General features: G+C 58.6%; 112 protein-coding genes, 3 tRNA genes and 1 pseudogene (2 of these 116 running past the window's edge). 42 read left to right on the forward strand and 74 right to left on the reverse strand.

Features of this window, described 5'->3' with window-relative positions:
- The 14 genes from SJY13_RS08120 to SJY13_RS08185 form a co-directional block, all read right to left on the reverse strand.
- Positions 1-655, reverse strand: the 5' portion of a protein-coding gene (locus SJY13_RS08120) for an outer membrane protein assembly factor BamD (RefSeq protein WP_085821198.1). The gene continues 188 nt to the left of window position 1, outside the view; only the first 655 of its 843 coding nucleotides appear in the window; its start codon is at positions 653-655; the stop codon falls past the left edge of the window.
- Positions 656-782: 127 nt separating this feature from the next.
- Positions 783-1,703, reverse strand: a complete 921-nt coding sequence (gene lpxC / locus SJY13_RS08125; protein WP_377189974.1) for a UDP-3-O-acyl-N-acetylglucosamine deacetylase — start codon at positions 1,701-1,703, stop codon at positions 783-785.
- 212 nt (positions 1,704-1,915) lie between these two features.
- Positions 1,916-3,535: a cell division protein FtsZ gene (gene ftsZ / locus SJY13_RS08130; protein WP_377189976.1), complete on the reverse strand. Its 1,620-nt coding sequence runs from the start codon at positions 3,533-3,535 to the stop codon at positions 1,916-1,918.
- A 348-nt stretch (positions 3,536-3,883) separates the two neighbouring features.
- A complete protein-coding gene (locus SJY13_RS08135) occupies positions 3,884-4,300 on the reverse strand; it encodes a hypothetical protein (RefSeq protein WP_377189978.1) in 417 nt (138 codons plus the stop codon).
- On the reverse strand, positions 4,287-5,621 hold the full coding sequence (gene ftsA / locus SJY13_RS08140; RefSeq protein WP_085821574.1) for a cell division protein FtsA: 1,335 nt from the start codon (positions 5,619-5,621) through the stop codon (positions 4,287-4,289). The genes SJY13_RS08135 and ftsA overlap by 14 nt, the downstream gene beginning before the upstream one ends.
- 7 nt (positions 5,622-5,628) lie before the next feature.
- Positions 5,629-6,630, reverse strand: a complete 1,002-nt coding sequence (locus tag SJY13_RS08145) for a cell division protein FtsQ/DivIB (RefSeq protein ID WP_377189980.1) — start codon at positions 6,628-6,630, stop codon at positions 5,629-5,631.
- Positions 6,618-7,532, reverse strand: a complete 915-nt coding sequence (locus tag SJY13_RS08150; protein WP_377189982.1) for a D-alanine--D-alanine ligase — start codon at positions 7,530-7,532, stop codon at positions 6,618-6,620. The genes SJY13_RS08145 and SJY13_RS08150 overlap by 13 nt, the downstream gene beginning before the upstream one ends.
- A gap of 111 nt (positions 7,533-7,643) precedes the next feature.
- Positions 7,644-8,570, reverse strand: coding sequence for a UDP-N-acetylmuramate dehydrogenase (gene murB / locus SJY13_RS08155; protein ID WP_377189984.1), 927 nt, complete (start codon positions 8,568-8,570; stop codon positions 7,644-7,646).
- A 57-nt stretch (positions 8,571-8,627) separates the two neighbouring features.
- Positions 8,628-8,870 (reverse strand): DUF2484 family protein, encoded by a 243-nt coding sequence (locus SJY13_RS08160; protein WP_377189986.1) that lies wholly within the window; start codon positions 8,868-8,870, stop codon positions 8,628-8,630.
- Complete coding sequence (locus SJY13_RS08165) at positions 8,867-9,112, reverse strand: DUF2484 family protein (RefSeq protein WP_306372814.1); 246 nt, start codon at positions 9,110-9,112, stop codon at positions 8,867-8,869. Before SJY13_RS08165 ends, SJY13_RS08160 begins: the two co-directional genes overlap by 4 nt.
- A 47-nt stretch (positions 9,113-9,159) precedes the next feature.
- Positions 9,160-10,599, reverse strand: a complete 1,440-nt coding sequence (murC, locus tag SJY13_RS08170) for a UDP-N-acetylmuramate--L-alanine ligase (RefSeq protein ID WP_377189988.1) — start codon at positions 10,597-10,599, stop codon at positions 9,160-9,162.
- Positions 10,596-11,693, reverse strand: coding sequence for a UDP-N-acetylglucosamine--N-acetylmuramyl-(pentapeptide) pyrophosphoryl-undecaprenol N-acetylglucosamine transferase (locus tag SJY13_RS08175; protein WP_377189990.1), 1,098 nt, complete (start codon positions 11,691-11,693; stop codon positions 10,596-10,598). Before SJY13_RS08175 ends, murC begins: the two co-directional genes overlap by 4 nt.
- Complete coding sequence (gene ftsW / locus SJY13_RS08180) at positions 11,693-12,856, reverse strand: putative lipid II flippase FtsW (RefSeq protein ID WP_377189992.1); 1,164 nt, start codon at positions 12,854-12,856, stop codon at positions 11,693-11,695. The genes SJY13_RS08175 and ftsW overlap by 1 nt, the downstream gene beginning before the upstream one ends.
- 153 nt (positions 12,857-13,009) lie before the next feature.
- On the reverse strand, positions 13,010-13,408 hold the full coding sequence (locus SJY13_RS08185; protein WP_377189994.1) for a rhodanese-like domain-containing protein: 399 nt from the start codon (positions 13,406-13,408) through the stop codon (positions 13,010-13,012).
- 138 nt (positions 13,409-13,546) lie between these two features.
- Between SJY13_RS08185 and SJY13_RS08190 the strand changes: the two genes are divergently transcribed.
- Positions 13,547-14,725: a BaiN/RdsA family NAD(P)/FAD-dependent oxidoreductase gene (locus SJY13_RS08190; protein ID WP_377189996.1), complete on the forward strand. Its 1,179-nt coding sequence runs from the start codon at positions 13,547-13,549 to the stop codon at positions 14,723-14,725.
- Positions 14,726-14,771: 46 nt separating this feature from the next.
- Here the strand turns inward: SJY13_RS08190 and SJY13_RS08195 are convergent, their stop codons facing one another.
- The 9 genes from SJY13_RS08195 to mraZ form a co-directional block, all read right to left on the reverse strand.
- Positions 14,772-15,146, reverse strand: coding sequence for a glycine zipper family protein (locus SJY13_RS08195; protein ID WP_234995121.1), 375 nt, complete (start codon positions 15,144-15,146; stop codon positions 14,772-14,774).
- A 105-nt stretch (positions 15,147-15,251) separates the two neighbouring features.
- Positions 15,252-16,652, reverse strand: a complete 1,401-nt coding sequence (murD, locus tag SJY13_RS08200) for a UDP-N-acetylmuramoyl-L-alanine--D-glutamate ligase (protein ID WP_377189999.1) — start codon at positions 16,650-16,652, stop codon at positions 15,252-15,254.
- 152 nt (positions 16,653-16,804) lie between these two features.
- Positions 16,805-17,887, reverse strand: a complete 1,083-nt coding sequence (gene mraY, locus SJY13_RS08205) for a phospho-N-acetylmuramoyl-pentapeptide-transferase (RefSeq protein ID WP_085821212.1) — start codon at positions 17,885-17,887, stop codon at positions 16,805-16,807.
- Positions 17,888-17,911: 24 nt separating this feature from the next.
- Complete coding sequence (locus SJY13_RS08210; RefSeq protein ID WP_377190001.1) at positions 17,912-19,306, reverse strand: UDP-N-acetylmuramoyl-tripeptide--D-alanyl-D-alanine ligase; 1,395 nt, start codon at positions 19,304-19,306, stop codon at positions 17,912-17,914.
- On the reverse strand, positions 19,303-20,784 hold the full coding sequence (locus SJY13_RS08215; protein ID WP_377190003.1) for a UDP-N-acetylmuramoyl-L-alanyl-D-glutamate--2,6-diaminopimelate ligase: 1,482 nt from the start codon (positions 20,782-20,784) through the stop codon (positions 19,303-19,305). The genes SJY13_RS08210 and SJY13_RS08215 overlap by 4 nt, the downstream gene beginning before the upstream one ends.
- A gap of 21 nt (positions 20,785-20,805) precedes the next feature.
- A complete protein-coding gene (locus SJY13_RS08220; RefSeq protein WP_085821215.1) occupies positions 20,806-22,593 on the reverse strand; it encodes a peptidoglycan D,D-transpeptidase FtsI family protein in 1,788 nt (595 codons plus the stop codon).
- The gene (ftsL, locus tag SJY13_RS08225) at positions 22,590-22,958 is read right to left on the reverse strand and encodes a cell division protein FtsL (protein WP_085821216.1); all 369 of its coding nucleotides are present in this window, start codon (positions 22,956-22,958) and stop codon (positions 22,590-22,592) included. The genes SJY13_RS08220 and ftsL overlap by 4 nt, the downstream gene beginning before the upstream one ends.
- A complete protein-coding gene (gene rsmH / locus SJY13_RS08230) occupies positions 22,955-23,947 on the reverse strand; it encodes a 16S rRNA (cytosine(1402)-N(4))-methyltransferase RsmH (protein WP_377193591.1) in 993 nt (330 codons plus the stop codon). Before rsmH ends, ftsL begins: the two co-directional genes overlap by 4 nt.
- 4 nt (positions 23,948-23,951) lie before the next feature.
- On the reverse strand, positions 23,952-24,455 hold the full coding sequence (mraZ, locus tag SJY13_RS08235) for a division/cell wall cluster transcriptional repressor MraZ (RefSeq protein WP_377190006.1): 504 nt from the start codon (positions 24,453-24,455) through the stop codon (positions 23,952-23,954).
- 912 nt (positions 24,456-25,367) lie between these two features.
- Here mraZ and SJY13_RS08240 point away from each other — a divergent pair.
- Entirely contained in the window at positions 25,368-25,592 is a 225-nt protein-coding gene (locus SJY13_RS08240) for a DUF1127 domain-containing protein (protein ID WP_377190008.1), read from the forward strand.
- Positions 25,593-26,110: 518 nt separating this feature from the next.
- Here SJY13_RS08240 and SJY13_RS08245 read toward each other — a convergent pair.
- Positions 26,111-28,507, reverse strand: a complete 2,397-nt coding sequence (locus tag SJY13_RS08245) for an ATP-dependent helicase (protein ID WP_377190010.1) — start codon at positions 28,505-28,507, stop codon at positions 26,111-26,113.
- A gap of 181 nt (positions 28,508-28,688) precedes the next feature.
- Between SJY13_RS08245 and SJY13_RS08250 the strand changes: the two genes are divergently transcribed.
- From SJY13_RS08250 to SJY13_RS08265, 4 genes are all read left to right on the forward strand, one after another.
- On the forward strand, positions 28,689-30,479 hold the full coding sequence (locus SJY13_RS08250; RefSeq protein WP_377190012.1) for a sensor domain-containing diguanylate cyclase: 1,791 nt from the start codon (positions 28,689-28,691) through the stop codon (positions 30,477-30,479).
- Positions 30,480-30,518: 39 nt separating this feature from the next.
- Complete coding sequence (locus tag SJY13_RS08255; RefSeq protein ID WP_377190014.1) at positions 30,519-31,679, forward strand: alpha-hydroxy acid oxidase; 1,161 nt, start codon at positions 30,519-30,521, stop codon at positions 31,677-31,679.
- A gap of 120 nt (positions 31,680-31,799) precedes the next feature.
- A complete protein-coding gene (locus SJY13_RS08260; protein WP_377190016.1) occupies positions 31,800-35,237 on the forward strand; it encodes a pyruvate carboxylase in 3,438 nt (1,145 codons plus the stop codon).
- 80 nt (positions 35,238-35,317) lie between these two features.
- Entirely contained in the window at positions 35,318-35,701 is a 384-nt protein-coding gene (locus tag SJY13_RS08265; RefSeq protein ID WP_085821223.1) for an MAPEG family protein, read from the forward strand.
- An 18-nt stretch (positions 35,702-35,719) separates the two neighbouring features.
- On the opposite strand, the gene SJY13_RS08270 is transcribed toward SJY13_RS08265, so the two are convergent.
- Entirely contained in the window at positions 35,720-36,013 is a 294-nt protein-coding gene (locus SJY13_RS08270) for a hypothetical protein (RefSeq protein ID WP_377190019.1), read from the reverse strand.
- 4 nt (positions 36,014-36,017) lie between these two features.
- On the opposite strand from SJY13_RS08270, the gene SJY13_RS08275 reads away from it, so the two are divergent.
- The 4 genes from SJY13_RS08275 to SJY13_RS08290 all read left to right on the forward strand — a co-directional run bounded on the left by SJY13_RS08275 (position 36,018) and on the right by SJY13_RS08290 (position 37,849).
- Positions 36,018-36,092: transfer RNA gene (locus tag SJY13_RS08275), tRNA-Gly, on the forward strand.
- Positions 36,093-36,126: 34 nt separating this feature from the next.
- Positions 36,127-36,201, forward strand: a tRNA-Gly gene (locus SJY13_RS08280).
- Between the two features lie 83 nt (positions 36,202-36,284).
- Entirely contained in the window at positions 36,285-37,151 is an 867-nt protein-coding gene (locus SJY13_RS08285; protein ID WP_377190021.1) for a GNAT family N-acetyltransferase, read from the forward strand.
- Between the two features lie 95 nt (positions 37,152-37,246).
- The gene (locus SJY13_RS08290; RefSeq protein ID WP_377190023.1) at positions 37,247-37,849 is read left to right on the forward strand and encodes a hypothetical protein; all 603 of its coding nucleotides are present in this window, start codon (positions 37,247-37,249) and stop codon (positions 37,847-37,849) included.
- Between the two features lie 7 nt (positions 37,850-37,856).
- On the opposite strand, the gene SJY13_RS08295 is transcribed toward SJY13_RS08290, so the two are convergent.
- Complete coding sequence (locus SJY13_RS08295; protein WP_085821226.1) at positions 37,857-38,096, reverse strand: Lrp/AsnC family transcriptional regulator; 240 nt, start codon at positions 38,094-38,096, stop codon at positions 37,857-37,859.
- Between the two features lie 154 nt (positions 38,097-38,250).
- Between SJY13_RS08295 and hisB the strand changes: the two genes are divergently transcribed.
- Complete coding sequence (gene hisB, locus SJY13_RS08300) at positions 38,251-38,838, forward strand: imidazoleglycerol-phosphate dehydratase HisB (protein ID WP_377190025.1); 588 nt, start codon at positions 38,251-38,253, stop codon at positions 38,836-38,838.
- Positions 38,839-39,477 carry an imidazole glycerol phosphate synthase subunit HisH gene (hisH, locus tag SJY13_RS08305; RefSeq protein WP_377190027.1) on the forward strand — a complete coding sequence of 213 codons (639 nt, stop codon included), beginning with the start codon at positions 38,839-38,841 and terminating at the stop codon, positions 39,475-39,477.
- A gap of 4 nt (positions 39,478-39,481) precedes the next feature.
- Here the strand turns inward: hisH and SJY13_RS08310 are convergent, their stop codons facing one another.
- Complete coding sequence (locus SJY13_RS08310) at positions 39,482-39,883, reverse strand: DUF2147 domain-containing protein (protein ID WP_377190029.1); 402 nt, start codon at positions 39,881-39,883, stop codon at positions 39,482-39,484.
- Positions 39,884-40,017: 134 nt separating this feature from the next.
- Between SJY13_RS08310 and hisA the strand changes: the two genes are divergently transcribed.
- A complete protein-coding gene (gene hisA / locus SJY13_RS08315; RefSeq protein ID WP_377190031.1) occupies positions 40,018-40,740 on the forward strand; it encodes a 1-(5-phosphoribosyl)-5-[(5-phosphoribosylamino)methylideneamino]imidazole-4-carboxamide isomerase in 723 nt (240 codons plus the stop codon).
- A 4-nt stretch (positions 40,741-40,744) separates the two neighbouring features.
- Positions 40,745-41,209 (forward strand): DUF2867 domain-containing protein, encoded by a 465-nt coding sequence (locus SJY13_RS08320; RefSeq protein WP_377190033.1) that lies wholly within the window; start codon positions 40,745-40,747, stop codon positions 41,207-41,209.
- 11 nt (positions 41,210-41,220) lie between these two features.
- On the opposite strand, the gene SJY13_RS08325 is transcribed toward SJY13_RS08320, so the two are convergent.
- Positions 41,221-41,667, reverse strand: coding sequence for a DUF302 domain-containing protein (locus SJY13_RS08325; RefSeq protein ID WP_377190035.1), 447 nt, complete (start codon positions 41,665-41,667; stop codon positions 41,221-41,223).
- A 256-nt stretch (positions 41,668-41,923) separates the two neighbouring features.
- On the opposite strand from SJY13_RS08325, the gene SJY13_RS08330 reads away from it, so the two are divergent.
- The 4 genes and pseudogenes from SJY13_RS08330 to SJY13_RS08345 all read left to right on the forward strand — a co-directional run bounded on the left by SJY13_RS08330 (position 41,924) and on the right by SJY13_RS08345 (position 45,915).
- Positions 41,924-44,128, forward strand: a complete 2,205-nt coding sequence (locus SJY13_RS08330; RefSeq protein WP_377190037.1) for a spermidine synthase — start codon at positions 41,924-41,926, stop codon at positions 44,126-44,128.
- Between the two features lie 72 nt (positions 44,129-44,200).
- Positions 44,201-44,962, forward strand: coding sequence for an imidazole glycerol phosphate synthase subunit HisF (gene hisF / locus SJY13_RS08335; protein WP_377190039.1), 762 nt, complete (start codon positions 44,201-44,203; stop codon positions 44,960-44,962).
- Positions 44,959-45,276: a phosphoribosyl-ATP diphosphatase gene (locus SJY13_RS08340; RefSeq protein ID WP_377190041.1), complete on the forward strand. Its 318-nt coding sequence runs from the start codon at positions 44,959-44,961 to the stop codon at positions 45,274-45,276. Before hisF ends, SJY13_RS08340 begins: the two co-directional genes overlap by 4 nt.
- Positions 45,277-45,349: 73 nt before the next feature.
- A pseudogene (locus SJY13_RS08345) lies at positions 45,350-45,915 on the forward strand (hypothetical protein).
- A 3-nt stretch (positions 45,916-45,918) separates the two neighbouring features.
- Here the strand turns inward: SJY13_RS08345 and SJY13_RS08350 are convergent.
- From SJY13_RS08350 to rlmB, 4 genes are all read right to left on the reverse strand, one after another.
- On the reverse strand, positions 45,919-46,389 hold the full coding sequence (locus SJY13_RS08350) for a CoA-binding protein (RefSeq protein ID WP_377190043.1): 471 nt from the start codon (positions 46,387-46,389) through the stop codon (positions 45,919-45,921).
- A 198-nt stretch (positions 46,390-46,587) separates the two neighbouring features.
- Complete coding sequence (locus tag SJY13_RS08355; protein WP_377190045.1) at positions 46,588-47,040, reverse strand: YHS domain-containing (seleno)protein; 453 nt, start codon at positions 47,038-47,040, stop codon at positions 46,588-46,590.
- A gap of 106 nt (positions 47,041-47,146) precedes the next feature.
- Positions 47,147-47,449 carry a hypothetical protein gene (locus tag SJY13_RS08360; protein WP_377190047.1) on the reverse strand — a complete coding sequence of 101 codons (303 nt, stop codon included), beginning with the start codon at positions 47,447-47,449 and terminating at the stop codon, positions 47,147-47,149.
- The gene (rlmB, locus tag SJY13_RS08365; protein WP_377190049.1) at positions 47,430-48,203 is read right to left on the reverse strand and encodes a 23S rRNA (guanosine(2251)-2'-O)-methyltransferase RlmB; all 774 of its coding nucleotides are present in this window, start codon (positions 48,201-48,203) and stop codon (positions 47,430-47,432) included. The genes SJY13_RS08360 and rlmB overlap by 20 nt, the downstream gene beginning before the upstream one ends.
- 116 nt (positions 48,204-48,319) lie before the next feature.
- Between rlmB and SJY13_RS08370 the strand changes: the two genes are divergently transcribed.
- A tRNA-Tyr gene (locus tag SJY13_RS08370) sits at positions 48,320-48,403 on the forward strand.
- Between the two features lie 264 nt (positions 48,404-48,667).
- Here SJY13_RS08370 and SJY13_RS08375 read toward each other — a convergent pair.
- The 5 genes from SJY13_RS08375 to SJY13_RS08395 form a co-directional block, all read right to left on the reverse strand.
- Positions 48,668-49,186: a DUF2478 domain-containing protein gene (locus SJY13_RS08375; RefSeq protein ID WP_377190051.1), complete on the reverse strand. Its 519-nt coding sequence runs from the start codon at positions 49,184-49,186 to the stop codon at positions 48,668-48,670.
- Positions 49,187-49,257: 71 nt separating this feature from the next.
- On the reverse strand, positions 49,258-49,923 hold the full coding sequence (locus SJY13_RS08380) for an NnrU family protein (RefSeq protein WP_377190053.1): 666 nt from the start codon (positions 49,921-49,923) through the stop codon (positions 49,258-49,260).
- A 105-nt stretch (positions 49,924-50,028) separates the two neighbouring features.
- A complete protein-coding gene (locus SJY13_RS08385) occupies positions 50,029-52,095 on the reverse strand; it encodes an ABC transporter permease (RefSeq protein WP_377190055.1) in 2,067 nt (688 codons plus the stop codon).
- Positions 52,092-53,141, reverse strand: a complete 1,050-nt coding sequence (locus SJY13_RS08390; protein WP_085821243.1) for a quaternary amine ABC transporter ATP-binding protein — start codon at positions 53,139-53,141, stop codon at positions 52,092-52,094. The genes SJY13_RS08385 and SJY13_RS08390 overlap by 4 nt, the downstream gene beginning before the upstream one ends.
- A 10-nt stretch (positions 53,142-53,151) precedes the next feature.
- Positions 53,152-54,102: an ABC transporter substrate-binding protein gene (locus SJY13_RS08395; RefSeq protein WP_377190057.1), complete on the reverse strand. Its 951-nt coding sequence runs from the start codon at positions 54,100-54,102 to the stop codon at positions 53,152-53,154.
- A 415-nt stretch (positions 54,103-54,517) separates the two neighbouring features.
- On the opposite strand from SJY13_RS08395, the gene SJY13_RS08400 reads away from it, so the two are divergent.
- On the forward strand, positions 54,518-55,180 hold the full coding sequence (locus SJY13_RS08400) for a DNA-3-methyladenine glycosylase I (protein WP_377190059.1): 663 nt from the start codon (positions 54,518-54,520) through the stop codon (positions 55,178-55,180).
- Positions 55,181-55,221: 41 nt separating this feature from the next.
- The gene (locus SJY13_RS08405) at positions 55,222-55,908 is read left to right on the forward strand and encodes a hypothetical protein (protein WP_377190061.1); all 687 of its coding nucleotides are present in this window, start codon (positions 55,222-55,224) and stop codon (positions 55,906-55,908) included.
- Between the two features lie 3 nt (positions 55,909-55,911).
- Here the strand turns inward: SJY13_RS08405 and SJY13_RS08410 are convergent, their stop codons facing one another.
- Positions 55,912-56,316: a c-type cytochrome gene (locus SJY13_RS08410; RefSeq protein ID WP_377190063.1), complete on the reverse strand. Its 405-nt coding sequence runs from the start codon at positions 56,314-56,316 to the stop codon at positions 55,912-55,914.
- 97 nt (positions 56,317-56,413) lie between these two features.
- Between SJY13_RS08410 and SJY13_RS08415 the strand changes: the two genes are divergently transcribed.
- Complete coding sequence (locus tag SJY13_RS08415) at positions 56,414-56,851, forward strand: DMT family transporter (protein WP_085821246.1); 438 nt, start codon at positions 56,414-56,416, stop codon at positions 56,849-56,851.
- Here SJY13_RS08415 and SJY13_RS08420 read toward each other — a convergent pair.
- The 3 genes from SJY13_RS08420 to SJY13_RS08430 all read right to left on the reverse strand — a co-directional run bounded on the left by SJY13_RS08420 (position 56,835) and on the right by SJY13_RS08430 (position 59,871).
- Entirely contained in the window at positions 56,835-57,521 is a 687-nt protein-coding gene (locus tag SJY13_RS08420; RefSeq protein WP_377190066.1) for an ABC transporter ATP-binding protein, read from the reverse strand. The genes SJY13_RS08415 and SJY13_RS08420 overlap by 17 nt on opposite strands.
- The gene (locus SJY13_RS08425; protein WP_377190068.1) at positions 57,514-58,809 is read right to left on the reverse strand and encodes a lipoprotein-releasing ABC transporter permease subunit; all 1,296 of its coding nucleotides are present in this window, start codon (positions 58,807-58,809) and stop codon (positions 57,514-57,516) included. The genes SJY13_RS08420 and SJY13_RS08425 overlap by 8 nt, the downstream gene beginning before the upstream one ends.
- A gap of 66 nt (positions 58,810-58,875) precedes the next feature.
- Complete coding sequence (locus SJY13_RS08430) at positions 58,876-59,871, reverse strand: hypothetical protein (RefSeq protein WP_377190070.1); 996 nt, start codon at positions 59,869-59,871, stop codon at positions 58,876-58,878.
- A gap of 330 nt (positions 59,872-60,201) precedes the next feature.
- Between SJY13_RS08430 and SJY13_RS08435 the strand changes: the two genes are divergently transcribed.
- A complete protein-coding gene (locus SJY13_RS08435; protein WP_377190072.1) occupies positions 60,202-60,561 on the forward strand; it encodes a hypothetical protein in 360 nt (119 codons plus the stop codon).
- On the opposite strand, the gene SJY13_RS08440 is transcribed toward SJY13_RS08435, so the two are convergent.
- Positions 60,558-61,451: a glycosyltransferase family 2 protein gene (locus SJY13_RS08440; protein WP_377190074.1), complete on the reverse strand. Its 894-nt coding sequence runs from the start codon at positions 61,449-61,451 to the stop codon at positions 60,558-60,560. The genes SJY13_RS08435 and SJY13_RS08440 overlap by 4 nt on opposite strands.
- Positions 61,435-62,775 carry a proline--tRNA ligase gene (gene proS / locus SJY13_RS08445; RefSeq protein WP_377190076.1) on the reverse strand — a complete coding sequence of 447 codons (1,341 nt, stop codon included), beginning with the start codon at positions 62,773-62,775 and terminating at the stop codon, positions 61,435-61,437. The genes SJY13_RS08440 and proS overlap by 17 nt, the downstream gene beginning before the upstream one ends.
- A 167-nt stretch (positions 62,776-62,942) precedes the next feature.
- On the opposite strand from proS, the gene SJY13_RS08450 reads away from it, so the two are divergent.
- The 5 genes from SJY13_RS08450 (at position 62,943) to SJY13_RS08470 (ending at position 68,729) form a co-directional block, all read left to right on the forward strand.
- Complete coding sequence (locus SJY13_RS08450; protein ID WP_377190078.1) at positions 62,943-64,307, forward strand: FAD-dependent oxidoreductase; 1,365 nt, start codon at positions 62,943-62,945, stop codon at positions 64,305-64,307.
- Positions 64,307-65,281, forward strand: coding sequence for an isopenicillin N synthase family dioxygenase (locus SJY13_RS08455; protein ID WP_377190080.1), 975 nt, complete (start codon positions 64,307-64,309; stop codon positions 65,279-65,281). The genes SJY13_RS08450 and SJY13_RS08455 overlap by 1 nt, the downstream gene beginning before the upstream one ends.
- Before the next feature lie 90 nt (positions 65,282-65,371).
- On the forward strand, positions 65,372-66,445 hold the full coding sequence (locus SJY13_RS08460; RefSeq protein ID WP_377190082.1) for an AI-2E family transporter: 1,074 nt from the start codon (positions 65,372-65,374) through the stop codon (positions 66,443-66,445).
- Positions 66,446-67,135, forward strand: a complete 690-nt coding sequence (locus tag SJY13_RS08465) for an HdaA/DnaA family protein (protein ID WP_377190084.1) — start codon at positions 66,446-66,448, stop codon at positions 67,133-67,135. It begins immediately after the preceding gene.
- 49 nt (positions 67,136-67,184) lie between these two features.
- Complete coding sequence (locus SJY13_RS08470; protein WP_377190086.1) at positions 67,185-68,729, forward strand: Ppx/GppA family phosphatase; 1,545 nt, start codon at positions 67,185-67,187, stop codon at positions 68,727-68,729.
- Between the two features lie 3 nt (positions 68,730-68,732).
- Here SJY13_RS08470 and SJY13_RS08475 read toward each other — a convergent pair whose 3' ends face one another.
- The 6 genes from SJY13_RS08475 to scpA all read right to left on the reverse strand — a co-directional run bounded on the left by SJY13_RS08475 (position 68,733) and on the right by scpA (position 74,184).
- Positions 68,733-69,107 (reverse strand): hypothetical protein, encoded by a 375-nt coding sequence (locus tag SJY13_RS08475; RefSeq protein ID WP_377190088.1) that lies wholly within the window; start codon positions 69,105-69,107, stop codon positions 68,733-68,735.
- A 38-nt stretch (positions 69,108-69,145) separates the two neighbouring features.
- A complete protein-coding gene (locus tag SJY13_RS08480; protein WP_085821259.1) occupies positions 69,146-70,138 on the reverse strand; it encodes an endonuclease/exonuclease/phosphatase family protein in 993 nt (330 codons plus the stop codon).
- 3 nt (positions 70,139-70,141) lie between these two features.
- Positions 70,142-70,822 carry a TerB family tellurite resistance protein gene (locus SJY13_RS08485; protein WP_377190091.1) on the reverse strand — a complete coding sequence of 227 codons (681 nt, stop codon included), beginning with the start codon at positions 70,820-70,822 and terminating at the stop codon, positions 70,142-70,144.
- A 45-nt stretch (positions 70,823-70,867) separates the two neighbouring features.
- Positions 70,868-71,356, reverse strand: coding sequence for a GNAT family N-acetyltransferase (locus SJY13_RS08490; protein ID WP_377190093.1), 489 nt, complete (start codon positions 71,354-71,356; stop codon positions 70,868-70,870).
- On the reverse strand, positions 71,353-71,955 hold the full coding sequence (locus tag SJY13_RS08495) for a VOC family protein (RefSeq protein ID WP_377190095.1): 603 nt from the start codon (positions 71,953-71,955) through the stop codon (positions 71,353-71,355). The genes SJY13_RS08490 and SJY13_RS08495 overlap by 4 nt, the downstream gene beginning before the upstream one ends.
- Before the next feature lie 102 nt (positions 71,956-72,057).
- A complete protein-coding gene (gene scpA, locus SJY13_RS08500; RefSeq protein WP_377190097.1) occupies positions 72,058-74,184 on the reverse strand; it encodes a methylmalonyl-CoA mutase in 2,127 nt (708 codons plus the stop codon).
- Positions 74,185-74,352: 168 nt separating this feature from the next.
- On the opposite strand from scpA, the gene SJY13_RS08505 reads away from it, so the two are divergent.
- Complete coding sequence (locus tag SJY13_RS08505) at positions 74,353-74,799, forward strand: DUF4174 domain-containing protein (RefSeq protein WP_085821584.1); 447 nt, start codon at positions 74,353-74,355, stop codon at positions 74,797-74,799.
- 76 nt (positions 74,800-74,875) lie between these two features.
- On the opposite strand, the gene SJY13_RS08510 is transcribed toward SJY13_RS08505, so the two are convergent.
- A complete protein-coding gene (locus SJY13_RS08510; RefSeq protein ID WP_377190099.1) occupies positions 74,876-76,921 on the reverse strand; it encodes an ATP-binding protein in 2,046 nt (681 codons plus the stop codon).
- A 116-nt stretch (positions 76,922-77,037) separates the two neighbouring features.
- Positions 77,038-77,241 (reverse strand): hypothetical protein, encoded by a 204-nt coding sequence (locus SJY13_RS08515; protein WP_085821265.1) that lies wholly within the window; start codon positions 77,239-77,241, stop codon positions 77,038-77,040.
- A gap of 701 nt (positions 77,242-77,942) precedes the next feature.
- On the opposite strand from SJY13_RS08515, the gene SJY13_RS08520 reads away from it, so the two are divergent.
- The gene (locus SJY13_RS08520) at positions 77,943-79,043 is read left to right on the forward strand and encodes a DcaP family trimeric outer membrane transporter (protein WP_377190102.1); all 1,101 of its coding nucleotides are present in this window, start codon (positions 77,943-77,945) and stop codon (positions 79,041-79,043) included.
- Between the two features lie 87 nt (positions 79,044-79,130).
- On the opposite strand, the gene SJY13_RS08525 is transcribed toward SJY13_RS08520, so the two are convergent.
- The 3 genes from SJY13_RS08525 to SJY13_RS08535 form a co-directional block, all read right to left on the reverse strand.
- On the reverse strand, positions 79,131-79,484 hold the full coding sequence (locus SJY13_RS08525; RefSeq protein ID WP_377190104.1) for a hypothetical protein: 354 nt from the start codon (positions 79,482-79,484) through the stop codon (positions 79,131-79,133).
- Positions 79,485-79,620: 136 nt separating this feature from the next.
- Complete coding sequence (locus tag SJY13_RS08530; RefSeq protein WP_377190106.1) at positions 79,621-79,971, reverse strand: DUF6497 family protein; 351 nt, start codon at positions 79,969-79,971, stop codon at positions 79,621-79,623.
- Between the two features lie 246 nt (positions 79,972-80,217).
- The gene (locus tag SJY13_RS08535; RefSeq protein ID WP_085821269.1) at positions 80,218-81,750 is read right to left on the reverse strand and encodes an acyl-CoA carboxylase subunit beta; all 1,533 of its coding nucleotides are present in this window, start codon (positions 81,748-81,750) and stop codon (positions 80,218-80,220) included.
- 182 nt (positions 81,751-81,932) lie between these two features.
- Between SJY13_RS08535 and SJY13_RS08540 the strand changes: the two genes are divergently transcribed.
- On the forward strand, positions 81,933-83,138 hold the full coding sequence (locus tag SJY13_RS08540; RefSeq protein WP_377190109.1) for a multidrug effflux MFS transporter: 1,206 nt from the start codon (positions 81,933-81,935) through the stop codon (positions 83,136-83,138).
- A gap of 65 nt (positions 83,139-83,203) precedes the next feature.
- Positions 83,204-84,604 carry a helix-turn-helix domain-containing protein gene (locus SJY13_RS08545; RefSeq protein WP_377190111.1) on the forward strand — a complete coding sequence of 467 codons (1,401 nt, stop codon included), beginning with the start codon at positions 83,204-83,206 and terminating at the stop codon, positions 84,602-84,604.
- 73 nt (positions 84,605-84,677) lie between these two features.
- Here the strand turns inward: SJY13_RS08545 and SJY13_RS08550 are convergent, their stop codons facing one another.
- The 6 genes from SJY13_RS08550 to SJY13_RS08575 form a co-directional block, all read right to left on the reverse strand.
- A complete protein-coding gene (locus tag SJY13_RS08550; RefSeq protein ID WP_377190113.1) occupies positions 84,678-84,917 on the reverse strand; it encodes a YdcH family protein in 240 nt (79 codons plus the stop codon).
- A gap of 86 nt (positions 84,918-85,003) precedes the next feature.
- Positions 85,004-86,662: a choline dehydrogenase gene (gene betA / locus SJY13_RS08555; RefSeq protein ID WP_377190115.1), complete on the reverse strand. Its 1,659-nt coding sequence runs from the start codon at positions 86,660-86,662 to the stop codon at positions 85,004-85,006.
- An 81-nt stretch (positions 86,663-86,743) separates the two neighbouring features.
- Positions 86,744-88,252, reverse strand: coding sequence for a choline-sulfatase (gene betC / locus SJY13_RS08560; protein WP_377190117.1), 1,509 nt, complete (start codon positions 88,250-88,252; stop codon positions 86,744-86,746).
- Positions 88,249-88,821, reverse strand: coding sequence for a choline-binding transcriptional repressor BetI (gene betI / locus SJY13_RS08565; protein ID WP_085821275.1), 573 nt, complete (start codon positions 88,819-88,821; stop codon positions 88,249-88,251). Before betI ends, betC begins: the two co-directional genes overlap by 4 nt.
- A gap of 89 nt (positions 88,822-88,910) precedes the next feature.
- On the reverse strand, positions 88,911-89,819 hold the full coding sequence (locus SJY13_RS08570) for a DMT family transporter (RefSeq protein ID WP_085821276.1): 909 nt from the start codon (positions 89,817-89,819) through the stop codon (positions 88,911-88,913).
- Positions 89,820-89,859: 40 nt separating this feature from the next.
- Positions 89,860-90,459, reverse strand: a complete 600-nt coding sequence (locus SJY13_RS08575; protein ID WP_377190120.1) for a LysE/ArgO family amino acid transporter — start codon at positions 90,457-90,459, stop codon at positions 89,860-89,862.
- An 86-nt stretch (positions 90,460-90,545) separates the two neighbouring features.
- Between SJY13_RS08575 and SJY13_RS08580 the strand changes: the two genes are divergently transcribed.
- A complete protein-coding gene (locus tag SJY13_RS08580; protein ID WP_085821278.1) occupies positions 90,546-91,427 on the forward strand; it encodes a LysR family transcriptional regulator ArgP in 882 nt (293 codons plus the stop codon).
- A gap of 7 nt (positions 91,428-91,434) precedes the next feature.
- Here the strand turns inward: SJY13_RS08580 and SJY13_RS08585 are convergent, their stop codons facing one another.
- Together SJY13_RS08585 and SJY13_RS08590 are read right to left on the reverse strand one after the other, a co-directional pair.
- Positions 91,435-92,706 carry an MFS transporter gene (locus SJY13_RS08585; RefSeq protein WP_377190122.1) on the reverse strand — a complete coding sequence of 424 codons (1,272 nt, stop codon included), beginning with the start codon at positions 92,704-92,706 and terminating at the stop codon, positions 91,435-91,437.
- A 156-nt stretch (positions 92,707-92,862) separates the two neighbouring features.
- Positions 92,863-93,603, reverse strand: a complete 741-nt coding sequence (locus SJY13_RS08590) for a YebC/PmpR family DNA-binding transcriptional regulator (RefSeq protein WP_377190124.1) — start codon at positions 93,601-93,603, stop codon at positions 92,863-92,865.
- A gap of 110 nt (positions 93,604-93,713) precedes the next feature.
- Here SJY13_RS08590 and SJY13_RS08595 point away from each other — a divergent pair, with 110 nt between their 5' ends.
- The 4 genes from SJY13_RS08595 (at position 93,714) to SJY13_RS08610 (ending at position 98,840) form a co-directional block, all read left to right on the forward strand.
- On the forward strand, positions 93,714-95,486 hold the full coding sequence (locus SJY13_RS08595; protein ID WP_377190126.1) for an SLC13 family permease: 1,773 nt from the start codon (positions 93,714-93,716) through the stop codon (positions 95,484-95,486).
- Between the two features lie 16 nt (positions 95,487-95,502).
- Entirely contained in the window at positions 95,503-96,237 is a 735-nt protein-coding gene (locus SJY13_RS08600) for a glutamine amidotransferase (RefSeq protein ID WP_377190128.1), read from the forward strand.
- Positions 96,238-96,309: 72 nt separating this feature from the next.
- On the forward strand, positions 96,310-97,167 hold the full coding sequence (locus SJY13_RS08605; protein ID WP_377190130.1) for a bile acid:sodium symporter family protein: 858 nt from the start codon (positions 96,310-96,312) through the stop codon (positions 97,165-97,167).
- A gap of 11 nt (positions 97,168-97,178) precedes the next feature.
- Positions 97,179-98,840 carry an FAD-binding dehydrogenase gene (locus tag SJY13_RS08610; RefSeq protein ID WP_377190132.1) on the forward strand — a complete coding sequence of 554 codons (1,662 nt, stop codon included), beginning with the start codon at positions 97,179-97,181 and terminating at the stop codon, positions 98,838-98,840.
- Between the two features lie 13 nt (positions 98,841-98,853).
- Here the strand turns inward: SJY13_RS08610 and SJY13_RS08615 are convergent, their stop codons facing one another.
- The 3 genes from SJY13_RS08615 to SJY13_RS08625 form a co-directional block, all read right to left on the reverse strand.
- Positions 98,854-99,594 (reverse strand): YbaY family lipoprotein, encoded by a 741-nt coding sequence (locus SJY13_RS08615; protein ID WP_377190134.1) that lies wholly within the window; start codon positions 99,592-99,594, stop codon positions 98,854-98,856.
- Between the two features lie 98 nt (positions 99,595-99,692).
- Positions 99,693-101,471 (reverse strand): SLC13 family permease, encoded by a 1,779-nt coding sequence (locus tag SJY13_RS08620; protein WP_377190136.1) that lies wholly within the window; start codon positions 101,469-101,471, stop codon positions 99,693-99,695.
- Positions 101,472-101,561: 90 nt separating this feature from the next.
- Positions 101,562-102,377, reverse strand: coding sequence for a TIGR00282 family metallophosphoesterase (locus tag SJY13_RS08625; protein WP_377190138.1), 816 nt, complete (start codon positions 102,375-102,377; stop codon positions 101,562-101,564).
- Positions 102,378-102,466: 89 nt separating this feature from the next.
- Between SJY13_RS08625 and SJY13_RS08630 the strand changes: the two genes are divergently transcribed.
- Positions 102,467-102,700 (forward strand): putative hemolysin, encoded by a 234-nt coding sequence (locus SJY13_RS08630; protein WP_377190140.1) that lies wholly within the window; start codon positions 102,467-102,469, stop codon positions 102,698-102,700.
- A gap of 5 nt (positions 102,701-102,705) precedes the next feature.
- On the opposite strand, the gene SJY13_RS08635 is transcribed toward SJY13_RS08630, so the two are convergent.
- The gene (locus SJY13_RS08635) at positions 102,706-103,269 is read right to left on the reverse strand and encodes a 5-formyltetrahydrofolate cyclo-ligase (protein WP_377190142.1); all 564 of its coding nucleotides are present in this window, start codon (positions 103,267-103,269) and stop codon (positions 102,706-102,708) included.
- The gene (gene mgtE, locus SJY13_RS08640) at positions 103,266-104,660 is read right to left on the reverse strand and encodes a magnesium transporter (RefSeq protein WP_085821290.1); all 1,395 of its coding nucleotides are present in this window, start codon (positions 104,658-104,660) and stop codon (positions 103,266-103,268) included. The genes SJY13_RS08635 and mgtE overlap by 4 nt, the downstream gene beginning before the upstream one ends.
- Positions 104,661-104,799: 139 nt before the next feature.
- Here mgtE and guaD point away from each other — a divergent pair, with 139 nt between their 5' ends.
- Positions 104,800-106,089: a guanine deaminase gene (gene guaD / locus SJY13_RS08645; protein WP_377190145.1), complete on the forward strand. Its 1,290-nt coding sequence runs from the start codon at positions 104,800-104,802 to the stop codon at positions 106,087-106,089.
- Here the strand turns inward: guaD and SJY13_RS08650 are convergent.
- The 3 genes from SJY13_RS08650 to SJY13_RS08660 all read right to left on the reverse strand — a co-directional run bounded on the left by SJY13_RS08650 (position 106,086) and on the right by SJY13_RS08660 (position 108,744).
- Positions 106,086-107,420, reverse strand: coding sequence for an 8-oxoguanine deaminase (locus SJY13_RS08650; protein ID WP_377190147.1), 1,335 nt, complete (start codon positions 107,418-107,420; stop codon positions 106,086-106,088). The two genes, guaD and SJY13_RS08650, sit on opposite strands and share 4 nt — an antisense overlap.
- Before the next feature lie 115 nt (positions 107,421-107,535).
- Complete coding sequence (hisN, locus tag SJY13_RS08655) at positions 107,536-108,327, reverse strand: histidinol-phosphatase (protein ID WP_377190149.1); 792 nt, start codon at positions 108,325-108,327, stop codon at positions 107,536-107,538.
- Positions 108,328-108,372: 45 nt separating this feature from the next.
- The gene (locus tag SJY13_RS08660; protein WP_085821294.1) at positions 108,373-108,744 is read right to left on the reverse strand and encodes a helix-turn-helix domain-containing protein; all 372 of its coding nucleotides are present in this window, start codon (positions 108,742-108,744) and stop codon (positions 108,373-108,375) included.
- A 334-nt stretch (positions 108,745-109,078) separates the two neighbouring features.
- On the opposite strand from SJY13_RS08660, the gene SJY13_RS08665 reads away from it, so the two are divergent.
- Positions 109,079-110,035 carry an NADPH:quinone oxidoreductase family protein gene (locus SJY13_RS08665; RefSeq protein WP_377190152.1) on the forward strand — a complete coding sequence of 319 codons (957 nt, stop codon included), beginning with the start codon at positions 109,079-109,081 and terminating at the stop codon, positions 110,033-110,035.
- Between the two features lie 7 nt (positions 110,036-110,042).
- On the opposite strand, the gene SJY13_RS08670 is transcribed toward SJY13_RS08665, so the two are convergent.
- Positions 110,043-110,924 (reverse strand): LysR family transcriptional regulator, encoded by an 882-nt coding sequence (locus tag SJY13_RS08670; protein WP_377190154.1) that lies wholly within the window; start codon positions 110,922-110,924, stop codon positions 110,043-110,045.
- A gap of 126 nt (positions 110,925-111,050) precedes the next feature.
- Here SJY13_RS08670 and SJY13_RS08675 point away from each other — a divergent pair, with 126 nt between their 5' ends.
- Both SJY13_RS08675 and SJY13_RS08680 read left to right on the forward strand, forming a co-directional pair.
- On the forward strand, positions 111,051-111,260 hold the full coding sequence (locus SJY13_RS08675) for a DUF1127 domain-containing protein (protein ID WP_377190156.1): 210 nt from the start codon (positions 111,051-111,053) through the stop codon (positions 111,258-111,260).
- Positions 111,261-111,442: 182 nt separating this feature from the next.
- The gene (locus SJY13_RS08680; protein ID WP_085821297.1) at positions 111,443-112,222 is read left to right on the forward strand and encodes a Bax inhibitor-1/YccA family protein; all 780 of its coding nucleotides are present in this window, start codon (positions 111,443-111,445) and stop codon (positions 112,220-112,222) included.
- 177 nt (positions 112,223-112,399) lie between these two features.
- Here the strand turns inward: SJY13_RS08680 and SJY13_RS08685 are convergent, their stop codons facing one another.
- From SJY13_RS08685 to SJY13_RS08695, 3 genes are all read right to left on the reverse strand, one after another.
- Complete coding sequence (locus tag SJY13_RS08685) at positions 112,400-112,906, reverse strand: hypothetical protein (RefSeq protein ID WP_377190158.1); 507 nt, start codon at positions 112,904-112,906, stop codon at positions 112,400-112,402.
- A 175-nt stretch (positions 112,907-113,081) separates the two neighbouring features.
- Positions 113,082-113,249: a 50S ribosomal protein L33 gene (gene rpmG, locus SJY13_RS08690; RefSeq protein WP_010441901.1), complete on the reverse strand. Its 168-nt coding sequence runs from the start codon at positions 113,247-113,249 to the stop codon at positions 113,082-113,084.
- 132 nt (positions 113,250-113,381) lie between these two features.
- On the reverse strand, positions 113,382-113,532 hold the 3' end of the coding sequence (locus SJY13_RS08695; protein WP_377190161.1) for a DUF533 domain-containing protein. It continues 545 nt past the right edge of the window; 151 of the gene's 696 nt are visible here — the last part of the coding sequence; the start codon falls outside the window, past its right edge; its stop codon occupies positions 113,382-113,384.

The following is a 113,532-nucleotide window of genomic DNA, read 5'->3' on the forward strand; positions in this document are numbered from 1 at the left end:
ACGCTTCGATCAGACGATAAAGCGCCTCAGCTGTGTGTGAGGTGGTTTGGAAATCTTCAACCACCACGCGGAATCTGTTGATCGCCGCAGTATAATGGTCCTGACGCAGGTAATAGCGCCCAATCTCCATCTCTTTTCCAGCAAGATGATCAAAGGCCAGGTCAAACTTCAGCACAGACGACGTGGCGTATTCGCTGTCAGGATAAACCTCGATCACCGTGCGCAGAGATTGTAGCGCCTGGAAGGTCAGGCCCTGATCGCGACCGACCTCATCAATCTGGTCATAATAGCTGAGTGCCAGGAGATACTGGGCATATGCCGCATCTTCGTCTGCTGGGTAGAAGTCGATATAGCGCTGTGCCGAGGCCCGGCTTTCTTCGTAATTCTCATCTGCATGATAAGAAAACGCCTGCATGATCAGGGCGCGCTTTGCCCAGTCAGAATACGGGTACAGGCGTTCAACTTCGCCAAAGTACCACGCGGCATCTTCCGAGCGATTCTGCGACAGCTCGTATTCACCGCGCGTGAAAATCTGTTCTGGAGTGAACCCTTCCAGGTTCTGATTGCGGTCTGCGCCTTTGTTGCCGCATGCCGTCAAAACTGCTGCCAGAAGAATTGCGCCTGCGAACCTGACTGCCGCTTTGCTGCCAACCATTCCGCCCATCCTTGTCGTATTGCTTGTCGGGGTAAGCCCCGGTTTGGGCTTTGGTTTAGCACATATAATTCCGGGGCAAAACGCCTTAGTACGCCAGTTGTCGGAATTGTCTGCAGAGTTGATCTAATCAGGCAACTTCGGGGATTTCGTTCCAGATCAGCCCCTGTCCGGGCAGGCGCGCAGCCTGTTCGGGGGTGCACAGGATCGGACGTACCGCGCCGGGTGTCTCAAAAAGTTTACGCAGCAGTGTGTTGGTCATGGCATGGCCCGACTTGTCGCCGGTAAAGCGACCCAGAATCGGTCCACCTGCCAGATAAAGATCTCCCAGCGCGTCCAGCATTTTGTGACGCACAGCCTCATCCGCGTGGCGAAAACCACCAGGGGTCAGAACGTCGTCACCCTGAACGACAACCGCGTTGTCCAGTGTTCCGCCCAAAGCCAGACCGTTTTCGCGCATCGCTTCGACGTCGGTGCGGCGGCAGAATGTGCGGCAATCGCTGAGCTCACGCGCGAACGAACCATTGCGCATGTCCAGCGTCTTGGCCTGGCTGCCGATTGCGTTGTCTTCGAAATCGATGTGGAAATCGATGATCAGCCCATTCGCGGGCGCAATCGACGCGCTGGCGCCCTCGCGCGTTGCGATGACGGTTTTAAGAACCTCAAAAGCCAGAACCGGGCTGGCCTGGCGGCGTACACCCTTGGCCATGATGCCCCGAACGAATTCGATCGAGGACCCGTCCATGATCGGAACTTCGGGACCATCAATGTCGATCAGAGCGTTATGGACGCCGCAACCGGCAAGGGCTGCCATGATATGCTCGACAGTGGAAACCGACACACCTGCGTCATTTATCAGACGGGTGCACAGCGGGGTCCGCTCGACAACGTCGTAGATTGCAGGGATAAGGGCATTGCCCAACTCAATATCCGTCCGCTTGAACCAGATGCCGTGACCGGCAGCTGCCGGTTTCAGGACCATCGTCGCAGGCTTGCCGCTGTGCAGCCCGATGCCTGTAAACGTGATCGAAGATTTGAGCGTGTGTTGCAAGGTGAACCTCGGTGAGTGGTGACGGACCTTTACGGGCCATGTTGGCACTCAGTTAAGGAAGCAGGCTTCTAGGCTCAACTCACTCTTTGCAACTGAATGAAACATCTGCGTGACAGATCGGCAAAAGCCTGCTTACACCCGCTTAGCTTCTTGTTTTTAAATAGAAATGGGCCGCCAAGGGGCGGCCCATTAAAACTAATTTGTTACCGCGATCAGTTGGCTTGACGGCGCAGAAAGGCGGGAATTTCGATCCGATCCTGTTCGGGATCAGCCTCATCATGCGCCGGTGCCGTGGCGTCACCCTGGCGTATCGCAGGCTGCTGACGCACCGGTTGAGCGGGTGTATCTGGCGCATGACCGGTCATCCGATCGATCAGCCTGTTAAAGCCAAACCGGGGCCGATCCTGGGCATCGTCATGCGTCTCATGGGCTGCCTGAGGTGCCGGAGGCCGGGTCGCAGACAGACGCTGCTGGGCAGACGGAACGTTCTGAACCGCGGCTTGCAGACGCTGCATTGCTTCGGGCGACGGCGTGCCCGCACCGGCATGCGGCTGAGGTGCAACATAGCTTTCTGGGGCGGGTTCAACCGGTTCGGGGGTCGGTTCAAACTCGGCCACCCGCGGCTGATAGGCCGGCATTGGCAGACCATCGTCTGGCTCCGCATGCCGCTGGAACTGCGGCTGTGCCTGCTCTTCAGGTGCTTCGAACAAAGACGGCTCGCGGTTCACTTCGGTCTGAGGGGTCGGATCGATGGGCTCAGCTGCTACAGCGGGGGTCTCATCCTGCAGCGTTTCCTCGGCCGTAACCGTGCGGGTCAGAGGTGCTGACATTGAGCGGCGCGCAACTGGCACTTCCTCGGTCTTTTCGGTGGCGTCGATTCCGGTTGCTACGACCGAAACGCGCATGCCGCCTTCCATCACAGTATCCAGGGTCGAACCAACGATGATGTTCGCCTCCGGGTCCACTTCTTCGCGGATACGGTTGGCGGCTTCGTCCAGTTCGAACAGGGTCAGATCGTGCGAGCCGGTGATGTTGATCAACACACCCTTGGCGCCTTTGAGGCTGATTTCGTCCAACAGAGGGTTGGCGATCGCCTTTTCGGCGGCCTGAACCGCGCGGTCTTCGCCTGTGGCCTCACCGGTGCCCATCATCGCCTTGCCCATCTCGTCCATAACGGCGCGCACGTCGGCAAAGTCGAGGTTAATCAGGCCGGGGCGCACCATCAGGTCGGTCACGCCTTTGACGCCTTGATAAAGAACATCATCAGCCATCGAGAACGCTTCGGTAAACGTGGTCTTTTCATTGGCCAGACGGAACAGGTTCTGGTTCGGAATAATGATCAGCGTATCGACGACACGCTGCAGCGATTCAACACCGTCTTCCGCCTGACGCATCCGCTTGGCGCCTTCGAACTGGAAAGGCTTGGTGACGACACCAACGGTCAGCACGCCCAGTTCACGCGCGGCTTGCGCGATGATTGGTGCCGCGCCTGTACCGGTGCCACCGCCCATGCCAGCGGTGATAAAGCACATATGTGCACCCGCCAGGTGGTCGACAATCTGTTCGATGCTTTCTTCGGCAGCTGCAGCACCGACTGTCGGGCGCGCGCCTGCGCCCAGCCCCTCGGTGACCTTTACGCCCAGTTGCACCCGTGACGAGGACTGGCTTTGTTGCAGCGCCTGCGCGTCGGTATTGGCGACAACGAAATCAACTCCGTCCAACTGTTTTTCAATCATGTTGTTGACAGCGTTACCGCCTGCGCCCCCAACGCCAAATACCGTAATCCGAGGCTTCAGTTCGTCGTGCCCGGGCATCGAAAGATTTAATGTCATGCTCTGTCCGCCTGTTTATATATCCCGCCAAAGCGGTGTTTTTCTTACCTATCCGCTTACAATCCTACCGGTCGAAAGCGCAAACGTCACGCCAAAAATCGCGTGAATCCACAAAATATGGAGGAATTAAGGCAAGTATCAGCGGTATTTCGCATTGATTGCCAGATGTTGCGGAAGGAACTCAAAGCACCACAAAACAGGCGATTGCCGCGCCGCAGCGTAAATGCGCACCACCCTAGGGGATTATCAATCTTAAAGATGCGGAAAACTGCTCGGGTCTGCCGCCGGGCCTCTGACGGGCCTTGTGGATATCTTGGGGGATAACGACCTCGGCTGCAACCCGTTTCTTTAGCTAATTGGGGTACTTGGGCAATTCAATCCGTCTTCGGTGATGCTGAGCACCTCTTGGATTTCGCTGCGGGAAAAACTGGCCAACCGCACCATCAGGCGATCCTCGTGCAGGAACGGCCACCAGCACGTCGGCAGGCCGTCTTGATCATCATCATAGAGAAAGCAGATTTGACCATTCGGCGTCGTGATCTGACCATAGACACAGCCACGCCCCTGCATCCGCCAAACAGACAGCGTAGGACTTAGAAATTCTTCAGTCCCGACAAGTTGTCCACTGGGATAGTCGTGGAACATAACCGTTTTGCCTTGAACGGCGTCCAGAAACGCCTCGGGCGTGATACGGGTCTGAGACAGAGCAGCCAGCGGGGTCAGGGCGACCAGCGCCACGACCCCTGCCGTTTTACCAATTGTCACGGAACCAGCGCACAGCCCGTTTGAACGGCCGCGCGGCATAGGTATCGACCGGAATTTCGAAGTCCCACCATTCATCCTGTGGATGCGCGGCAAACAGGCTGAGGCCGACAGCCGAGGAAAAGCCAGGCCCGGTCGCCGATTGCGGCAACCCGTGGACCCGCAGCGGACGTCCAAGACGGACACGCTGGCCCAGAATGCGTGTGGCCAAACCGTCCAGACCCATGATCTGGCTGCCGCCACCGGTCAGAACGATTTGCTGGCTCGGCATATGGTCAAAGCCTGCGGCGTCCAGACGGACCCGCACCTCCTCCAGGATTTCCTCAACACGTGGCCGCATAATGCCAATCAACTCGGCCCGACTGACAGTACGGCGGTCATGTTCCCAATCGCCGGTGTCGCCACCGATATCGATCAGGTCGCGATCATCAGCGCCGGTTGCATGAACGCCGCCATTGAAGGTCTTGATCCGTTCTGCCACAGCCGCTGGAACACCCAGCCCCATCGAGATATCGGCGGTTACGTGATCGCCACCCATGCGGACACAATCGGCGTAGATCATATGTTTCTTCATGAAGATCGACACGCTGGTCGTACCACCGCCCATATCGATACAGGCCGCGCCCAGTTCTTGCTCATCCTCGACCAGGGCGGAAACGCCCGACACATAGGCCGAGTTCGCAATCCCCGCCAATTCCAGATCGCAACGCTTGATACAGCGCACGATGTTCTGGATCGCTACCGCATCAACGGTCAGCATATGCATGTCGACAGCCAGGCTCTGACCCATTTGCCCGCGCGGGTCGATCAGACCCGAGCGGTTATCCAGCGCAAAGTTAACCGGCTGCGCGTGCAGCACTTCGCGCCCCACACCGTAGTCCGGGACGTCGCAGGCGTTCAGAACGCGCCCAACCTCGGCCTCGCTGACCACCTGACCTTCAAGATCAACCTGTGCATCCAACCCGTAAGAACGTGGGTTTGCACCCGAAAAGCTGGCGATGACATGATCCACCCGGATATCGGCCATCTTTTGCGCGGCCTGCAAGGCAGTGCGGATCGCCCTTTCAGTTTCCTGCATGGCCGTCACTTCGCCAAACTGCACCCCGCGTGATCGCGTGGTCGCGGCGCCGATCACCCGGAATCCGGTCTGACCGGCCAATGAGCCGATGCTGTTATCCTCGCTCAGACGTCCGGTGCCGTCGAACCGCAGAACAAGGCAGGCGATTTTGGAACTGCCCACATCCAGAACGGCAACAACACCGCGTTGCATCGCCTGCCTGCGCATTTGCCGCATGGCGCGTTGGGACTGATAAAGATCGGTCATCATGGTCTTACTGCTCGCTACCCACTGTCACTTTTGTATTCCACCAGTCTTCGCTGGCAGCTTTGGTCATTCTGATTGTAGGACGCTGGCCGAGGCGCATATCCACTACCGCCACGTCGCGCTCCAAGAGGTCCTGAACCTCATTCACCGCCAGTACGCGTTCCAATGCACGCACAGGGCGTTCTGTCGGCAACATGATGCGCTGACCTCGATCCAGAACCAGATCCCAGCGCCGTTCGCCGATCCGCACCAGCCCGCGCACCCGTGTTCCCAGGCTTCGGGCAGTGGTCAGCAGCTGCAATGCCTCGTCCACATGCACATCCGCCCCCTTGCCCGCGATCAGTGGCAAGTTGGAATGATCCTTGCGCGAAGCAATCCGCTCTACATGGGCCCCGGTTTCATCCAGCAAGGCGATCCCGGCCCGGGTGCGCCAGACGATGACTGGCTGGCGCTCGACTACATCTATCTGCAGAATACCGCCGGGACGCACGCGCACTGTGGCCAGTTTGACGGGATTCAATCCGGTGATCTTGTCGCGGATTTGCTCGACATCCAGATCCCAGGAACTGATCGGGAAATCCAACGGAACGATCTCGCGGATATCTTCGGAAAGGTTGGTGCCTGCGCCGTCGATGGCCATCAGATTGACCATGAATTCCGGCCGCTGCTGGATCGAGGTCTTGAGGTCCGTCACATAAGCCACCACAGCCTCGCGCCGCTGTTCCGAGCCGAAATAGACGCCTACGGCTATGCAAATTGCCAACACCGGCAGCCCTAGTTTCAGGCCGCGCCGAATCCCGGGGGTCAGCATCCAGCGCTGCACACGATAGCTCAGCCGCGAAGGGGCCGGGTCAAAGCGGTTCGACTTGCGGCCAAACAGACGCGCACCACGCAGGCGCAGTTTGGGTTCGGCCTCGGACCGTGCGCCAGAGTCAAAATCCGCGTCTGGCCCAGCCAGTGATTTCGAGCGGTGAATGACAGGGGCACGGGTGGCGGTCAGCGGTCGCATGAGGCGTCCTCCACCATCCAGGCGCAGAACTGGCCGAATGTCATGCCACAATACTCACCCTGTTCGGGGACCAGCGAAGTGGGCGTCATGCCGGGTTGGGTGTTGGTCTCTAACAGGAACAGCCCGTCGGCTCCCTGAGCGTCATCCCAGCGGAAATCGGTTCGGGACACGCCCTTGCAGCCCAGCAGATTGTGGGCGCGCAGCGCGCAATCCATGCAGCGGTCAAATATCTCGGTTGGTATCTCGGCGGGCAGCACGTGCCACGAGCCGCCGGGCTTGTATTTGGCGTCATAGTCGTACCAGCCGTCAGTCATGATTTCGGTCACAGTCAGAGCGCGGTCGCCCATGACGGTCACCGTCAGCTCACGACCCGCAACATATTGCTCGACCATTACCTGCTCTGGCATGTCATCAGACAGTTTCGGTGGGCCATTGGCGCCCTCATGCACCAGATAGATACCGACGCTAGAGCCTTCGTTATTGGGTTTGACCACATAGGGTGCCGCCATCACATGATCGGCCATCACCTCAGCTTTGGGAACAATCACGCTGTCGGCGACGGGCAGTCCGGCGATGCGAAACGCTTCCTTGCTGCGCTGTTTGTCCATGGCCAGTGCCGAAGCCAACACACCGGAATGCGTATACGGAATGCGCATCCATTCCAGCAGGCCTTGTACACAGCCATCCTCGCCCCAGCGGCCATGCAGGGCGTTGAAGACTACATCCGGTTTGATATCCAACAGGCGTGCGTAAAGGTCGGGACCTGCGTCCAGCTCGACCACTTCAAAGCCTTCTCCCCTAAGGGCGGCTGCGCATTCGCGCCCGCTGCTGAGAGACACCTCGCGTTCAGCCGAGGGGCCACCCATCAATACCGCCACTTTGGGGTTTGTCCTGCTCGACATACCCACGTTCGTGCGCCTCAATGTCCCCGGACCTTATGTGGTGGTCCGTGCTTTGTTATGCCTTTGATCCGTCGCCTTAAATTGCCTGTTATTGGTCTGACGGTTGGGGCTTTATTCTGTCAGCGGATCACCGACCCGCATGATTTCCCACTCTAGCGTGATGCCGCTTGTTTCGTAAACCTTTTTTCGTACCTTCTCGCCCAGTCCTTCCAGATCTGCCGCCGTGGCGGTGCCCGTGTTGATCAGAAAGTTTGAGTGCTTTTTACTCATCTGCGCGCCGCCAAGCGACGCCCCACGCATGCCCGCATCGTCGATGACCTTCCACGCCTTGAGGTCATGCACATCGTCAGTACGGCCCGTGGACGAAAAGCCCGCCGGGTTGCGAAAAGTCGAGCCCGCGCTGCGGTCCTTTGTGGGTTGGGTCTCATCCCGCTTTTGTAGCTGCGCCGTCATGCGGGCGTGCAGCTCCTCGGGGTCGCCTGACGGGCCTTCAAACGTGGCCGAGATCAAAACCGCGCCTTCGGGCAGATCGGATTGGCGATACCGGAAATTCAGATCCTCAGGCGTCAGGTTCAAAACCTCACCTTGCCGCGTGACGATGGTGGCCTTACGCAACACATCCGCCGTGTAGCTGCCATAACACCCGGCATTCATCCGCACTGCGCCGCCGATCGAGCCGGGAATGGTGCGCAAAAAGGTCAGGTCCACACCTGCGTCCGCTGCCTTGCGCGCCACATGCGCGTCCAGCGCGGCCGCACCTGCGGTGACGGTGTTTCCGTCAACTGATATGCTATTGAATCCGCGACCCAACCGGATCACGACAGCACGCAAACCACCATCACGAACGATCAGGTTGGACCCGACGCCCATGGGAAAGACCGGGACACCTTCTGGCAGATCGCGCAGGAAACCCTGCAGGTCTTCTTTATCAGCAGGCTGAAACAGGTAATCCGCCTGACCGCCGACGCGGAGCCAGGTCAAGTCATTAAGAGCCCGTTTTTTCGAGAGTTTGCCGCGTGGGTTTGGAAACGTCGTCATGGCGGCTAAATCGCGGATTTGATCCGACAAAGCAAGCCGTAACCGGCACGGGGTGGTTCAGATCCGCTTGCGCAGCCAACGACCCAGATAGATCACCGGCCAACGCAACACCGACATGCCTGCCGCCAGAACGATCAGCCCGATCCATGGGCCGTTTTGCAGGGTGACGTAGCCCAGTATCGGGATGCCGACCGCGATCAGGGTATAGGCCCGTGTCCAGTGGTTGTCGTTGCTGGGGATCATCGCCAGCACATTTGCGGCTATGCCCCATAGGGCGGCGAGGGCGATGGACCAGTTCATTCCTCAACCTCCTGCCCGGTCCAGCGGCGCCAATAAAAGCGGATCGGGTTGCGGAACATCGAGGCGAACGCCGCAAACCCCAGAACCGAGAAGAACCAGCCAAAATCATGGCCAAGCCAAACGATCAGCGCCGGGGCGGCGATGAACAACACAACCCCCGGTGGGAATTGCAGACGCATTGGCAGCATGGCCACGATTGTCGAGGCCACGACCCATAAGGCTGCGAATAGCACCGAATACACCAATTGCCCCTCCAAGGACGTACATTCTGCAGTTGCGAGATCACCCTTTAAAGTTGCGCGACCCCAGAGTCCACTACGCCCGCGTCATGTTTTTGTTGTAAACGCTCGGGCAAACCATTGGCCCAGGCGCTGATGGTACCAGCCCCAAGGCACACAACCATATCGCCGGGGCGAGCCTGTTCGCGGACAAGTCGTTCGAGATCAGCCTCATCCAGCAGCGCGCGCGCGTGGCGGTGGCCGTGGCGGATCAGCCCCTGGACCAGATCATCGCGTGAGGCACCTTCGATCGGGTCTTCTCCGGCTGCAAAAATATCGGCGATGGCCACGACATCGGCGTCGTTGAAACAGGTGCAGAAATCATCAAACAGGTTGGACAGGCGCGAGTATCGGTGCGGTTGATGCACGGCAATCACCCGGCCCTCGGTCGCCTGACGGGCGGCTTTCAGCACAGCGGCGATCTCAACCGGGTGGTGGCCGTAGTCGTCGATGATGGTGACACCGTCGACCTCGCCCACCTTGGTAAACCGGCGATTGACGCCGCCGAAATTGGCCAGAGCCTCGCGGATTTCGGCGGCCTTCATGCCCAAATGGCGCGCCACTGCCACAGCAGACAACGCGTTCGAGACATTGTGGTCACCGGGCATCGGCAGGGTGCAGCCTTCGATCACCGTGTCTTCATATTGCAGGTGGATGTCGAAATGCGCGATGCCGCCCTTGTAGGTCAGGTTTTCCGCCCGCACATCGGCCTGCGCGTTGAACCCATAGGTGCGCACGCGACGATCCGAGATCCGGCCGACCAGCGTTTGCACTTCGGCATGGTCGGTACAACAGACCGCAAGGCCGTAGAACGGCAGGTTCGAGACGAACTCGTAAAACCCCTCGCGCAGGTGATCGAAATCGCCCCAATGCTCCATATGTTCGGGGTCGATATTGGTGACGATGGCAATCGTGGCGGGAAGGCGATTGAACGAGCCGTCGGATTCGTCGGCCTCAACCACCATCCATTCGCCCTGCCCCATCCGCGCGTTGGACCCATAGGCGTGAATGATGCCGCCATTGATCACAGTCGGGTCAAAATCGCCCGCCACCATCAGTTCAGCCATCATCGTCGTGGTGGTGGTCTTGCCGTGGGTTCCGGCAATGGCGATGTTGGATTTCAGGCGCATCAGTTCGGCCAGCATGTCGGCGCGGCGCACAACCGGCAGGCCCTGCGCCCGGGCGCCGTCCAGTTCCGGATTGCCCGGCTTGATTGCGGTCGAGACCACTACCACGGCTGCGTTTTCCAGGTTTTCGGCTTTTTGCCCGACAAAGATCTCGGCCCCCAGACCAGCCAAACGGTCGGTGATCTTGGAGGCCTTCAGATCCGATCCCTGCACCCGGTAGCCCAGGTTCAAAAGCACCTCGGCGATGCCCGACATTCCGATCCCGCCAATTCCGACAAAGTGGATCGGCCCGACGTCTTGCGGCAGTTTGGTTGCGGGGTTCATGGGGTCTCCTTCTGCGCCAACTGTTCAACGAGGGCCACCAGACGCTCGGTCGCGTCCGGGGCCCCTGTCGAGAGGGCGGCATGGGCCATCTTTTGCGCGGCTTCAGGGTTGGTCAAAACGGCGGTGATCTGCTCGGTCAGGGCAGAAACGTCAAGCAGGTTTTCGGGGATCATCACCGACCCGCCTGCCTGCACCAGCCCGCGCGCATTGGCGGTCTGGTGGTCGCCTGCGGCGGCGGCGAACGGCACCAGGATCGAGGGCCGTCCGATCACTGAGATATCAGCGACGCTGGACGCGCCCGAACGCGAGATCACCAGTTGCGCGTCTGACATGCGGCGGGGGACGTCCTGAAAGAAGGGCTGAACTTCGGCGCGAATGCCATGGTCGTTGTAAAACGCGGTGACCCGGGCGCCGTCTTCGTCGCGCGCCTGATGGGCGACGCGGATGTGATGGCGCAGGCCCTCGGGCAGCGCCGCAATCGCGCCGGGGACAACATCGCTGAGCACGCGTGCGCCCTGGCTGCCACCCATTACCAGGATCGACATCGGGTAATCGCCGGGCGGGATATAACCCGCAGCAGCACGATCCAAAACGGCGGCGCGCACCGGGTTACCAGTGTGGATGCCCTGCGCCCCTTCGGGCAGGTCGGTGGGCCAGACGCCGCAGGCCACCTGGGCCACGCGGGTGGCAAACAATTGGTTCACCCGGCCCAGAACGCCGTTTTGTTCGTGGATCATGCGCGGGATCTTCAGCAGGGTCGCCGCCCCCAACGCCGGGATCGACGGATAGCCGCCAAACCCAACAACCACATCCGGCCTGTCGCGCAGCATCTGAACGCTCATCGCGGTTACGCCGCCGGCAATCTTGGGGCCGACCATCAGCTTGGCCGCCAGACCGCCACGGGCGAAGGTGGCCGAGGAAGCCTCGGTTATTTCGGTCGTGTGGGGAAATCCGCTGGTATAGCGCGCGCCGCGCGCATCGGTGGACAGGCGCACACGCCAACCCTTGTGCAGCATCGCCTCGGCCAGTGCCTGCGCCGGGAACATATGGCCCCCGGTGCCGCCAGCCGCAATCAACAGATAGGGTTTGCCCATTAGCCTCGTCCGCGCAGAATATCACCTAGTTCGCCCTGTGGGCGCGAGCGGGTAAACGCCAAAAGCATGCCGACCGCAATACCCCCAGCAATCAGAGATGAGCCGCCATAGCTGACAAATGGCAACGTCATGCCCTTGGCGGGCAGCAAACGCACGGCCACGCCCATGTTGATCATCGCCTGAACGCCGAACATGCAGGCCAAACCGGTCCCTGCCAGACGGATGAACATGTCACGCTCGCGCATCAGCCGCAGCAGTGAGCGCACCACGATGATGGAATAGAGCGCGATGATGATCAGCACCAGGATCAGCCCGTATTCCTCAGCCGCAACGGCAATGATGAAATCCGTATGGGCATCGGGCAGCGACCATTTCACCTGCCCCTCGCCCACGCCGACACCAAATAGCCCACCCTCGCGGATGGCGTTGGTGGCATAGCCCAGTTGGGTGGTCGGATCGACCTCTTGATTGAGAAAACCGTCAATGCGGCGGGCAAAATGTTCCGAGTTGGAATAGGCGAACATGCCGCCCAGCACGACAACTCCGGCCATACCAACCAGCAACAGCATCGGAGCGCCGGCCACGAAATACATCACACCCCAGCCAAACAGCATCAGGCAGGCCTGCCCGAAGTCGGGCTGCATCACCAGCATGGCGACAATGGCCATGCACAGCGCAAAAGACCACAGCCGCCCCGGCGGGCCATTGATCTGCTGCGACGCGGCCAGCAGCCATGCGGCCACTACAACAAACCCCGGCTTGAGAAACTCCGACGGTTGCAGAGAGGCAAAGCCCAGCGAATACCAGCGCACCGCGCCTTTGCCAAAGTCGGTGCCGAATATGGGCAGGAAGGCCAGCGCCACAAATGACGCCAGAAAGCCCAGAACCGCCAGCCGCCGCACCAAAGTCGGCGACATCATCGAGGTCAGCAGCATCGCAATCAGTGCCACCCCGCCAAACAGTGCCTGCCGTTCAACGTAATGGAACGGATCAAACCCGTTGCGCCCGGCCAGAGGCGGCGATGAGGCCAACCCCAGCAACAAGCCGATGACAAACAGAATCAGAACGCAGGACATCGTCCAGCGATCAATCGTCCGCCACCACTTTGGTAGAATCGGTTCGCCGCGCTGGTCCTGGACCGCGCCATACACCATCTCAGTCATGAGATACCGCCACTATCTGCCTCGTCAACGTCCCGTTTTCGGGATCTGATTGAGAGTCTACAGGGATTTTTGCGTTTGGGCTAGCGTAATGAAGGGGGTGTTCCCAATCAATGTGCCACCCGCGCCTTTCCGCCAGAGGTGGGGGTGAGCGGGCTATTCAACCTCTTCCACCGGCACGCCGGATTTTGCCCAAGCGGTAAAGCCACCCTCGATATGGGCGACCGGATGCAGGCCCATTTCCATCGCCACCTTGGCGCTGAGCGCGGATCGCCAGGCGCTGGCGCAGTAAAAGACGTAAGTTTTGTCCTGATTGAAAACCTCTTTGTGATAGGGGCTTTCGGGATCGATCCAGAACTCCAGCATGCCTCGCGGGCAGGAAAAGGCGCCAGGTATCTTGCCTGTGCGTTGCAGCTCGCGGATGTCCCGCAGGTCGATCAATAAATGGTCGTCGCTGTCGATCATCGACCATGCCTCGTCCACAGTGAAGGTGGTGACGACCGCGTTAGCCTCGGCCAGCAAAGCCTTGATCCCTTTGGTAATCGTCTGCGCCATTGTAATCCACCCTGCCTTTTGCGCCCTCGCCCAAGCGGCGAGGTATTGTCGCGTTTGCGTACCTCAAAAACGCTGCCCCGGCAAACCCGCATTCCCTAAGCGCTTGCCATTCGGCGTAATCCGCGCCATGCGCAGCAGATGAGTTATGACACGATCATCCTGGGTGCCGGCGCGGCTGGCATGATGTGCGCGGCCCAGTGCGGCGGGCGCGTTTTGGTGATCGATCACGCCAAGGCCGCAGGTGAGAAAATCCGCATTTCAGGCGGAGGGCGCTGCAATTTCACCAATATGCATGCGGGGCCTGAGAATTTCCTGTCGCAGAACCCGCATTTCTGCAAATCCGCTTTGGCGCGCTACACGCAGTGGGATTTCTTCGATCTGGTCGGCCGTCACGGCATCGCCTGGCATGAGAAAACGCTGGGGCAGCTGTTCTGCGACGGGTCCTCGAAGCAAATCATCCAGATGCTGCTGGATGAGATGGCACGCACCGGGGCCGAGCTGTGGGTGCGGGCCGAGCTGAAAGGCCTGCGCAAGACCGAGAGCGGATTTGCGCTGGAGATTGAGCGCGACGGCACGCGCCACGCGCTGAGCTGCACCAATCTGGTTCTGGCCACGGGCGGAAAATCGATCCCCAAGATGGGCGCGACCGGGCTGGCCTATGACATTGCGCGCCAGTTCGGGCTGCGGATGACCGAAACGCGGGCTGCTCTGGTGCCGTTCACCTTTTCGGACGGCAGGTTCAAAGACCTGTCCGGAGTGTCCCTGCCCGTGCGATTGTCAAATGACCGTACCAGTTTCGACGAGGCGCTGCTGTTCACCCATCGCGGCCTCAGCGGGCCGTCGGTTCTGCAACTGTCGTCATATTGGCGCGAGGGAGAGGTCATTCGGGTCAACCTGATCCCCGAGTTGCCCCTGTTCGATCTGTTGCGCGACCAGCGTCAAGCCGGAGGGCGCAAGGCGCTGACCACAGAACTGGCACGGCATCTACCGGGGCGACTAGTGGAGTATTTAAGTCAACGTATCGCGATGCAGGGCAATCTGGCCGATCAGTCGGACGCCGCTTTGGCAGAGCTGATCGCAGCCCTGTCGGACTGGCCGCTGACGCCCTCGGGGTCGGAAGGGTATCGCACCGCCGAAGTGACCCTTGGCGGCATCAACACCGATGATTTGTCGTCGAAAACGATGGAGGCCAGGGATGTCCCCGGCCTCTATGCGATTGGTGAAGCGGTGGATGTCACCGGCTGGCTGGGCGGCTACAACTTCCAGTGGGCATGGTCCTCGGGCCACGCCGCTGGCACTGCAATCGCCAGACGTTAACCGACACTCTGCGCGTGGCCTTAGCAGACACTCTGTGTACGGGGCTTTAGCCGACGACGTTGTAACCGCGACCGCGCATACAGTTGCGCACCAGAACCTCTTTGTTCTGATTCTTGTTGATCACGTCCGCACCGGCACCAACCAAAGCACCAGCAACGGCTGCCCGGCCCAGATTGTCGCTGCTGTCTTGTACGATTCCGGTAACAGCAGCGGCACCGACGGCACCAATGGCGGCATTCCCTGCGGTGGAGCCATCAACGCTGGCTTGCGAAGCGGCGAGTTGCTGACATTGCTGCAGATCCACATTGTAGTTGGGGCCTACGGGGCCATCAACGACAGGCTGATAGTTCGCACCGGTGTTTGTGCAGGCGCCAGCCACAAGAAGGGCGGGCAGGATCAGAGAAAACTTACGAAACGGCATAGTCATAACCTCGTTTTGAATTTGCAGGCAAGCAAGCCCAATAATCATGGCGCGTCAAGCTAATAGCGCCGCAGCTTGGCCCAACCGGCGGTCTATTGCAAATGGCTAGTCCGGTAACCGTTGCTGGACCTGGGCCACAAAATCCTCTCCGCGCTGTTCGAAATTGTCATATTGGTCGAAACTGGCGGCTGCCGGGGCCAGCAGGATCGTATCACCCGGCTGGGCCTCAGCCATGGCTTGTTCGACGGCGTCTGCCATCGTCGTGCAGACCTGCGCGTCGGCCTCAAGCTGTATGGCGAAATTCGCCGCTTCGCGCCCAATGACATAGGCTTTGATCACCTGGTCCTTGACCCCGTTCAGCGCGGCAATGCCGCCCTCTTTCTCAAGCCCGCCACAGATCCAGCGGACCTTTTTGAACGCGCTCAGGGCTTTCAATGCGCTGTCCACATTGGTGGCTTTCGAGTCGTTTACATAGGTGACCCCACCGGACTCGGCGATGATCTGACTGCGATGCGGCAAACCTGGATAGCTGTGCAGCGCATCCTCGATCAACCGCGGCGCCAACCCCAGTGCACGACACGCGGCATAGGCGGAACAGGCGTTCTGATGGTTATGTGCCCCTGGCAGCCCTTTGATGTCACGCAGATCAATCGCACCGGCTTGTCGACCTTTGCGGTATTCCGACAGGAATCCTTTGCGCGCAAAGACCTGCCAGCCCGGCCCGGTCAGCTTGCGCGCGACAGAGACTCGGATGACCCGGTCATCGGTCGGCCCTTCAGCAAGTTGGCCGGCCAGAAACGCGCCTTCGCTCTCATCCACACCGATCACAGCGCGATCCGGCCCCCCTTCGGAAAACAAGCGACGTTTGGCAGCGAAATAGCCACCCATGCCGCCATGCCGGTCCAGATGGTCCGGCGACAGGTTGGTGAACACCGCCACATCCGGAGTCAGCGCCCGGGCCAGTTCGGCCTGATAGCTGGATAGCTCCAGCACCACGACCGAGCCGTCCCCGCCCGGGTCGATATCCAGAACTCCGCGTCCAATATTGCCGGCCAGCTGGGCTTCGCGCCCGGCCTCGGTCAGGATGTGATGGATCAAAGCCGCCGTGGTGGATTTCCCATTTGACCCGGTTACCGCAATCACCCGCGGCGGGGTTTCGAAATTGTTCCATTCCGATCCGGCAAAGGACCGAAAGAACAACCCGATGTCATTGTCTACAGGCACGCCAGCCTCAAGCGCGGCCGCGACTACCGGGTTCGGTTCCGGATAAAGATGCGGGATACCCGGAGAAACAATCAGCGACGCGATGCCCTCAAATGCGCCATGACGGCGCAGATCCGCGCAGGCGAATCCTTCAACCTCGGCCTTTTCCCGGGCCGCAGGGTTATCGTCCCAGCATACCGGTTCCGCTTGGCCCGCCCGTAACGCACGCGCAGTGGCCAACCCCGATCGGCCAAGCCCCAGAACTGCAACCTTCTGCCCTGAAAACCCTTTGACCGGGATCATGCCGCTCCACCCTCTTTCAACGTCTCGATTGGCCGCCACACTGCACCGAAGAATTCACCGATGGCAAGGGCACGGTCAGGCTCGTGCACCAGCACGAGCTTGGCCCAACAGGTGGCAGGTGGACCGTAGGTCCGCCGAACCTGGCGGGAGTGTTACCGGACTTTCAGCGTGGCCAGCCCGATCATCGCCAGGATCAATGAGATGATCCAGAACCGGATCACGATGGTAGGTTCCGCCCAGCCTTTTTTCTCGTAATGGTGGTGGATCGGTGCCATCAGAAATACACGGCGCCCGGTGCGTTTGAAGTACAACACCTGAATGATCACACTCAGCGCCTCAACCACGAACAGACCGCCAACAACCGCCAATACCAGTTCATGCTTCGTCGCCACGGCCATCGCACCCAGCGCACCCCCCAATGCAAGCGAACCGGTATCACCCATGAACACGGCTGCAGGCGGCGCGTTGTACCAAAGAAACCCCAGCCCAGCCCCAAACAGCGCCGAAGTGAAGATGAAAATCTCTCCGGTTCCCGGCACGTAATGCACATCCAGATACTCGGTGAAGTCGACCCGGCCAACCGCATAGGCGATGATCCCCAGCGTCGAGGCCGCGATCATCGCAGGCATAATGGCAAGCCCGTCCAAACCATCGGTCAGGTTTACCGCGTTGGCCGAACCAACGATCACAACAATGGCAAAGGGAATATAAAAAACCCCCAGATTGACCAGCGTGTCTTTGAAAACCGGCACCGCCATTTGGTTCTGCAGCGCTTCGGGGTGATGCAACGTCGCCCAAAGCGAGGCCAAAACTGCAATGATAACCCCCAGTGACAGACGCATTTTTCCGGACACGCCCTTGGTGTTCTGCTTGGATACTTTGGCATAGTCATCGGCAAAACCAATGGCAGCAAAAGCCAGCGTCACAAACAGCACCATCCAGACGTAGGGGTTATCCCACCGAGCCCAGACCAGGGTCGACGTCACCAGCGCGCCAACGATCAGCAAGCCGCCCATGGTGGGCGTTCCAGCCTTCGAGAAATGCCCTTCGGGCCCGTCATCGCGGATAGGCTGGCCTTTGCCCTGCTTGCGCCGCAGCACGTTGATCAGGGGTTTACCGAAAATAAACCCAAAGATCAGCGCTGTCATAAACGCACCCCCGGCCCGGAACGTGATATAGCGAAAGAGGTTCCAGAAATCCCCTCCGTCCGACAGGCCGGTCAACCAATAGAGCATATCAAAACCTTTCTCGTGCCGAGATCATGGGTCCAGCGCGCTCCCTTGCCCCATTTTCCGCAAACCGTCAACAATACGCGCCAGCACCATGCTTAGCGAGCCTTTTGCCAGCACTGTATCCCCTGCCCGGATCAGATCATGCAGATGCGCGGCCATCTCGGCGCTGGTTTCAAACCAGAGCCCGCGTTTGTCTTCGGGCAAAGCCTGATACAGCGCCCGCATCAACGGGCCGATGCAATGGACCTGATCTACCTGCCCCATCGCTGTCGCCTGCGCCATTTCGGCGTGCATGGTGACCTCCTGCAGACCCAACTCTTTCATGTCACCCAGAAACGCAACCCGGCGTGTGCCCTGAGATGCAGCCAACACATCCAGCGCGGCCTCCATCGAGGTGGGGTTGGCATTATAGCTGTCATCCAACAGCTCGATCTGACCGCCATCCGGCAGCGCAATGTGTTCCCGCACGCCGCGCCCCTTGACCGGCGTCCAGTTCTTTAGACCAGCAATCGCCTGATCCAGATCGACGCCCATTTCGACACTGGCTGCCAACGCCCCCAAGGCATTCATTGCGAAATGTGTTCCGGCGGACCGAACGTCATATGACACCGTTTTGTCGCCAACCTGAGCTACTGCTTGAACTGATTCAGGTCCTTGCGTCACGTCGGTTAGGACGTAGTCCGTGCCCTTGCGACCGAAATCGACGGTCTTGGAGGCGTGCTCATGCGCGCAGGTCCGCAAGATATCCGCTGTACCGACATCGGCATTTACAATGGCCGCACCACCCTCTGCCAACCCGTCGAAAATCGCCGCCTTCTCACGCGCGATGCCTTCAACCGATTCAAAAGCCTCAAGATGGACTGCCGCCACGGTTGTCACCAACGCCACATGTGGCTTGGATTGCAGCGCCAAAGGCCCGATTTCCCCGGGGTGATTCATTCCAATCTCGATTACAGCAAACGCTGTGTCGCGCGGCATCCGGGCCAGGGTCAGCGGCACCCCCCAATGGTTGTTATAGCTGGCAACACTGGCATGTGTTTTTCCCTGTGTTTCCAGAATGCTGGCAAGCATTTCTTTGGTCGAGGTCTTGCCGACACTGCCGGTCACGCCAACCACCTGCGCAGAACACCGCGCGCGGGCCGCTTGCCCCAACGCCTCAAGCCCTGTTTGCACATCCTCGACAATCAACAGTGGTGCGTCTTCCGGCACACCATCGGGCACGCGCGAAACCAGAGCGGCCCCCGCCCCTTTTTCCAACGCCTGCGCCACAAAATCGTGCCCGTCCCTTGCCGCCTTCAGCGCGACAAACAAATCGCCCGGCTGAATGGTGCGGGTGTCGATGGAAACGCCGCCTGCGGTCCAATCCGTTGTCACGCGCCCGTCTGTGGCCTTGGCTGCCTCGGTCGCTGTCCAAAGCGTCATGCGACCCTCCCGTCGAGCGCTGCAACTGATATGCTGGCCTGTTCCACGTCGTCAAATGGCAACACCTGATCGCCCACGATCTGGCCTGTCTCATGCCCTTTGCCCGCAATCAACAGCGCGTCGCCAGGTTGCAACGCGTCAATGCCGCGCAAGATCGCCTCGGCCCGGTCACCTACTTCGGTAGCCTCGGGCGCGCCCGCCATTACAGCGGCGCGGATGGCCGCAGGGTCTTCGCTGCGCGGATTGTCATCCGTTACAAACACGACGTCCGCGTGATTGGCCGCAGCCCGTCCCATCAGGGGGCGTTTGGTGGCATCACGATCCCCCCCCGCACCGACAATGGCGATCAAACGGCCCATCACATGCGGGCGCAACGCCTTGAGCGCGGTGGCAACAGCATCCGGAGTATGGGCGTAATCCACAAACACCGCTGCGCCGTTTTCCCGGGTTGCGGCCAGCTGCATGCGGCCTCGCACGGTGGTCAGATCCGGCAAGGTTTCGAAAACACGGGCAGGGTCGTCCCCGGCGGCAATTACAAGGCCACAGGCCAACAGGATATTTTCGGCCTGAAACCCTCCGATCAAGTTCAGCCGACTCAGAACCACTTTGCCCTGCCACGAAAAACGCAAATCCTGCCCCGTTGCGTCAAACCGTTGGTTCATCAGGCACAGATCCGCATCGCCCAGCCCGACCGTCAGCACCTTTTGCCCCCGCGCCTCGGCAATTTTACGGACCTGAGCCCCTTTGGGGTCGCTCATGTTGATCACGACCGTGCCGTCCTGCGGCAGAACCCGGTCAAACAGGCCCGCTTTGGCGTCGAAATATGCCTCAAAGGTTTCGTGATAGTCCAAATGGTCCTGCGTAAAGTTCGAAAACCCGGCAGCGGTCAGCTGTACACCGTCCAGGCGGCGCTGCTCCAACCCATGTGAGGACGCCTCCATCGCCGCATGAGTCACGCCATTCTCGACCGCTTCGGCCAGACAACGATGCAGGGTGATCGGCTCTGGCGTGGTATGGGCCAGAGGCGCGGTCCAGGCGCCCTCGATCCCGGTGGTGCCAAGATTGACCGCAGCATGGTCAAGTTCGGCCCAAATCTGGCGTACAAAGGTCGCGACCGAGGTTTTGCCGTTAGTGCCTGTGACGGCCACGATCGTTTGCGGTTGTGCGCCAAACCAAAGCGCGGCGCATCCGGCCAAAGCTTGTCTTGGGTCTTCGACAACGATCAGTGCGGCATCAGATGCCGCTAGTTCCGAGGCCGCAATCTCAGCACCTTCGGCATCGGTCAGAACGGCCGATGCGCCCATGCGCAGCGCAAATTGAATGAACTCACCACCATGGACACGCGTACCGGGAAGGGCTGCGAACAGATACCCGTCTTTGACCTCGCGGCTGTCAACCGCCAGCCCGGTAATGTCGGGGTTCGCCCCGCCCCGTGCCGTCAGGGCCAGTTGGCTAAGTTTCTTCGTTCTTGCGCCCATGCCCCACCTCGTTTGGACAGCCTAATTTGAGGTCAGCGTTATAGCAGCGCCCGCCTCAGGCTCAAGCCGCGGACGTAGGCCCAACAAGGGCGCGATACGTCCTATCAGTTCTGCCGCGACCGGGACCGCTGTCCAGCCCGCTGTGCGGCGCTTTTCGCCGTAGGCGACAATCGAGGGCTCATCCAGTGTGACGATCAGTACATACTTGGGATCATAGGCTGGGAAGAACGTCGCAAAGGTGGCGATGACCTTGTCGTCATAGTAGCCACCGCGCGGCTTGGGTTTGTCCGCCGTGCCGGTTTTGCCCGCCACATCGTACCCCGCCACATCGCCAAAGCTGGCCGTGCCATCCGTCACCACGCGGCGCAACATGGTCTGCGCCTGTTGCGCGGCGTTGTCCGACATTACGCGCGGTCCATATTGTGGGCCATTTTTGCGCAGGATGGTCGGGCTGACATAATGCCCGCCATTGGCAATCGCTGCATAACCCGCCGCCAGATGCATCGGGCTGGTCGACAACCCGTGGCCATAGGAAATCGTTACCGTGCTGAGCTCACCCCATTTCCTGGGTTTGAGAGGCTCGCCGCCCTTCGCTTCGACAATCTCAAACGGAGTGGGCTCGAACATGCCTAATGCGCGCAGAAACTCCTGCTGTCTTTTCGCGCCGATCTGCAGTGCCAGCCGCCCCGTTCCCCGGTTCGAGCTGTGGACGATCACATCCGCCACGCTGATCTTGCCGTAATTCTTGCCGTTGAACTCCCCGATCGGGAAACGACCGATCCGCATCGGGCCAGATGTGTCGATAATGGTATTCGAATTCACCAACCCCAGCTGCACAGCCTGCGCGGCCGTAAAGATTTTGAACACCGAGCCCAGCTCGTACACGCCTTGCACATAGCGGTTGAACAGCGGGCTGTCAGAGGGATCAAACCCCGAGGTCGGCGGGCGTGGGCGATCATTGGGATCAAAGGATGGCAGCGAGGCAGCCGAGACCACCTCGCCCGTATGCGCATTCATCAAAACGGCCGATGCGCCTTTGGCATTCATGATCTTCATGCCGCCGTACAGCACTTGCTCGACTGCGGCCTGAATGGTCAGGTCCAGTGACAGCTGAAGCGGCTTGTTGCCATTGGCCGGATCGCGCAGATAGTCGTCGAACTGCTTTTCGACACCGGCCACACCGATCACCTCGGCGGCGCTGACGCCTTCACGACCAAAGCCAGAACCACCCAGGATATGAGCGGCCAGACGGCCATTGGGATACAGCCGCATTTCACGCGGACCAAACAGAATGCCGGGATCACCGATATCGTGCACCGCCTGTTTTTGCTCGGGCGAGATGCGTTTCTTGATCCACAGGAATTTGCGATCACCGGTGAAGTCCTTGACCAGACGCTCTTTTTCCAGATCAGGGAAGATTGCCACCAACTGATCAGCTGCGGCGACTGGATCGATCATCAATGGCGGTTGCGCATAGACAGAATAGGTGTCCAGATTGGTTGCCAGAATGCGGCCTTCGCGGTCAACAATGTTGGCGCGCTGCATGGCGATGGCGGCCCCGGGCGCGTTGGCCAGCGGTTCTTGCGCCTCGGACGTGGCAAGCATGCCCATGCGTACACCAACCACTGAGAACGCGCAGAAAAAGAACAGGCCCAACACCAAAAGGCGCCCTTCGGCGCGGGCGCGGGCGCGGTCTTTCATGTCTTCGTGACGCTGGCGAATATTTTCACGCTCAATCACTTTGGGGTTTTCGCCACGGGCACGGGCCTCAAGGATACGGGCAAGCGGACGTAGAGGCGTGCGGGTCATGGGAACTGAACCTCGCCCAGTGCCTGCGTATTGGTGATGGCCTGCAATTCGATCGGGTCGACGATGGGCAGGTCCGGGTCCTCGGCATAAGCAATCTGATCGGCGCGACCAAACTGTTCAGCGCGCAGGGGCAGCAGGCCAAGGCGTTCAAAGTTCAGATCAGCCAGTTCGCGCAGCCGGTCGGGACGGTTCAGATACGCCCATTCGGCGTTCAGAACAGCCAGCTTCACCTGCGCCATGCCGATCTCACGCTGCAACCGCTGTGTTTCTTTCACCACTTGCTGGGTGCGATAGTTCTCTTGATAGGCCCAAAGTGCCAATCCGAACACGGCCAGAGCGGTTAACACATACAATACACTCTTCATTTTGCCCTCCCCCCAAGTTGCGGCATCCCAATAGCACGCGAGTCAATTTCCCCCGCCGGAGCATCGGTCCGCACAGCCACACGCAGTTTTGCTGAGCGCGCGCGTGGATTGTCCTGCAATTCCTCATCATCCGGGCCAACGGCCTTACGGGTTTTCAGCGTGAATTGCGGCAGTTCCTGTTCAATCTCAGGCGCATATCGGTTGGCGCGCCCGGTTTTACCTGCGCGGGACTGAAAGAACCTTTTGACCATCCGATCCTCAATTGAATGAAAGGTCACAACAGCCAGTTGCCCGCCGGGCTTAAGTGCGCGTTCAGCCGCCATCAGGCCTTGAAACAGCTCTTCATATTCTGCATTCACAGCGATCCGCAGCCCCTGAAAGCTGCGCGTTGCTGGGTGCGATTGCCCCGGCTTGGGGCGTGGCAGACAGGATTCAATGATTCCAACCAGTCGCAGAGTTGTCGTGATCGGCTCTTCGGTGCGCGCCTTCACAATTGACCTGGCGATACGCCGGCTGGCGCGCTCTTCACCATAGTGGAACAGGATATCGGCCAATTGCGCCTCGGTCGCGGTGTTGACCAGATCCGCGGCGCTTTCGCCCTCCTGGCTCATACGCATGTCCAGCGGGCCGTCTCTCATAAAGGAAAAGCCGCGTTCTGCCTGATCCAGCTGCATGGACGAGACGCCAAGATCCAGCACTACGCCGTCAAGATCCTGCGCATATTCATCCAAGCGCGAGAATACACCGGGTTGCAACACCAGCCGGTCGCCATAGTCGCCCGCCCAGTCAGTGACCATTTCAAAGGCCAGCGGGTCGCGATCCACACCAATGACTTTTTCGGCCCCAGCGTCCAGCAAGCCGCGCGTATACCCCCCGGCCCCGAAGGTTCCGTCAAGCCAGACACCCGAAATAGGTGAAACCGCCGCCAGCAAGGGGCGCAACAGAACAGGGACGTGAGGTTTATCCGAAGGGGTGTCCGCGCCGGCCATGCCGTCACGCGTCCCCGACGCCATCAAGAAACTCCAGCGGATCGAAATCCTCTGGCTGTTCATCCAGCCACTCTTCGGTCGACGCCAGTTCTACGGATTCGTATGTTTCGGGTTGCCATATCTGAAACGTGTCACCGGCGGCGATAAAGAAGGCCTCTTTCTCAAGGTCTATTTTGCTGCGCAGCTTTGCCGGCAAAACCAGACGACCAGTTTCATCTACATTGGTTGGAAAGGACTGACCATGGAACATCCGCTGCAGCATCTTCCGCTGCATCGATCCGCGCGGCAATGCATCGATCTTGGCGTCAACCTCTTCGATTGCCTGCATGGTATAGCATTCAAGGAATTTACGGCGGTGGTCACCATAGACAATCACCAGTTCAGGTGCGTCACCGGGCTGCCAGTTCGGGTCAGAAGCCTCAAGAACACGGCGAAACGAGGCCGGGATCGACACCCTGCCCTTCGCATCCACCTTGTGGTGGCTTTCACCTCTAAACCTGCGCGCCAAGACGACTGTCCCTTCCGCTTGCGCCCCACTAAAACTTTAGTCCCCCAGACGAAAAACGGCGGGTTGATCTGCTGCCACTGATCAACCCGCCGCATTGACCCGCTGTGCGGGATGTCCAGCTGCGCGCGCCACCTGGGGGGATGTCTGCTCGCCCGCGCGCCGGATCTCTTGATTGATGAAAGCGAGATGCCTGTATGAAACCTGATTTTATTGGTTCGGGGTCGTTTGGCGCCCCATGTGCCTCGTCCTCATCGGATGAATTAGGGATGCCATGGGAATTCATGGAAATCAACAACTATTTTCAATGGAATCTCAGTCAAACACAATATAACCGGTTCAACAACGAACAAAAAACATCCAACTTGCACCACAGGTTGATCAACCTTATCCCAGAATCCCAATATATAGTGAATGCTGGCAGCCACCTCTATAATCCCATAGTTTCCCATAATATTTTCGAATGTGGCGAATACTCACCCGCCATCCCGTTCAGATCGTGTTTTTTCGGACGAATCACAGACCGCCACACCGGTCAAGCAATCCCTCACTCCAAAACTCCGTGCCCGCCCATAATTTCCCATGCGAAAGATTGCGGGGGTTGGTAAGGGGGCCGCACATCGCCCGACATAGCGATTGCAAATCGCACAAATTTCAGAATGCCCGCACAAAGAAGGGGCAATCGTCTGCATGCCTTTAGGTCATGGAAAAACCACGGTTTGTACACAGGGCGTCAAAAACCCTTATTTTCAAAGCCCTTCCGCCATAAAACTTACAACACATTGATATCTATGCAATTGCTGCATAGCAGCATTGACGACGTGAGCTATTGTGCAATCGCAGCATTGGCCTATTTTCAGTCTCAAGCAAACGCCGGACAACACCGGCAGCAACGACATCTACTGGGTAACGAACATGGCTGTAGCAACACAACAAACCGCGCTCAAAGGCGCACCGGCAACCGGCCTGACATCTTTGATCGAGGTCGCAAAGACCCGTTTCGCCCGGTACCGCATGTACCGCCAGACGGTAAATGAACTGTCCGAGCTATCGGATCGTGAACTGGCCGATCTGGGATTGCACCGCTCGATGATCCGTCGTCTGGCGATGCAGGCCACAGAAGAACAACTGGCGCGTTAAGCGCAACACGACATAACCGAGATCAGGTCCATCTCCTCCCTTTGGACCTGTATATCAGCGGCGACATCTCTCCTCCTCCCTGATGTCGCCGCACCTTATACCGGCCCTGAACGCCGGACGCAGACACACCGGGTACTTCTCCTCCCTTTCCCGGTGTTGCAAGCACGCGGCGGCGTCTCTCCTCCTCCCTGACGTCGCCGCGTCTAACTCATACCGGGATCAAACCCGGGACCGGATACATCGGGGCTCTCCTCCTCCCTGCCCTGATGTTGAAAGCGCGCGGCGGCACCTCTCCTCCTCCCTGGTGTCGCCGCGACTTACACATACCGGGGTCAAACCCGGGACCGGATACATCGGGGCTTCCTCCTCCCTGCTCTGATGTAGAAAAGAACGGCGGTTCCCTTCCTCCTCCCTGGGAACCGCCGTTTTTGTATCTTCAGACATGAAAAAGACGCCGCGGTCGAAACCGGGCGCCCTTCAAAGTGTTAAGCATGTGCCGTCAGGCACATTCATTTTGGTTAAAACGGGATATCGTCCTTGGCGGACAGATATTGCGCGACCACTTTCTTGGTGCCGGCCTTATCGAAATCGACCTCGACCTTTTCGCCCTCGATGCCCGTCACCGCGCCATAGCCGAACTTCTGGTGAAACACCCGCTCGCCCAGCGTGAAGCTGGCCACCGCTGTGGCATCAATCACCGTAGTCCGGCTTTCTTTCGGCTGCGCCATGCCATATTGCCCCTGCCGCGCCTGCAACCGTTTCCAGCCGGGCGAGTTGTAGACATTCGCCTCGGCCGCGCGGGTTTCAATCCCGGCTGCTGGCTGCGAACCACCATAAAGTCCCGGCGGCGTCAGGACCTCAACGTGGTCCTCGGGCAGCTCGTCGATAAAGCGCGACGGCATGGAATTCTGCCACTGCCCAAAGACCCGCCGATTTGCGGCAAAAGAAATCGTACAGACCTCTTCGGCGCGGGTGATGCCGACATAGGCCAGACGGCGTTCTTCCTCGAGACCTTTGAGCCCCGTTTCGTCCATGGACCGCTGAGACGGGAACAGCCCGTCTTCCCAGCCCGGCAGGAACACGGCGGGAAATTCCAATCCCTTGGCCGCGTGCAGCGTCATGATTGAAACCTTGGCACCGTCGCCTTCTTTTTCATTGTCCATCACAAGGCTGACATGTTCCAGAAACCCCTGCAGATTCTCGAAGTTATCCAGCTGATTGACCAGTTCCTTGAGGTTTTCCAACCGCCCCGGCGCCTCGGGCGTTTTTTCATTCTGCCAGTGCGTCGTGTAACCGGATTCGTCGAGAATGATCTGAGCCAGCTCGATATGCGATATTTCGGGCGCACCAAACCGCATGGGCGCTGCACCGTCATCAATCACCACATCGCCATCGACCTCGATCCGCGGTCCGCGTGTCATCGCATTCCAGCGTGCCAGCCCGTCGATCAACTCACGCAGCGCCTTGCCGCCTTTGCCCTTGATCAACCCGTTATCAACCGCGATCCGCGCCCCATCGACCAGAGACACGCCGTGTTCTCGCGCCGTCATCTGGATCGTCTGCTGCGCCTTGTCGCCAAGGCCGCGTTTGGGCGTATTCACGATCCGCTCGAACGCCAGATCATCACCGGGGCTGACCACCAGCCGGAAATAGGCCATGGCGTCGCGGATCTCCATCCGCTCATAAAACCGAGGGCCACCGATCACCTTGTAGGGCAGCCCAATGGTCAGGAACCGATCCTCAAACGCGCGCATCTGGTGGCTGGCGCGGACAAGGATTGCGATCTCATCCAACCCGATCGGCCGTACACCCCGCGTACCGCCCTGCATCGCATCGATTTCCTCACCGATCCAGCGGGCCTCTTCCTCGCCGTCCCAATGACCGATCAGCCGGACCTTTTCACCGTCTTCCGCAGCGGTCCACAGCTCTTTGCCCAACCGGCTTTCGTTGCCCCTGATCACATTCGAGGCCGCCGCCAGAATATGCGGCGTTGACCGATAATTCTGTTCCAGTCGAACCACATAGGCACCGGGGAAATCCTTTTCAAACCGCAGGATATTGCCCACTTCGGCGCCGCGCCAGCCATAGATCGACTGGTCATCATCGCCCACGCAGCAGATGTTTTTATGCCCCCCGGCCAGCAAACGCAGCCAGAGGTATTGGGCGATGTTGGTGTCCTGATACTCATCCACCAGAATATAGCGGAACCAGCGCTGGTATTGCTCCAATACGTCCGCATGGGTCTGGAAGATCGTGACCATATGCAATAGCAGGTCACCGAAATCCACCGCGTTCAATTCCCGCAGGCGGGTTTGGTATTGGGCATATAACTCAATACCCTTGTCGTTGTAGGCCCCGGCATCCGCCGCAGGCACTTTGGCAGGTGTCAGCGCCCTGTTTTTCCAGTCATCGATGATTCCGGCCAGCATCCGCGCAGGCCAGCGTTTGTCATCGATATTCGCCGCCTGAATCAATTGCTTGAGCAGGCGCAGCTGATCGTCGGTATCCAGAATAGTGAAGTTCGATTTCAGATCGACCAGTTCCGCATGACGGCGCAGCAGCTTGACGCAGATCGAATGGAACGTGCCCAGCCAGGGCATGCCCTCGGCGGGTTGGCCCAAAAGGCGACCCACACGGGTTTTCATCTCGCGCGCGGCCTTGTTGGTAAAGGTCACCGACAATATCTCATTCGGGCGGGCGCGTGCCGTGGTCAGTAAATGGGCGATGCGTGCGGTCAGAGCCTTGGTCTTGCCCGTTCCGGCCCCCGCCAGCATCAGAACCGGACCGTCCAGACGTTCAACCGCGTCGCGCTGCGCCGGGTTCAGGTCATCCAGATACGGTGTCGGCCGAGCGGCCATGGCCCGCGTCGACAGCGATGCGCCATCAAAGGCGTCCATTTCGTCAAAACTGCTCATCTGTCCAAACTACGCCGGAACCGCGCCGAGGGAAAGAGTTTGTTCACGCCTTGTTCGCGCGATTCTTTGCCTTCGGTTCCGGCCAATTCTAATCAACAGCGACACAGATCAGCCGGACGCGTTAACCATTTGTCAAACCTGACTTCTGATACTTTCCCCATCGTTGTGGGAGCGTAAAGTCATGAATAATTCCTATTGGCAGAATGGCAGTCATCGGCTGAAGTGGACGTTGATCATAGTGCTGCTGATCGCGGTAACTGCAGTTGCCGGATGGGGGATTTACAAGCTTCCGGCACCGCTGGTCGACCGGATGCTGCAGACAGATATCCTGAAACAGGCCGAATTGTGGAAACGGCGGGTTGTTTTACATCTTGAAAACCCAGAATCCACCCTGCGCACCGGCGAAATTGATGAGCACGATGCCGAATTTCTGGCCTCGATGCCCGAGGCCTCGGATGTTTATCGTTTCAAATTGTTCGACACCGCAGGTCGCGTCATCTGGTCCACCCGACCAGAGGAAGTCGGCAGCATGGAAAACCGCGCCTTTTTCCGTAGCGATGTTGCGCGTGGATTGGTGCATTACATTCAGGAAGTGGTTCCACTGTCCGAAATAGACGGGCTCGATCTGCATACGGACAATGTCCAGAACGCCATCCAGCACAATGTGGCCGAAGTCTTCATGCCCGTGACCAAGAATGGCCGGTTTTTAGGCGCGGTTGAATTCTATACCGACATTTCCGATTTGCGCGCCACTTTCATTACCCGTCTCAGAATTTCATTGGCCATACTCAGCGGGATTGCCGTACTTGCGCTTTGTATCGTGTCCTTCGTGACGTATCGCACCAACCGGTTTCAGGTTAGAGCGCTGCATAAGCAATCCGCCAAGGAACGCGACTTGATGGCTGAGCAGATTCGCTTGGCACGTGAGGTTCGCTTGCTGGGAGAATTGAATGAATGGTTACAGTCAAGCCGGTCACTGGATGAGCTGTTTGACATGGTCTCGCGCTTCATGACTCACATTCTGCCCGAGGCTGAGGGCAGCGTTTACGTCTATTCGAACTCACGCGATGTATTGGACGGCTGCGCCAGCTGGAACGCTGGCACACACAAAGCACATATCCACCCCGAAGGGTGCTGGGGCTTGCGCCGGGGGCGAACCTATGAATACGGAGCCTCTGAGATTGACTTTGTTTGTGAACATGCTGAACCGCATGACGGGCGGCCTTATTTTTGCTTTCCCATTCTGGCGCATGGAGAAACGGTTGGTTTGCTGCACCTGCGGGCCCATGAACACAAGGGGGAAGCTTTTCATGGAAGCAAGAAGCTCGCCCAGTTGTGCGCCGAACAGATTAGCATGGCGATTGCCAATGTACAGATGCGCGATCAGTTGCACGACCAATCTGTGCGGGACCCGTTGACCGGGTTGTTCAACCGCCGGCACATGACGGAAACGTTGCGAAAATCCATAACCCGCAGTCAGCAAACCGGGGCACGCCTCAGCTTGGTCGCGGTTGACGTGGACCATTTCAAGAAATTCAACGATACCCATGGCCATGATGCCGGGGATATGGTTCTGCGCGCTGTGGGGTCTGCGTTGGAACAGGGCTGCGACCGGGACGAGGTCGCCTGTCGTATCGGCGGCGAGGAATTCATGCTGATCCTGCCCGACAACGCGCCCGAAGACGCGGTTACCCGCGCCGAGCAGATACGGCAAGCGGTCGAGGCTGTTTCGGTGCGATATGGTGAGAAATCGCTGCCCCGCATCACGATCTCGGTCGGTGTGTCCCATTACCCGGCGCATGGCACCATGCCACAGGATTTGATGCGCGCGGCGGACGATGCCTTGTATACGGCCAAAGACAAGGGCCGGAACCAGGTGCAGGTCGCAGGAACCGAAGCGGCTGCTGCCCGGGAGGCAAAAGCCGCGCCAAAACAGGTGCCAAAGGCGGTCCCACCTGCGCCAGCGGCCTGAAAACCTTGCAGAATCGCACGGCAGGTTGGATCAAGTTACATGGACCTGCACAGCAAATTCCCCGGCATCGCTGATCTGAAGCGCCAAGCGCGGCGCAGGATACCGTATTTCGTCTGGGAATATCTGGACAGTGGGACCGGCACCGAAGCTACATTGAGCCGCAATCGCAAGGCACTGGATCGGCTGGGATTTCTGCCCTCAATCCTGCACGGGCCGATCGATTGTGACACCAGCGTTCGGTTTCTCGGGCAGGAGTTCCCGCTGCCCTTTGGGATTGCGCCGATCGGGATGTGCGGCCTGACCTGGCCCGACGCCGAAAGGCTATTGGCACAAGCTGCCGCCAAAGAAGGCCTGCCCTATACCCTGTCAACCGTCGCCAGTCAGAGCCCCGAGGATTTGGCGCCTGACCTCGGTAACAACGCCTGGTTCCAGCTGTACCCGCCGAAAGACCCAGAAATTCGTCAGGATATGCTGGATCGCGCAAAGTTGGCCGGGTTCTCGACACTGGTCCTTACCGTGGACGTCCCAGTCGCGTCACGGCGGGAACGGCAAATCCGGTCGGGGTTGACGAACCCGCCCAAACTGACGCCGCGCTTGCTGGCGCAGATCGCGCAACGGCCCCAATGGGCCCTGGGGATGGCAAGGCATGGGATGCCAAGGATGCGCACATTGGACAAGTATATCGACGGGGACAGTGCCCTGCCCTCTACGGCTCATGTCGGGTACTTGCTGCGCACCTCGCCTAATATGGACTATGTCAGATGGCTGCGCGATGCGTGGGACGGTCCCTTCATCATCAAAGGCGTCATGCGCGCCGAGGATGCCGAACGGCTGCAACAGGTTGGCGCCGATGCCATCTGGATATCGAATCACGGCGGTCGACAGTTTGATGGCGCACCCGCCAGTATTGAGGTTTTGCCCGCCATGCGGGCGGCCACTGACCTGCCCCTGATCTTTGACGGCGGTATCGAAGGTGGTCTGGATATTCTGCGCGCCAAAGCGTTGGGGGCTGATTTTGTGATGCTGGGGCGTGCTTTTCTATACGGGCTTGCTGCGTTGGGTGCCGACGGTCCCGCACATGTCGTCGATATTCTGCGACAGGACCTGAAAGCCAACATGGGTCAGTTGGGGGCCGAAAAACTGGATCAGTTACCCAGCGTAAACACTTTGATTGATGCCGCATCGCAGCATGTGTATTAAGATCGCGCCAAGGGAGGCGTTTGCGAGCGTTAACATGCCGGTTCTACCCAGAACGACTGATGTACGAGCGCCTATTGTCCGCCTATGAACACGGCCAAACAACTAGGACCGGGACCTGACATGACAGACTTCAACAAGATCCTGATCGCCAATCGCGGCGAGATTGCCATTCGCATCATGCGTGCTGCCAACGAGATGGGAAAACGAACCGTTGCCGTCTTTGCCGAAGAAGACAAGCTGGGCCTGCACCGTTTCAAAGCGGATGAAGCATATCGCATTGGCGAAGGGATGGGCCCGGTGGCCGCGTATCTCAGCATTGAAGAGATCATTCGCGTGGCCAAAGAATGCGGCGCGGATGCGATCCATCCAGGCTATGGCCTGCTGTCGGAAAACCCTGATTTTGTGGACGCCTGTGTGCAAAACGGCATCACCTTCATCGGACCCAAAGCAGAAACCATGCGCGCCCTTGGTGACAAGGCCAGCGCGCGGCGCGTTGCCGTTGAAGCCGGCGTTCCGGTGATCCCCGCGACCGAGGTTCTGGGCGATGACATGGATGCGATCCGCAAGGAAGCCGCCGAGATCGGCTATCCGCTGATGCTCAAGGCGTCCTGGGGCGGCGGCGGTCGTGGTATGCGCCCGATCGAATCTGAGGACGAATTGGAAGAAAAGGTGCTGGAAGGCCGTCGCGAGGCCGAGGCCGCATTCGGCAATGGCGAGGGTTATCTGGAAAAGATGATTATCCGCGCGCGCCACGTTGAGGTGCAAATTCTAGGCGACAAGCATGGTGAGATATATCACTTGTATGAGCGTGACTGCTCGGTCCAGCGCCGCAATCAGAAGGTCGTCGAACGCGCGCCTGCCCCGTATCTCAGCGAAGAACAGCGGGCCGAGATTTGCGATCTGGGCCGCAAGATTTGCGCGCATGTGAACTATGAATGTGCCGGCACAGTCGAATTCCTGATGGATATGGAAACGGGCAAGTTCTACTTCATCGAAGTGAACCCCCGTGTACAGGTGGAACACACCGTCACCGAAGAAGTCACCGGCATCGACATCGTGCAGGCGCAGATTCTGATTGCCGAAGGCAAGACACTGGCCGAGGCCACCGGCGCCAACAGCCAGTCGGACGTGCATCTGACTGGTCACGCACTGCAAACCCGGATCACCACCGAGGATCCGCAGAACAATTTCATCCCCGATTATGGCCGCATCACCGCCTATCGCTCGGCCACGGGCATGGGTATCCGGCTGGATGGCGGCACCGCCTATGCGGGCGGTGTGATTACGCGGTATTACGACTCGTTGCTGACCAAGGTCACCGCCAAGGCCCCCACGCCCGAGGCGGCGATTGCCCGTATGGACCGCGCCCTGCGTGAATTCCGTATCCGCGGGGTCAGCACCAATATCGACTTTGTCATCAACTTGCTGAAACACCCGACCTTCCTGTCGAACGAATACACCACCAAATTCATCGACACGACGCCGGACCTGTTCACCTTTAAACGACGGCGCGACCGGGGCACCAAGGTTCTGACCTACATTGCTGACATCTCGGTGAACGGGCATCCCGAAACCAAAGACCGTCCGGAACCGCGATCCGATCTCAAAGAGGCCAAGGCCCCGGCTTCCAAAGCCGAGCCGCAGATGGGCACCCGCAACCTGCTAGAGCAAAAAGGCCCGCAGGCCGTTGCCGATTGGATGAAAGCGCAGCGTCAGTTGCTGATCACCGACACCACCATGCGCGACGGGCATCAGTCTTTGCTGGCCACCCGGATGCGGTCGATCGACATGATCAAAGTGGCGCCAACCTATGCCGCCAACCTACCGCAACTGTTCAGCGTCGAATGTTGGGGGGGGGCGACTTTCGACGTGGCGTACCGCTTTTTGCAGGAATGCCCGTGGCAGCGCCTGCGGGATTTGCGCGAAGCGATGCCGAACCTGATGACCCAGATGCTGCTGCGCGGAGCAAACGGGGTGGGCTATACCAACTATCCTGACAATGTGGTGCAGGAATTCGTACGTCAGGCGTCGCAGAACATCGACGTGTTCCGTGTATTCGACTCGTTGAACTGGGTCGAAAACATGCGTGTCGCGATGGATGCGGTCGTTGAGAACGGCAAGATCTGCGAAGGAACCGTCTGCTATACCGGGGACATTCTGGATCCGAACCGCGCCAAGTATGACTTGAAATACTATGTCGGCATGGCGAAAGAGCTGCGCGATGCAGGCGCGCATGTGTTGGGTCTGAAAGACATGGCGGGGCTGTTGAAACCAGCCTCGGCCCGCATTCTGATCCGGGCTCTGAAGGAAGAGGTCGGGTTGCCGATTTACTTCCACACCCACGACACGGCGGGCATCGCCAGCGCCACTATCCTTGCTGCGTCCGAGGCCGGCGTGGACGCGGTCGATTGCGCGATGGACAGCTTCAGCGGCAACACCAGTCAGGCAACACTTGGAACTGTGGTCGAAGCCCTGCGCCACACCGAGCGTGACACCGGGCTGGACATCAAAGCCATCCGCGAGATCAGCGATTACTTTGAGGCCGTACGCGGACAATACGCAGCCTTCGAATCCAGCCTGCAAGCCCCCGCCTCTGAGGTGTATCTGCACGAGATGCCTGGCGGTCAGTTCACCAACCTCAAGGCGCAGGCGCGCTCACTGGGGCTGGAAGAGCGCTGGCATGAAGTGGCGCAGATGTATGCAGACGTGAACCAGATGTTCGGTGACATCGTGAAAGTGACGCCATCTTCGAAGGTTGTTGGCGACATGGCCCTGATGATGGTCAGCCAGAACATGACCCGCGAACAGGTCGAGGACCCGGACACAGATGTGGCCTTCCCCAACTCGGTGGTCGATATGATGCGTGGCAATTTGGGTCAGCCTCCGGGCGGGTTCCCTGACACGATCATCACCAAAGTGCTCAAGGACGAAGCCCCCAACACCCAGCGCCCCGGCAAAGACGTGCCTGCGGTCGATCTGGAAGCCACCCGCGTTGATCTGGCGAAACAGTTGGAAGGTAAAGATGTAGATGACGAGGACCTGAACGGGTACCTGATGTATCCCAAGGTGTTCCTGGACTATATGGGCCGTCACCGGACTTATGGTCCGGTCCGTACCCTGCCCACCCGGACCTTCTTTTATGGCATGGAACCCGGCGAGGAAATCACCGCTGAGATCGACCCCGGCAAGACGCTTGAAATCCGCTGTCAGGCAATCGGTGAGACCGATGAAAAAGGCGAAGTCAAAGTCTTCTTTGAACTCAACGGCCAGCCCCGCGTGATCCGGGTTCCGAACCGTTTGGTCACCTCGACCACACAGGCAAGGCCCAAGGCTGAGGTCGGCAACCCCAACCATGTCGGCGCCCCGATGCCGGGAGTTGTGGCCACAGTGGCCGTGGCAGCCGGCCAAGAAGTAAAAGAAGGCGATATGTTGCTGACCATCGAAGCGATGAAGATGGAAACCGGCATTCACGCCGAGCGTGATGCAACGGTCAAAGCAGTGCATATCCAGCCTGGTGGTCAGATTGACGCAAAGGACTTGCTGGTCGAACTGGAGTAAGCGGCATAGGCTGTCGCCCTGACAGGGGCCGCTCGGGCAACCGGGCGGCCTTTTTCTGTATCAGCGAAGGAGCAAGACCCATGCTGTCGATCACACCGATCTATGCCGCTCTATTGGCATTCCTGTATGTCGCGCTCAGCGTCAAGGTCATCAGCCAACGCCGCAGCGACAAAGTTTCCTATGGCGATGGCGGCAATTCAGACGTGCTCAAGGCCATGCGCACGCATTCCAACTTTGCGGAATACGCGCCTTTTGCATTGCTGCTGATCGCGATGGCCGAATTGCAGGGCGCCGGGGCCTGGCTGATCAATCTGTTGGGCCTTGGTATTCTGGCTGGGCGGGTCCTGCATGCGTATGGGTTTGGGAAAAAACCACAGATCGTTATCCTGCGTCAGATCGGGATGCTGCTGACATTTGCCTCTATCCTGATCGCGGCTATCGCCTGTCTTGTGATGGCGTTTTGAGCCAAGCGGCGGACGTTATCACGCCAGAATCTGCGTCTCGATGGCCGGTGCTTTCATGAGAACAGGCTGAACCTGACCCAGGCTGTCTTCATTCGGTTTGCCAACCGCTGCGGCCAGCAAAATCAACCCCGCAAGGGATGCCATTTTCAAGTCAGCGAGCTGCGCCATGTCCAAACCTCGTTTCTTGTTGTTGTTTGGTACTCTTGGTTTTGAACGCGTGACGCGCGCGTTTCCGTCGAAAGATTTTTCCCCTGTTTTGTGTTTTTCCGCTTGCAGCCCAGCTTGGGAATTAATACATCCCTCCTCACTCAACGGCGCGGGCGTAGCTCAGGGGTAGAGCATAACCTTGCCAAGGTTAGGGTCGGGCGTTCGAATCGCCTCGCCCGCTCCATTGAGAGACCGAAAGGTCGAACATAGTATCTGATGCGGGCGTAGCTCAGGGGTAGAGCATAACCTTGCCAAGGTTAGGGTCGGGCGTTCGAATCGCCTCGCCCGCTCCAGATACACACTTGACCAAACATTGCTGGTTTCTTGTAAAATGTTGCGCCATTCTATTGGCGCTACAGATTTCAGGATTTTACCTATGTCAGATTATACCATTCGCCCATTGACCGCTGATGAATTACAGCACGCCGTGGATTGGGCTGGACGCGAGGGGTGGAACCCTGGAAAGCACGACGCCGAGTGTTTTCGGACGACAGATCCTGACGGATACCTGGGCGGTTTTCTGGACGGTGAAATGATCGCTTCGGTCTCGGCTGTGAACTATGATGACGCGTTTTCTTTCCTGGGGTTCTACATTGTCCGCCCCGAATTTCGCGGATCAGGGCATGGGCTAGAGATCGCCCAGCATGCGCTGGCCCATTGCAAGGGCCGCAATATGGGGCTGGACGGTGTGGTCGAACAGCAGGACAATTACCGCAAATCCGGGTTCTCCTTTGCCTATAACAACTATCGCGTTGGGGCGAAGATCGGAGAGGTTTTGCCCAAGCTTGGGCAGGTGCTGGGCAATGGGGTCACGCCCGTCGACAACGTCTCGGACGCGCTAAAGGCATATGATAGAAGGCTGTTTCCTGCCCGGCGGGATGCCTTTCTGCGAGGGTGGTTGAGCGCACCCAGTCACATTTCACGCAAGTATACCGAAGATGGCCGCATCAAGGGCTATGGCACGCTGCGACCTTGCCAGGCTGGGTACAAGGTGGGTCCCCTGTTTGCCGATGACGCCGGAATTGCCCAAACTCTGCTGGCCAGCCTATTGGCCGCTGTCCCCGTCGATCATCACGGACAGGAGGTCTTTGTTGATATGCCCCAACCCAACAGAGAGGCATTTGCGCTGGCCGCGCAGCTTGGGTTGGAGAAAGTCTTTGAGACCGCCCGGATGTATTCCGATCACCAACCGGACATCGACCTGAACCGCATCTTCGGCGTCACGACATTTGAATTGGGCTGACACAAGCATTGACTTCAGGGCATCAATCCCCGGCCAATCTCGCCCATTCAGGTCGACCAAACAAGCAGATCCACAACCACAGGACTTACCCCATCATGGCAGGAGATCAGCAAAAACGGTTTCTGACCGGAGTGTTGGAATATCTACCGGGGTTGAGCTTTTTGATCCTGTCCCGGGCAAGTGATGATCTGCGGTTGGCGGGATGGATTGGCACCTTTCTCGCCGCGACCGTGTGCGTGGCCTACGCCCGAAAAGTTATGAAACCGCACCCCGTATTGCTGGGGATCAATATCTTTATGATCGTCATCACTCCTTTGATTGAACTTCTTCACATCGGAAACAATGCGACGGTAGCGCAGTATTTACTCAAAAACATAGACAGTCTGGTTCTTGCCAGCATTTTTGTAACCGGGCTTGCGCTGACGCTTTTAACGCAGCGCGGGTTTCTGACGCACCACTCCGAAAGCACGGCGAAAATGCGCGCACATTCCGCCTGTCTGCTGACGGTTTGTTCTGTCGGAGTTGTTTGGTCCCTTTTCGCAGGGGACAACCATCTGCTGTCGCTTGTTTTGCCGCTGTCGCTGCTGTTTGGGTTGCAGCAATATTTGACCGCCGGGGCCACCGACAGACAAGCTCGGCACGATGTTGTCCTAGCAAGCGCTGGCGCCGTGCCTGCACCCGCAGACACGACGATCTGAATTTGTCCTAAAACGCCTTGAACGTCATGGTGGTCAGAGATCGCTCGATCCCGGGGATGATCAGCAGATTTTCATTGATGAAATGGCCCACATCCTCGGATTCCGGGATGTAGAGCTTGAGCAGCAGGTCATATTCACCACTGGTCGAATACAGTTCCGAGTGAATTTCCCGCAGCGCGATCTCTTCGGCGACCTTGTAGGTGGTGCCGGGTTTGCAGCGGATCTGGATGAAAACGCAGGTGGACATGGGCCTGGCCTTGTTGGTTGAGTTGACGGCAGGCTGGCATGGCCCGGGTCCGGGCGCAATCCCCTGCAACAGTTTGCGGTGAATGCCACGCTTGGTCTGGATAAGGCAGGCCTTCCCCGTCTATAAGCGCGCCTGAAGCAAAAGGAATTCGCCCATGCGCAGTGCAAAGATCAGCCGTCAGACCGCCGAGACCAAGATCACGGTCGAGGTCAATCTGGACGGCACAGGCCAGTATGACAATCAGACCGGCGTTGGATTTTTTGACCATATGCTGGACCAGTTGGCGCGGCATTCCCTTATCGACATGACCATCCGGGCCGAGGGCGATACCCACATCGACGATCACCACACGGTCGAAGATACCGGCATCGCGCTGGGTCAGGCGCTAACGCAAGCGTTGGGCGATAAGACAGGCATCCGCCGCTATGGTGAATGTCACCTGCCCATGGATGACGCACAGGTGCGTTGTGCGCTGGATCTGTCGGCGCGCTCGTTCCTGATCTGGAACATCGATCTGCCGACACCCAAGATCGGAACGTTCGATACCGAGCTGGTACGCGAGTTCTTTCAGGCCCTCAGCACCCATGGCGGTATCACCCTGCATGTTGATCAACTGCACGGGTTCAACAGCCACCACATTGCCGAGGCCGCGTTCAAGGCCGTGGCCCGCGCATTGCGTCAGGCGGTTGAGACCGACCCGCGTAAGGCAGATGCAATTCCGTCCACGAAAGGCGCGTTGTAGATGCTGACGGCCATTATCGACTACGAAAGTGGCAATCTGCACTCGGCCGAAAAGGCGTTTCAGCGCATGGCGCGCGAGATGGGCGCGGGAGAAGTTGTCGTAACCTCGGACGCGGAGGTGGTTGCCCGCGCGGACCGGCTGGTTCTACCCGGTGACGGCGCTTTTCCCGCCTGCGCGAATGAGCTGCGCGGGCACAAAGGCATCTACGACGCGATGGTCGAGGCCGTCGAACAGAAAGGCCGCCCCTTTCTGGGCATCTGCGTCGGCATGCAATTGATGGCCTCCAAGGGTCACGAATATCGCGAGACCGACGGTCTTGGCTGGGTTGCAGGTGATGTGGTGCGGATCGAGCCGTCCGATAGTGCGCTGAAAGTGCCGCATATGGGCTGGAACGATCTGGTTCTGGAAAGCGAGCACCCGGTCTTTGCCGGGGTGCAATCAGGCGATCACGCCTATTTCGTGCACTCCTACCATTTCCGGGTCAGCGACCCGGCGCAGCGTTTGGCTTATGTGGAGTATGGGCAGGAAGTCACGGCCGTGATCGGCCGCGACACTATGGTTGGGATGCAGTTTCACCCTGAGAAAAGTCAGGACGTGGGCCTGCGCATGATCGGGAACTTCCTGACCTGGACGCCCTGAGCGGTTACTGAACCCGCGTCCAGTCCTGCCCGCGACACACGAGACCGCCTACAGCACAGCCTTTGACGGTCAGCTTGTTCTGGTTGTCCAGCGTCATCTTCGAGCTGTAGGTCTTGTCACGGTCCGGGGCCCAGATCTTGCCGCCGCTATAGCTGCCGCCGCCATCAGGCACCATATCCCAGATGATCTGCTTGCCGAGGTTTTCATACTCCAGCTGCTCATTACCGTCTTTGTCAAAAGCGGTGTCGATGGTGCCACAAATCGCGCTGCCGCATTCCGAAATCGAAACGTGTAGATACCCACCGGTATCCCCGGGCTGGGTCTTCCAAAGCCCGTCAACCGGATCGGCTGCAAAAGCAGCGCTGGCCAATACCGCAAACCCGGCTGCAAGTGTGAATGTCTTCATGATTTCCTCCCTTATTTCTGCTCAGTCTGGCCCGGCTGGGCAATTCCGGCAAGATTGACTTGGCGTCGCGTTGCATCCCCTACCCCGCATGTGCGATATCCCGCGCGAACAGTTCAGATATAGGGCCGCCCGACATGATCCTCTACCCCGCTATCGACCTCAAAGACGGCCAGGCCGTACGCCTGCTGCGCGGTGAAATGGATAAGGCAACGGTGTTCAGCGACGACCCGGCGGCACAGGCCCGCGCCTTTGTTGAGGCCGGGTGCGACTGGCTGCATCTGGTTGATCTGAACGGCGCATTTGCCGGTGAACCGGTGAACGCCGCCCCGGTCGAGGCGATCCTGAAGCAGTGTGATGTGCCCGCCCAGCTGGGCGGCGGCATTCGTGACATGGCCACGATCGAGGCCTGGCTGGACAAGGGGCTGGCCCGGGTAATTCTGGGCACCGTAGCTGTCGAGAACCCAAATCTGGTGCGCCAGGCCGCCAAAGCCTTCCCTGGAAAGGTTGCCGTGGGAATTGATGCCCGCAACGGGATGGTCGCCACCAAGGGCTGGGCCGAGGAAACCAACGTGCAGGTCACTGATCTGGCCCGCAGCTTTGAGGACGCGGGAGTGGCCGCGATCATCTATACCGACATCAACCGCGATGGCGCGATGCAGGGGCCGAACATCGAGGCAACCGCGGATCTGGCCCGGGCGGTGGACATCCCGGTCATTGCCTCAGGCGGCGTGTCCTCTGTCGCAGATCTGATCGCCCTGCGCGATTGTGGCGCAGATTTGAACGGTGCGATTTCCGGGCGTGCGCTTTATGATGGGGCGATTGACCTGAAAAAGGCTCTGACAGCGCTCAGAGAGTAACCCAATGTTCAAGTCGCGCGTGACACGATCCGCCCTGCCCTCCTCAAGCTTGCTGCACAAGCGCCTGCAGGATGGTGATTTTCTGGATTGCTTCAGCGTTGCCTCGGACCTGCCCCCGCGCCGCGCCGCAGACATCATCACCGCGTTTCCGTCCTGGGCAATGGCCCTGGTACGGCTGCGCGGAATGCTGGTCGCACCTTTCGGGCTGAGCCGGACGGGACCGGAGGCCGCTGACAAGGTCGGGATATTCCCGGTTGAACATGACAGCGCATCCGAGGTGATCGCAGGGTTCAACGACCGCCACCTTGATTTCAGGGTCTCAGTACTGTCTGAGAACGGCCGTGTGTCTCTGGCCACCTGGGTTCATCGCCACAATCTGGGCGGACGGCTGTATCTGGCCGCAATCCTGCCGTTTCACATCCTGATCGTGCGCAATGCGCTTGCGCGGTTGCGCCACGCAAGCGCCTGAGCCTGGGCGATCTATCCGGCGGCGGCAGCGGTCAGTTTGCTAAGCGCGCCGCGCATCTTTTCGATGATCGGTGAATTTTCGACCTCATCAAGCTCGTCCATCGTTTCTTTCGGATCTTCATAGGCCAGCCAGACCTGACCGTCTGCATCCTCATAGGCCTGCACTTTCAGGGGCAGGAACAGACCCGCGCGCGCGTCGATCTGCATGGCGGGCGTGCCCAACTTGGGGTTGCCAAAAATCAGCACCTGGTTGGCGGGGATTGGGGTCCCTATCTTTTCTGCCCCTGCGGCGTGATCTACACGGGCAAAAACAGTTGCGCCCGCGTTGCCAACTGCAGCCTCAAGCGCGTTCAACGCTTCTGCCACGGACTTGTCTGTGGGTATTTTGATGATGTCGTCAGCCATTGCGGGCAGTGCCCCTCCGAAGGTCAAAACAGTTGCCAGTATCAGTTTGCGCATATTGAACTTCCTTCTGTGAATTTCACCCTAGTTTTCACAGCTTTGTGCGTTCGAGCAATCACAAGTCTGGCATCGGCGGGGCTTTGCCGTTCGTCTTTGGGGGCCACGCCTGCAAGTCTGCCCTGTAAATGTCTATGAGCCGCCACTTTCGCGAACAATGCCCCGAAACGGCAGCTATTTTGCGCGAAACAGCCCCAAATTGGTCGCAATCTCAAATTACTTGAGACGTCGGGCAAAGCTGGCAAAGGCGTTCGGTATGAGCATTTCAAGTATGGGGTATTCGGACAGGGTCTGGATTCGCACAGCCACAATCGTGACATTCACGCTAACGATCTTCGTCAGCGCCAGCCTTTTGTTTTTTGTCCAACCGCTTTACGCCAAGCTTGTCCTGCCCAAAATCGGCGGCGCGCCAGCGGTCTGGACGACCGCAATGCTGTTTTTTCAGGTCGTTCTGATCTTCGGCTACCTCTATGCACACCTGTTGACCAAATGGTTGCCCTTGCGTTGGCAGCTTCTGACCCATGTCCTGTTTTGGCTCACCGCGCTGACATTCCTGCCTCTGTCCACCAGTGAAAGTTGGAGCTACGACGCGTCGCAATCCACCGCGCTTCAGACACTCGAGCTATTTGCCTTGGGTGTTGGCCTGCCCTTTGCCGTGCTATCTGCAAATGCTCCACTGCTGCAGGCTTGGTACACGCGCTCTGGCGGTCCATCGGCGGATGATCCTTACTTCCTCTACAGCGCAAGCAATGTAGGCTCTCTGCTGGCCTTATTGGCATTCCCCTTGCTGGCAGACCCGTTTCTGGGAGCGCGTGAGATCAGCTATGTCTGGTTTGTTGGCTTTGTCGTTTTTGGCGGTCTCCTCATCTTTTGCGGAATGCTGGCAATGCAGGGAACGCGACAGACCCCGGTGTCCACTGCGGCACAGACGTCATCACATGGCCTAAGTGCAAAACAGATCGCAGTTTGGATTGGCGTGGCCTTTGTTCCGTCTTCGCTCATGTTGTCGATCACAACCAAAGTCAGCACGGATCTTGGATCGATGCCCTTGATCTGGGTCATCCCACTGGCCGTGTATATCATGTCGTTTATCGTCGCGTTCGCAAAATGGGAACGGCTGACCACGGCTGGGTTGCAAGTGCCGACACTTTTGGCCTTGGCATGTGGGGCCGTATTGCTGTCCGATACCGTGCGGCAGGAAGCGGCACCAATCGTTATTTTAGCCTACGTACCGGTACTACTTGTAATCGCATTGTTTGCCCACCGGTTGCTTTTTGAACTTCGTCCACCGGCGGAACATCTTACAGTATTCTACATCGCGTTGTCTGTTGGCGGCGCGTTGGGGGGGCTGTTCAATTCCATAATCGCACCCGTTGCCTTTTCTCAGGAAATAGAAGCGCAGTTCACCCTGATACTTGCCGCAGCATTGTTCCTGCTGCGGCCATGGACCTTTTCGCCTCGGCATATCACGATTGCCTGCCTTGCCAGCGTGCCAGTTCTTCTGGTCTTCGGCACAATAGGAAACCTCGACGTCTTGGGTCACGGTTTGTTGCGGGCCTCGGCTGCCTTCATAACTCTGGCAACTGTTTTGTGGCTGTTTCGTGACTACGCTCTCCGCATTGTGGCTGTAATTGCAGTTGTCATGGTTCCGTCATTCCGCGCCATGGACGGTGCTATGCTCCAAGACCGCAGTTTCTTCGGCACCCATTCGGTCTATTCCGAAAATGGCCTGCGAATTTACAACAACGGCACGACGACCCATGGCGTGCAACGAGAGGAAGACTATGGCCGGAGACCAACGCCAATGTCCTACTACCACCCGGACGGCCCCATGGCGCAGGTCATCACGTCAGAATTCGGTGCCCAGGCAGATCAAATCGGCATCGTAGGTTTGGGAATAGGAGCGTTGGCTTGTTACAAGAAGCCGTCGCAAACGTGGGCCTTCTTTGAAATCGATGCCATGGTCGACGGCGTCGCGCGCAATCCTGCGTTGTTCAGCTATTTGTCCGAATGCGCCCCGAACTCCAAAACCCATTTGGGTGATGCGAGAATTGTACTGGCCCAGAACGAGTTCGAATTCGACATCCTGGTCCTTGATGCCTACAGCTCTGACGCCATTCCCATGCACCTCGTTACAAAAGAAGCGGTGCAGATGTATTCAGATCGGTTGTCATCTGATGGGGTATTGGTCTTTCACATCTCGAACAGATACTACAATCTCGCCACCCCATTGGCCCGCATTGCCCACAGCCTTGGCCTGCATGGTGCAGCACAGGCTCATGTGGTGGATGATGAGGCGCTAAAGCAGGGGGCAGCCTCTAGCGTGGTTGTAATCATGTCCCCAGACCATTCCCGGATTAACAGTTTTCTGAACCAAGGAAACTGGGTGCCTTTAACCGCAGATCACAAAACCCCTTGGACAGACGACAGGGCAAATCTGCTATCCGCACTGAAATGGTAGACAACAAATCCAGTAACCGGACTGGCATCGGTTTGACGTTGCCGGTAGAGATGCGGCAACAAAGGATGCCTCATGCTGAAAACCCGCATCATTCCCTGTCTTGATGTTGCTGATGGCCGTGTGGTCAAAGGCGTGAATTTTGTCGGCCTGCGCGATGCAGGCGATCCGGTGGAATTGGCCACGGCTTATGATGCGGCTGGTGCGGATGAAATCTGTTTCCTCGACATCCACGCCACCCATGAAAACCGCGGCACCATGTTCGACGTGGTCCGGCGCACGGCAGAACAGTGTTTTGTGCCCCTGACCGTGGGCGGGGGAGTGCGCACCAAGGATGACGTACGCGCCCTGCTGTTGGCAGGGGCGGACAAGGTCAGCTTCAACTCGGCCGCTGTGGCCAACCCGGATGTCATCGCCGAGGCCGCCGATCAGTTCGGCAGTCAGTGCATCGTCTGCGCCATCGATGCCAAGACCGTCAGCCCCGGCAAGTGGGAAATCTTTACCCATGGCGGGCGCAAATCCACTGGCATCGACGCAGTAGAATTTGCCAAAACGGTTGTCGCCAAAGGTGCCGGGGAAATCTTGCTGACCTCGATGGATCGGGACGGCACCAAATCAGGCTTCAACCTTCCCCTGACCCGCGCCATCTCGGACGCGGTGGACGTGCCGGTGATTGCCTCGGGCGGGGTGGGCAACCTGGATCATCTGGTCGAAGGCGTGACCGAAGGCGGTGCCAGCGCGGTGCTGGCGGCTTCGATCTTTCACTTTGGCGAATACACCATACGCGAGGCCAAGGAACATATGGCCGCCGCCGGTGTCCCAATGAGGTTGGAATGAGTATTCTGCGCGATCTGGCCACAACGATTGAGTCCCGCAAGGGCACCGACCCCGAGTCCAGTTGGACCGCCAAACTTTTGGCCAAAGGGCCGGAGAAATGCGCCGAGAAGTTTGGGGAAGAGGCCGTTGAGGCAATCATCGAGGCTGTCAAAGGCGATCAGGACAAGCTGACGGCAGAGGCCGCAGATGTGCTGTACCACCTGCTGGTCATGCTGGCCGCACGGGATGTAGCACTGGACGATGTGCTGGCCGAACTGGCCCGGCGTCAGGGCCTGAGTGGTATCGCCGAAAAGGCGGCCCGTCCAAAGGGTTAAGCGAACGGGTTTCGCCCGCCTGCCCTGCAGCTTATGATCGGGTCTGGTGAATCACGGATATCAGGCGGCGGGAATGATCAGAATTTTGGCCTTTGTGCTGACCTTGGGGATGCTTGCGGCCTGTTCTGCGCCACCGTCTTCCACCGGAGATGAGGTTCAACGGTTGGCCAGCGAAATCCGCAGCCTCGGTCCGGATATCGACCCGGTCGAGGCTGAGCGTGCCGCGCGTATCGCCTATTCCTATTCTGCGCAGCTGGCGCAAGAGTACGAGATCACCGATCCCCCCCGATTCACAACGCCAAGGTCAACAAGGGCCTGCGCCCACGCGGTCTGTGCTGGCACTGGGCCGAGGATATCGAGCGCAGGTTGGATCAGGAAGAGTTTGAAACGTTGGAAATGCACCGCGCCATAGCCAATGCCGATAACCCGTTTCGCATCGACCACAGCACGGCAATCATCAGCCGCAAGGGCGAGACGATGTATGACGGCGTGGTTCTGGACCCGTGGCGCTATGGCGGGGTGTTGTTCTGGTCGCCCCTGCCCGAGGACACTAAATACGAATGGGTGCCCCGCGACGCCGTATTGGAAAAGCGCCGCCTGGATCAACACGGTGCGCTTTTGCCTTATGTCAGCGGGTAGAGATCACAGCTTGGAAGAGATTACCCCAGTGGCAAACCCGCCCATGCGCAACTCGCCAAACAGACGCTGATACTCAATCTTCGGGCAGCGGTTCATCACAACGTCCACACCCTGAGCCTGCGCTTTGGCGGCTGCGTCCGGGTGCTCTACCCCGATCTGCATCCAGATCGTGCGCAAATTCGGAAAGGCTGCCAAAGCGTCATCGACAATCGGGGGCACGGCCTCGGACCGGCGGAAGATATCAACCATATCGACAGGTTCGGTGATGTCTGACAACGATGCCCGCACCGTTTGGCCGAACAACAACTTTCCCGCATGGCCGGGATTGACCGGAATGACCCTGTACCCCTTAAGGGACAGATAGCGCGCCACGTAATAGCTGGGCCGCACAGGGTTCATCGACACCCCAACCACGGCTACCACCTTGGTGCGTTGCAGGATATCCCTGAGGAACGGATCGGAATATTCAGTCATGCGGGCACATTAGGCGGTGTACGCAAAAGAAAAAAGCGCCCAGGTCATGCCTGAGCGCCAGTTGTTGGAACGAGGGACAGTGAAATGACCCGCGGCAGTTCCGTTCCGCGGTCATTGTGACATTTAAGCATGAGTTCTGAGAAAAAAAGAGGGTGCGCGCATTTTTGTGATGACAGATCACAAAAAGCGGGAATTTGCCTATTGGTGATACAGCACAACGGGCCAGTGTTCCTCGGCCTTGCGGATAAATCCAGCTCGGTCGCTGCTCCACATTTCCTCGATTTCCGGTGAATGGGTCAGATACAACCGGCCATCCACAACCTGCCACAGCGTTGGATCCGTGCTGATCAACTCACCCTGCGCCATTGCATAGGCACAGTACCCGCCAAATTGGGGCGCAAAGGCGCGCGGGTTGCTTTCAAATCTGTCGCGATTCTCGGCCGAAGAAAAATGCCACTCGACACCTTTCCACATGACCGAGTATTGCGGCTTACCCCGCACCGGACCGTCGCCGTTGAAATAGGACACAGCATCATACCCGCCCATGGCAGCACCATCCGTGTCAAAATACACGGGCATGTCCTGCGCCTGGGCGGCAGAAGCAAACACGGCAGCGGCAACCCCGCCAAGAAAAAGTCGTCTGGTCAGCATTGTGGAATCAGGCAAAGTTTCATCAGGACACTAAGATGCAATTTTTACCCGCCGGTGAAACCCTGTTTAACGCGGTTGTGATCGTGTGTGTCGCTTGCTGTTCGCCTTAGTCGAAGATGTCTTCAATCGCGTCCCAGGCCTCATCCATCACCCGCGAGAACATACTTTTTTTCTTCTTTTGCTTCTTTTTCTTGTACCCGCCGTCATATTTCGCAGACCCGGCGTCCGAGACCTTACGCTTGGGCATCATCTTGAGGTTATGCAAAGGTGCGCCGCAACTGGAACAGCTGAGCTCATGACGTTGCTGTCCTTTCAGAACCAGCGCGGCGCGTGTTCCGCAGTAACAGCAGGTGGCAATTTTTTGCGGGCTAGAAATGGGGGCCTCCTGTCTATTTGTGCCTAGAAGCATATAGGGCAATGGCGGCAGCATTTGAGACGTTCAGCGAACCAAATCCCCCGGCTGCGTCGATTTTCACCAGGTGATCAACCGTTTCTTTGGTTTTCTGACGCAAGCCCGGCCCCTCGGCCCCCAGCGCCAGCGCCACCGGGCGGTCCAGCTTGTCACCCAGCGCGGCCTCGATGGTTGCATCAGCCTCGCCATCAAGGCCCAGCACGATGAAACCCATATTCTGCAACTCGACGATGGCATCGGCCAGGTTACGCACCCGCAGATAGGGCTGTCGTTCCAGCGCACCGCTGGCGGTCTTGGCCAAAGCCCCCGTTTCAGGTGCTGAATGATGGCGCGTTCCGATAACGGCGCTGGCCCCCAGCACTTCGGCCGATCGCAGAATCGCACCGACGTTATGGGGATCGGTCACGCGGTCCAGCAACAGGACGCGCGGATGGGCGCGACCGATGCAATTCTCGGCCAGCCCACCCCAGTTCAGCGGTTTGACCTCGAGCGCTGCACCCTGATGGACGGATCCCGGATCAATGGGGGCGGTAAATTTGCGCGGATCGACCATTTCCGGCTCGATCCCAGAAAACTCAATAGCTTCTGCAAGCTTGTCTTGCGCGTTGCGGGTCACAACCAGCCGCAATTTCTGCCGGTTCGGGTTCATCAAAGCGTCCCGAACGGCGTGCAGTCCGAACAACCAGACGGTCTCGGCCGCAGCGGTTTTGCGGGCCTGTTCTTTTTCGACAACCCACTTTGGTTTTTTCATTTCTTGGGCCTCCGGGCCTGGAATTCGGTTTACTGCGCCAAAGCGGAATTTTCCTGTTGACGCTCCTTTAGAGCGCTAGTAATCACGCCTCCACGTCAGGTGCAACGCCTGACAGTGGGCGACAGGCCGCAAGGTGTGGCAGGGGACTGTAACTCCCTCGCGGAGACGCACGCCTGGTTCGATTCCAGGGTCGCCCACCACTTTTCTCAGATCATTACCGCACATATCCAGCCGTCAGTTCGACTGGCATGGCCACTCATGTATCATTTTCCATGCTCGTACGGCCAGCAACGAGCTGAACCTTTCGGCGCAAAGGCCAAATGCCGGAGCTGTTGGGGAAAATGCTGTTTCGGCGCCACAGTCGAAACACGGTGTGCCATGCCAGCGGGTACTGAAATAGTTGATCCATACATGTCGCCAGCTCTGGATCAGAGGGCGACAGCAGCTATTTTACAGAAATTGTCTTAGGCGGCCGCGCGCTGCGCACAGACGCGATTGAACCATTCGGTGATGGCTTCAATCTCGGGCTCTACCTGTTCTGCCGTGCCGTCGGTGAACTCTTGGAACTTTTCCTTGTTCAGACCGTTCACCCCTACCAGCACCGGGATATCCAGCGCCAGAGCCTCGGCAATCACCGGGCGAAAGCCGCGCCCGTCCGCCTCGTGCTTGCCGAACTTGTTGATGATCAACAACTGCGGCGCATCCGCAAGCGAGGCCGTCACATAGCCCACCGCCCGTTCCAACGCGGCCGGGTCCAACCGGCATCCGCGCGACTGTGTGCCCAGGGATTGCGAGATGCGGATGGTCTCACCCTTGGGCAGGACACGGACGTCCATGTCGCATTTGCTGTCGTCAGCACATTCGGTGTTGGTCTGCACCACACCCGACAATTGCGCGCCCGAGCGCAGCAACTGTTCCGCAGCTGCGCTCAGCAGGCGGTCAGTCGCACCGCGGTCGGTGGTGGTGATATAGGCCAGGTACATTCTGAGACCCTCGTGTTGAAACTGTAGCATTCCAGATAGCACGCATCCCTCGGTCCGACCACTCCTGTGCGTTATGGCAACGGAGAAAGACCGATCACAGGTGCGTGCAAGTAAAGCAGAGCCGCATAGGCGGCAAATGAGACCAGCCAGATCCACAGGCGGGGCCAGGGGCGTGGCGCGCGCAGGGACAGGCGCGCCGTGTTGCGGGACAGACGTGTCCATTCGATCCCCATCCGGCGTTGATTACGGCGGTCGATCAGGGACATGCCCAGCACGGCGAAGCCTGCGAACAGGCCAAACAGGATGACGTGTGACAGGCTGCCATTGGCCAGAAGATGCGACCCGGCCCACAGCATAAGCGCCACCAGAATCGGATGGCGCGTGGTGCGCAGAATGCCCGAGTGTTCCGGATCAAACGGACGCCGTCCCAGCCCACCAAACGAAAACGGGTTTTGGATAGACAAGCCCGCAACAGCCAACCAGACCACGACAGGCATCACCAACAAGGGCGCCCAGCGGAAGATCGTCCAGGGGGGAAGAACCTCGACATATGGCGCTTGGGCAGCGGCGATGATCAGCCAGGCCAATACCATCAGGGACAGGATGGAATAGGCTGCGAAGTACCCCTTGCGACCCAGCGTTTCGACCAACCTGCCCCGCACTGCGGGTCGCGCCGGGATAGCGTGCGTTAGTAAAAAAGTGATCAAAGCTGCAAGGAATAGGCCCCAACCGGTCATGGTGTTCTCCGAACGTGTTGCGCCCGGTTTAGGCCGTGGCGAGGTTGCGGTCCTTGCCCAAAATCAAGTCGAAGGCAGGGGCAAACGCGCCGCCCCTGCCCCGTTTTATAGGCCAAGCGCTTTGCGGCGTTCCTCGGCAAAGCCTTGCACCATGCGGTCGGCGATCAGCGCCAGGATTGCCATTGCTGCCCCCGCCGAGATGCCAAGCCCCACATCCGCCTGCCCCAGCGCCAGATAGATCGACTGACCCAGACCGGTAGTGCCAATCAACGCGGCAATCACCAGCATGGCAAAGGCATAAAGGATGGTCTGGTTTAGCCCCAGCAAGATGGTCGGCGCTGCATAAGGTGCCCGTACATCACGCATGATCTGCCATTCGGTCGCGCCACTGGAAATCGCGGCCTCCATCATCTCGTCCGGAGTATTGACCAGCCCGTGCCGCGTATAGCGGATCATCGGGACGATGGCATAGGCGCAGATCGCCAGAAAGGCCGAGAACTCGCCGATCTGAAACACCATCAGGACCGGGATCAGGAAAACGAACAGAGGGATGGTCTGCAACATGTCACAAATCGGGCGCACGACCTTCCATACCGGGGCCCAGACTGCGCTGGCCAAACCGATCAGACCGCCAGCCACAGCGCAGGAAAACACGGCCGCACCGCTGAGATACAGCGACAGCAAAGCACGCTCCCACAGACCCGAGAAAAGGATGGTGCACAACAGGCCCACCGACAGAGCCGCCAGACGCCAGCCTCCGGCAACCCAACCCAACGCAGCGGCCCCGATCAGGACAAACGGCCATGGCAGGTTGGCAATGCCGGTTTCCAACATGCCGATCAGGATCAGTACGACCAATCCTCCGGTCAGGTGACCGCGCCAGGCCATCAGCGCGGCAATCACAATGCCGGCCGCGAACAGGCCATAGCTCATGCCCGGCGTCCATTGGAACCCCCAGGTAAAGGGTAACACAGCCTGATCTAAACCGATCCGAAGCGGCAACAGAACGTAGAACATCGAGTTGTTCTTGAGCGCATCCAGCCAAGGGCCGTTGGCCTGGGTAAAGGCCGTCAGGCCACTATCCATCGCCCCGGCAATCGGATTCAACAAGGTGATCTCGGACGGATCGGGCAGGCCACTCCAGACGACTGCGGTGAAAAGCGCGGTAATCCCAAGCACCGCCCAAACCACACGAGGATCGTAGCGCTTGCGTTCGGTGGCGAGCGTTCCGCTCATCCGGTCGATCACCACGGCAAAGACCACAATCACCAGACCCGCCATCATCGCCTCGCCAAACTGGGCTTTGCGCATTGTCAGCAGAACTTCCCAACCGATATCGTTGAAGCCTCCGATAACGGCTGCGATGATCACCATCGACAGAGCTGCCATCAGGCATTGGTTCACACCGACCATAATCTGCGTTGCAGCAGCCGGAATTTCGACCTGAAACAGTTGCTGAAACCGCGTGCCGCCTGACATGATGGCAGCTTCTTTGATGTCGGATTCTACCCGCTCAAGACCCAGCATTACGTTGCGCGCCATCGGTGGTGCCGCATAGATGGCCGAGGCAATCAGGCCCACGACCGGCCCAAAGCCAAACAGCAGCAGCAAAGGAGTGAGATACGCGAAGGTCGGCACCGTCTGCATCACGTCCAGCACGGCCTGCACAAGGGATTTCACACGTGGCACTTCATTGGCAAGAATTCCGATTGCACCGCCCACAATCAGCGCGACAGGCACCGAAACGGCAACAAGCGCTAGTGTATTCATGCTCTCGGCCCAATAGCCCGAGGCCAGAACAAAACTAAGGCCAATGAACCCCAGAGCCGCCATGGGTAAACCACCCAGATACCAGCCCAGCGCCGTCACCAGACCAATCAGGATCGGCCAGGGCGTATTGCCCAGCACGTAATTGGCTGCATCCATCGGATAGGTCATCAGATCGGAAAACAACCTCATCGCCGGTTTGATGCTGTTCAGAAACCAATCCAGAAAGGTGCCAATCCATTCAGTTGCGGGCAATTCCCAGGCGGCGGGCCATTTGACCAGCCACGGCGCGCTGCCCTCAAAAGCAAGACAGAGGGCACCAACGAACACAGTGATCAGTGCGGCCTTAGCACCCGCAGTCAGTTGCGCTGCCTGTGTCGAGGAGAAATCTGTGGCAGCCGTCATGCCTCGTCCACCTGCAATGCGGCGGCCAGATCAGAAGGATGGACAGTACCGACAATGTTACCGGCGGCGTCGCGGACGGGCACCGGCTCATACAACTCCATACAATGGGCCAATGCGGCATCCAATGTCATTGCGGTGGTCAGGCCGGGATCGTCCGGACCGCGTTCGGAATCGTCCCGCATGACCGAGGCAACCTTGGCGTGCTGGCCTTTGGCCACATCCTTGGAAAACTCGCGCACATAGTCATCGACCGGGCGCAGAACGATGTCCGAGGGTGTGCCGATCTGCACGATCTTGCCATCGCGCATGATAGCAATGCGGTCGGCCAGCTTCAGCGCCTCTTGAATGTCGTGCGTGATGAAGACGATGGACTTTTTCAACGTCGCCTGAATACGCAAGAACTCGTCCTGCAACTGACGACGGATCAGCGGATCAAGGGCCGAGAACGGCTCGTCCAGAAACCAGATATCCGGGTTCACGGCGAGACTGCGCGCAATGCCCACCCGCTGGCGCTGACCGCCTGAAAGCTGACGCGGGAAACTGTTTTCGCGGCCTTCCAGACCAACCAGTGAGATCACTTCCTGTGCGCGGGCCAGGCGTTCCTTGCGGCTAACGCCCTGCACGCGCAGCGGATAGGCCACGTTTTCGGACACAGTCATATGCGGGAACAGGCCAAAATGCTGGAACACCATGCCCAGCTTTTTACGACGCAGATCCGTCATCACCTTTTTGGAGGCGCCAACGACGTTTTCCCCGTCTACACGAATTTCGCCGCCCGTTCCGGGCAAAAGTTGCGAAATGCAGCGGATCAGAGTGGATTTGCCCGACCCCGACAGCCCCATGATAACGAAAAGCTCGCCATCCTTGACTTCGAAATTTGCGTCCTGAACAGCCGGGATAAACCCCTTTTCGCGCAGGTCGTCGGCGGCTTTGTCGGCGTCGTTCCCTGACCGAGACAGCGCGTCGGTCAGGGCTTTGTCAGCACCGGGGCCAAACACCTGCCAGAGATTCTGGCAGGCGATGGCTGGCGTCTTTGAGTCAGTCACTTACGCGAACTCACTGCGTGGCCGCGTCAACAACCGGACGCCACTTGCCTTCATTTTCAGCCATCCATGTGGCGACAACTTCTTCGACCTGACCGCCGTCAACGTCGATCGCACCCATCATCGGCTGCTGGTCTTCAACCGCCAGCTGATAGTTTGTCAGGATCTCATAGGCGGCAGGCCATTTGTCTGCCATGCCGCTCCAACCCGCTTTGAAGATACGCGAAGGTGAGAAATCACAATCGTTCACAGCGTTCGGGTTCGGACCCCAGGCCGGGTCGTTAAAACAGGCCTCTTCGCCCGCAGGCAGTTCGACAAACTGCACGTCATAGGCCGACATTGCCCAATGCGGTTGCCAGAAGGTGATCAGCAGAGGCGATTTTCGCTCGGTCGACGCGCGTAGTTCCGCGATCAGAGCACCTTCGGACCCTGCAGGAACCGCTTTGAACGGCAATTCCAGACCGGTCATGCGGTCCGCACCGGGCGTACCCCAATCGGCTGGGTAATCGACCAGACGGCCGCCGGGCAGTGTTTCAGCCGTGGCAAACACCTGCGCGCAGTCTTTCAGAGCTTCCCACGCGGGCAGGCCCGGGCACAGCTCGGCCACGTGCGCCGGATAGGCCAGACCTTCTTTGGCATCCAGACCCAGATCACCGATTTCAACAACAGTGCCTTCGTCGATCTTCTTGGCATATTCGTCGGACACGTTCGAGGACCAGATTTCCAGTGTCGCGTCGATGTCGCCATCGGCCAGCGCCTGGAACTGGTTCATCATCCCTGCGGTCACGTATTCGACATTATAGCCGGCAGCCTTCAGCATCTCACCGGCGACGTGGGTGGTAACGTGCTGGCCGGTCCATTCGTTGATCGCCAGTTTGATCGGCTCGTCCACGGCACCCATATCGGCGGCATAGGCGGAACCGGCTACGGTCATGGCCAGCAGGCTTACACTGAGTTTTTTCATCGACATTCTCCCTGTCTTTATTTCAGTTTCGCTTCCCTTGTGCATGTTCCAGCACCGGAAAGCGTGTCTTGTGACACTACCATGTCGCAACATGCACAAAATCAGCCACGAAAGGAAAGTGAACAGTTTGAGGCTGGGCGGAATTACTCGCCACAAACAAAACTATTTCCCCCATGTGCCGCATCGCGTGCAGGCCCCACCCACCGTGTTTTCACGTTCGCTTCAGGTGGGACGTTGATTGACGAGTCAATCACAAACCCAAATCCTCTTATTTGTCGAGCTTTTCTTTCATGAATCTGACGATTTTTTCACTCTGACCCGGGCTCTAAGTGCCCAAATGCACGAAAATGTTCCCACCCTAAACCCTTGCAACCCCGCATCCAAGGCGCGAACTTGTAAGTGGAGGACACCACGCATGCACCATTTCGATGAGATTTTTGCCATGGCCGCCGACCGCCACGGCGGGCCTGACGCGTTGAGCGCAAAGCTGAGCAAACCCAAGAGCCCGGCGGAATTGGCGGCGGTGCCAGAGGATCGCTGGTTGTCACTCATCACCAAATGCGTCTTTCAGGCTGGATTCAACTGGAAGGTCATCGAAAGCAAATGGGACGGGTTTGAGGTCGCCTTTGACGGGTTCGACGTTGGGCGCTGCGCCTTTATGGATGACGAAAAATTCGACGCCCTGCTGCAAGACACCCGCATTGTTCGAAACGGAACCAAAATCGCTACGGTGCGGGACAATGCCGCCTTCATTCTGGAACTGCGCGAAAACGGCGGCGCAGGTCAGGTTCTGGGGGGCTGGCCCTCGACTGATTACGTTGGCCTCCTGGCCATGCTGGGCAAACGCGGGTCACGTCTGGGCGGGGCGTCTGCGCAATATGCGATGCGGTTTGTGGGACGTGACAGTTTCATCCTCTCGCAAGACGTTACAGCCCGCCTGATCGCAGAAGGTGTAATCGACAAGGCACCAAGCTCGAAAAAGGCGATGGCCGCGGTGCAAGAGGCGTTCAACACTTGGATGGAACAGTCCGGACGGTCGCTGACTGAAATCAGCCGGGTATTGGCGATGAGCTTGTGAAAACGGGTTACACAAAAGGGGCGAGGTATTAGGCTTTGACCATGCCGTTCCGCATTCTGACGATGTTGCTGTTACTGCTTGCTTCATGCGGTCGCCCGCTGACAGATCAAGAACGCGCTTTTGCCAGCGTAGTGCAGGGCGACACGTTGAACCTGGACCGGGTGCGCCTGGTCAAGGGGGCGCCGGTCGCGCCGATCACATTCTATCGCAAAGCCCGCCCGCGTCTGGCCTGCCGTGAACGCATTCTGCCACCGCCCGACGAAGGTGTGGTGACCGCAAAGCCGGCCGCCGTTGCCTTGTTCAATCGGGTATACTTTACTGAGGACTGGTATCTTGAGGACTACATGTCCGACTACCCCGACCAGATGAACCTGATCGCCGCTATGCTGTTGGCCCATGAACTGACGCATATCTGGCAATGGCAAAACCGACGGACCACCGGCTACCACCCACTGCGCGCTGCGGCCGAGCATGGCGGCAGCAGCGACCCCTATCTGTTTGACCTCGAAACCTCACCCGATTTCCTGGCCTATGGGTTCGAACAGCAAGGGGCCATTGTCGAAGAATACGTCTGCTGCCGTGCTTTGGACCCTACCGCCCCGCGCACACAGCGCTTGCACGCGATGCTGGACACGTATCTCGATTTGTCCCCGTTGCCAAAACAGCGGCGCGAAAGGGATCTTGTGCTGCCGTGGAGCGAGGCCAAGGTCGAAGGGATCTGTCGCTAACCTCTAGCGCCCCTGCAGCGTTTCCAGAAAGGCCACCAAATCAACAATCGGTTGACTGGTCAGGATCGGCTGGCCCTCGGGCGTTTTCATCGAGGTGTCCTGCCCGTCAAAGTACGGCCCGTAAACGGGCATTGGGCTGCCGTGGCTGACAAGCGGGTCGCGCCCGTCAATCCGCGCCACGACCCGGGCGGATGGAAACACCCCATCGTCACCAGCAAGTTTGGTCAGGTCGACCGGCTGAATCACCAATACGCCAGCCATGGGCCCGTGCCCGGTTGCGTCGATCCCGTGGCACGTCGCGCAGTAATGCTGATACAACTCGGCCCCGGTCTCTGTGTCCTGCGCAATGGCCTGGGTCGACATTGACAGCGCCCCGATTGAAACTGCACTCAGTAACGGTCTGATCATCGCATCCTCCTGTCACGATTGACATTTGCAGGCTTGCTCGTCGGACTGCTTGGCGCAATGATCCAGATCAACGAACGCAGTGCAGAGGATACAGGCGATGTCACAATACGCAGCCATCATGCTGGCGGCCGGGATTGGTGTCCCGATCCTCGCCGCATTGAACGCAGCTCTGGGCAAGCTGGTCGGATCGCCCACGACTGCAGCTGTCGTCCTGTTTGCCATCGCATTTGGGGCATCAGCTCTGGTGATGCTGGTGTTCCCCGGGCTCGGCGCACTGCCCAAAGTTGCACAAGCGCCAAAACACCTGTTGCTAGCTGGCGTTCTGATCGCGTTTTATGTGCTGACGATTACCCATGTCGCCCCGCATTTCGGCGTCGGAAACGCGGTGTTCTTTGTGCTGCTGGGGCAGTTGATCAGTACTGCAGCTATCGACCATTTTGGATTGTTTGGCGCACAAGTTACACCACTGACATGGATCCGCGCGGGCGGTATTGCAGTGATGGCTGCGGGTGTCGCGATCACTCAACTGGCCTGAGGGCCCCGCCGTCCAGTTGCAGTTTCCGGTCCATCCGTGCAGCTAGGTCCATGTTATGCGTGGCGATTAGCGCCGAAAGCCCTTCGTCCCGAACCAGCGCCATCAACGCGTCAAACACTTGGTCCGCGGTTTCAGGATCCAGATTGCCTGTCGGCTCATCAGCCAACAGGACCCGAGGAATATTGGCCAGCGCCCGGCAAAAAGCGACACGCTGTTGTTCGCCCCCTGACAGCGCCGCCGGTCGGTGATCCGCACGTGGTGCGACGCCAACATGGTCCAACAAGGCCATCGCCCTTTCCTGCGCTGCCTTTTCCGATACGCCATTGGCCAGCTGCGGCAGGGTGATGTTTTCCAACGCCGTGAACTCGGGCAACAGGTGGTGGAACTGATACACAAATCCCACATCCTGCCGACGCAATGCGGTACGGGTGCGGTCACCCTTTCCGGTCACGTTCTGCCCGGCGATTTCGACCGACCCTTCGTCCGGAGTGTCCAGCAGCCCCGCGATATGCAGCAAGGTGGATTTGCCTGCCCCAGACGGAGCAACCAAGGCTACCGCCTCACCCGCGTGCAAGGTCAGATCGACACCGCGCAGTACCTGAACCTCGCCGGGTGTGCCTTTCAGATAGGTCTTGGTCAGACCGGTCAGTTGCATCGTCACATCATTCATAGCGCAGCGCCTCAACCGGATTCAGCCGCGCGGCGCGGCGAGCGGGGAAATAGGTGACAAAGAAGGACAAGCCCAGAGACAGACCAACCGCTTTCATCACGTCCGACAGATGCAACTCTGCCGGCAGGGCATAGATCCCCCGGATAGACGGATCCCAGACACCGCCGCCCATGACAAAGTTCACGAACGAAAAGATCGGGTCGATATAGATTGCGAACAAGCAACCAAGAACAACACCCAGTCCGGTGCCAATTATCCCAGTAAACGCGCCACAGATGAAAAACACCCGCAGCACCGACCCTTCGCTCAGACCGATGGTGCGCAGAATACCAATGTCGCGCCCCTTGTTCTTGACCAGCATGATCAACCCCGAGACGATGTTCATCGCAGCAATCAGGACGAGGATCGACAGGATGATGAACATCACGTTGTCCTCGACCTCGAGCGCGCGCAGGAACCCGCCCGAGGCGTCCTGCCATGTCCATATCTGGCTGCGCTCACCCGCGGCCTCAAGAATGGGGACCAGGATCGGGCCAAGGTCCTCGGGACGGGTGACCATCACCTCGATCTCATCGGCCACGCCCTCGCGGTTGAAAAAGCTCTGGGCTTCATCAAACGGCATGTAGACACGCGTTCGGTCGATATCGTAGCGCCCAGCCGAGAACACATAGACCACACGATAGGCTTTGACGCGGGGGGAAGTGCCAAAAGCAGTTTTGACGCCATTGGGGGATGTCAGTTTGACCGTATCTCCGACTGTTGCACCGATACTGCGCGCAACCCCCGACCCGATGGCGATTGCCTCTTCACCTTCGTTGAACGATGACAGGTCGCCCGCGGATTGTTCGCTTTGGGCAACGCCCGGCAAATCGCGCAGATCGCCGGGTTGGATGCCAAACACCTCTACCCCGCTGCTGCGGTCACGCAAAGTGATCAGCACCTGGCCCTTGACCAGTGGCGCGGCACGTTCGACCCCCGGCACCTGCGCGATGCGGTCGGCCACGTCGTCATAGTCGACGATTGTACGATCCATCCGCCCCTGCGCGTCAAAGTTGCCCGCTGAATAAACGGTGACATGGGCATTGGCCCCAAGAATGGTGCCTACAAATTCGGACCGAAACCCCGATCGCACCGCCAGCGTGGCAATCAGAGCAAACACGGCCAGCGTGATCCCGATCAGTGAGATCCACGTCATGACGCTGACGCCACCTTCGGCACGGCGGGCACGCAGATAACGCCAGGCGATTTTCCATTCAAAAGGGGCAAAGGGCGGGGGGGGGGTGGCCATGCCTGCTCCGGAGTTTTTTGGTCGCCGCGACCTTTTCGGCATTTCTCGGGATGGTCAACCCGGTAGTCAGCCTGACAGGGTCGCCGTCCGGGTTAGAACATCTTCGGCCAGAGACCGCGCACAGACGCCCCGCGTTTCCAATTCCGAGAACACGCGATCACGCAGATCACCCGGCAGGATCGACAAGGCCCGATTGTGCAGACCCAGTGTCAGCGAACAGGGATCGTCCAGACGGCTCAGTTGTGCGGCCAGTTTTTCTTGCGAATAACTTGGCCACAGCCCGATGTTCCAATTGGCAGTGTTTTCGAACCACGGGGCGTAGCCCTCAGGGGATTTCAGGCAGAATGCGTTCATAAGCATAAATTCGGAAGGCCGCCTGTGCGACGCATACAACGCCTGAACGGAACCATAGCGTTCGTTGATCTCGTCCAACAGCGCCAAGATTAGCGCCCGACGCACGGGAAAGGGCGTGGAAAAATTCGTGGTGTGCAGTTGGTCCAGATCAGGGTGCGGCACACCCAGCGCATCCAGACTTTGGCACAACCAGTTGCGATGAAAATCACTTTTGACCCCGATAAAGGGAATTCGTGCCGCCCCTGACACTGCGAAATACTCCAAATCCTCAAACTCTCTCAGGAACACGTTCTTGGTGTCGAGGATGATCATATTCTCTGACGCTGCCACCCGAGCTGCGCCGAGTTTCAGAACCTGCTGCATGCGGTACCCGTTGTTGCCGCGCCACCCTCCCTTGCGAGCAACTGGGATAGAATAGCGATTTTCAATCAGTAACTGATCCATCCTTGGTCGCCGAGCGCAATGCCCCGGACCCAGCAACACGTCATCGCCACTCAGCAATTCAACCTTAGACCTCAGAGGGCCGTACGCAGCAAGGATCGGTTCGATCCGCGCACGCAAGCCCGGCTCGTCAATGTCATTCATGATCACATGGATCGACCCGACACTATAGGGATCAACAAAACGCGCGAAAGACAGCGCCTGAAGTTCCAGCAACGGAAAATCCTTGGAGTAAACAACTGTCGCGAAACTGAGCAAACTGACCACCCTTCCGAGGTTTTCGGTTCGTTTATCAGGTCTTCGGCGGTTGTCCAATTCAAGGCATATCACAGTGGAAAACGAATCAGTGTGCGGTCTTTGAATGGCGCTACTCGGATTAAAGGAGATCGTCCATGAGGGCTAATATACCCGTGGTTGTGACCACCTTCACAGACACGCAGTTATTGTTTCAGGTATGAAGTCAATGTGAGGTCGAAATGGATTACTGAATCCAAAATACAACTTTTTACACGTAATTTTATTTCGCGTTTTGCTTATTTTAAGAAACTTTGTCACCCTATTAGTGGGGGAATTAATTTTTTAGAGCGGGGGTCGCTCATGAGTATTCAATTTGAAGGAAAAGCCGGGGGCGCAATTTCAGCCCGAAATGCTTCGACAGAACTGGATTGTGAGACTGCAGCTTTGCTGCGCGCAGCAATCCGGCCAGTCTTTTCCAGCGCAATCAGCTGGAGCAATCTAACAGAAATCCTGAAGGACAAAGGGTATCGCCTGGCCTTTCGGCAAGGGCTGCTTTGTATCACTGATCGAACAACCGGAGATCGGGTCTGCGGGCTGCGCTTCCTTGGGTTTGATTTCAAAGATCTGGTACGCCAACTGGGGCGACCCATCGTCGTTGCACGTGGCAACGAGGCGGATGGCGACGTTCTTTCAGCACGCCCAACTGCAAACGGCGCTTAATAGCGCCGCCAGAACTGAGCGGACCGGCGCAAGGATTTCCAAAGGCTGTGGCGCGCTGCCAGTTTAATTTCGTCCGCAATATTGGGCTGACGCAACTGTTCCAAGACAAGGCCAGCAGGCATATGCCCCCGCTGGTAAAACCGAACGAAATCTTCATGTGACAAAGCCTGCGCAGATTTGAACCCGGCATAGTGGTTTTGCCAAACCCGGGCATAATCCTGGCTGGTTCGGGCATCATCCTCTGTCACCCCCCTGCCCCAGAACAGTGAGATCGGCGCTTCTAAAAGCTCGCCCTTATACCCATCGGCCAGAAGCCGCAGCATCAGGTCATAATCGGCCGCAACACGAAACTGAGTATCGTGGCCGCCCAACGCCAGAAAGACATCCCGCTTCAGAAACACAGAGTTATGGCAGAACGGCATCCGTTGCAGGATGGCGTGTAGCGACATCCGCTTTTCGCGGGTTTCGCTGCCGTCTTCGTGCCGACGCAGAGTTGATCCATAAAGGAAATCGGGCTTTGTTGCGCCCAGCCGGTCAGCGGCGAAGTTCAGTATATCGTCCGAGGCTAGGGAATCATCCGAGTTCAGGAACAAAAGGTAGTCGCCTCGCGCGGCCTGCGCGCCCTTGTTCATTGCATCGTACAGACCGGAATCCGGCGCGCTGATCACCCGGGTTCGCGGTGCACCTGCCGTCAGCTGGTGCAGAAACTCCTCCGTGCCGTCGGTCGAGGCACCGTCCTGAATGATGTGTTCGGCCCGCTCACAGCTTTGACGCGCCATGCAATCGATCACTTCGCGAAAGCTGTCCTGCCGCCCTTGAGACAGCAGATTATGCGTCGCGGTGACGACCGATATCAACGGCGCGTCGGTCTGATCAGGCGATGTGCTCATAGATCCCGGCGATCTTGGTGACGGCGGCCTCGGGGCTCAGTTCTTCGCTTTCACCGGTGCGGCGGCACGTCAGCTCAACGACGCCATTTTTCAGACCACGCGGTCCAACGGTAATGCGCCACGGCAGGCCTATCAGGTCCATAGTGGCGAATTTGCCACCAGCCCGTTCCTTGCGATCGTCATAAAACGGCTCAAGGCCAAGCGCGGTCAGCGCACCATAGAGTTTATCGCAGGCTGCATCCGCCTCATCATCACCCTGTTTCAGGTTGACGATGCCGCAGTGGAACGGGGTCACGCCTTCGGGCCAGATAATCCCTTTGTCGTCATGGCTGGCCTCGATGATCGCGCCGACCAAACGGCTGACGCCGATGCCGTGGCTGCCCATATGCACCGGAACCGGCTTGCCGTCCGGACCCTGAACGGTTGCGCCCATTGCTTCGGAATACTTGGTGCCGAAATAGAAGATCTGCCCTACTTCGATCCCGCGCGCCACACGGCGGCGGTCTTCGGGAACTTGATTGAACAACGCCTCGTCATGGGTCTCATCGGTGCGGGCGTATTTTGAGGTGAACTCTTCCAGAATAGACTGGCACTGCGCGTGATCGTCATAGTCGATCTGACGGTCGCCAAAGGTCAGGTCGGTGACGGCGCTGTCATAGAACACCTCGGATTTGCCGGTATCGGCCAGCACCAGGAATTCATGCGTGTTGTCACCGCCAATGGGGCCAGAATCCGCGCGCATCGGGATCGCTTGCAGCCCCATACGTTCGTAGGTGCGCAGATAGGTCACCAGATGGCGGTTATAGGCGTGCAGCGCGTCTTCTTTGGTCAGGTCGAAATTATAGCCGTCCTTCATGTAGAACTCGCGCCCCCGCATCACGCCGAAGCGCGGGCGGATTTCGTCGCGGAATTTCCACTGGATTTGATAAAGCGTCAGCGGCAGGTCTTTATAGCTGCTGACGTGGCCCCGAAAGATGTCGGTCACCAGTTCCTCGGCCGTGGGGGTGAACAGCATATCGCGGTCGTGCCGGTCTTTCATCCGCAGCATTTCCTGACCGTAATCGTCATAGCGCCCGCTTTCGCGCCACAGGTCGGCTGATTGGATGATCGGCATCTGGATCGCGATATGGCCGGCTTTGGCCTGCTCCTGATGCACAATGTTTTCCAGCTTACGCAGCACTTTGAACCCCAGCGGCAGCCAGGAATAGATCCCGGAGCTGGCCTGTTTGATCATGCCCGCGCGCAGCATCAGCCGGTGGCTGACGATCTGAGCCTCGGAGGGGTTTTCCTTGAGAACGGGCAGAAAGTAACGGCTGAGGCGCATTGTTTGACCTTTAAAGGTGAATTTGGACGTTAAAGGTGATTATGCCAAAGCCCCGCCGGGGGCAATCACGCATTAAGGTTTTACGACCACGGGCCTGTCGGTTTTTTGATTGACCCGCCAGTTAGCTCCGTCAAATGTGGCGGCACTGTAAAGTCACCGAGGCGCCCATGCAGACCATTCAAGAACCCGCCCGTCAAATCCCCGTTGTCCATTCCACGGACGTTCTGGTTGTTGGCTCCGGCCCTGCCGGTCTGGCCGCAGCGTTGGCGGCCGCACGGACCGGGGCCGAGGTGTCGCTGGTCGACCGCTTTGGCAGCATGGGCGGTAATATCACCGCCGTCGGCGTCGAGGGTTTTGCCTGGTATCGCCATGAAAAGACGGTCGAGGCTGGCGGCATCGGCATGGAGTTCGAAACCCGCGCCAGGGACATGGGCGCGGCCGTGCCGGAAAGCCAATCTCTGAGTTATGAGCTGGACAGCGAAGGCTTTAAACTGGTCGCGGATAAGCTGGTCGAGGAGGCAGGTGTGCACCCGATGCTGCACCGGCAGTTTGTCAGCCCGATCATGGAGGGCGATCGGATCACTGGCATCATCACCGAATCCAAAGCCGGGCGCGAGGCGATCCTGGCCAAAGTGGTGATCGACGCCACCGGCGACGCCGATGTGGCCCACCGCGCCGGGGCCCCGACGCAAAAAACGGCGCGTGAGGATATGATGGCCGCCTCGGTGATGTTCCATCTGGCCGGTGTCGACAAACTCGCCTTTATGGAGGGCGTCAAAGCCGACCCGCAGACCTACAAGGATTGGGGTGGTGGCGGTGAGTGGAACATCGAGACCAGCGGCAAAGAGGACGACATGTTTTCGCCCTTCGTGCACAAGCCGTTTCAGCAGGCGATTGATCAGGGGCTGATCCCGCCGCATCTGAACACCATCGCAGGCACCTGGGGCGCGGTGCATGACACCGGTGAGCTGACCTATATGAACCTGATCCATCTGGCTGAGATTGACGGGACCGACCCCGACAGCCTAACGCGCGGAGAGATCGAAGGACGGCGGCAGTCGATGCTGGCCATCGAAGCGCTGCGCCGGTTCATGCCGGGGTGCGAGAACGCCCGGCTGCGAAACTTCGGAATGACCATTGGCATTCGCGACACCCGCAAGATCGACGCGGTCTACAACATGACCGAGGATGACGCCCGCCATCAGGGTCGGTTCGAGGATACGATCGGAATCTACCCCGAATTCATCGACGGCTATGGCATCCTGATCCTGCCCACCACAGGGCGGTATATGCAGGTGCCATACCGCTCAATGCTGCCCAAGGGGATCAAGGGCCTGCTGGTCGCAGGGCGCTCGCACGGGGCGGACAAGGTGGCCCATGCGGCAACACGCAACATGGCCTGTTGTGCCGTCATGGGTCAGGGGGCCGGGATCGCGGCGGCGCTGTCGCTCAAAAGCAATCAGGACCTGCACACGCTGAACCTTGCGCCAGTTCATGCCGAGTTGGACCGCCAAGGCGTGAGGCTTCATTGATGGATCACATTCCCACGATCGACATTGCTCCGCTATACGACAGCACCCACCCTGCGTTTGATGCAACCGTCCAGCAGGTGATGCAGGCCTGTACGCAGATCGGATTTCTGTCGATCACCGGCACGGGCATCTCTCAGACGGCCGTTGAACAGGTGCGCGACTGCGTCCAGGCGATTTTCGACATCGATGAGAATGCGAAATGGGACCAGGCGATCACTCGCGACAACTATCGCGGCTTTATCCCTATGGGGTTCTTCACCCCCAATGACGGATCCGGCAAGGCGGATAAGTACGAGGGCTATAAGCTTCACCACGAAACCCACCCGGATGTGCCGATCCGGCGCGACTGTGCGCTTTATGGTCCGAACATCTGGCCGCACCAGGTTCCGGGCGCGCGCGAAACGATCCTTGGCTACTGGTCACAACTGGACCGCGTGGCGCACGTGTTGCTGGCGGCGCTGGAAACCGGCCTGGGGCTGCCTGCGCGGCAGTTGCGCGACGCCTTCAGTGACCCGATGACCAACATGACGCTACTGCACTATCCCCCGCAATCCCCGGATGAAGACGGCTATGGCATTCATCCCCACAAAGACACCGACGCGCTGACCATTATCGCGCCTGACCCGGTGGGCGGGCTCGAGGTGCAGACCCGCGATGGCGGCTGGATCACCCCGGACTGTCCCCCCGGCGGCTTTGTCGTCAATATCGGAGACATGCTCGAGCTTTGGTCGGGCGGTCGCCTGAAATCCACCCCACACCGGGTGGTCAACCGGTCGAGCAAGGAACGCTATTCCTTTCCCTATTTCTGTGTCCCACGCCACGATGTGGTGGTCGCGCCGCTACTGCCACCGTTGCCCGGCTTTGACCGCCCATCCGTGCATTGCGGCCATTGGTCAGCGGAAATCTGGCGCACCAACTGGCCGGACGAGGCCGCAGACAACACGACCCCCGAGTTGGGAACGCTCAGCGACTAGCCCCAAGAATTCGCCGACGCATGAAGCACTTGCATCGCAGCGCCGCTTGGGCCAAGAACACGAGCAAGGGCCGAAACCAAGGGGACAGCGATGGCTTTGCCGGTGAAAGATCAGCTCAGATACTGGGGAGTTGCCTCGGTCGTATTTGTGCTGCTGCTATGGGCACTTGGCGACGTTTTGCTGCCCTTTGTGATCGGTGGTGCGATTGCCTATTTCCTGGATCCTGTCGCAGACCGGTTGGAAAAGCTGGGCCTATCCCGCATGGCGGCGACGGGGATCATCACAATCGTCGGAATTCTGGGCTTTGTTCTGATGATCCTGATGGTGCTGCCCGCGCTGATCACCCAGTTGATCGATCTGGTCGAGGTCATGCCGAGCCTTCTCAAAGAGCTGCGCGGCTTCGTCGAAAAGCAATTCCCGTCTCTGCTGGATCGCGAATCCAGTTCACATCAGGTACTGGTGTCGTTGGGTGAAACGCTGCAATCCAAAACCGGGGACGTTCTGCAATCAGTTGTCGCCTCGCTGGGATCTGCGATCAACGTGGTGGTATTGCTGGTCATCGTCCCGGTGGTCACCGTTTACCTGCTGTTGGACTGGGACCGCATGATCGCCCGCATTGGCGAACTGCTGCCCCGAGACCACGCTCCAACCATCAATCGCCTCGCTGGCGAGATCAATGCAGTTCTGGCCTCCTTCGTGCGGGGTATGGGCACTGTCTGCCTGATCCTTGGCACGTATTATGCCGTGGCACTGATGGCTGTCGGCTTACAATTCGGGCTGATTGTCGGGTTCATCGCAGGACTCGTGACCTTTGTACCTTATCTTGGCGCCCTGATCGGCGGCACGCTGGCCATTGGCCTTGCCTTGTTCCAGTTCTGGGGCGATTGGGCCCAGATCGGATTGGTCGCCGGTATCTTTGCACTGGGTCAGGTGACCGAAGGCAATTTCCTGACCCCCAAGCTGGTCGGCAGTTCGGTTGGCCTGCATCCGGTCTGGCTGTTGCTGGCGCTGTCGGTGTTTGGCGCGCTGTTCGGATTTGTCGGCATGCTGATCGCTGTGCCCGTTGCCGCAGCATTGGGCGTTGTGGCCAGGTTCGGCACTTCGATCTACCTGGATAGCCGCTTGTATACCGGCCTCGAAGGGCTGAACCAGGACGACGAGTAAATGGTCCGACAGCTGAGCTTTGATCTTCCGGCCAAAACTGCGCTGGGGCGCGAGGATTTCTTTGTCTCGCCCGCCAACGCTCTGGCCGTTGCGATGATCTCGGCCAACTCGTGGCCCGGCAACAAGCTGGTGCTCACTGGCCCGGCCGGGGCTGGCAAGACGCATCTGGCACATGTGTGGGCCGCCGAAACAGGTGGCCGGATCATCCTGGCCAGTGATCTGCGATATGACGATGTGCCTGATCTTGCCTGCTCGGCCATCGCGGTTGAAGACGTGCCCATGATCGCTGATGACCCCGAGCAACAGAAAACCCTGTTTCACCTGCACAATCTGGTGCTGGCTGAAGGGCATGCCTTGTTGATGACCGGTCGGTTGCCGCCAAACCTGTGGCAGTTGCCGCTGCCAGATCTGCAAAGCCGGATTGAGGGCGCGCATCACGTCGCACTGGACCCACCTGATGACGCATTGTTGGGGGCTGTTCTGGCCAAGCTGTTCGTCGACCGGCAGTTGAACCCAGGCCCCGAAGTCATTGCCTATCTGGTCAAACATATGGACCGCCGCTTTGAAACAGCAGCCGAAGTGGTGACGCGGCTGGACCAGATTGCCCTTTCTGAAAAACGAGAGATCACACGCGCGCTGGCGGTCAGAATTCTGAATTCCGAACCTACTGATAGCGAAGCTGACAATTGACCCACCCCCGGTGATTTCGCACACTGCGCCCGGATAATCTGGAAGAGACATGGATCAGACCGTCGAAACCGAAATCCCGGATTGGGGGCCCTTCCAAAGGCCATTGTTCGACGACCCCGAAGCCCGCGCCCTGTCGCGCGTTGGAGTGGTCGATGTCGGATCGAACTCGGTCCGGATGGTGATTTTCGACGGGGCGGCGCGCTCTCCGGCGTATTTCTACAACGAGAAAGTCATGTGCGAACTGGGGGCTGGGCTGTCTGAAACCGGGCGTCTCAATCCGCGCGGACGCGACCGCGCCCTGTCGGCGCTGCGTCGATTTCAGCGGTTGGCCGACGATCTGGGTCTTCCTGGTCTGCACGTTGTTGCCACCGCCGCCGTACGCGAGGCAAAGGATGGCCCGGATTTCTGCCGGGAGGTCGAATCAGAGATTGGCCTAACCGTTTCAGTCATCGATGGCGGGGAAGAGGCGCGCCTGTCTGCCCAAGGTGTGTTGCTGGGTTGGCCAGGGGCCTACGGTTTGATCTGCGACATAGGCGGGTCCTCGATGGAGTTGGCCGAGATAGGTGACGGAGACGTGGGCCGCCGTGTGACATCGGCTCTGGGGCCACTGAAACTGCGCGACATCAAGGGCGGGCGCCGGGCACGCAAAGCGCATATCAAAAGCACAATGGAAGACCTGCGTGATCAAATGGGCCCCCAACGCGACCGTCTGTTCCTTGTGGGCGGCAGTTGGCGCGCCTTTGCGCGTTTGGACATGCTGCGCCGGGGCTACCCGCTGAACGTTTTGCACGAATACCGCATGACCACCAGGCAAGTGCGCGAGACCATAAAGTTCATCGAAAAAGGTGATCCGGAAAAGATGCGCAGTCAGGCGGGTGTCTCAAGCTCGCGCATGGCGCTGATCCCCTATGCGATGGACGTACTGGCCCGGCTGATCCGGACGTTCAAGCCTAAGGACATCGCGATTTCAAGCTATGGCATCCGCGAAGGGTTGCTGTACGAACAAATGCCGCAAAACCTGCGCGACCGTGATCCGCTGATCGAGGCCAGCCGCTTTTCCGAGGCCAAGGATGCCCGCCTGCCCGGCTTTGGCAAACACTTGTATGACTTTGTGATGCCACTGTTCAAATCCGCCCCACTCGCCCGGGTGCGGCTGATTCAGGCGGCCTGCCTGTTGCATGACGTCAGCTGGCGCGCCCACCCCGATTACCGGGCTGAAGTCTGTTTTGACAATGTAACCCGAGCCAATCTGGGCGGGCTGAAGCATTCCGAAAGGATTTTCATCGGCCTTGCGCTGCAACACCGCTACCGCAACAAGCGCGAGGGCAACCGGTTCGCTCCGCTATACGAGTTACTGGACGAAAAGGACCAGAAACAAGCAGAGATACTGGGCAAGGCGATGCGATTTGGCGCAATGCTGTGGATGCAAAGCGACGCGCCAATGGGCAACCTGCGGTTCTTCCCTAAGAAGCGTCTCTTGGAACTGCGTCTGCCCGCAAACGCAAGGCCACTTTTCAACGAAGTCGCCGAAGCGCGGCTGAATTCCCTGACCAATGCCCTCAAGTCCGAGGTTCACGTGGTCATCAAAGGATAGACCTTAGATTTCCGTCGCGCCGTCAGGGTCTTCTTCGGTCTGATCTGGTGGGTCCTGCAGATCTTCGATTGGTTTCTTGCGGATGATGATGTCGCCATTGGGCAGGATCTCGGGCGCTTCATAGGCGCTCCAATCTTTAATCTCTGCGCCCAGCTCGGCTAAGGCCGGGCCCATTTCTTCGATAAAGGACTGCATGGCCGGGCCCAGTTGATCGGCCAGTCCCTGCAGATCCTCTAGCGCAGGCCCCATTTCCTGCCGCAAGCCCTCAAAGAACAACTCAGCCCCCTGTTCCATCAGGGATTTTCCAGTGTCTTCCTCGGCATGTGCAGGCGTGATCAGGGCGGCAGATAGCGCACAGATCGCAATAAGATGTTTCATGAGTTGAAATATAGGCCCTGCCGCGCCGCGATGAAAGGCTATAGGTCGATATCCAGAGTGACCGGGAAGTGATCAGATGCGGTCAGCAACGCCGCCTGCAAATCAGGGGCGTCGCGGCAGCTCGTGTCGTGAAACGGGTGCCAGATGCGCCATTCGGGACGATGCCCACGCAATCCGTCGCTGATCATGATGTAATCCAGCAGCGCCTCAAGAAACTGACCCCCGGGGCGGGTGAATCGTGCTGTTGAGGGCACCGGGCCGGATCCCGCGCCGTGGGCGGTGACCGCATGGGGGTCAAACAGCCCGGCTTGTAGCAAAATCTCTACCGATGATCGCCCGAACAGATGTTCGAATTCATCCAGCCCCGGCCCGTCGTTCAAATCACCTAGCAGAATAACCTGTTCCTCTGCCACGATGTGTGCCGCAACCCGACGGGACAACCAAACGGCTTGTGCCAGTTGCTTGCGCCGGTTTGCGATTGAGATGCGGATCGCCTCATCCCGTGATCCAGCCCCGTGCGGCGCTTTGGATTTCAGATGCGCACCAATCATGCGCAGCGTGTTGCCCCGGCTGGTTTGAACCGTCAATTCCATAGGGGGTTTGGAGAACCGAACGAGGTCTTCGGTGGCGTCGATATCCAGATCGATGCGAAAGACGTCATCGAAACGGGGGGCCAGTGAATTGCCGTCAACCGGGTCGTGGCGCGCCTGTATTTCTTTCGGGTCATACAGCAATGCAAGCTCTTGATGGGTGTCATTGGCAAAACCCATCACGGCATTTGACGTGCGCAAGTCAAACGCCTCGGCAAAGTTCTGTAACGCGCGGACTGTGTTTTGTTTTTTGCCGGTATTGGGCGCCTCGACGATCAGCACTGCATCCGCATCAATTGCCGTTAGCACTTTGGCGATGGCCTCAACCTGCTGCGCCTTGGTGACGTCGTGACGGCCGGACCAACTGTCATCTACAACCAGTTCATCGCGGCGGCTAAACAGGTTGGCGAACCATTCAATATTGTAAGTCGCCATCCGCACCTGTCAGGCCCCGGCGCCGTTGATCTCGTCCCAGGCACGGTTGATGTCGATCATCTTCTTCTCGGCCAATCGAACAGCTTCTTCGGGCACGCCGCGCGCCATCATGGCGTCGGGATGCGTCTCACGCACCAATTGCCGCCAGATCTTGCGGATGTCTGGTACAGCCATGTCGCGGGGAACCCCCAGAACCGTGTAAGGATCCTTGGGCGCATCCGGTACGAAGCGAGCCCGCAAGGCAAGGAACTGAGCATCGGTCTGACCAAAAATCCGGCTGACCTCTTCCAGAAACACATCTTCGTTCGGGTGGTAGAACCCATCCGCCATCGCGATGTGAAACAAACCCTCCATCAGATCGCAGAGCGTGGTGCTGTCATCCGCAAACATACGCGCAATCTTGCGGGCATAATCCTGATACCCGGCAACATCGGTACGGGCCATGTCAAACACCCGGGCTGCGCCGGCTTCATCATCGCGGGCAATCTGGAACACATCGCGAAAGGCCGTGACCTCATCCCGCGTTACCTGCCCGTCGGCCTTGGCCATCTTTGCGCCCAGCGCGATCACTGCAATCGCAAACGCGACCGAGCGTTCGGGCGGCGAGCGCAGTTTCTCAAAAACATCGGTCAGGCTTTCGCCTTGGGCAAGCGCGCTCAGCGCGTCGGATATGCGGGTCCAGATCGACATGAGCGTACCCTAACGTCCGATTTCGGGACTGTCAGGTGCGACAGATTAATCCTGCGTAAGAATTTTCTGCATCAGCACAAGATCCAGCCGTTTGCCCCATTTGAAACCAACTTCAGGCATCTGGCCGGTTATCTCAAAACCCAACGCTGCATGAAACGCCACTGCCCCCGGATTGGCCGAGGATATTCCGGCGACCAGCACATGCACGCCTTCAGACCGCGCGACATCCTCCAGAGCGGTCATAAGCGCCCGCCCTGCCCCTTGGTTCCGCGCTTTGGGCGACAGTTGAACCGAGTGCTCACGGCTCTGTGCATAGCCGGGTCCGGACCGAAACGGGCCGTAAGTGGCAAAGCCCAGAACCTGCCTTTCCACCTCGGCCACCAGATAGGCTGCACCACGGGCATTGATGTCAGTCGCTATGCTGTCGAGGCTGCGCTCAATGGTGGTAAAGGTGATCAGCGTTTCGCGGATGATCGCGTTGGTGATCTCGGCGATTGCAGTGGCATCTCCGGCTTGGGCCGGGCGAATAATCATTCCAGCACACGTTTGCCATGCGGCGTGTCGAACTCTGCCAGCAAGGCGGCAGGGCCGGTATCGAACACGACCCGATCCAGCGCCCCCAGCAGCTTGGCCAGATCCAGCGCGTCCGGGTGAAACACGACCAAACGATCCAGTCGACAGCTGCTGTCCTGCAACATCTGTGCGGGGTGCAGATCGCCATGCCATTGAATGAGCGCCGGAAACAGGTTGTCAAAAGGCAACCGCCCATTCGGAGGAACCGCCATTTGCCACCGCAGCGCGCCCCGCGTCAGGTCGATGGGCGTACCAACCCCGTCAGGAAAAAGTTCCAGCGAAGCCGCGATGTCCGGGACCTTGCAAATCCAGTTGCTCAGCCGCGGCGCCCCGTTGAACTGATCCAGGTTAAACCAACGGGTCCGTTCGGGGTTTGGGGCCTGCGGATCGATGGCGATCGCTTCCAGATACAAACCGTCCTTTAAACCAAGCAGCCGGTTGTACGTCCCGAACTTTTCATGCTTGCCACCCGCCTGCAGCGATACGCCCAAGGCCTGTTCGATATGGGCGGATGCCTCTTCCAACGTTTCGCCTGCAACAGCCAAGTGATCCAGTAACACGCGCGCCTCCTTTTAAAAAAAACGACCAGACCCAAAGGGATCTGGTCGCATGTTTCCGCCAATGGCGCGCAATCACAAGATTTTTCGGTCAAGAACCTCTTATCAGCCCTTTGATCCGCCAATCAGCTTCAGGATATCTTGTGCCGCCTCAGGGATATTGGTGCCCGGGCCAAAGATCGCCTTGACGCCATGGTCATACAGGAACTGGTAATCCTGCTGCGGAATGACGCCGCCGCAAATCACGATAATGTCTTCGGCTCCGGCCTTTTTCAGCTCTTCTACCAACTGCGGGGCCAAGGTCTTATGCCCAGCGGCCTGAGACGAAATGCCAACCACGTGAACGTCGTTGTCCACAGCGTCCTGCGCGGCCTCGGCCGGGGTCTGAAACAGAGGGCCAACGTCGACATCAAACCCGATATCGGCAAAGGCGGTCGCAATTACCTTGGCACCGCGGTCGTGGCCATCCTGACCCATCTTAACCACAAGCAAGCGGGGGCGACGGCCTTCGGCCTCGGCAAACTCTTCGATGGATTTCTGGATCGCGGCAAAGCCTTCGTCGCCTTCATAAGCAGCCCCATAGACACCGGCCAACGTTTTTACTTCGGCGCGGTGACGGCCGAATTCCTTTTCCATTGCCATGCTGATCTCTCCCACGGATGCACGGGCCCGCGCGGCTTCAACCGCCGCAGCAAGCAGATTTCCACCTTCGCGGGCGGTCTTGGTCAGCGCGTCCAGCGCCTGTTGGCATGCGGCCTCGTCGCGTGTCGCACGGATGCGATCCAGACGCGCGACCTGCGCTTCGCGCACGGCGACGTTGTCGACGTCCAGAATGTCGATCGGGTCTTCCTTTTCCTTGCGGTACTTGTTGACGCCGACGATGACCTCATCGCCCCGGTCAATCATCGCCTGACGACGCGCGGCGCTTTCCTCGATCCGCAGTTTGGGCATACCCGAGGCCACGGCCTTGGTCATACCGCCCATCTCTTCGACCTCTTCCATCAGAGCCCAGGCCTTTTCGACCAGCTCATTGGTCAGGCTTTCGATGTAATAAGACCCCGCCAGCGGATCGACCACGTCGGTGACGCCGGTTTCCTCTTGCAGCACCAGTTGGGTGTTCCGCGCGATACGGGCCGAGAAATCGGTGGGCAACGCGATGGCTTCGTCCAGCGCGTTGGTGTGCAGGCTTTGCGTGCCGCCCAGAACCGCGCTCATCGCCTCATATGCAGTGCGGATCACGTTGTTATAGGGGTCCTGCTCCTGCAGGCTGACGCCAGATGTCTGACAATGGGTCCGCAGCATCTTGGAGCGTTCGGATTTTGCGCCGAAATCGGTCATCACCCGGTGCCACAGCGTGCGGGCCGCGCGCAGTTTGGCGATCTCCATGAAAAAGTTCATGCCGATGGCAAAGAAGAACGACAACCGACCGGCGAATTTGTCCACATCCATCCCGGCCTCGGTGGCGGCGCGGACGTATTCGCGCCCATCGGCCAGCGTATAGGCCAATTCCTGCACCAGGTTCGCGCCGGCCTCTTGCATGTGATAACCCGAGATCGAGATCGAATTGAATTTCGGCATATCATTCGAGGTATATTCGATGATGTCCGAGATGATCTTCATCGACGGTTCCGGCGGGTAGATATAGGTGTTGCGCACCATGAACTCTTTCAGAATGTCATTCTGAATTGTGCCCGCCAGCAGCGATTTGTCGTGCCCTTGCTCTTCGCCTGCAACGATGAAGCTGGCCAGGATCGGGATCACCGCGCCGTTCATCGTCATCGAGACCGAGACCTTGTCGAGCGGAATGCCGTCGAACAGAATCTTCATATCCTCAACGCTGTCGATAGCTACCCCGGCCTTGCCGACGTCGCCGACCACGCGCGGGTGGTCACTGTCGTAACCCCGGTGCGTGGCCAGATCGAAAGCAACCGAGACCCCCTGTTGACCGGCGGCCAGATTGCGGCGGTAAAAGGCGTTTGATTCCTCGGCCGTGGAAAACCCCGCGTATTGCCGGATGGTCCAGGGGCGGCCGGCATACATCGTGGCCTTCACGCCGCGGGTAAACGGCCCGATCCCGGGCATGGAGCCCATATGCGGCAGATCGGCAGTGTCTTCTTGTGTATAGAGCGGCTTGACGTCGATACCTTCCAGCGTTTCCTTGGTCAGGTCGTCCAACGGGCGCCCGCGCAGCTCTTTCTCGGCCAGCGCCTGCCAGTCTTTCCTATCGGTCATTGCGATTTCCTTTTCTCAATCCGGTTCGCGCCGGGTCGTGGCCCGCGCGGTATGATCCTTGGTGTTGCCCGTTCAGGCAGGGTGATGCGCAACATTTTGAACGCTGCATGCATTTCGACGGTCGCATTCACCGGCGCAGGGGCTATATTCAATCCAACAGGAGGCCCCATGACACGAACGCTTGCCCTTGTTTTCTCGGCACTATTCCCGCTGGCCGCACTGGCCGCCGACGGGTCTGCGCCTGCAGATGACAGCTTTGTCCGACCTGTCGGTGACAGCGACCTGAGCGAATACCTATGGGTCAATCGCCCTATTGTGGTCTTTGCCGACACGCCGGCCGATCCGCGATTCCAACAGCAGATCGATCTGCTACTGGAAGATGAGGCGGCGATGCGTGACCGTGAAGTGGTGGTTCTGACCGACACTGATCCCTCGGCCCGGTCCCCGATCAGGTCGCAGCTGCGCCCGCGCGGGTTCCAGATGGTGTTTGTCGACAAAGACGGCGTTGTCAAACTGCGTAAACCCAGCCCGTGGAGCGGGCGCGAGATTGGCCGGTCTATCGACAAGACCCCCCTGCGCCAACGCGAGATCCGCGAGCGGCGCGAGGGCGGTTGAGCACTTTGGCCACGCCTTATGGCCCCGGAGTAAAACACCGGGGTCTGCAAGGCATATGACAAAAGCGCAATCATGATCATTCGAACTCGATGATCACATCGTCCACGGCCAGGCTATCGCCGGGGCCTGCGTTGACCTTGGCGACCACGCCCTTCTTCTCGGCGCGCAGGATATTTTCCATCTTCATCGCCTCGACCGTGCACAGCGCCTGACCTTCCTGAACCTCCTGCCCCACTTCGACATTGATCTTCACGATCAGTCCGGGCATCGGGCACAACAGCATTTTCGAGGTATCGGGCGGCAGCTTTTCGGGCATCAGCTGGGCCAGTTCGGCCTGACGCGGGCGGCGCACGTGCACTTTCAGATCTGCGCCCCGGTTGCGGATGCGGAATCCGCCCGACACTTTGCCAACCTTCAGAACCAATGGGCTGCCATCCACATCCAGCACCGCCAACTGATCCCCCGGTGTCCAGTCCGAGGTGACGCGCAGGGTGGCCCCGTCTTCGAATTTAACCGTTGCGCCCTCTTTATCGGCATTAACCTGCACGGCATAATCCTGCCCCTGCAGAGTGACGACCCACCGTTTGCCCACTTTGCGTTCGTGATTGTCCATCCGTCCCGACACGCGGGTGCGGCGGATTTCGGCCACACGGTGCATAGCGGCACAGGACGCAGCAATCCGGCGCAGGTTATCCACAGGCAGTTCAACGCCCTCAAACCCTTCGGGATACTCCTCGGCGATAAAGGCGGTTGTCATGTCGCCGCTGACAAAAATCGGGTGGTCCATCACGGCGGACAAGAACGGCAGGTTGTGCCCAATCCCTTCGACCTCAAAACTGTCGAGCGCAACGCGCATTGCCTCGATCGCCTGCGCACGGGTCGGAGCCCAGGTGCAGAGCTTGGCGATCATCGGGTCATAATACATGCTGATCTCGCCGCCCTCAAAAACGCCGGTATCGTTGCGTACGGCAGCGTCACCGGCGGGGGCCTCACCCTGCCATTTGTCGTTCACCAGCAACGGACCCGCAGCAATTTCCTGCGGTGGACGATAGCGGGTCAGACGGCCAATGGACGGCAGGAAGCCACGATAAGGATCTTCGGCATACAGACGGTTCTCAATAGCCCAGCCTGTCAGGGTCACGTCATCCTGCGTGATCGACAGCTCCTCGCCCGCAGCCACGCGGATCATCTGTTCAACCAGATCGACACCGGTGATCAGCTCGGTCACCGGGTGTTCCACCTGCAGGCGGGTGTTCATCTCTAGGAAGTAGAAGTTCTTGTCGCCATCAACGATGAATTCGACGGTTCCGGCGCTGGCATAATCCACAGCCTTGGCAAGGGCGACGGCCTGTTCACCCATGGCCTTACGGGTCGCCTCGTCCAGGAACGGCGACGGAGCCTCTTCCACCACCTTCTGGTTCCGGCGCTGGATCGAGCATTCACGCTCGCCCAGATAGACGCCGTTGCCGTGGCTGTCGCACAGAACCTGAATTTCGATATGGCGCGGTTGAGTGACGAATTTTTCGATGAAAATCCGGTCGTCCCCAAACGAATTCGCGGCCTCGTTCTTGGAGGACTGGAACCCCTCGCGGGCCTCTTCATCCGTCCAGGCAATCCGCATCCCCTTGCCACCGCCACCGGCGCTGGCTTTGATCATGACAGGATAACCAACCTCGTTCGAGATCTTCACCGCCTCGTCCGCGTCTTCGATCAGGCCCATGTAACCAGGAACCGTCGAAACCCCCGCCTCTTGCGCGATCTTTTTCGAGGTGATCTTGTCGCCCATGCTTTCAATCGCCCCAACAGGCGGACCAACAAATGCGACGCCTTCGGCCTCAAGCGCTTGGGCGAATTTCGAATTTTCCGACAGAAACCCGTATCCCGGATGCACTGCCTGCGCGCCGCTTTGACGGATTGCTTCCATGACCTTGTCGATCACGATGTACGACTGGTTCGCGGGAGGCGGACCGATATGGACGGCTTCGTCTGCCATCGACACATGGAGCGCGTTCTTGTCCGCGTCCGAATAGATGGCAACGGTGCCGATGCCCATCTTGCGGGCGGTCTTGATGACCCGGCAGGCGATCTCGCCCCGGTTGGCGATCAGGATCTTATTGAACATGGAATGTCCTTTGTATTGGTGTTCGGGAAACGCAAAACGCCGCTGCGGGGCCTGACCCCACAACGGCGAGCTGCGCGATGACGGTCGGGGCGACGGACGCCCCGAAAATCCAAGAGTTATCTACAGTTGTTCTGTGTCTTGCAGTAGAGCACGTTGCCCGCTGCGCCGAGCACGGCACCAAACAACGGATCGGCGCTGACGACCGCCGCGCCCACCGCCCCTGCTCCACCGCCAAGCAACGCCTGTTCACCCGTACTGTCGCCACAGGCCGCAAGCCCTGCGCAGGTCGCAAGTGCCAGGAATAGTCGTGAATTTCGCATGTGTTCTGCCCTTTTGGTTTTCTTGATGTATTTGAGGGCAGATGCCGAGAACACCGCTTGTTATTCAATATCAGGCGGGGGAATTCGGTATTTTGCGCAGGTTTTTGCTGCCATTCGGCTAAAACGCGCACAAAGAAAAACGCGGGCAGGACTATGTGGGAACCACAAGCCTGCCCGCGGAAGGAAGGGGTACGGAATAGTAGGTGCTTGTGCGACGCAGGCAAAGTAGAGCCGCACGGCCCGATCAGCATGCACGGTGTAGCTGAAGCTGCAAACGGGGATTCGCTTTGCGCGAATTTTCCGGCTGGAATTTGCCCATCCAGCGAATTTCCGCGCAGAAACGTGCCGATAGGTGATTTGGCAGAATTGTTCACGCCATCCGGCAAGAGCGTCACACTCCCGTTACAAACGGGCGCATTTTCTACAAATTCTGCATGCGCCACATCACGTGCCGCGGCTGCAAACCCCGCCAGAAACTCTTGTTCACATCGGATGTTACACGGCTGTTTCACCGATGAGTGAAAGCGCACGTCTTGTTTCGCAAATCTTCTCGAGAATTTCGGCCCAGTTTGTGCCGATCTCGTGATTTCACAGAAAAAGCACCCCGTGGAACGGTTCCCGTGCACATTCGCACAAAAGGAACCATCCGTATGATTATAAATAGAAAAAAGGCATTTATGCTCGCTGCTTCTGCTCTTGGTATGACCAGCACGCTTGCCTTTGCCGACGATGCGCAAACCCAGTCGGAACTGGAGGCTCTGCGCGCCCGGGTCGAGGCGTTGGAGGCTGCCAACCCCGGTGCTGGAACTGGAGATTTGCGGATCGGGAGCACCACCCTGGACGTCTATGGCTACGTCAAGGCGGACTTCTTCTATGACTTCGAGTTCGATCAGGGCGATACGGCGTTCGTGAACGTGATCGGCGAACCCTCGGCTGCGACCAGCGGCACGTTTGGCGCCACGGTCCGCCAGTCCCGGATCGGATTGCGGACCAGCACACCCAGCGCCCTGGGCGATATCGACGGGCAACTGGAGGTTGATCTGTTCGCTTCGAACGGAACGGCCGAGTTCCGGCTGCGTCACGCCAATATCCGGATTAATGACACTTGGCTGATCGGCCAGTATTGGACAAACTTTCAGCCCCTGGACACTTACCCGACCTCGGTCGAATTTAACGGCCCTGTCGGTATCGCTTTCGCGCGTGTGCCGCAGGTGCGGTACACCAACACATTCGGAACCAACGCGTCCTTTGCCGTCGCCGTCGAAGAGAATGTCAGCGGCTCGAACTCTGAGGATCCGGTGCTGACCGCCTCCGCTGAATACAACGACGGAAAGTACATCGCGCGTGTGGCCGCTCTGTACGGAACTGCTGAAAGTGGCAGTACCGAGGTCGATCAGACCGGCTTCACCCTGTCCGGTTCGATCCGCCCGTGGGAAGGCGGCCTGTTTCAGGTCAATTACGTGAACGGCGAGGCGCTTGGCCCCTATCTTATTGGTTTGGGAGATCCCATTGTCGGCGGCCAGGCCAATGACGTGGATGGTTACACCATCGAGTTCCGCCAGGATATCGGCCCTAAGTGGAATGTCGGCATCGCCTACGGCAAAGAAGACTACGATCTGCCTACCTCTACCGGCACGTTGGCCTTTACCGAGCTTGAGACGATCCACGTCAATGCCTTCTACAAGGCGACGGACAACCTGACCCTCAGCGCCGAATACATCTATGGCGAACGCAACGACGCCACGACGGGACGCACCTTTGACGGCAACCGTGTCCAGGCGGCGGCCCAGTTGAATTTCTGAACGCACAAGTCCCCCCTGCCCACCTACGGGCAGGGCTTTCTTCGGGGATATTCCCCAAAACCTATGTGCGACAGCGGATAGCACGGCTTAACGCACCCCGTCGTATATGTCGGGAAAGGACACTCGCAGCGCATCCGGATCAATGACCAACAACGCATCATAGCTTGCCGGATCAAACGGATCTTCGGCGGGAAGAACTTCGCGCTCGAACAGCCAGCTTAGGCGTCCGGCGTCCAGATTTCCGCGCTCGAACGGTTGGTCGCCAAACTGTTCCCACAACGCCTTCATAAAGCCCGCGTCTGCGCGCCTGTCGGCCGGTTTGCGATCGCGGAACCGTTCGCGGCGGGTCAGCGGGGTTGCCCCCTTCGGATTGGCCCGACGAATGGTGAACTGAAAATCGGTTCCAGTCAGACGTCCGGGAAAGCCGCGGTGTTTCAGCATGCCGTCCCCTCTCTCTTGTTGACAGTCACAGGGTGAAGAAAACCGCACCCGGTACAGAACGGGGTCATGTCGCGTACCTCCAAAGCCGCATTGATATCCAGAAACGCTCTGACGTTTTGAAGACGAGGTTTCATGGTCAGAGCCCCTCCCAGATACACTGGGATTGGTCCAGTCGGTAGGCTTCAAAAAATTGCGTGGCATCTGGTGAGGAACGCCCGAACTCAATGGGTCGGTCAGACAAGGAAATCACAACCCGCGCGGGATCCAGCTCGTACTTGGCGACGTAGGCAACCGCCAGTGTTTTGCAAAGATGTTCCATATCCGCCGAGGCGACGTCATAGCCGATCCGCCCAACGGTCGATCCGATCTTTGGAGCGATGAACCGAAACCTGATCCAAAGCTCGCCTGGATTATCGTCCAGCAGAACATCGCTCAGGTGCACTGGTTGCCCAGAAGGCACCGGTAGCAAGGTTTCTGTTTCTGCCAAAATGGGGGATGACCAGCCAAGAAATGCCAGAACTAAGGCGCAACCCCAGACCCACCACCGGTGAGCTCCTCTCTCCGGGGTCGCGCGCGCATGGCTTTTGGCCCGCGCTTTTCTATGTTCAATAGGGCATTTCATTTAGCAGTTTTGGCCTCAAAGTCAAACTTGCTCGTGTGCAGATCTTTCTGGCCAGATCATTGGACTTTTCCAACGGGTGTCCGGCCAGAAGGGGCATATCGAACAAATTCCTTACAGTGGAATATTGTCGTGCTTTTTCCACGGGTTCTTCAGCGACTTGTTTCGCAGGCTGGCAAAAGCCCGGGACACGCGTCGGCGGGTAGATTGCGGCATGATCACTTCGTCGATAAAGCCCCGCTCGGCAGCGACAAACGGGTTCGCGAACCGGTCCTCGTAGTTCTGCGCGTGTTTCGCAATCTTGTCAGAGTCACCCAGATCGGCGCGGTGGATGATTTCGGTCGCGCCCTTGGCACCCATCACCGCGATCTCGGCGGTGGGCCAGGCATAGTTGAAATCGCCGCGCAGATGTTTGGACGCCATCACGTCATAAGCCCCGCCATAGGCCTTGCGGGTGATCACGGTCACCTTGGGAACCGTCGCTTCGCCATAGGCAAACAGCAGCTTCGCACCATGCTTGATCACACCGCCATATTCCTGCGAGGTGCCCGGCAGGAAACCCGGCACATCCACAAGCGTCAGGATCGGAATCTCAAAACAGTCACAGAATCGCACAAACCTCGCAGCCTTGCGGCTGCTGTCGATGTCCAGACACCCGGCCAGAACCATCGGCTGGTTTGCCACGACGCCCACTGTCTGACCTTCTAACCGGATGAACCCGGTGATGATGTTTTTGGCGAAATCTTCCTGAATTTCGTAGAAATCACCCTCATCCGCCACTTTGGTGATCAGTTCCTTCATGTCATACGGCGTGTTCGGATTGTCCGGGATCAGGGTATCCAGCGACGTCTCCAACCGGCCGGGTTCGTCAAAGAAAGGACGCACAGGCGGCTTTTCGCGGTTGTTGAGCGGCAGGAAGTCGACCAGGCGGCGCACCTCTGCCAAGGCTTCGACATCATTCTCAAACGCGCCATCCGCAACCGAGGATTTCTTGGTATGGGTCGATGCCCCACCCAGTTCTTCGGCGGTGACGACCTCATTGGTGACGGTCTTCACAACATCAGGGCCGGTCACGAACATGTAAGAGGTATCTTTGACCATGAAGATAAAGTCCGTCATCGCCGGGCTATACACCGCGCCGCCAGCGCAGGGGCCCATGATGACCGATATCTGCGGGATCACGCCCGATGCCATGGTATTGCGCTGGAAGATTTCGGCATAACCCGCAAGCGCATCGACACCTTCCTGGATTCGCGCCCCGCCTGAGTCGTTGATCCCGATCACTGGCGCGCCGTTCTGCATTGCCATATCCATGATCTTGCAAATCTTCTGCGCATGAGTGGCTGAAACCGACCCGCCCAGAACTGTGAAGTCCTGGCTGAAGACATAAACCATGCGGCCATTGATGGTACCCCAGCCGGTTACGACCCCATCGCCCGCAGGCTTTTGATTTTCCATCCCGAAATCGGTGCAGCGATGGCTGACAAACATGTCGAACTCTTCGAAACTGCCCTCGTCCAGCAGCAGGTCGATGCGCTCGCGCGCTGTCAGTTTTCCTCGCGCGTGCTGCGCGTCGATACGTTTTTGCCCACCTCCCAGACGCGCATCGTTGCGACGGTCTTCAAGCTCGGAAAGGATGTCTTTCATGGCGATAATCCCCTGTGAAATTTGGCGCACATTATACGCTGAAGTCGCGGGACCAAAGCGGCAATCGGCAAATTTGCAAATTTTTGGCAACCTCATTCGGGAAAACTGTAAACTTGCTAAGTTTCAATTTGGAATGGCGTCACGGATGGCAATCCCGAAAACGGCCACTATACATGTGAACCATGCAGTTTACTTCCTCTCCCGCGCGGCGTTCGCCGCCAACCATTGGCACACTTGTATTGCTGTCCGGGCTCTCTGCGCTGAGCCTGAACCTGTTTCTACCGAGCCTGCCAAACATGGCGCTGCATTTTCAGGCGGATTACAAGGTTATGCAGCTATCGATCGCGCTGTATCTGCTGGTCAATGCGGTGCTGCAAATCCTGATTGGCCCCATTGCAGACAAGGCCGGTCGCAGGCCCGTTCTGCTATGGGGGTTGTCCCTGTTCCTGCTGGCCACGCTAGGTTGTATTTATGCCCCCAACGCCGAGGTTTTTCTGGCCTTCCGCATGGGTCAGGCCGTCGTGGTCGTCGGCATGGTACTAAGCCGGGCGGCAGTGCGCGACCTTTATGATCAGGATCAAGCGGCGTCGATGATCGGGTACGTCACCATGGGCATGGCAATTGTTCCGATGATCGGCCCCGCCATCGGCGGTTTTCTTGAAGAGAGCTTTGGCTGGAAAGCCAATTTCTGGCTGCCCTTTGGGCTGGGCGCGTTGACGCTGGCCTTGACGTTCGCAGATTTCGGCGAGACCTCAACCAAAAGCGGCAAGACCCTGGTTCAGCAGTTTCGCGAATATCCGGAACTGCTCAGATCGCCGCGGTTCTGGGGCTATTCACTGTCCTCAGCCTTCTCGTCTGGCGCGTTCTTCGCTTACCTCGGGGGGGCGCCCTTCATCGGCACCGAGCTTTTCGGATTGACCGCATCAGAACTCGGCATCTATTTCGGCGCCCCTGCGGTGGGGTACTTTTTCGGAAATTTCTTCAGCGGACGGTACTCCATCCGCTTTGGCGTGAACCGTATGGTGCTGTGGGGCTGTTGGCTGAACGGCATTGGCGTAGCGCTTTCGGCTATCGTGTTTCTGGCCGGCTACGGCTCAGCCCTCAGCTTTTTCGGGTTCATGACCTTTGTCGGCGTGGGCAACGGCATGACCATCCCCAATGCCACATCCGGCGCGCTGTCTGTCCGACCCCATCTGGCTGCAACCGCGTCAGGCCTGAGCGGCGCGATCATGCTGGGCGGCGGCGCGGGGCTCAGCGCCTTTGCGGGGGCTCTTTTGACCCACGACACCGGCGCGATGCCGCTGTTGTGGCTTATGCTGGCAACGGCAGTTCTGGCGATATGCGCAATCTTTGTCGTCATCCGGCGCGAGCGCGTCCTGGGCCTGTAACCCACCTTGCGCACAGCAGTTTGCAAAGCTAGCTTGCAACTTTAGGAAAGTTGCAAAGGCCCGACATGGCGACCCAAAAGCTCTACGCTGGTGCAAAACTGCGCGAAATGCGCACGCGCCTTACACTGACGCAGAAAGAATTCGCAGCCAAACTGGGGGTTTCGCTGCCGTACCTCAACCAAATGGAGAACAACAACCGGCCCATCTCGACCACGGTTGTTCTGGCGCTGGCACAGGAATTCGGCATGGACGTGACCGAACTGAGCACGGGCGACAGCGAACGTCTGGTCTCGGACATGCGTGAGGCACTGGCCGACCCGGTATTCGACGACGCCACCCCCCCACTGGCGGATTTGCGACTGACGGCCTCGAACGCACCGGCGCTGGCGCGCGCGTTCATCGCCCTGCACCGAACCTACAGACAGACCCATGAGAGGCTGGCTTCACTGGACGAAGCTCTGGGCCGCGAAGATGCACAGATTCAAGCCAGCCCATGGGAGGAAGTGCGCGACTTCTTCCACTATTGCGACAACTACATCGATGCGGTTGATCGCGCGGCGGAACGGTTTGCCAGCCGGGCCGAAACCGCAGGCGGAGTGCGGGCCGCCGCCGTCGAAAACATGGCCGAGCGCGGGATTCGGGTGCAATTCGTCGAAATTGAAGAAACTCGAAAATACGACGCGGACAGCAAAACGTTGCTTTTGTCATCCCGGACAGCGCCGCAAACCCAAGTGTTTCAACTGCTGTTGCAGGTCGCTCTGATCAGCCAGGACAAGTTACTGGAAGCCACGCTGGATTTTGCAAAATTCCAAAGCGAAGAAGCCCGCGCTATCGCCAAGATCGGCCTGGCCAACTATTTTGCAGGCGCGTCCCTGATGCCTTACGGTGCCTTTCTGGCGTCCGCTCAGGACTACCGGCATGACCTAGAGCTGCTCAGCAACCGCTTCGGTGCCTCGATAGAACAAGTGGCTCACCGGCTTTCCACGCTGCAACGTCCGGGCGCCAAAGGCATCCCGTTTTTCTTTGTCCGTGTCGATCAGGCCGGAACGATCACCAAACGACACTCGGCCACGCGTTTACAATTCGCCCGGTTCGGAGGCGCTTGCCCCCTGTGGAACGTCCACCGCGCCTTTGAAACACCGGGACATTTTCTGCGACAACTGGCAGAAACACCCGACGGTGTCCGTTATATCTCGCTGGCGCGGGATGTCTCGAAATCCGGCGGCTCCTATGGCGCGCCGGTACGTCGCTATGCCATTGCCTTGGGGTGCGAAACCCGCCACGCCGACGCGCTGGTTTACGCAGATAACCTGGATATCAACAACGCTAGCGCATACGAACCGATTGGCATTTCCTGCCGCATCTGTGAACGCCAAACCTGCCACCAGCGCTCGGTTCCCCCGCTGGAAAGGCGCCTGTCCATCGACGCCCATACTCGCGGCACCCTGCCTTACGAAGTCACCTGATCTTCACCTGGCCTGAAAATATCCCGGGGGAGGCGCGGCTTGCCGCGACGGGGGCAGGGCCCCCGCCCTGATCTCAGGTTTTTGACAAAATCGCCCAGATTTCGTCCTTGAGTACCGCGCGCTTCTTACGCAGCGCGCCTTCGGCCAAATCTTCCATCGGCTCAACATTGGTCTCGGCGCGATGTACAATGCGGTTGATCTCGTGATACTCATCTGCCAATCGGGCAAAATGCGCATCAGTTTGCTTGAGCTGTCTAATCATCTCAACCTTGTCTGGAAACTCTTGGGCTAGCTCATGCGGGGTGTTGGACATTCCTGTTCGCTCCTCAACTAGTTGTTGCGATTCAGGTCTATAAGATTACACCTCGCCCCGCTTTGACGCGGATCAAATCCCCCCAGTTATCGCTGAGCCATCGCCCATTGCGGATGAATCCACGGGCGATCATTGGCCTTTGGCAGGGTTTCTTTTCCGAGTAGATGGTCCGACATCTTTTCGCCCACCATGATCGACGGCGCGTTGAGATTGCCGTTTGTAATCTGTGGAAAGATCGAACTGTCCGCAACACGCAGGCCCACGACACCAATCACCCGCCCTTCCGGGTCGACTACGGCGTTTTTGTCATCGGCCCGCCCCATGCGACAGGTCCCGCAGGGGTGATAGGCGCTTTCGGCATGCTCTGCGATAAAGGCGTTCAGTTCTTCATCCGTCTGCACGTCCGCGCCCGGCTGGATTTCCTTACCGGCATAAGGCTTGAACGCATCCTGTCCAAAAATCTCGCGTGTAAGGCGAATACACTTTCGGAAATCTTCCCAGTCTTCGTCATGGCTCATGTAGTTGAACCGGATCAACGGCGCATCCTCGGCCTTGGCCGACCGCAGCGTAACCGCCCCGCGCGAAGGTGACCGCATCGGGCCGACATGGGCCTGGAACCCATGCCCCTCGGCTGCCGCCTGCCCGTCATAGCGCACGGCCATCGGCAGGAAATGATATTGAATATCAGGGTATTCCACACCGGGTTTTGACCGGATAAATGCTGCGCTTTCGAATTGGTTCGAAGCACCCAGCCCGGTTTTAGTGAACAACCATTGCGCCCCGATCAGGCCTTTGCTGACCAGGTTCCAATGCTTGTACAACGTGATCGGCTGCAATGAGGCCTGCTGAATATAGAGCTCCAAATGGTCCTGCAGGTTCGCCCCCACACCCGGACGATCCGCAACGGTTTGGATGCCGTGTTCGGCCAGATGCGCCGCTGGGCCGATACCGGATAGCATCAGCAGTTTGGGAGAGTTGATTGAGGATGCAGCAAGAACTACCTCGCGCCGCGCGCTGATGACCTCTGTCTTGCCACCCCGGATCAATTCAACGCCGGTCGCGCGCCCATTCTCCATCACCACACGTGTGGCCAGCCCGCGCACGATCTCACAATTGTCGCGTTTGAGCGCAGGTTTGAGATAGGCATTTGCAGCAGACCAGCGCCGTCCTTTCCAGACGGTTTGCTCCATCGGGCCAAAGCCTTCTTGCTTTTCGCCGTTATAGTCGCCGGTGATCTCATACCCCGCCTGCTGACCGGCATCGACAAAGGCCTTGAACAGTGGGTTTTCCCGCGGTCCGCGCGACACATGCAGCGGGCCGTCTGTACCCCGCCATGTCGGATCACCACCATGGCCGCCGTCATGCCACGTCTCCATCCGTTTGTAATAGGGCAGCACATCCGCATAGGACCAGCCATCGGCCCCCATGTCTGCCCAGGTGTCAAAGTCGCGTGCGTGGCCACGCACATAAACCATCCCGTTGATCGAGGACGATCCACCAATGACCTTGCCCCGTGGGCAGGCCAATTCGCGGTTGTTCAGATGCGGTTCGGGTTCAGATTTATACCCCCAATCATACATCGGCATGTTCATCGGATAGCTGAGCGCGGCCGGCATCTGGATAAACGGCCCGGCATCGGTGCCACCATGCTCGATCACCAGAACCGAAGCCCCTGCCTCGCTCAGGCGATAGGCCATTGCGCATCCTGCGGATCCTGCGCCAACGATGACGAAATCTGCTTCCATTTCCAGGTCTCCATTACCCGCCGCGGCAAGGGTTTTTAGCCCCACCCTGCCCCGGCGACCGTCATACAAAAGGTGAGAGGGTTATTCGCCACGGGGAAAGCGTTGGCTTTCTTCGACGATGTTCAAATCCATATGGTTTCGCATGTAACGCTCGGACGCTTTTTGCAGCGGCTGGTAGTCCCACGGGTAATAGCCGCCCTGTCGCAGCGCCTCGTATACAACCCATCGACAAGCCTGACTGGCACGGACATCAGCATCGAACTTGTCTAAGTCCCAGCGCGCCTGGGATTTCGCCCTCAGGGACTCCAGCGTACCGGCGTGTTCGGGCGCGTCCGCAAGATTGTCCATTTCATGCGGGTCGGTCTCAAGGTCATAAAGCTGGTCAGGATCCAGCGCGCAGCGGTTGTATTTCCACTTACCGTACCGCAGCGAAACCAGCGGCGCATACGACGCCTCGGCTGCGTACTCCATTGCAACTGGCGCGGTGCGTTCAACGCCTTGGGCCAATGGAACCAGGTTTTCGCCGTCAGTCCACGGGGCAATCTCGGCCATATCCACACCGGCCAAGGCACCCAGCGTCGGAGTGACATCAATCGTCGAGACCGGCGTATCAACACGACCCGTAGGCAATTCCGGCGCTGAGATCATCAACGGAACGCGGGCTGATCCCTCAAAGAAGGTCATCTTGAACCACAGGCCCCGCTCACCCAGCATGTCGCCATGGTCGGACACAAACAGAATGGTCGCCTCTTGCTGCGTGCTTTCCAGAACCTCGAGAATTTCACCAATCTTGTCATCCAGATACGAGATGTTGGCAAAATAGGCGCGGCGCGATTTGCGGATATCGTCCTCGGTTATGTTAAAGCTGCGCCAGTCATTGGCATCAAAAATGCGCTGGGAATGCGCGTCCTGATTGTCATAACCCAGGTCCGGCACCTCGGGCAGCAGGTGTTCGCAATCCTCATACAGGTCCCAATATTTCTTTCGGGCCACATAAGGGTCATGCGGATGAGTAAAACTGACAGTCACACACCATGGGCGGTCATCATTGCCACGCGCCAGATCATAAAGCTTGGCGGTGGCGTTGTAGGCGACCTCGTCATCATACTCCATCTGGTTCGAAATTTCGGCCACGCCTGCGCCAGTGACAGAGCCCATGTTGTGATACCACCAGTCGATCCGCTCGCCGGGTTTGCGGTAATCCGGGGTCCAGCCGAAATCAGCCGGGTAGATATCGGTGGTCAGACGATCCTCGAATCCATGCAGCTGATCAGGGCCTACAAAATGCATCTTGCCCGACAGACAGGTGTAATAGCCCGCGCGGCGCAGGTGGTGGGCGTAGGTGGGGATGTCACTGCGGAACTCGGCCGCGTTGTCATAGACACCTGTGCGCGATGGCAACTGTCCCGACATAAAACTGGCCCGCCCCGGCGCGCATAAGGGTGAGGCCGTATAGGCGTTGGTGAAACGGGTCGACCGTTTGGCCAGTTTCTTGAGGTTCGGCGCATGCAGCCAGTCTGCGGGACCGTCGGGAAAGAGGGTTCCGTTCAGCTGATCCACCATCAGGATCAGAATGTTCGGGTGCGTCATTTTTCAGCCTCGAGCAGAGTGTTGAGGACGCGCATTGCGTGATTGACAGCCAGTTGCGGCTCTTCCGGGGCGCTGAGCGCGGCGCGAATATACAGACCGTCGATCAGGGCGATCATGTTTTCAGCAGCCTCAACCGGATCGTCCATCAAGGGACGCAAAGCATAGATCAGATTGGACCGGATACGCGCCTGATAGATTTGCCAAAGACGTAGGGCGTCATCGTTTGTCTGCGCCAGAACATAAAAGGTCATCCACGCGGCGATCACATCCGGGGTAAAACAGGACGGCGCAAAGCAGGATCGGATGATGGCTTGTGCCCGCTTGTTTGGGGTTGCGGTTTTTAACTCGCTCCGGGCTTCGGCACCGAAATCGGATAGGATTCGACGCATCGCAGCCAGGAATATCTGATCCTTACCGCCGAAATAGTGATGCGCCAAAGCACTGGACATCCCCGCCCGTTTGGCAATCTGACTAACCGTCACGTCGAGGGATTTTTTTGAGCCGAGTTCGGCAATCGTCGCTTTGACGATCGCATCACGACGGATTGGTTCCATTCCGAGTTTCGGCATCACGATCCCCTTGTTGCGCTTGGTGCATGAAACGCTAGGGGGTTTTTATTGACTCGTCAATCAATAACCGTTCTCGGGCGATGACGCCGCTAAAGTTTGGGCGCAATACTGGGAGTCGTCAAGCTGCTGCGGTTCAAAACCGCCTCGCGCCAGGCGATGAAACTGACAGCTGACAGGATCAACGATCCGCCCGCAACAACCCAGATGTCAACGCGTTCGTGGAACACCAGCGCGCCCAGCAGCGTGGCCCAGATCAGCTGCAGAAAGGTCACTGGTTGCGTGACCGCCACGGGGGCCGCCTTCAACGCAATCGTCATGAAATAATGTCCTGCAGTGGCGAAACTGGCGACCAGAAACAGAACGCCCAGATCGTGCAGGCTTGGTCGGGTCCAGACAGCTATGGCAAAGGGGATCAGTGCAATGGTCACCCAGATTGACATATGCGCCACAACCACCGAGGGCGGAAGATCGCGCACCAGTGTTTTGGCGATCAGGTACGAGCCACCCAGCGCCAGTGCAGTACCCAGCATGGTCAGGTGCCCCGGAGAGATCTCGCGAAATCCGGGGCGCAAAATGATGAGAACTCCGATCAAAGCGACGCAGATTGCAGCAATCCGGCGAAAAGCCAACTTTTCACCCAGAAACAGCGCTGCGCCCAGGGTGACGTAAACCGGGGTCATATAGTTCATCGCCGTGACTTCGGCCAAGGGGATCTGCGTCATCGAAAAGAACCACAGCATCACGGCCAGTGCATGGACGATCCCACGAGTGCCAAACAGCACCAGATGCCTGCGTGTCAGATGCGTCGTCAGCACAAGCCGCAGCGCGGGCAACAGAAAGACCAGCCCAAAAACAAACCGCAGAAAGGCCGCCTGGATCGGGTCCATTGATGGGCCTAGCGACTTGACCAGCGCGGTCATGACAACAAAGGACAACCCTGCAGTGAACATCCAGAACATGCCCGCAAGGGGGCGATATGGGGCCGCAAGAGTTGTCATGTTAACCGTTGAACACCGAAACTCTGGCAGGGGCAACCCGTCACATCACCACAAGTTTAACGGCGATGGCCAGCATGACCACGCCGATCACCACATCCAGCACTTGCCAGGCGCGCGGCCGTGCAAAAACGGGCGACAATACCCCTGCCCCGTAGCCAAGGGAAAAGAAGAACACAAAACTGGACAGCATTGCACCCAGAGCAAATGCCAACCGGTCTTCATACTGCGCGGAAATCGACCCGATCAGCACAACTGTATCCAAATAGACATGCGGGTTCAGCCAGGTGAAGGCCAGAACCGTCAGCAGGACAGACCGCAGGCTGGTGCGTTGACCTTTCTCGACATCCATCACAGCACCACCACGCCATGCAGATTGCAGACTGCGCACCCCGTACCACGTCAGAAAGATCGCACCCCCGTATCGCATGACCGTTTCGAACCAAGGCAAGACCTGCGCCAAAGTCCCAAACCCCGCCACACCCGCAGCGATCAGGGCCGCATCAGATACCGCGCAGGTCAGACACAGGGGAAACACATGCTCGCGCCGCAAGCCCTGACGCAGGACAAAGGCGTTCTGTGCGCCGATGGCGAGGATAAGGCTGAAGCCCAGTGCAAAACCGGCGATCAGGGATGTGGACATGAAACCTCCTGTATTCTCAGTCGTTGACTAAGGGCATTCACGCGCCCTATCAAATTAAAGATACTGACCCAGGATAAGTTTGATTAATGCTGCTGGATCCCAATCACCTGTCCGCCCTTTCCGCGATCCTGCGTCACGGCAGCTTTGAAGCCGCCGCCGCAGAGCTGGCGGTAACGCCTTCGGCAATATCACAGCGGATCAAAGCGCTGGAGGATCGCGTGGGCGCGGCCCTGATCAACCGTGGCGCGCCCTGCTCAGGAACACCCGCAGGGCTGCGCATTGCACGACATGCCGAGGATATCGGCTTGCTCGAGGCCAAGCTGGCCCGCGAATTAACCCTTGATCAATCAACCGGCCCCGCACGCGTACGCGTCGCAGTCCCCGCAGACGTACTGGCGACCTGGTTCATAGAAGCCATGGCACAGGCAGAGGGTCTTTTGTTCGATCTGGTCGTCGATGATCAGGACCATTCGGCAGAGTGGCTGCGCCGCGGAGAGGTCAGCGCCGCCATAACCGTTGGCGGACAGCCGGTCGCGGGATGTGATCCGGTGGCTTTGGGTGACTTGCGCTATCTTCCCACCGCCAGTCCCGCGTTCATGCGCCGATGGTTTGCGGATGGCGTGACTGCACGCACTCTGGCGGTTGCGCCCTGCCTGACGTTTAACCGGAAAGACAGCTTGCAGAGATCGTGGATCACTGCTCAGACGGGCCAACGGATATCACCCCCTTCACACTTTCTGCCAACGTCGCACGGGTTTGTCGAAGCCGCGATTGCCGGGATAGGCTGGGGTATGAACCCGGTTTCACTGGTGCAGGATGCCATTGAGAACGGCAAGCTATGCCCGGTCCTGCCTAACGCGCCGCTTGATGTTCCCTTGACGTGGCAGGTCGTCCGCGTTCTGGCCCCGTCACTGGCACCGCTGACGGCCGCGATCAGGCGCGCGGTGGCCGCATCTGCGGAGCCGTGATATTGGGTCAGGAGGCAACGGCCTGTTTCGCGTGTGGCAGCACCACCCGGTAACACAGGATGGCCGCGATCAGACTGACGGTCACGATGAACACGATGGCCCATGCGACCTCGTGCATATGCGCCACCCCGGCCAGACATGCTGAAACGATGACCCCTGTTATCCGGCAAATGCTTTTGATCGCAGCCGCACCTTTAACGCGTTGATCCTTGGGCGCGACATCTAGGAAGTACAGTTTACGCGCGCTGCTGACACCAGTCACTGCGACTGTGACGATGAACAGGGCGATGGCGTGCAGATGCACCTCGTGATCGATCCCGAGGAAATGCATCGACAGCAGCGCAGCACCCGTCAGCGCCACCATCAGGTTGCCGGTCACCATGACCGCACGATGCGACTTCAGATTGACCATCTGCCACAAAGGGGCCGAGACCAGATACCCCGAAGCCGAGGAGATAATCATCGCCGTCAAACCCTTGGCAGACGCGTGATGCGCCTCTGCCGCAATCAGGGCAAAAAACGGAACCGCCAGTGAGACAACCACCAACGGCATCCGCATCACCATGTAGCGGCGGAACCAAGCCTCACTGAACATGGCGAAAATGTCTGTAAAGTTCTCGGTGAACTTCCGTTTGCGCGCCGGTTGCGTTTTGTCATTGGGCTGCGAAGAGCGTGTCATCTCAGACATCGCCAGAATGACCACGGCGGAGAGCACAAAAAAGATCACTGACACGGCAATAACCGCAGAATGGCGCGAAAACGGTGGGTTCTCTTTGGTGATCTCATGCACCAAAAGCGCCAAGCCGATTGCGCCCAATCCGCCAACACCAAGTTGCAGGTATCGCATGATCATCCGCGATTTCGATTGCACGTGATCACCCAGAAGATCGGTGAACATCAACGCCTGAATCTCTTCGATCAGGCCAATCAGAAAGAACGCTGCAACAAAAGCCACGCCGATGGCCGGAACACCCCCTGTCGCAGCCACCACCAGCGCCATGACCAGACAGGCCCCGATTGCAATTTCGGTCAGCGCGATTCCGCGCTTTTTGTGGTCGCGCGCTGAAATCGCCTGCGCCAGAAACACGTCCGAAATCATGCTGCCCGTCATGCGCACCGAGACCAGAGCTCCGGCGATAAACATAGGCAGTTCCAGCGAGACCGCCAGAAACGGCAAAACGATGGATGGGCTGCCAAGAGTCCATGCAACCTGGGACAGGATGCTTTGCCCGGTCAGTACCGGGAAATTCCTTTTTGGCGGGGTTGGGTTGTCCGTCATACGCTCATTCGTTTTGCCAATTGGAAGGGCTGTTCCGGGTCAATCGCGGGCAGTTTCAAACCTATAGGGTTCTGCCGAACCGGCCAAGAACTCACGGGCAGAAAAACAAAAACCCGACCAACGGCCGGGTTTTCGATAGGGGTGCCATGACGCGGATCAAAGCTGCGCCATGACCTCATCCGTTGCCTCAAAGTTGGTGGTCACGCGCTGGACGTCATCATCGTCTTCCAGCGCATCAACCAGCTTCATCAGTTTTTGCATGTCTTCCAGACCCAACTCGGTCGTCGTAGTGGGTTTCCAGATCAGCTTGGTTGATTCCGTTTCGCCCAGCGCGGCCTCCAGCGCGTTCGATACCTCGTTCAGATCGGTATCGGCGCACCAGATGATATGCCCCTCGTCCGAGCTTTCGACATCTTCCGCACCAGCCTCAATCGCGGCCTCAAAGATCGCGTCGGCATCGCCTACGGATACGGTATAGACCACCTCACCCTTACGCTCGAACATGAACCCGACCGAGCCGGTCTCACCCAGATTGCCGCCGTTTTTGGAAAAGGTCGAGCGTACGGTTGATGCGGTTCGGTTGCGATTGTCGGTCATCGTCTCGACGATTACCGCGACACCGTTGGGGCCATAGCCCTCGTACCGGATTTCTTCGTAATCGTCGCCATCACCTGCCTGAGACTTCTTGATCGCGCGATCAATCACATCCTTGGGTACCGATTGCGACTTGGCCTCTTTCACCGCCAGACGCAGGCGCGGGTTTTTGTCGGGATCGGGGTCGCCCATCTTGGCCGCGACTGTGATCTCTTTCGACAGTTTGGAAAAAAGCTTGGACCGCGCGGCGTCCTGACGCCCTTTACGGTGCTGGATGTTGGCCCATTTGGAATGGCCTGCCATGTTGCGTCCTCGTCATCGTGATTGCGTATTCGGCGCTCATATAGACGTTTGCAGGGCTTGGGATCAAGAGAGCGGCTTGCGACGGTCCTCGCTGTGGGTATGGTGGCGGCATGACAACAGACCAGATTATTCTTTTTGCCCTTTTCGCCACTGTATTCGGAATGCTGCTTTGGGGGCGGTTTCGCTATGACCTTGTGGCGTTTTCCGCGCTGCTGATCGGGGTTGTTCTGGGTGTGGTCCCGGTGGATGACGCCTTTGCGGGTTTTGGCCATCCTGCGACCATCATCGTGGCGCTGGTTCTGGTGGTGTCCGCCGGGTTGGTCCGGTCGGGGGCTGTTTTTTTGATCACACGCACGCTGGTCGATGCCTCGCGCGGGCTTGGTGCCCACATCGCGCTGATGGGCGGTATTGGCGCGGTTTTGTCGGCCTTTATGAATAACGTGGCCGCGCTGGCGCTGTTGATGCCGGTGGACATTCAAACCGCGCGCAAAGCGGGGCGGTCCGTGGGCCTGACCCTGATGCCACTGAGTTTCGCCACAATTCTGGGCGGCATGGCAACGCTGATCGGTACGCCGCCTAACATCATTATCGCGTCGATCCGGCAGGAAACACTGGGTGAACCATTCAGCATGTTCGATTTCGCCCCCGTTGGCGGCATCGCCGCCCTTGCCGGGCTGGCCTTTGTCGCGCTGGTGGGGTGGCGGCTGATCCCCAATCGCGGGCCGCAGTCCGAAAGCTCTGAGGTGCTTGCTGAATACATCGCCGAGCTGACCATCCCCCCGGAATCGGCCCATATCGGCAAAAGGGTCAGTGAGATGTATGAAGCCGCCGAGAAATCCGACGTCGCCATCATCGGCCTGATCCGCGACGGCAAACGCCGCTATGGCCGATCCGCCCACGCCACGTTGAAAGACGGCGACGCATTGGTGCTTGAAGCCCGCCCCGAGGCATTGGACGAATTCCGCGCGGCGCTGAACCTCGACTTTTCGGACACCCGCCGTCAGGAATTGCTAAAGGCTGAGGGCGACGGGCTTGAAGTGATCGAGGTTGTCGCCCCCGAAAACGCCCGTATCACCGGGCGTACTGCTCAGGGGCTGGGGCTGGCGTGGCGGCAAAGCACCGTACTGATGGGCATTTCGCGACAGGGCCGTCGCATCACAGAACAAGTTCGCAAGACCGAGGTCGAGGCAGGCGACATCCTTCTGCTGCTTTGCCCCCGCGACCGCAGCGTGGACGTCACGGATTGGCTGGGTTGCCTACCTCTGGCCGAGCGCGGGTTAAACGTCACCGCCAACGACAAAGCATGGCTGGCCATCGGTCTGTTTGCGGCTGCCGTGCTGGCGGCGAGTGTCGGGTTGATCTACCTGCCGATCGCACTGGGGCTGGTGGTCGTGGCCTATGTGCTGACCAAGATCATGCCGATCGCTGATCTCTACAATCATATCGAATGGCCGGTTGTAGTTTTGCTGGGTTCGATGATCCCGCTGGGCAGTGCGTTAGAGACCTCGGGCGGAACCGAACTGATCGCCAATGCGTTGATACAACTGACCAACGGCTTGCCCGCATGGGCCATTCTGACCGTGTTGATGGTGGTCACCATGACCCTTTCGGATGTGCTGAACAACACCGCCACAGCCATTGTCGCAGCGCCGGTCGGCATTCAAATGGCCCGCACGCTAGAGGTCTCGCCAGATCCGTTCCTGATGACGGTAGCCGTGGCGGCATCCGCAGCCTTCCTGACACCTATCGGGCATAAGAACAACACACTGGTGCTGGGCCCCGGCGGCTATCGCTTTGGCGATTACTGGCGCATGGGTCTGCCGCTGGAAATCCTGATCATTGCGGTCTCGGTCCCCTCGATCCTTGTCTTCTGGCCGCTATGACGGGTAAAGCCACCGCATGAAACGATTTCTGATCCTGCAATTGCGCCCGGAAACCGAAGCCTCGGACGCGGAATACGCCTCGATTCTGGACAAGGCCGGGCTGACGCCCGACCAAACACATCGCATCCGTCTCGACTGCGAAGAGCTTCCAAATGCGTTGGATGTCACCGATTACGCAGGTGTGATCGTTGGTGGTGGACCCGGCTGCGTCAGCGACGATCCGGCGACGAAATCCCCGGTGGATGCACGCGTCGAAGCGGCCATTATGGGGCTGATGCCACAGATCACCGCGCAGGATCACCCATTCATGGGCTGCTGCTATGGGTTGGGCGTTCTGGCGGCCCATCTGGGCGGTGATGTCAGCAAGGACCAGTTCGGAGAGCCCGTAGGCCCGTCGACCTGCCACCTGACCCAAGACGGCGCGCGCGATCCGCTGACCGCCGGACTTAACCCAACCTTCGACGCCTTTGTCGGCCATAAAGAGGCCGTTCAGACCCTGCCGGATGGCTGCGTTCATTTGCTGGCCTCGGATCCCTGTCCATTTCAGATGATCCGCTGGGGTCAGAACGTTTATGCCACGCAATTCCACCCCGAGGCAGATGCGCGGGATTTTGAACAGCGCATCAACATCTACAAGAATTTCGGCTATTTCCCCCCCGAAGACGCGCAGAAACTGATCGATTTCTGTCACTCGGCCGAAGTTACTCAGCCCGGCGAAATCCTGCGCCGGTTCGCTCAACGCTACGGATGACCTAACGGCGCGGTTGCCTGTGACTTGGCCCCTCGCATAGGCTGATCCGAATGACTTTGGGAGGAGTTGTTCTTGGATCTTCTATTATCTGTCGGCCTGCCGCTTTCGTTGGCCATTATCATGTTGTCACTGGGCGTCGGGCTTGAGATTGCCGATTTCCGCCGCGTTCTGAGCCGGGGATATCCATTTGCCATCGGCGCATTGTGTCAGGTCGTGCTGCTGCCCGTCGTGGCCTTTGCGACGGTCAAACTGTTCGCCCTGACACCCGAGATCGCAGTCGGGTTCATGATCCTCAGCTTTTGCCCCGGCGGTGTCACCAGCAACATCCTTGCAAAACTGGCCAAGGGTGATGTTGCCCTGTCGGTCAGCCTGACTGCCGTGATCAGCCTGCTGTCTTTGGTGACGGTTCCTGTGCTGGCGGCGTGGTCCATCGCACATTTCATGGGAGAAGACGCACCTGAGGTGTCGATCACCGGGCTGGCCATTGCTATGTTTCTGATCACCACCCTGCCCGTCGCCATCGGCATCAGCCTTCGGCATTTTGCCGCTGGTTTCGCGACGCGGATTGATGCACCGCTGTCAAAACTAGCCACGGTTCTCTTTGTTCTGATCGTCCTCGCGGCACTAGCCGGAAACTGGCAGACCTTCGTTGAAAATTTGGGCATTATGGGTGGCGGGCTGGTCACACTTAACATTGCGTTGCTGCTGATGGGATTGGGGCTGGCGCGCGCCGCAAAACTATCGTGGAATGAAAGCAAGACTATCTCAATCGAGACCGGCATCCAGAACTCGACGCTGGGGATCACTTTGGCGGCACTGATCAACGGGACAGAAAGCGGGTTCAGCCCGCTTGCCCTGCCCGCGGCGGTGTACGGGATCATGATGTATGTCGTGGCCCTGCCCTATATCGCCTGGCTCCGCAGTCGCTGAAAGGACAGTACATGCCCAACATTACTGCAGATGCCATCGTTGTAGGCGCCGGTCTGGCCGGATTGGCCGCCGCAGCCGAGTTGGGAGATCGCGGTAAAAAGGTGATCATCCTAGACCAAGAGCCCGCGCATTTTCTGGGCGGTCAGGCGTTCTGGAGCCTTGGCGGCTTGTTTATGGTCAACACGCCGGAACAACGCCGAATGGGTATCAAGGACAGCCACGAGCTAGCCCTGCGTGACTGGATGGGCAGCGCACAGTTCGACCGGGACGAAGACGCCTGGCCGCGCAAATGGGCTGAAGCGTATGTCGAGTTCGCCGCCGGTGAGATGCGCCCCTGGCTGCATGAGATGGGCCTGCGCTGGTTCCCGATTGTAGGTTGGGCTGAACGTGGCGGGTCTTATGCCGATGGGCACGGCAACTCTGTCCCCCGATTTCATATCACATGGGGCACGGGTCCCGGTGTTCTGGAACATTTCAAACGCCGGGTGCACGAACATATCAGTGCCGGGTTGATCCAGCTGAAGTTCCGCCATCAGGTCAGCCACATCATCATGCAAAACGGGACCGCCAAGGGTGTATCCGGCGAGGTTCTGGCGGATGACACGGCTCCGCACGGCGCCAAAACAAACCGCGATGAGGTTGGCGAGTTCGAGGTTTATGCCCCGTCGGTGATCGTCACCTCGGGCGGGATCGGCGGCAATTTTGAGATGGTGCGCGAGAACTGGCCACGGGACAGGCTGGGCGAACCGCCCAAGGATATGGTGGCCGGAGTGCCGTTTCATGTCGATGGCCGCATGATCGGGATCAGCGAAAAGGCCGGTGGCCACGTGATCAACGGCGACCGGATGTGGCATTACACCGAAGGTGTACGGAACTGGAATCCAATCTGGCCTTCACACGGGATTCGAATACTGCCCGGCCCAAGTTCGATGTGGTTTGACGCGCAGGGCAACCGGTTGAAACCGCCCTGCCTGCCGGGGTTCGATACGCTGGGCACACTGCAGGAAATCCTGAAAACCGGCCATGAATACAGCTGGTTTGTCCTGACCCAGAAGGTGATCAAAAAGGAATTCGCCCTGTCCGGGTCCGAGCAGAACCCCGACATGACCGATGGCGGCTGGCGCGAGGTTCTGTTTCAGCGCGTTTTGACAGGGTCAAAAGCCACTGCACCGGTCGAGGCGTTCAAAGAACACGGCGAAGATTTCATCGTCGCCAACACCCTGACCGAGTTGGTCGGCGGCATGAACCAGATGGGCGGCGGCCTGATCGATGAGGCGCATCTGCGCGCCCAGATCGAGGCAAGGGATTCTCAGGTCGACAACCCTTTTACCAAGGACGCCCAGATGGCGGCCATACTGGCGGCGCGCAATTACCGCGGTGACAAGCTGATCAGAACCGCCAAACCGCACAAGTTTCTTGATCCCGCCAATGGCCCGTTGATTGCCGTCAAACTGCACGTACTGACGCGCAAGACACTGGGCGGGTTGCAAACCAATCTGGACAGCCAGATGATCGGCGCAAACGGTCAAGTGGTCCCCGGTCTGTTTGCTGCCGGCGAGGTCGCGGGGTTCGGCGGCGGCGGCTATCACGGGTACAACGCGCTTGAGGGGTCTTTCCTGGGCGGCTGCATCTTCTCGGGCCGCAATGCCGGGCGGTCGCGGTCCGTCGCGTGACGGCCCTTTGGAGTTACTGTGCTCGTGCGAACTGCACCACCGGCTGACCAGCGCTATCCAGAAACACCAGCGTGTCCCCCTTGAACGCATAAGTGGTCACTCCCTGCAATGCCTTGAAGAACTGCCGCTCGACCTCATCCAAGGGTGGCGGGCAAGCCATCAGCGTTGCAGCCATGTTGTCGGGAAAGTCGATCTGACTGGCCGAAACCTCAGCTTGGCCGGAGAAACGGTTGCAACCACCGTTACCCGAAAAAGCCCCGCCTTCACCAAAGGACAATTCAGGGAGCTTTTCAGTCCCAAGCGCGGCACCGTTCAATCCGGTTGCGGTCCAGGTCGTATTCGCAAGAACAGCCGCTCCCTGAGATTGTACCTGCACCAGAATAAGATCGGTTGTGTTACCAGAGTTGTTGGTCAGCACCGGATAGGCCGTGTCGGTAGTGAACAACAGCTTGTCGCCCTGCAGGATCGACCCACGCACCACATAGCGCATCCCATCCCGGATCAGCGCGTCATCATAGTTCAACTCAAACTGCGCAGGCACACCAGTCAGCGCATAACGCTTGGCCGACAAAGTGACCGAGGGCGCATCCGCGCGGGATACATCCTGCAACTGCACCAAAAGCGTTGCATCTTGCGGCACCGCAATCCGTTCACGATACGTGGCTGTTCCTTCGACTGTTCCGGCCGCGGCGACGCTGCTAAGCGCGACTGACAAGGCTGTGGCCGCCAATGCGGCAGATCCGGTCCTGAGCATACGCGTGCTCCTTCCTATAAAATCACTTTGTCAAAACATTGTATGAACATCTGAGTTTACAAGGGCTTTGCCGGAACGCTAGCGGTTCTACGCCGGTTCTATAACGGCCAGATCAGCGGAATCAGCAAGGATGCCAGCAGCCCGACGGTCAGGTTCAACGGGATACCGACTTTCATGAAGTCCACGAACCTGTACCCACCAGGACCATAGACCATCATGTTTGTCTGATATCCGATAGGCGTCGCAAAAGACGCCGACGCTGCCACCATGACGGCCACCACCAATGGCCGCGGATCAATGCCCACGGCCTGCGCCAGACCGATGGCAATCGGCGTCACCACTACCGCCACCGCGTTGTTCGACACCAGTTCGGTCAGCACCGAAGTCAACAGGTATACGGCCCAGATGATCAGGAACGGTGGCAACGTGCTGAGGCCGGGTGCAATTGCCTCGACTATCAACGAAACAGCCCCGGATTTATCCAAAGCCGCGCCAATGGCCAGCATCGAGAAAATCAGCGCCAGCAGACGACCTTCGACAAAGGAAAACGCCTCGTCTGCGTCGATGCAACGAGTGATCAGAACGACTGCTACGGCCAGAATCGACAGCAACAGGATGGGCGCAACGCCAAATGCAGCCAGCGCCACAATTCCAACCAGAGCGCCGATGGCGATGGGCGCGTGACTGCGCCGGAACGCGCGGGCCGAGGGTTGGGTGACGTCAACCATATCCATGTCAGCGGCCAGTTTCTGGATATCGGCGGGTGCACCTTCCAACAACAGTGTATCACCGACCCGCACCACCAGATCATCCAATTGACGGCCGATATTCTGATTCCGCCGATGCACCGCCAGCACGTAGACACCGTAACGCCGCCGCAGCCGCAGCATACCCAGCGTCCGCCCCACCATACGACAACCAGGGGTGATCAGCACCTCGACCGTCTTGGTTTCAACAGCCGAGACCTGATCGACGCGTTTGAGTTCCTTGTTGCTCTGCAGGCTTAGCAACTCGGTCATTTGTGTGCGCAAGACCACGCGGTCCCCGAGATTCAATGTCACGCCCTTGAGGTTACGCCGCAGCAATTCATCCCCCCGGATCACGTCGATCAGACGCACGCCGGGGCGTTTGAACAGCTGAACCCCCGTTACCTCGCGCCCGATCAGGTTGCTTTCAGGCGGGATAACGGCCTCGGTAAAGAATTTCATCTGCGACCTGTCAGACAGCAGCGTGGCCATGCTGTCGCGATCCGGCAACAATCGCGGTGCAATGAAACGCAGGTAGATCATGCCATAGATCACCAGCGCAATGCCCAGCGGCGTGACTTCGAAAATCGTAAACGCCGCCATCCCCTGTGATCTTGCGACACCATCCACCAGCAGGTTGGTCGACGTTCCGATCAGGGTCAGCGTGCCGCCCAGTATCGCTGCATAACTGAGCGGGATCAGCAGTTTTGAGGCAGGAACATTCAGCGTGCGCGCGATCTGGACAAATACCGGGATCATGACAACAACAACCGGAGTATTCGACACCACCGCCGAGGCGATAACGACAAATGCCATCAGCATCCCAATGGCGATCCGCGGGTTGACCTGAGCCTGTTTTTGCGCGGTCGACGTGAACGCGTCCAGCGCACCGGTCCGCACCAAAGCGCCCATGATGATGAACATCGCTGCAATCGTCCAAGGTGCCGGATTGGACAGAACCGCCAGCGCGCTCTGATACGGCAGAATGCCCGTCACCAGCATCAGCGCGACGCCGCCGATGGCAACAACTTCGGTCGGGTACACCTCGCGCAGGAACATGATGAACATGCCCGCAACAACCATCAGCGCCAGTATCGCGCTGCCTGTTTCTGTCAGTTGGAGGAATTGCATTCTTGGTATTCTGTCCGAACCCTGACCTGGCATAAGCGCCCGGCAGGCAGTTTCCCGCATTGCGCGCGGCAGGGCAAGCCTGACATGACCCTATTGCGGCCCTGCTTGTTGCAATCGACCACCAACGCGTACCATTTGCACAGATTTGGCCTGACCATCACGGTCATCGGTTTCAACGAACACGCCGCTCAGCGTTGCATCCCCATTGGCCGGAGTGAACCGGGCCTTGGGCATTCCAGTGATGAAACGGCGCATCGGTTCAAGCTTGTCCATTCCGATGACGGAATCGTAGTCGCCACACATGCCTGCATCGGTTAGGTAGGCAGTGCCTCCCGGCAAGATCTGTGCGTCCGCCGTCGGTACATGGGTATGCGTCCCAACCACCAGACTGGCGCGTTTGTCACAATAATGACCCATCGCCATTTTCTCAGAAGTTGCCTCGCAATGCATATCCACGAGGATCGCCTGCGCCTGCCCGCCGCGCGGGTGCGACTTCAGAATGGGCTCGATGGCCGAGAATGGATCATCAAAGGGCCGCTTCATAAAGACCTGCCCCAAAACCTGAACCACCAAAATCTTGCGCCCGCCTGGTGCGTTGAACAAACGGTGGCCCCGCCCGGGGGCACCCTTGGCGAAATTCACCGGGCGCACGATGCGGGGTTCTTTTTCGATGAACTGCAACATGTCTTTCTGATCGAACGCGTGGTCGCCCAGTGTGAGGCAATCCGCGCCGGCGTCCAGTAACAGCTTGGCATGATCCCCTGTCAGCCCCATCCCATTCGAGGCGTTTTCGCCATTGACGACAACGAAATCCAGCCGCCATTCCTCGCGCAGGCGTGGCAGATGCTGTTGGACGGCCGTGCGTCCCGCGCGGCCCATGACGTCACCCAGAAATAGTATTCTCATTCAATCTGTCCTAAGTGTGGTAATGGGTAAGCACAAGCGGTTTAGCTGCCTGCAAAATCTGTCAAAACACTTAATACCGGAGATTCCTTATGTCTCGCATTCTTCTGTCTGCCCTTGGCCTGGCTTTACTTGCAGCTTGTGACGAAAGCCCTTCGTCCGATGCAACCGCGCAACTGGCAAATCCCGCTGCGACCTACTGCATAGACAGCGGCGCCCGATACGAGATTCGCGATGGCGACAATGGGCAATCCGGCGTCTGTATCTTGTCGGATGGAACTGAGATCGATGCGTGGGAGTATTTCCGCGAAAACCATTCCGGCTGACACCGTCAGTTGCGAAACGTCAGGACCCGGCTTTCAGTGACAACCATATCCAGCGGTTGATCGGTCGGCTCAAGCGGCAACCCTTCTGCCTCTTGCGCGTCAAAAGCAAAGCCAATGGCCAGAGTCGGACGCCTAGCGCGCAGGCCCTCCAATGTGCGGTCATAGAACCCGCCGCCATAGCCCAGCCTGCCGCCTTGCGCATCAAATGCCACAAGCGGAACGATCAGGATCTCAGGATCAAAATAGTCATCGACCTCTGGCACCCTGGCCCCGAACGGGCCGTCTTTCAAAACACCCTCGGGCGTCCAGTGTGAGAACTTCAGCGGCTGTCCTGCGTCTTGAATAACCGGCACTCCGACAGGGCCATAGGCCGATGCTTCGGCCATGGCAGCCAGCGGATCAATCTCGGTGCGGATCGGCATGTATCCCGACAACGGCACCCCCCGATGCCCCGCCAGAACCTCGGACAAACGCCCTGCGGCGCCGGGCACACAGGCGTCAAACGCGGCCTTGCGGCGGGCAAAAGCCACCTTACGTGCGGCAGCCTTTATGTCGGTCAAATCGGTCACAGTAGAATCACGCTGGCAAGCCCCAGAAAGATGAAGAACCCCATGACATCCGTGGTGGTTGTCACAAAAGTCCCGGATGCCAGCGCCGGGTCTACACCCAAGCGGTCCAGCACCACCGGTACTACCGTACCTGCAAAGCCCGCGATCACCATGTTCACGACCAGCGCCGACCCGATCACGACACCCAACATCGGAGAATCGAACCACATCATGCCAACCGTCCCCAAAACGATGGCAAAACACAGTCCGTTCAACACGCCCACTAGCAATTCCCGCCGGATCACGCGCGCCACGTTGGAACCGGTCAGGTCGCGCGTCGCAAGCGCCCGCACTGCAACTGTCAGCGACTGCGTCCCCGCATTGCCCCCCATCGAGGCCACGATCGGCATCAAAATGGCAAGCGCCACCAACTGATCAATCGCCGCTTCGAACTGCGAAATCACCAATGAGGCACAGATCGACGTACACAGATTCACCGCCAGCCAGGGCAATCGGCGCTTGCTGGTCGCTGCCACACTGTCCGACAGCGAGCTTTCGTCACTAACCCCCGCAAGGCGCAGCATGTCCTCTTCGTATTCTTCATCCAACACGACCATTGCATCATCGATGGTGATCACACCAACCAAACGCCCGTCGCCATCAACAACCGGGGCCGAAATCAGGTGGTATTGGTTGAAGGCATAGGCCACATCCTCTTCGTCCTGATCGACCGGGATTGTGTGGAACTCTTCTTCGGCGATGTCATGCAGCGGGACGTCGCGCCGGGTCGCCATCAGCTTGCCCAGCGTGACCTGTGCAACTGGCTTCAAGCGCGGGTCGACCAGAACCACGTGATAAAACTGTTCAGGCAGATCGTCATTGGCGCGCATGAAATCGATGGCCTGCCCCACCATCCAATGCTCGGGTGCCATGACCACCTCGCGCTGCATAAGTCGACCGGCCGAGTTTTCGGGGTAAGACAGCGCCTGCTCGGCTGCCACCCTCTCGGAATCCTCAAGAACGTCCAGAATGGCCTCTTTCTGAGGTTCTTCCAGATCTTCCAGCAGGTCGACAACGTCGTCGCTTTCCATGTCGCGCACCGCGTCGGCCAAAACATCCGGGCGCAGGACGTTAATCACCTCTTCGCGGACGGCCTCATCCAGTTCTGACAGGATATCGCCGTCGAACTCTTTATCATACAGACGGATCAGGCGGGCGCGGTCGTAAGCGTTGATCTGTTCCAGAAGGTCAGCAATGTCGGCCGCGTGCAGCGGCTCCATCAGCTCAATCAGCTTGTCGCGGTCATCCACATCAACCGCGTACAGAATGGCTGCTACGGTCTTGCGATCCAGCGCATAGACGTCATCGTCACTGGTGGGCTCGGTCACGGGTTCGTCAAAGCCTGTTGTCATTTCTGCCCCCGTTCCTTCGGTCATTGACCCCTAATTAGAAGAAGCAGCTACCGGAAAACAATGACAATGCGCCGATTTACCGACAAGATTTGCCCGCCTATGCTGTTTCACGGTCCCAGACAGGCGGAGAATATCGATTATGGCGCAAAAAACGCTGCTGAAAGGACGCGTCCTGAGTTTCCACGGGTCCCCTTTTGAGGGTGATCCGACCGACGCGGTAACCGTCAGCGAGGCCCTGCTGATCGAAGACGGGCGCATTTCTGCCGTAGCCGATGCCGACAGCCTGCGCGCGGCCCATCCTGACGCGGATGTTGTGGATCACGGCCAGCGGGTGATCATGGCCGGGTTTGTCGACGCGCATGTGCATTACCCGCAGACTGCAATGATCGCCAGCTGGGGCAAACGCCTGATCGATTGGCTGAACACCTATACCTTCCCAGAAGAGATGAAGTTCGGCGACAGCATCTATGCCAGCGAAATCGCCAACCGCTATCTGGACCTGACGGCGGCCCATGGCACCACGACCATGTGCAGTTTCTGCACCATCCATCCCGAAAGCGTTGATGCGTTCTTTACTGCCGCGCAACAGCGCAACCAGCGGGTCGTGGCAGGCAAGACCTGTATGGATCGCAACGCGCCTGAGGGGCTGCGCGACACAGCACAAACTGGCTATGACCAGTCTGCTGCTTTGCTGAACAATTGGCACGGTGTCGGTCGTCTCTCTTACGCGATCACGCCGCGCTTTTCGCCCACATCCACACCCGATCAACTAGAAGCGATGGGCGCTTTGTGGGCTGAAAACCCTCATTGCCTGATGCAAACTCACCTGAGCGAGCAAACCGACGAAATCGCCTGGGTGCGCGAGCTGTTCCCCGAGGCGCGTGATTATCTGGACACGTATGAAAAGTTCGGTTTGCTGGGCTCGCACGGCGTCTACGGCCACGTTATCCATCTGGAGTCACGCGAACGCGACCGCCTGCGTGAGGTTGACGCGGCGCTGGTCCACTGCCCCACCTCAAACACCTTCATCGGGTCAGGGTTGTTCGATATGGGCGGGCTGATGCATGAGGGTCACCGGGTTGGGCTGGCGACGGATACCGGCGGCGGATCCAGCTTTTCGATGCTGCGCACGATGGCGGCGGCCTATGAAATCGGACAGCTGCGCGGAGCACCCCTGCATGCGGCACAGCTGTTGTGGCTTGGCACCGTCGGTTCGGCACGATCACTGCGGTTGGATGATTGCATTGGCAACGTCGCAACCGGGATGGAGGCCGATCTGATCGTGCTCGACCTTGCCTCCACCCCTGCCATCGCCCAGCGCGAAGCGTGTGCCGAGGATCTGTGGGAGGCCATCTTTCCCACAATCATGATGGGCGACGACCGGGCGGTCTCCGAGGTCTGGATCGCCGGTCAACGCGTCAGCAACTAGGATTGCAAGGCGCGGGCCAGTTGGGTCTGCCGTTCGATCACGCGGGGCATATCCAAAGTGGTGACTTGCCCGTCGCACACGATCTGACGCCCTTCGACAAACAGATGTTTCACCCGCATCGGCCCGGCCAACAGCAATGCGGCCGGGTCCCAGCTGCCCGCGGTTTCGATGCAACGTGTATCCCAAATAGCGATGTCAGCCCGATTGCCGGGTTGCAGACGCCCACAATCGGGGCGGTTCAGAACATCCGCACCGCCGCGCGTGGCGATCTCCAGCGCTTCGCGAGACGACATGGCATCTGCACCGTAAGTCACACGTTGCAGCAACATGGCCTGTCGGGCCTCAAGGACCAGATTGCCATTGTCATTGCTGGCCGAGCCGTCCGCGCCTAGGCCAACTTTCACGCCCTGATCCCGCATCGCCCGCACAGGGGCAATGCCCGACCCAAGACGGCAATTGGAACAAGGACAATGCGCGACACCGGTCTGGGTTCTGGCGAACAGATCAATCTCGGCTCCATCCAGCTTGACGCAATGGGCGTGCCAGACATCCGATCCGGTCCAGCCCAAATCCTCGGCATATTGGCCGGGGCGGCAACCGAACTGAGCCTGTGAATAGGCAATATCTTCGTCGTTTTCCGCCAGATGAGTGTGCAGCATCACGCCCTTGTCGCGCGCCAACAAGGCGGTATCCCGCATCAGATCACGACTGACCGAGAACGGCGAACACGGGGCCAGCCCCACCCGGCACATCGCGCCTTCAGCGGGATCGTGAAACGCATCCACCACTCGGATCATGTTGTCCAGGATCGCCCCTTCGTCCTCAACCAGCGTGTCCGGCGGCAATCCCCCGTCACTTTCTCCAATGCTCATCGCGCCGCGGGTTGGATGGAACCGCAGACCAATCTCGGCGGCGGCGGCGATAGTGTCATCCAGTCGAGCGCCGTTAGGATACAGATACAGGTGGTCGGAACTGAGCGTACATCCAGACAGAGCGAGCTCTGCCAGACCGATCTGGGCCGAGATGAACATTTCCTCAGGCCCAAACCGCGACCAGATCGGGTAGAGCGTCTGCAACCAGCCAAACAGCAATGCGTCCTGCCCACCGGGCACTGCGCGTGTCAGGGTTTGGTACAGGTGATGATGGGTGTTCACCAACCCGGGCGTCACAACACAACCGGACGCGATCTGAACTTCGCCGGTAGTTTGCAAGCCGTGGCCGATCTGCGCGACCTGCCCATCCCGGATCAGGATATCCGCGCCCGAAAGTTCGCGGCGCGTGTCATCCATCGTCAGGATCGTGTCGGCATTCTTGATAAGGGTTTCAGTCATATCGCTCTCCTTGCACAAGCCCGTTTCATGCATGGAGTGCGAAAGCTGGCGGAAAACGGGCACAAGAACCAGCCGGGTGAAACCTACCCGACAGGCCGCTAAGCAGCAACAGATTTCAATAAGTGCGCAAGATTTCCAAGGCTGCGGCGTGAAGCTGCGGGTTGGCCGCAGCCAACGCACGGCCACCGTTATGTGCAGGCCCACCCTGCCAATTAGTAACAACGCCGCCCGCCGCCTTGATCACCGCAATTGGTGCCTGAATATCATAGGCCAAAAGGGTGGATTCGATCACCAGATCGATTTGTCCCGCAGCCAACAACGCATAAGCATAGCAATCCATGCCATACCGGGTCAGACGCACATTCTGCGCCACCGCCTCAAATCCGGCGCGATCCTCGGGCGTGCCAACTTCGGGAAATGTGGTGAACAGAATCGCCTGATCCAGGGTCTGCGTCGTCCGGGTTTTCAAACGGGATGTGCCGGTTGGCCCAGTCACTTGCGCCAGATCGGATGTCCCAACAAACCGCTCGCCGATATAGGGTTGATCGATCACCCCCAAAAACGGCGCGTCCTGGGCGTTCAACGCGATCAGAACACCCCAGGTCGGCGTGCCGCTAATGAAACCGCGCGTTCCATCTATTGGGTCCAGTACCCATGTGCGACCGCTGGCTCCACTGGACTGGCCAAATTCCTCGCCGAAAATTCCGTCATCGGGGCGGTGTTTGGCCAAGACTTCTCGCATGGCTTTCTCGGCATTTCGATCGGCCACAGTCACCGGATCAAAGCCGTCGGCCAGTTTGTTGTCGGTCTCAAGGTTAGACTGTCTGAAAAACGGAAGAATGACCGAACGCGCTGCGTCGGCCATTTTCTCAGCTACTTCCAGATCACTTAACGAGGTCTCTTGCATGCGCTACCCGTGCGGTTCGCGCGCTCCAGAGTCAAGCCCGGTCGATCACGCGACGTCGCTTAGCACCCGTGCAAGTTCAAACAGGCGGCGGCGCTGGTTTTCCGGAATCGCGTAGTAGGAGCGGACCAGATCCAGAGCTTCCTTATCCCCCATCAGATCAGCAGGAACCGACTTTTTGCCGGTAGGTTCTTTGGCGGCTTCTTCCAAACCTTCGAAGAAAAAGCTGACAGGAACATCCAACGCCTCGGCAATATCCCATAGGCGGGACGCGCTGATCCGGTTGGCACCCGTTTCATATTTTTGAATCTGCTGAAACTTAATACCAACTTGTTGCGCCAACTGCTGTTGGGTCATTCCAATCAGCCAGCGACGGTGCCGGACACGCTTTCCCACATGGACATCGACGTGATGGGTCATTGGTATTCTCCTATTCTACACACACAACTTACTCAGATGCGTGACACGCCCCAAACACAACGTTAGCGAGTTGACCTTAACCACCCCCTAATCCGGAACATGTCCCCCTAATCAGCACCGTGGATCAATATTGCGTCTTTTTCGCTTTTTTTCAAGAAGGTTAAATCAACGACACTGAATAAGATTTAAGGTTGTGCATTCTTTGCCCGACACACGTCGCCTTTTCAAAGTCATGGCAGATCAGAACGGACGCCGTATTTCGCGATCCGCAGGGTCAGAGATTGACAATTCGCGGCCAGCGCGAACCTATGCAAAAAACCACAGGAGTGCGATTATGCTGGCGTACCGAATTTCAATCTCTGGGGCAACGGCCCAGCTTTGTGACATTGACGTTCCGCGCCCTGCCAAGGGTCAGGTTCGGGTCGCAATCAAGGCTTGCGGATTGAACTTTGCTGATCTGCTGATGCAAAAGGGCACGTATCAGGATACGCCACCAGCCCCTTTCACACAGGGAATGGAGATCGCCGGTATCATTGATGAGGTCGGCCCCAATGTGACCCATTTGAATCCTGGCGACCGGGTTGCAATTTACTCGGGCCAGGGCGGATTGGCAGAATACGGTGTGTTTGACGCAGACCGGGCAATTCCCCTGCCCGATTCCATAGGTTTTGAGGAGGCCGCCGCAATCCAGATCGCCTATGGAACCAGTCATATTGCGCTGGACCATCGCGCCCGGTTGCAGCCCGGTGAAACCCTCTTGGTCACAGGTGCCGCGGGCGGCGTAGGACTGACGGCCGTTGAAATCGGGAAATTGATGGGTGCCACGGTGATTGCGCAAGCGCGCGGCGCGGACAAACTGGCTGTTGCGCAAGCTGCTGGCGCAGACCACCTGATTGATGCGTCAGAGGATCTGCGGATTCGCGTCAAAGACCTGGGTGGCGCGGACGTGGTCTATGACGCAATCGGTGGCGATGTGTTCAAAGCAGCGTTTCGCGCCACCAACCCAGAAGGCCGCCTGCTGCCGATCGGCTTTGCCGGTGGGGACGTTCCGCAGATTCCGGCCAACCACCTGCTGGTCAAAAACCTGACTGTAATCGGCTTTTACATCGGTGGTTACCTGACATTTCGGCCTCAGATCGTTCAGGATAGTTTTGAAACCCTGTTCCGCTGGCATAGCGAAGGACGGATCAAACCTCATATCAGCCACGTCCTGCCGCTGTCCGAAGCAGAAAAAGGCCTGCAATTGCTGCGGGACCGTACGGCAACTGGTAAGATTGTGATCACGCCCTGATCGCCGCTTAACCAACCACTGCTTTCAACGGGGCGCTGCCCAACATGCGGAAGTTCTGGCGCACCAGCGCGGCCAAAGCCTCGACCACTGGGCCACGCGCCAACTCCGCCCCGTAGAGATTGATCATATGCGCGGGCAGGTCGGGCAGAACGCCACCATCGTCGATCTGGGCCAGATGGGCGGCCTCTGTGCCGTCCAACATCGCGTGAACAGCAAGGTCGGCACTGACCGTCGCCTCGATCGTACGGTCGTTTTCGGTTTCAACGGACAGCTCCCAAGGGATACCAGCCTCATCCAGCGCAGCGATCACCTGTGGCCGGAACAAGCATCGACGTCCAAGCGCTAGAGGGATAGGACGTTTACGCCAAGCCGATCCGCCCGGTGCTCCGATCCAGCGCAACGGCAGCTCGGCAACAGTCTCGGCGCCCTCGGCCCAATTCGCCTCGGTGGTCAGGATCAGATCGCATTCACCCTTCTTGAACATATCCTTCAATTGCAGCGAATAGGATGACACCAACTGAACACGAACGCGCGGGAAATCCGCATTAAACCGCTGCAAGACACGTGGAATGGCCGGATAAACAATGTCATGCGGCACCCCTAAAACAACTTCACCCTCGAACGCCTGATCTGTGAGTTTCGAGATCACCTCGTCATTCAGCGCGATCATGCGCCTTGCATAGGCCAGCAATTGATCGCCCGATGCGGTCAGCGCAATGGTGCGGCCACTGCGGTCCAGCAACTCAAGCCCCAGCAGCTCTTCCAGTCGTTTCAACTGCATTGAGACCGCAGATTGCGTCAGGTGCAGGAACCCGGCCGCGCGTGTCACACCACCATGATCCGCCACCGCCACGAATGAACGCAGTGTCGTGATGTCCAAATTTCGCATCTTCACGATTCCTTATGTGTCACTTCATAAATATTCATTTTCAAAATGTGTCATATCGCGCCATATAAATCAAGGAAGTTGATGAGACGGGAAACATTCATCGCAAATCGTGAAAGGAAATTCGTTATGACCCAACTTGAAATCTATAGCCTCTGCAAACCACGCCGGCGTTTTTCCCTGACTTCAATCCGGGACCTTCTGTCGCTGCGACGCCAGCGTTGCCGTCTGGCCAAGCTGGATGACCGGGCCCTGGCCGACATCGGGATCACCCGTGAGCAAGCGGAAACTGAGGCCAGCCGCCCTATTTGGGATGCACCGCAGTTCTGGCAAAAGTGAGTTCCGAATGCACCATTTCTCTGCAAATGGCGGTCCGCCACGGCTGACCGCCATTTTTGTTGCGCGTTTTAACCAGTTTCGTGCGCTAAACTCTTAAATCACAGCCCGTAGTTGCCGATATTTACGGGGAACGTGGTCTGAATGCAGGCCGCGACTGAAATATTGTGAAGGGAGACCCTTTAATGGCACAATTCGACACGGTCCGGACGGCGGCCGGCGCCCGCGCTGCCCAGATTGACGAGGGCCTACGCGCCCACATGAACAAAGTCTACGGCACAATGTCCATTGGCATGCTGATCACGGCTCTGGCCGCGTGGGCAATTGCCGGGCTCGCCGTCACGACCGATCCGACCAACGCGGTCGCTCAGATCGGTGCGGACCGGTATCTGACAAGCTTGGGCGGCACACTGTTCCTGTCACCGTTGAAGTGGGTGATCATGTTTGCACCGTTGGCCTTCATTTTCTTTGGCTGGGGCGCCTTGATGCGTCGCGGGTCGGCGTCAGCTGTACAGTTGGGCTTCTTCATCTTTGCTGCCGTAATGGGCGTATCGATGAGCTCAATTTTCATGATCTTCACGCCCTACTCGATCGCACAGACCTTCATCGTGACCTCGATCGCCTTCGCAGGGCTAAGCCTTTACGGTTATACAACCAAGCGCAATCTCAGCGGCATGGGCACTTTCCTGATGATGGGTGTGATCGGTCTGCTGGTGGCAATGATCATCAACCTGTTCCTGCAGTCGGGCGTGATGATGATGGCCATCTCTGCCATTGGCATCCTGATCTTCGCTGGTCTGACCGCCTTTTATACGCAGGACATCAAAAACACCTATGTGGCGCACGCCTCGCATGGTGATCAGGAATGGCTGGACAAAGCTGCCTTTGACGGCGCGCTGAGCCTATACATCTCGTTCCTGAACATGTTCCAGTTCCTGCTGATGTTCATGGGTCAGCAAGAATAGCGCGGATCTAAATTCCAAGAGTTCAAAGGGCGGGTCCTCAGCGACCCGCCCTTTTATTTTGGCCGGCCGCAACCCTAGCTGTCCAGTTGTCGCAGCAGACGGATCGCAGCAGTCCCTGAAAAAGAAAAAGCCCCGGCAAAGCCGGGGCCTGAATTCCTTGGGGTGGTTTTTCCTGCCTTAGCTGCAGTTCAGCGCCACGGCAAAGCCTGAGCTGCGCTCGGACGATCCCTTGCGGAACACGTCGCCTGCAGGCAGGCAGCCGGTGAACTGCTCAGCATTGCGGCCAAAGCTTGCCCCGATGGCGTTGTCCACCTTGGTGCTGCTACTTGCGGTTTTCAGAACGCCGTACAATGTGCCGTTCACGTTGACCGTGCTTAGGTACAGGTTGGTGTCCGAGCCAGTCAGAGCGACCGCGCTGGTGTCGCTGCGACCGCCATTGTCTATAGCGACACGCGCGATCTTTTCTGCCTCGGTCTCATCTGTTGTCACGGGAATTGCCGGCAGAACTGCCAGTTCGGCGGGTACATTTGTTGCAGGCGGAAGGAAGGCCGCAGCGCCCGGAACGTCCGAGATTGTGCGGGGTTCACCATCGATCCCGGTAAACCCAACGCCTTCGCGGTTATACGGGTCTTCGCAGGCCGCAAGGGCCAGAACGGTCACTGTGGATAACAAGATTTTTTTCATGACGGCCAACATTTTGGAACGGTTTGTTGAAGCGTATGGCCAAGCCTTTGCAAAAAGCAACCCACCGCAAGGCCGAATGGCCCGGGCGCTGATGCTTCGTTGCAACGGCCCAAACCAAGAAAAAGGGGCCTGCCGTAGCAGACCCCTTTTTATTCTGTTCAAGCTGGACGGCAGATTACTTAATCTTGCCTTCCTTGTACTCGACATGCTTCCGAGCGACCGGATCGTATTTACGAATGGTCATTTTCTCGGTCATGGTCCGCGCGTTTTTCTTGGTCACGTAGAAGTGGCCCGTGCCCGCGGTCGAGTTCAGACGGATCTTGATTGTCGTCGGCTTCGCCATGGTTATCTCCTGCGTCCAAAAAGGCCGGGGCCTTTCGGTTGAATTCCTATGAGCGTGCGCTTTTACGCCCTGCACGGCCCATGTCAAGCGCAATCGCGCCTGCATTGGATACGAGAGGAAAAAGGCGCGAGCTTACGGGGTCGGGACCCCCATATAGGTGTGAATTTGATCGCGTTCCGCGCTTGAAAGGCCCAGCGCCGTAGCAAGCTGATTCAGATAAGAGGCCTCTTGCTGGTTGTCCACGCGAATCGCCGCCAGGGAGGTTGCATAGATTTGCGTCTTC

It is taken from the genome of Ruegeria meonggei (assembly GCF_042768335.1).
GTDB lineage: Bacteria > Pseudomonadota > Alphaproteobacteria > Rhodobacterales > Rhodobacteraceae > Ruegeria > Ruegeria meonggei.

Bases quoted from the DNA above. Each gene is read 5' to 3' on its own strand.
- ftsZ (WP_377189976.1), bottom strand. From the start codon at position 3,535: ATGACATTAAATCTTTCGATGCCCGGGCACGACGAACTGAAGCCTCGG.
- ftsA (WP_085821574.1), bottom strand. From the start codon at position 5,621: ATGACCGATCTTTATCAGTCCCAACGCGCCATGCGGCAAATGCGCAGG.
- SJY13_RS08145 (WP_377189980.1), bottom strand. From the start codon at position 6,630: ATGCGACCGCTGACCGCCACCCGTGCCCCTGTCATTCACCGCTCGAAA.
- SJY13_RS08150 (WP_377189982.1), bottom strand. From the start codon at position 7,532: ATGTCGAGCAGGACAAACCCCAAAGTGGCGGTATTGATGGGTGGCCCC.
- murB (WP_377189984.1), bottom strand. From the start codon at position 8,570: ATGACGACGTTTCCAAACCCACGCGGCAAACTCTCGAAAAAACGGGCT.
- SJY13_RS08160 (WP_377189986.1), bottom strand. From the start codon at position 8,870: ATGAACTGGTCCATCGCCCTCGCCGCCCTATGGGGCATAGCCGCAAAT.
- murC (WP_377189988.1), bottom strand. From the start codon at position 10,599: ATGAACCCCGCAACCAAACTGCCGCAAGACGTCGGGCCGATCCACTTT.
- SJY13_RS08175 (WP_377189990.1), bottom strand. From the start codon at position 11,693: ATGGGCAAACCCTATCTGTTGATTGCGGCTGGCGGCACCGGGGGCCAT.
- ftsW (WP_377189992.1), bottom strand. From the start codon at position 12,856: ATGACTGAGATGGTGTATGGCGCGGTCCAGGACCAGCGCGGCGAACCG.
- SJY13_RS08185 (WP_377189994.1), bottom strand. From the start codon at position 13,408: ATGGCGCAGACGATTACCAAAGGGATCAAGGCTTTGCTGGCCGAGGCT.
- SJY13_RS08190 (WP_377189996.1), top strand. From the start codon at position 13,547: ATGAGTTATGACACGATCATCCTGGGTGCCGGCGCGGCTGGCATGATG.
- SJY13_RS08195 (WP_234995121.1), bottom strand. From the start codon at position 15,146: ATGCCGTTTCGTAAGTTTTCTCTGATCCTGCCCGCCCTTCTTGTGGCT.
- murD (WP_377189999.1), bottom strand. From the start codon at position 16,652: ATGATCCCGGTCAAAGGGTTTTCAGGGCAGAAGGTTGCAGTTCTGGGG.
- mraY (WP_085821212.1), bottom strand. From the start codon at position 17,887: ATGCTCTATTGGTTGACCGGCCTGTCGGACGGAGGGGATTTCTGGAAC.
- SJY13_RS08210 (WP_377190001.1), bottom strand. From the start codon at position 19,306: ATGACGCTTTGGACAGCGACCGAGGCAGCCAAGGCCACAGACGGGCGC.
- SJY13_RS08215 (WP_377190003.1), bottom strand. From the start codon at position 20,784: ATGGGCGCAAGAACGAAGAAACTTAGCCAACTGGCCCTGACGGCACGG.
- SJY13_RS08220 (WP_085821215.1), bottom strand. From the start codon at position 22,593: ATGACCCGCACGCCTCTACGTCCGCTTGCCCGTATCCTTGAGGCCCGT.
- ftsL (WP_085821216.1), bottom strand. From the start codon at position 22,958: ATGAAGAGTGTATTGTATGTGTTAACCGCTCTGGCCGTGTTCGGATTG.
- rsmH (WP_377193591.1), bottom strand. From the start codon at position 23,947: ATGGCCGGCGCGGACACCCCTTCGGATAAACCTCACGTCCCTGTTCTG.
- SJY13_RS08240 (WP_377190008.1), top strand. From the start codon at position 25,368: ATGGCTGTAGCAACACAACAAACCGCGCTCAAAGGCGCACCGGCAACC.
- SJY13_RS08245 (WP_377190010.1), bottom strand. From the start codon at position 28,507: ATGAGCAGTTTTGACGAAATGGACGCCTTTGATGGCGCATCGCTGTCG.
- SJY13_RS08250 (WP_377190012.1), top strand. From the start codon at position 28,689: ATGAATAATTCCTATTGGCAGAATGGCAGTCATCGGCTGAAGTGGACG.
- SJY13_RS08255 (WP_377190014.1), top strand. From the start codon at position 30,519: ATGGACCTGCACAGCAAATTCCCCGGCATCGCTGATCTGAAGCGCCAA.
- SJY13_RS08260 (WP_377190016.1), top strand. From the start codon at position 31,800: ATGACAGACTTCAACAAGATCCTGATCGCCAATCGCGGCGAGATTGCC.
- SJY13_RS08265 (WP_085821223.1), top strand. From the start codon at position 35,318: ATGCTGTCGATCACACCGATCTATGCCGCTCTATTGGCATTCCTGTAT.
- SJY13_RS08285 (WP_377190021.1), top strand. From the start codon at position 36,285: ATGTCAGATTATACCATTCGCCCATTGACCGCTGATGAATTACAGCAC.
- SJY13_RS08290 (WP_377190023.1), top strand. From the start codon at position 37,247: ATGGCAGGAGATCAGCAAAAACGGTTTCTGACCGGAGTGTTGGAATAT.
- SJY13_RS08295 (WP_085821226.1), bottom strand. From the start codon at position 38,096: ATGTCCACCTGCGTTTTCATCCAGATCCGCTGCAAACCCGGCACCACC.
- hisB (WP_377190025.1), top strand. From the start codon at position 38,251: ATGCGCAGTGCAAAGATCAGCCGTCAGACCGCCGAGACCAAGATCACG.
- hisH (WP_377190027.1), top strand. From the start codon at position 38,839: ATGCTGACGGCCATTATCGACTACGAAAGTGGCAATCTGCACTCGGCC.
- SJY13_RS08310 (WP_377190029.1), bottom strand. From the start codon at position 39,883: ATGAAGACATTCACACTTGCAGCCGGGTTTGCGGTATTGGCCAGCGCT.
- hisA (WP_377190031.1), top strand. From the start codon at position 40,018: ATGATCCTCTACCCCGCTATCGACCTCAAAGACGGCCAGGCCGTACGC.
- SJY13_RS08320 (WP_377190033.1), top strand. From the start codon at position 40,745: ATGTTCAAGTCGCGCGTGACACGATCCGCCCTGCCCTCCTCAAGCTTG.
- SJY13_RS08325 (WP_377190035.1), bottom strand. From the start codon at position 41,667: ATGCGCAAACTGATACTGGCAACTGTTTTGACCTTCGGAGGGGCACTG.
- SJY13_RS08330 (WP_377190037.1), top strand. From the start codon at position 41,924: ATGAGCATTTCAAGTATGGGGTATTCGGACAGGGTCTGGATTCGCACA.
- hisF (WP_377190039.1), top strand. From the start codon at position 44,201: ATGCTGAAAACCCGCATCATTCCCTGTCTTGATGTTGCTGATGGCCGT.
- SJY13_RS08340 (WP_377190041.1), top strand. From the start codon at position 44,959: ATGAGTATTCTGCGCGATCTGGCCACAACGATTGAGTCCCGCAAGGGC.
- SJY13_RS08350 (WP_377190043.1), bottom strand. From the start codon at position 46,389: ATGACTGAATATTCCGATCCGTTCCTCAGGGATATCCTGCAACGCACC.
- SJY13_RS08355 (WP_377190045.1), bottom strand. From the start codon at position 47,040: ATGCTGACCAGACGACTTTTTCTTGGCGGGGTTGCCGCTGCCGTGTTT.
- SJY13_RS08360 (WP_377190047.1), bottom strand. From the start codon at position 47,449: ATGCTTCTAGGCACAAATAGACAGGAGGCCCCCATTTCTAGCCCGCAA.
- rlmB (WP_377190049.1), bottom strand. From the start codon at position 48,203: ATGAAAAAACCAAAGTGGGTTGTCGAAAAAGAACAGGCCCGCAAAACC.
- SJY13_RS08375 (WP_377190051.1), bottom strand. From the start codon at position 49,186: ATGTACCTGGCCTATATCACCACCACCGACCGCGGTGCGACTGACCGC.
- SJY13_RS08380 (WP_377190053.1), bottom strand. From the start codon at position 49,923: ATGACCGGTTGGGGCCTATTCCTTGCAGCTTTGATCACTTTTTTACTA.
- SJY13_RS08385 (WP_377190055.1), bottom strand. From the start codon at position 52,095: ATGACGGCTGCCACAGATTTCTCCTCGACACAGGCAGCGCAACTGACT.
- SJY13_RS08395 (WP_377190057.1), bottom strand. From the start codon at position 54,102: ATGAAAAAACTCAGTGTAAGCCTGCTGGCCATGACCGTAGCCGGTTCC.
- SJY13_RS08400 (WP_377190059.1), top strand. From the start codon at position 54,518: ATGCACCATTTCGATGAGATTTTTGCCATGGCCGCCGACCGCCACGGC.
- SJY13_RS08405 (WP_377190061.1), top strand. From the start codon at position 55,222: ATGCCGTTCCGCATTCTGACGATGTTGCTGTTACTGCTTGCTTCATGC.
- SJY13_RS08410 (WP_377190063.1), bottom strand. From the start codon at position 56,316: ATGATCAGACCGTTACTGAGTGCAGTTTCAATCGGGGCGCTGTCAATG.
- SJY13_RS08415 (WP_085821246.1), top strand. From the start codon at position 56,414: ATGTCACAATACGCAGCCATCATGCTGGCGGCCGGGATTGGTGTCCCG.
- SJY13_RS08420 (WP_377190066.1), bottom strand. From the start codon at position 57,521: ATGAATGATGTGACGATGCAACTGACCGGTCTGACCAAGACCTATCTG.
- SJY13_RS08425 (WP_377190068.1), bottom strand. From the start codon at position 58,809: ATGGCCACCCCCCCCCCGCCCTTTGCCCCTTTTGAATGGAAAATCGCC.
- SJY13_RS08435 (WP_377190072.1), top strand. From the start codon at position 60,202: ATGAGTATTCAATTTGAAGGAAAAGCCGGGGGCGCAATTTCAGCCCGA.
- SJY13_RS08440 (WP_377190074.1), bottom strand. From the start codon at position 61,451: ATGAGCACATCGCCTGATCAGACCGACGCGCCGTTGATATCGGTCGTC.
- proS (WP_377190076.1), bottom strand. From the start codon at position 62,775: ATGCGCCTCAGCCGTTACTTTCTGCCCGTTCTCAAGGAAAACCCCTCC.
- SJY13_RS08450 (WP_377190078.1), top strand. From the start codon at position 62,943: ATGCAGACCATTCAAGAACCCGCCCGTCAAATCCCCGTTGTCCATTCC.
- SJY13_RS08455 (WP_377190080.1), top strand. From the start codon at position 64,307: ATGGATCACATTCCCACGATCGACATTGCTCCGCTATACGACAGCACC.
- SJY13_RS08460 (WP_377190082.1), top strand. From the start codon at position 65,372: ATGGCTTTGCCGGTGAAAGATCAGCTCAGATACTGGGGAGTTGCCTCG.
- SJY13_RS08465 (WP_377190084.1), top strand. From the start codon at position 66,446: ATGGTCCGACAGCTGAGCTTTGATCTTCCGGCCAAAACTGCGCTGGGG.
- SJY13_RS08470 (WP_377190086.1), top strand. From the start codon at position 67,185: ATGGATCAGACCGTCGAAACCGAAATCCCGGATTGGGGGCCCTTCCAA.
- SJY13_RS08475 (WP_377190088.1), bottom strand. From the start codon at position 69,107: ATGAAACATCTTATTGCGATCTGTGCGCTATCTGCCGCCCTGATCACG.
- SJY13_RS08485 (WP_377190091.1), bottom strand. From the start codon at position 70,822: ATGTCGATCTGGACCCGCATATCCGACGCGCTGAGCGCGCTTGCCCAA.
- SJY13_RS08490 (WP_377190093.1), bottom strand. From the start codon at position 71,356: ATGATTATTCGCCCGGCCCAAGCCGGAGATGCCACTGCAATCGCCGAG.
- scpA (WP_377190097.1), bottom strand. From the start codon at position 74,184: ATGACCGATAGGAAAGACTGGCAGGCGCTGGCCGAGAAAGAGCTGCGC.
- SJY13_RS08505 (WP_085821584.1), top strand. From the start codon at position 74,353: ATGACACGAACGCTTGCCCTTGTTTTCTCGGCACTATTCCCGCTGGCC.
- SJY13_RS08510 (WP_377190099.1), bottom strand. From the start codon at position 76,921: ATGTTCAATAAGATCCTGATCGCCAACCGGGGCGAGATCGCCTGCCGG.
- SJY13_RS08515 (WP_085821265.1), bottom strand. From the start codon at position 77,241: ATGCGAAATTCACGACTATTCCTGGCACTTGCGACCTGCGCAGGGCTT.
- SJY13_RS08520 (WP_377190102.1), top strand. From the start codon at position 77,943: ATGACCAGCACGCTTGCCTTTGCCGACGATGCGCAAACCCAGTCGGAA.
- SJY13_RS08525 (WP_377190104.1), bottom strand. From the start codon at position 79,484: ATGCTGAAACACCGCGGCTTTCCCGGACGTCTGACTGGAACCGATTTT.
- SJY13_RS08535 (WP_085821269.1), bottom strand. From the start codon at position 81,750: ATGAAAGACATCCTTTCCGAGCTTGAAGACCGTCGCAACGATGCGCGT.
- SJY13_RS08540 (WP_377190109.1), top strand. From the start codon at position 81,933: ATGCAGTTTACTTCCTCTCCCGCGCGGCGTTCGCCGCCAACCATTGGC.
- SJY13_RS08545 (WP_377190111.1), top strand. From the start codon at position 83,204: ATGGCGACCCAAAAGCTCTACGCTGGTGCAAAACTGCGCGAAATGCGC.
- SJY13_RS08550 (WP_377190113.1), bottom strand. From the start codon at position 84,917: ATGTCCAACACCCCGCATGAGCTAGCCCAAGAGTTTCCAGACAAGGTT.
- betA (WP_377190115.1), bottom strand. From the start codon at position 86,662: ATGGAAGCAGATTTCGTCATCGTTGGCGCAGGATCCGCAGGATGCGCA.
- betC (WP_377190117.1), bottom strand. From the start codon at position 88,252: ATGACGCACCCGAACATTCTGATCCTGATGGTGGATCAGCTGAACGGA.
- betI (WP_085821275.1), bottom strand. From the start codon at position 88,821: ATGCCGAAACTCGGAATGGAACCAATCCGTCGTGATGCGATCGTCAAA.
- SJY13_RS08570 (WP_085821276.1), bottom strand. From the start codon at position 89,819: ATGACAACTCTTGCGGCCCCATATCGCCCCCTTGCGGGCATGTTCTGG.
- SJY13_RS08575 (WP_377190120.1), bottom strand. From the start codon at position 90,459: ATGTCCACATCCCTGATCGCCGGTTTTGCACTGGGCTTCAGCCTTATC.
- SJY13_RS08580 (WP_085821278.1), top strand. From the start codon at position 90,546: ATGCTGCTGGATCCCAATCACCTGTCCGCCCTTTCCGCGATCCTGCGT.
- SJY13_RS08585 (WP_377190122.1), bottom strand. From the start codon at position 92,706: ATGACGGACAACCCAACCCCGCCAAAAAGGAATTTCCCGGTACTGACC.
- SJY13_RS08590 (WP_377190124.1), bottom strand. From the start codon at position 93,603: ATGGCAGGCCATTCCAAATGGGCCAACATCCAGCACCGTAAAGGGCGT.
- SJY13_RS08595 (WP_377190126.1), top strand. From the start codon at position 93,714: ATGACAACAGACCAGATTATTCTTTTTGCCCTTTTCGCCACTGTATTC.
- SJY13_RS08600 (WP_377190128.1), top strand. From the start codon at position 95,503: ATGAAACGATTTCTGATCCTGCAATTGCGCCCGGAAACCGAAGCCTCG.
- SJY13_RS08610 (WP_377190132.1), top strand. From the start codon at position 97,179: ATGCCCAACATTACTGCAGATGCCATCGTTGTAGGCGCCGGTCTGGCC.
- SJY13_RS08615 (WP_377190134.1), bottom strand. From the start codon at position 99,594: ATGCTCAGGACCGGATCTGCCGCATTGGCGGCCACAGCCTTGTCAGTC.
- SJY13_RS08620 (WP_377190136.1), bottom strand. From the start codon at position 101,471: ATGCAATTCCTCCAACTGACAGAAACAGGCAGCGCGATACTGGCGCTG.
- SJY13_RS08625 (WP_377190138.1), bottom strand. From the start codon at position 102,377: ATGAGAATACTATTTCTGGGTGACGTCATGGGCCGCGCGGGACGCACG.
- SJY13_RS08630 (WP_377190140.1), top strand. From the start codon at position 102,467: ATGTCTCGCATTCTTCTGTCTGCCCTTGGCCTGGCTTTACTTGCAGCT.
- mgtE (WP_085821290.1), bottom strand. From the start codon at position 104,660: ATGACAACAGGCTTTGACGAACCCGTGACCGAGCCCACCAGTGACGAT.
- guaD (WP_377190145.1), top strand. From the start codon at position 104,800: ATGGCGCAAAAAACGCTGCTGAAAGGACGCGTCCTGAGTTTCCACGGG.
- SJY13_RS08650 (WP_377190147.1), bottom strand. From the start codon at position 107,420: ATGACTGAAACCCTTATCAAGAATGCCGACACGATCCTGACGATGGAT.
- hisN (WP_377190149.1), bottom strand. From the start codon at position 108,327: ATGCAAGAGACCTCGTTAAGTGATCTGGAAGTAGCTGAGAAAATGGCC.
- SJY13_RS08660 (WP_085821294.1), bottom strand. From the start codon at position 108,744: ATGACCCATCACGTCGATGTCCATGTGGGAAAGCGTGTCCGGCACCGT.
- SJY13_RS08665 (WP_377190152.1), top strand. From the start codon at position 109,079: ATGCTGGCGTACCGAATTTCAATCTCTGGGGCAACGGCCCAGCTTTGT.
- SJY13_RS08670 (WP_377190154.1), bottom strand. From the start codon at position 110,924: ATGCGAAATTTGGACATCACGACACTGCGTTCATTCGTGGCGGTGGCG.
- SJY13_RS08675 (WP_377190156.1), top strand. From the start codon at position 111,051: ATGACCCAACTTGAAATCTATAGCCTCTGCAAACCACGCCGGCGTTTT.
- SJY13_RS08680 (WP_085821297.1), top strand. From the start codon at position 111,443: ATGGCACAATTCGACACGGTCCGGACGGCGGCCGGCGCCCGCGCTGCC.
- SJY13_RS08685 (WP_377190158.1), bottom strand. From the start codon at position 112,906: ATGAAAAAAATCTTGTTATCCACAGTGACCGTTCTGGCCCTTGCGGCC.
- rpmG (WP_010441901.1), bottom strand. From the start codon at position 113,249: ATGGCGAAGCCGACGACAATCAAGATCCGTCTGAACTCGACCGCGGGC.